The following is a 115,343-nucleotide window of genomic DNA, read 5'->3' as shown; positions in this document are numbered from 1 at the left end:
ATCCCCGGCTTCTCCGAGGGCATGCAGTCGCCGTTGAAGAAGCTGTTCGAGCCGCTGCAGATGGAGGTTCCGCAGTGGCTGCGGGACTGCCAGTTCCCGAAGGCCTCTTTGGTGCCAACGGGTCTGGTCGCCGCCACGCCGAACGTCCTGCCGTTGCAGATCATCCGCATCGGACAGCTGCACCTCGTCGCGGTGCCGGGCGAGGTCACGATCACCGCGGGCCTGCGCATCCGCAAGGCCGTCGCGGGCGAGCTCGGCGTGCCCGTGCAGAACGTGCTGATCCAGGGCTACTCCAACGACTACAGCCAGTACGTCACCACGCCGGAGGAGTACGACGCGCAGCAGTACGAGGGCGGCTCCACGTTGTTCGGCCGCAACACCGCTCCCGCCTACCAGCAGGAGTTCGGCAAGCTCGCGGCGTCGATGAAGGCCGGCACCGAGCTCCCCGCCGGTCCGACGCCGGGCAAGCCGCCGTTCACCGACATCAACCTGCAGACCGGTGTCGTGCTCGACGACAAGCCCGCCGACAAGAAGTACGGCGATGTCCTCAACGCGCCCAAGTCGTCCTACGCGCGCGGTGAGACCGTCACGGCCGTGTTCGTCACCGGGCACCCGAAGAACAACCTCCACCGCAACCACACGTTCCTCGAAGTGCAGCAGCAGGTGAACGGCCAGTGGGTGCGCGTCGCCGACGACGGCGACTGGTCCACGCGCTACAAGTGGGAACGGGTCGGCATCGCGTTCTCGAACGCCACGATCACCTGGCAGATCCCTGCGGACACGCCCGCGGGCACCTACCGGATCCTGCACCACGGTGACGAGAAGAGCGGCTGGACCGGCAAGATCACCGGCTTCACCGGAGCGACGCCGGCCTTCACCGTCTCCTGACCGGACCGGCACGAAGATCGTGAGGTGGTCGGGCCGATGGTCGACAGGCTCGCGGAACTGGCCGCCGGTGGCAGGACCTCGTCTGCCAGCAGATGCTCTCGTACCACCTCCGGTTCGGCGACGACCAGGAGACGCGGTTGTTCCGCACCGCCGAGCTCGACCTGACGGCGCGGATCGCCGGCTTCGAGCTGGAGAGCAGGTCTCGGTCTACTGGCTACCCGTCTTGACTTAGCTACTGAGGTCGAACGGTCAGGACGCAACATCGGCGTGTCGCCAGCGTGTCGCCCCGTGTTGTTTGGCGGGGGGNGCGCGAAAAGCACGTTCGGGCCATCTATCGGCCCGAACGTGCTTTTCGCGCCAAACAACACGACGTACTCATTCAGGTTGCCGGCGGGTCGAAGACCTGACGTTCAGCCTCGGCAGAGTCGTCAGTGACCGTCGAGGTGCACCTCGTAGACAGTCTCCTGGTGGTAGGTCTCGCCCGGCCGCAGCACGGTGCTCGGAAAGTCGGGGCGGTTCGGCGAGTCGGGGAAGTGCTGTGCCTCCAACGCGAAGCCCGCGCGGGGCTGGTACGGCCCGCTCGGGCCGGTCAGCGCGTCGGACAGGAAGTTGCCGGAGTAGAACTGCAGGCCCGGCTCGGTCGTGGACACGGTGAGCGTCCGCCCGGAGCCCGGGTCGTGCACCCGTGCGGCGAACGAGAGCGAGCCCGCCTCGTCGAGCACCCAGTTGTGGTCGTAGCCGTGCGCGAGCTGCAGCTGGGGGTCGGGTGCGGCGATGCGCGCGCCGATCGTGGTGGCCTCGCGGAAGTCGAACGGGGTGCCGCCGACCGGGACCGGGTCGCCCTTCGGGATCAACGCGTCGTCGACCGCGCAGAACGATCCGGCGCGGATCGTCAGCAGGTGGTCGTGGACGTCGCCGGCGCCTTCACCGGCGAGGTTCCAGTACGTGTGGTTGGTCAGGTTCAGCACCGTCGGCGCGTCGGTCTCCGCGCGGTAGCTGATGCTCAGCCGGTTCCGCGCGTCGAGCCGGTACGTCACGGCGACCGCGACCCTGCCGGGGAAGCCCTGGTCGCCGTCCGGGCTGACGTGGGTGAGCACGACACCGGCGCCGTCGGAGTCGCTGAACGGCGCCGCCTGCCACACGTGCGTGTCGAAGCCCGCAGAGCCGCCGTGCAGGCACTTGCCGTTCTCGTTGGCGTCGACCCGGTACTCCTCGCCGTCGAGGCTGAACGTCGCGTTCGCGATCCTGTTCGCGTAGCGGCCGATCAACGCCCCGAAGAACACGCGACCCGCGTCCGGCGCGTTGTTGGCCACGTACCCGGCGAGGTCGGAGAACCCGAGCACGACGTTCGCCCGCTCGCCCTCGCGGTCCGGCGCGTCGATCGACTGGATCACGCCTCCGAGGTCCAGCACGCGGACGGTGATGCCACCGGGATTGGTCAGCACGAAACGGTGGACGTCCGTGTCACCGACTGTGCCGAAGTGCTCGGTGGTGACCGTGGGAGTCCCGGTGCTCTGAACGGTGTCGGAACGGCTCATTGCGTCATGTTAGCGCTAACAGTCGAAGCTTTCGTCCAGGTCGGGGCCAAGGCCACGGAGCGATCACCTCACGCTGATCGGCACGGTCGGCGAGTAGTGCAGCCTGCCGTGCGCCACCACCCTCACCAGCGCCCACCAGTGCGCGCCGCGCCGGGCGGTGGCCGCCGCGGTGGCCGTGACCGGCACCGTGATCTTGCCTCCCGGCGGGATCACGAACGGCTGGGTCGCCGGACCGATGGCGACGTCACCGGACCAGGTGCCGAACGGACTGATCACGGCCACCTCGCCGCGGATCTCGCTCTGCACCCGGTTCTGCAGCGTCACCGGCAACAGTGCGTGCTCGCCGGGTGCCAGCAGAAGCGCACCTGCCCGGAGCTGGACGTCCACCAGCTCCCGGTCGGTGGTGTGGCCGGACACCACCTCGACCGTGTCCTCCAGCACCTGGCCGAGGTGGTCGCGGACGCGTGCCGCGTGCAGGTGACGGCCCGGCCTGGCCTTCACGGTCGCGGTGAACTCGGCGAACTCACCGGCGGCCAGGTCGTAGTCCCACGACTGGCCGTCGGTGAACTCCAGGCGTCCCTTGGCGGGGGAGGCGCTGCAGCTGACCGTGATGCGCACCTGGCCGGTGGCGCCGGGGGCCAGTCGCGTGAACGACGGCGTCACGTGCACCGCCACCGGGAGGTTGCCGGTCGGAGCGGGTCCGGTGTTGTGGCGCCAGTACTTCGTGTAGAGGTGGCTCGGCTCGGGCAGTGCGACGGGCGGGCGGGCGGGAACAGACGCCGGCACGAGCCGCAGCGTTGCCACGTCCGCCGCGCCGAGCGCGACCTCCGCCTGTCCCGAGTGGACGGTCAGTGGTTCGAGATCCCGTTCCTCCAGGAGATCCGTGCGGTGGGCGGCGGTGATGCCTCCGTGCACCGTCACCGACGCGGTCACCGGTGAACCCGCCGACTCGTACAGCCGCACCGCGAGGTCGGAACCGGGGTCGTCCGACAGACCGGACGCCAGCGGGTTGCCGCGGACCTTGACCGCGGTCAGCAGCACCTCGGGCGGTGACACGGCCATCAGGCTGAGCTCACGAGGGAGATCGCCGGTCGTGGACGGCACCTGCTGGGTGTGGACGGGGTGGTTGACGTCCTGACCGGTGCGCGCGAACCCGGCCCGACGCCAGTCGCCCGCGCCGGAGACCAGGCTCAGCTCGAACGTGTGGGACCAGTGCTGCCAGGCGAAGCTGGACCCGTCCGGCACCCGGCGGCGGTCGCCGTCGATCCACACCCCGGCGGGCCATCCGCTGCACGACCGCATCAGTGACACGTGCAGCGTGCCGTCCGGTGCCACGACGAAGCCCGGCGTGCCGCGGTTGACCACGGCCACCGAGTGGTCGGTCAGCGGATCGGTCGTCCCCGGGCCCGCCACTTCGACGCAGGCGTCGGCCAGGTCGTCGACCAGCGCGCCGGCGTCGGTGACGATCAGCACCGGCAGGTCACGCGGCCCGCGCAGGTCGGCGTCGGGCACCCACTGCTCTGCTCGCGACCGTTCGGCGGGCACGAACACCCTACCGGTGGTGTCGAGCAGGGAACGGAGCTCGGGCGAGCCGTCGAGCACGGCGGCCGTGAACTCGTTGTCGCCCACCACGATGCGCACGTCGGGCAGGTTGGAGTCGACGTCGAGCGCGCCGTAACGAGGACCGTCGGGACGGGTGCAGGTGGCGGTGACGCCCTTGGCGGCCAGCGCGGCCACCAGGTCCCGCCCGTCCTCCGCCACGACCTCGGCGACCCCGACGGCGTGCAGAGTGCCGTCGGGCAGCCGCAGGCGCACGGTGGAGGAGAGCCCGGCCCACGTGTGCGCGGGGCTGTCCAGCGTCCACAGGTGCTTCGCCGCGTCCACGTCGGGGAAGCCGAACGACCGGCCCACCGCGGCGAACCCGACCTCGGCGACCGGCAGCGCACCGGGCAGGTCGAAGGCGAACCGGCTGCGCAGCAACCGGTCCTGACCGATCGAACCGTCCACGAAGGACTTGAGCTCGACGCGCGGCAGGCCGTGCCACAACGTCACGTGCTGTGTGATCCGCAGGTCGTCGAGAACCGTGCGGGTGACGAGCCGTTCGCCCAGGGGGCTGGTCTCGACGTGCACGTCAGCCGGGCCCGCGGTGGTGCCGGGGCCCTTGGGCAGCAGGTGCCACGGACCCTCGCCCCACACCGGGTGGCCGGAATGTTCCTCCTGCACGAGCAGTTCCGCCGCGAGACCGCCTGGCCGCACCAGCTCACGGTCGGCGACCCGGTCGTACACGCTCTCCAGCGCCCCGCCCCGCGCCGGATCCGCCTGGACGGAGAACCACTCGGAGGCGGTGGCCGTGCCGGTGCGCGGAGTCCAGCGCGGCGGCGTCGAAGGAGCGTCGACCACCCGGTACACCCGGTAGCCGGTCGCCGGAACCCTCTGCGCCAGGAAGGTCAGCGTCAGTTCGAGCGTGTCGTCCGTGTTGCGCACCACGGCTTCGGTCACCGCGGGGACCTCTGCGCCGTCGGCGTCCATGACGCGAGCGCCGCGGAAGCCCGGCAGGAAGACCGTCACGGTCGCGACGGCGTCCCGCTCGAACGCGAGGGCGTTGACGACCATCACCGCCTCGCCGTCCCCTGTCGTGTCCGCGCGGGACGCCAGGTGCGAGATCGCGCCGGTGACGACGGAACGGCCGAGGTCGTCCGCTTCCCGCCACCCCGTCAGCAGGTCGAGGTAGACCTGGTCGGACTCGGTGCCGGTGATGGCGTCGTGGTGCGCGCCGTAGACGAGCTGCCGCCAGGCCTTGTCCAGCGCGAGGTCCGGGTACCCGGCGCCGAGCAACGTCGTCAGCGCCGCCAGCCGTTCGCCGTCGAGCACCGCCACCTCGGCCGCGCGCTGCGCCTGCTTGGTGTCGATGTACGAGACGTCCTTTCCGGTGTAGACGGGGTTCATGTCCCTGGTCTGCGGGCTGAACGTCACCGAGCGCGCCGACGCGTCCGCGCGCACCGCGGCGAAGAAGTCGCGGGGGAGCCCGACGACGAACCGCGGCCAGACGTACTTGGCGTTCCAGGCGCGGTGGATCTCCGTGCAGAACCGCGACGGCACGTTGTGGTCGTGCCCGACCGGCAGCAGCACGTTGCGGGTGGCCGCGACCTTGCGCAACGTCGAGAACTGCCGGTACGCCTCCGCCATCGCCTCGTCCAAAGTGGACTTGCGCTCGATGTCCCACCCCGCCACGTAGTGGTCGGCGAGGTAGGCCGTCAGCACGCCGCGACCGCTCGGCGAGATCCACTCGAACTCGGACGGGAACTGCATCCTGGTGATGTCGCCGGTGTGCCGCTTGGCCCCGACGTGGTGCCACGGCCCGCGCGCCCACACGCTCGACGTGAGTCCCGCGTCCGCCATCAGCCCCGGATACGACGGGTCGTGGCCGAACACGTCGAGCATCCACGCGGACTGCGGGTCGGCGCCCAGCACGTCCCGCTGGAAACCGACGCCGTAGACCGCGTTGCGCACGGTCGACTCGGGATGGGTGAGGTTGGTGTTGGCCTCGTTGTAGTTGCCGCCGACGATCTCGATGCGGCCCTCGCGCAGGAACCGCCGCAGGTCGGACCGGTCACCGGGGAACGCGTCCCAGTGCGGCTTGAGGTAGTCGACCTCCGCGAGCACGAACCGGTAGTCCTCGTCCTCCCTCGCCGCGTCGAGGTGCGCGCGGACGAGGTCGAACGCCGAGAGCTGGAACGACATCCGCTTGGCCTGCGCGCCCGGCAGGTCGAGCCACGTCTCGGTGAAGCCCGCCTGGGTGTTCCACCACACCGGGTCGTAGTGGAAGTGCGAGACCATCCACATCGTCCACCCGGCCTCGGCCACCGTCACGGTGACGTCCCAGGCGTGCGGCGGCGCGCCGCTGACGGGCGCGACCAGGACGGTCGCCGGATAGGCGGTGCCCGTCGTGGTCGGCGCGGAGAAGACCACGCCGACCTCGGCCACCACCTCGCCGTGACCTGCCGCCACCCGCACGGGCTCGGGTGTGCGGACCAGCGGCCCGGTGATCCGCACCCACACCGGTTCGGGCCGCGGCACCGCCACGGTCACCCGGACCAGCTGCCGTGGCGCGGAAACCGGGCCGACGAACAGATCCGTGCTTTCGACGACCACCCCAGGATTGCTCGGCACGGTGTTACTTGGCCCCTTGAAGTGCTGCCTCGGCGTCGCGGAAGTACTGCGCGACCGCGTCGGGAATGGACATCTTGCCGAACGCGACCTGCTTGGCCGCCGCGTCGAGCGCCGTCTTGGCGTCGTTGTACCCGGGAGGCGCGGTGGGGGCGGGCGGGAGCGCGTCCTTCGCCACCTCGTCGGCCACGTACTGCGCGTACGTCACATCGCGCTTGTCCGCCGCGGTGAGGTTCGGCGACAGGGTCTCCAGCGCCTTGGCCGACGGCGGGATGCCGCGGGTCATGGCCATGGCCTTGATCGCGTCCACGTCGCTGATGAACAGGTCGATCAGCTTGGCGGCCGCCTCCGGGTTCTTGCTCTTGACCGGGATGCACAGCAGCACACCGCCGCTGAGCGCCTGGCCGGTCTTGCCGTTGCTGCCGCGCGGCACCACCACGATGTCGAGCGTGTGCTGGGTCAGCGGCGCCATCTGCGCGAGTCCCCAGCCCGTGGTCATCGCGATCGAGCCCGAGATCAGCGGGTGGTTGCCCGTCGCCGAGTCGGTGTTGGACAGCATCTCCGGCGGGCAGATCGCGCCGGCCTTGCGCAGCTTGTCCCACATCGCGAACCACTCGGAGAGGTCGTCCTTGGTGAAGCCCAGCTTGCCGTCGCCGGTGTAGAGGTCCTTGCCGCGCTGGCGGAGCCACGGCTGCAACGCGCCGGAGTCGTCCTTCGACGCGTCCAGGGCGCCGTACTTGCCTTGGCCGAGGGCCTTCGACATCTCACCGGCAATGCGGCCGAAGTCGTCCCACGTCCAGTTGTCGGCAGGCACCGGGATCTTGGCCTGCTCGAAGAGGGTCTTGTCGTACAGCACCGGCGCGTACCCCGACCCGGACGGCACGCCGTAGGTCTTGCCGTCGACCACGCCCGCCCCGCGCACCGCGGAGTAGAGCGTGTCCATGTGGATCGTGCTCGGGATGAACGAGCCCAGGTCGGTCAGCACGCCCTTGGCGGCGTAGGTGCTGACCAGCGCGGTGTCCATCTGGAACAGGTCCGGCGGGTTGCCGCCCGCGAACTCGGTGTTGAGCTTGTTGAAGTACCCGTCGTAGCCGGAGTACTGGGGATCGACCTTGGTGCCGTTCTTCTGCGTGAAGATCTGCAGGGCGCTCTGGTACGCCTTGTTGCGCGCTTCACCGCCCCACCAGCGGAACGTCAGCGAGTTGTTCGCCGCGCCACCGCTGTTGGTCGGCGCGAACCCGCAGCCGGCGACGGACGCGGCGGCGAGACCACCGGCCAGGCCGAAGAGGCCCCTCCTGGAGATGGACATGTGGATCCCTTTCTTGGCGGTGAAAGGCGATGAACGGCGCTTTTGTGCACCTGAGGTGGACAAAAGCGCCGTTCATGCGTTACTTGATGCCGGTGGTCGCGACGCCCTCGACGAGGCGGCGTTGCGAGACGATGAAGACGGCGACGGTGGGGACGAGCGTCACGACGGACATCGCGAGCATGCCTCCGTAGCTGGAGCCGCTGGCCCGGTCGACGAACGCGTTGAGACCGAGCGGCGCGGTGTAGCGCGAGTGGTCCGACAGGTAGACCAGCTGGCGCAGGAAGTCGTTGAACGTCCAGATGAACGTCAGGATCGTGGTGGTGAGCAGAGCCGGCCTCAGCAGCGGCAGGATGACGCTGAAGAACACCCGCACGTGCCCCGCGCCGTCCAGTTCCGCCGCCTCGTCCAGCTCACGCGGGATGCCGCGGATGAACTGCACCATCAGGAAGATGAAGAACGCGTCCGTGGCCAGCAGGTAGGGCACGACCAGCGGCAGGAACGTGTTGATCCAGTTCAGCTGGTAGAAGATCGTGTACTGCGGGATCAGGGTCGCCTGGAACGGCAGCATCATCGTGCCGAGCATCAACGCGAACCAGAACTTGCGGAACGCGAAGTCCAGGCGGGCGAAGGCGTACGCCGCCACCGAGCAGGCCGCCACGTTCGCGACCACCGTGCAGAGCGAGACCGTCAGCGAGTTGGCCAGGTAGAGCGTGAACGAGTTGCCCGTGGCCGTCCAGCCGGTGATGTAGTTGCTGATCGTGAAGGCGAGCGGCAGGGGGTTCATCGTGGAGAAGATCTGGTTCTCCGGCTTGAACGACGCGCCGACCAGCCAGACCATCGGGTAGATCATCGCCACGAGCACGACGATCAGCACGGCGTGCGCCCGCCAGTGGACCTGCTTCTTCTCAGTCCGCATAGTTCACCCACTTGCGGGCCGACCAGAAGTAGATCGCCGTGAAGAGGCCGATCACGGCGAACAACACCCACGCCATCGCGGAGGCGTAGCCCATCTGCATGCTGCCGAATCCCTTGAGGTACAGGTAGAGCGTGTACAGGAGGGTCGAGTCGATCGGTCCGCCGAGGCCGTTCGAGATGACGTACGCCGGCGTGAACGTCTGGAAGGCGTTGATCGTCTCCAGCACGAGGTTGAAGAAGACCATGGGGGACAGCAGCGGCAGCGTGATCTTGAAGAACACCGTGAACCGGCCGGCGCCGTCGATCGCGGCGGCCTCGTAGAGGTCCTGCGGCAGCTGCTTGAGCCCGGCCAGGAAGATCAGCATCGGCGTGCCGAACTGCCAGCCGGACAGCAGCACCAGCGTCCACAGCGCGTACCGCGGGTCACCGATCCAGTCGGCGCCCTGGACGCCGAACAGCCCGAGGAACTGGTTGACCAGGCCGTCGCGGGAGAAGATCTGCCGCCACATCACCGACACCGCGACGCTCGCGCCGAGCAGCGACGGCAGGTAGAAGGTCGCGCGGTAGAAGCCCAGCGCCTTCAGCCCGCGGTTGAGCGCGACGGCGACCAGCAGGGCCGCGGCGAGCTTGAGCGGTACAGACGTCACGACGTAGAGCAACGTGACCTTGATGGACTGCAGGTACCGCTCGTCGGAGAACAACCGGACGTAGTTCTCCGCACCGATCCACTGTGGAGGCGTGAGCAGGTTGAACTTCGTCAGCGACAGGTACAGCGAGTACACCATCGGGATCAGCGTGAACGCGAACAGGCCGATCAGCCAGGGCGTGAGGAACGCGTAACCCGCGAGGTTGTGCTTGTGCCGCTTGCGCTTGCGCCGCACCGGTGCTGCCGGCTGGTCGATGACCGGCGGGTCGAGCACGGCGGTGCCGCTGTTCTCCGACATGAGTGCCACTCCTGGGACGTCATCGCTGGACGGGTCGTCTGTCGATGCCACGCACGGCGCGGTTCCAGTGGTCCGTCCCAGGGAGCTGGAAAGCGCTTTCCGGGACTGTAGGAACCGGGTGGCCGACTGTCAAGAACATCTTCTGGAAACCTTGTTGCCCACGGAATCTGCTGGTTTTGTGACTTGACTTCACGTGGGTGAACAAGTTTACGTTTCATCCAACTAGGCGGGTCCCAGCCGCGTCGCACACGAGAACGAAGGGGAGGAAGAGCACTCCGGCCACGCACGCCCACCTCCGCTGACCGACCCGGGCGAGCGACCCGCGAGGAGTACCGATGACCACCGCCGCCGCGGTGTACTTGCCGAGCCAGCACGCGAGCGTGCACGACCTGCCCGACGACGACGAAGAGCTGCGGACGGTGCTCGCCGAAGCCGTGACCGCCGCGATCGGCCGGCAGCGTCCCGACGGCAACCTCGAAGATCTCGCCGCTGTCGATGACATCGGTGACATGGCTCTCGGCGTGGTGTCGTTGCTGTGTCTCAGTTGGCACCGCGGTGACCGGCGCGACACCGAACTGGTGGACGCTGCCCGCCGCGGCCTGGACTTCGTGCTGGCCGAACGGATCTTCCGGACGGACAACCCCGGCGAGCCGTTCCTGCGCGTGCGCGACAGCGGCCTGCCGTACGCCCGTTACGTGCTCGAAGCCGGTGACCACCCCTTCGGCGACTGGCCCAGCACCGTGTGGGCGCTGCTGCACGCGGTCAACGTGCTGGAGTTCGGCCGCGGGCTGATCACCGAGGCGCAGTGGACCGCGCTCGCCGACGTGGCGACGGGCTTCTGGCGCTGGCTCACCGAAGCGAGCATGTTCAACCCGCAGCAGACGGCGAACCAGGCGATCGGTGCCGTGGTGGCCGGTTTGACGCTCGGGCGCCTGTTGTCCGAAAAGTCCATCGTGGACGATGCGATGTTCCTGTACCACAGCGAGGTCAGGGCCGCCCGCGTCGTCGACCGCGGGCTGCGGCTGCCCGTCGAGCACGGCGCGGGGCACGACCAGAACTACCTGCCCATCTCGCTCACGTTCCTGGCCAGGGCCTACCAGGTCAGCGGAGAGCAGTGCTTCCTCGAGGACGGCGACGAGATCGCCCGGCACCTGGAGATGCGGCTGTCCGCCCGCGGCTTCGACTACGGCGGTCCCCGCTACAGTGAGCAGCACAGCGGGTGCGAGGGCATGCTCGGCCTGAGGTTCTTCAGCGGCCGCGTCGAGGCCGAGCTCGGCCGCTACCTCGGTGACCGCCGGGTCGCCTACTACAACGCCTCCACGCCGGGCCTGCCGAGCGGCCACTTCGCGTTCGCCACCGTGTGGTTCTTCGTCGACGAGCACCGCTGGTACCGCGCACCGGCCGAGGCTCCTGTGCACACCCGCTACTCGCTGCGGCACGGCCAGGCGTCGGTGTCGCTGACCGGCGACCTCACCCCGTACCTGATCGATGCAGGTGCGACCGCGGTGATCGAGTCGATTGTGGACCACCAGCACGGCATCGGGCCGCTGGTGCGCTACGCCGACGGCCGCAGGACGCTGCTCACCCGGCCGCTCGGCCCGGCGCGCGTGCGTGACGTGACCGGTGACGGCTTCGGCGCCAAGCTGGTGACCAAGGCGGTCGTGTCGTGGGACCAGGTCATGCTGCCGGTGCAGCAGCTGTACGTCACCGACGGCGAACGCCTGCACCTGATCGCGGTGCTCGACCGGTCCGCGCTGCCGGTCAGCGCCGAACTGGCCTTCCTCGCCGGACTTCCCTACGCGAGCGCCGACGGGCAGCGGCAGCGCCGGATCCGCACCGTCAGCGAACCGGACGGGAGCCCGTTCGACCTCGCCGAACCCTGGCGTGCACTCACCACCACCGGCGGCACGCTGCTCGCCGGCCGGCTCGCGCTGAGTGCGGCCGCTGGTCTGCGCGTCGAGAACCCGCCGCAGGGCCCGGCGTACTTCAACAGCGTGCGCACCGCGGACATGACCCTGGAGCAGCTGTCGTTCTGGCTCGGTGACGACCCGAGGGGTTACGGCAACCCGGACGCGGGCTGGCGCCGGGTGATCGCGACGAACCACGTGCTGGCCGACCCCATCTTCGACTCGCCGCACGGGCGCGCGGTCTTCGCGCTCTGCTACGGCCCCGAACCCGTCGCGCTGGAAGTGTCGGCGGAGGAGGCCCCGGACGGCGTGCTCGTGCGCACCCCGTTCTTCACGGCGCTCGTGGGGCATCCCGCCGGCGACATCGCGGGCGAGCCGGTGCTGCACGTCGGCACACCGTGAAAGGTTAACGCTCACATCACCCCGAATTCGAGTACGTTCCCGTTTCGCTGCGTATTGTGCACCACAATCCCTGTGTCGCCACACATGTCCCTGAAGGACTGTTGGGAGCGTTAACATGACCACCGCCGAAGGGTTCGACCGCAGAACGCTGCTGCGTCGTTCGGCGATGCTGTCCGCCGGCCTGCTGATCGGCCCGACCGCGCTGGACCGGGCCCTCGAAGCGAACGCCGCCGAACTGCCCACGGGCGCGGCGCCGTTCGTCGACTCCTACCGCACCAACGTGCTCGCCAACCAGACACCGGAGACCAACGCGGCAGTCCGCGTCCTCTCGGGGATGCAGGACCTCTGGCGCACCGGCAGCAGCTGGGACAACGGAGTCGTGCTCAACCGGAACGTGCTCGAGGCCAACGTCCGCCACTGCGCGCGGATCACCAGGGCGCGCACCGCCGATCAGGCCAAGCGAGCGTTCATCGTGGACCGTCAGCACCAGAGCTACGCCGCCATCGGAGGCCTCGGTCCGCTCGCCGAGCTGTACAAGGCTGGGGCGAAGGCCGTCACGGGCATCACCGAGGCGCCGGACGGCACGCCGCCGTCCACTGTGGACGAGAAGCTGCCGCCGGACGCCCCGGCGGGATCGGCGCTCGGCGCGGGCTCACCGGACTCCGCGCTGGGACAGGTCGTCACCCTGGTCAACACGGTGCGCGGGCCGTTCGCCTCTGGCAACCCGTCGAAGTTCGCCTACCAGTACCCGCGCCCGTGGCGGCTGAGCCCGGAGAGCACGGTCGTCCCGACCGGTGAGACCGACGAGTTCGGCTACCCCGTGTACCGCACCGACGTCGTGGTCGCCCCGCAGCTGCTGCGCCAGCGCAGCACGAAGCCCGCCGAGGACGGCGGCTACCCCAGCGGCCACACCAACGCGCTGCACCTCGCGTGCCTCGCGCTGGCCTACGCGGTTCCCGAACGGTTCCAGGAGCTCGTGACCAGGGCGTTCGACCTGGCCGACATGCGGATCGTGGCGGGCATGCACTCCCCGGCCGACGTGATCGGCGGCCGGATCCTCGCGACCGCGCTCACTGCCGCCACCCTCGCCGACCCGCAGAACGCCGCGCTCAAGGCCGCCGCCAGGACGCAGGCGAGCGAGTACTTCCGCCAGCACGCCGGTGCGGACCTGTTCGAGTACGCGCATTCGGCGGACACCGCGACCGACCCGTACGCCGACCGCGAGGCCAACGCGGCACTCGTCGCGCCGCTGCTCACCTACGGGCTGCCCAAGACCGGGCGGCGGGTGCCGATGACCGTGCCGAAGGGCGCCGAGGTGCTGCTGGAGACCCGGCAGCCCTACCTGACGGCGAACCAGCGGCGGGAGGTCCTGCGCACCACCGCTCTGCCGTCCGGGCACGCGCTGCTCGACGGAACGGAGCAGTGGGGCCGGCTGAACCTGTTCGCCGCGGCCGACGGCTTCGGCGCGTTCGACGCGGACGTGCGCGTCGAGATGGACGCGAACCGCGGCGGCTTCCACGCCGCCGACACCTGGCACAACGCGATCGGCGGCCGCGGCGGGCTGGTCAAGCGGGGGAGCGGCACGCTGACGCTCGCCGGTGCCAACAGCTACACCGGTGCCACCCGCGTCGAGGGCGGCACGCTCGTGGCCGCGTCGGCTTCCGCGCTGGGCAAGGGAGACGTCGAACTGCGCTCGGGAACGCTGCGGCTGGAGAACGCCGTCCGCGTGCGGAGCTACCGGCAGGGTTCGGGATCGGTGCTGGCGGTGACGGCGCGCAAGGGCGGCTGCGCACCGCTGACCGCCGGCCGCCCGATCACGTTGGCGAGCGGCAGCACCCTGGAGATCACGCTGGAGAACGTGCAGGTCGGCACCGTCGTCCCGGTGCTGGCGGCACCGGTGCTGGTCGGCAGGTTCGCGCAGATCACCGTGGCGGGCGGCGGGCACCGGGTGGAGGCGCGCTACGGCCTGGCGGGCCTGTCGGTGCGCGTGTTGAGCTGATCGTCCACAAAGGAGCGTTGTCGAACGGGGAGTCTCCGTTCGACAACGCCGTTCGACGATGTTCGACTGGCTTGCTTGACGCTCGCGAACCCCCGATGCAGACTCCGGAAAGCGTTTTCCAGCCGATGGGGTCAGGGGTTCATGAGCGCGTTAGACGAACTGCGCCAGCTGCGTCGCGGCGGTGTCCAGGTGCGCAAGCGCGACAACAAGGCGGCGTTCTGGTTCCTCGCGCCGTGGTTCGCCGGACTGATCTTCATCACGGTCGGCCCCGTGCTCGCGTCGTTCCTCCTCGGCTTCACCAAGTACAACCTGATCCAGCCGCCGAAGTTCATCGGATTCGACAACTTCGCCCGCATCTTCAGCGACGAGCGGTTGCACAACGCGCTGGGCGTCACCTTCACCTACGTGCTCGTGTCGGTGCCGCTGCAGCTCGCCTGCGCGCTGGGGGTGGCGCTGCTGCTCGACCGCGGGCTGCGCGGGCTCGCGTTCTACCGCTCGGCGTTCTACCTGCCGTCGCTGCTCGGGTCGAGCGTCGCGATCGCGGTGCTGTGGACCCAGGTCTTCGGCGCGGAAGGCCTGATCAACCGGGTGCTGAGCTTCGTCGGTATCGAGGGCAGGGGCTGGATCTCCGACCCGGACACCGCGCTGTCGACGCTGATCGTGCTGAACGTCTGGACGTTCGGCTCACCGATGATCATCTTTCTGGCGGGCCTGCGGCAGATCCCGGCGGTCTACTACGAGGCCGCCGCGATCGACGGCGCGAGCAAGTGGTCGCAGTTCTGGCGGATCACCCTGCCGCTGCTGTCTCCGATCCTGTTCTTCAACCTGGTGCTGCAGATCATCCACGCGTTCCAGTCGTTCACGCAGGCGTTCGTGGTCTCCGGCGGCACGGGCGGACCGTCCGACTCGACCATGTTCTACACGCTTTACCTGTACCAGCAGGGATTCAGCCGGTTCGACATGGGTTACGCGTCGGCGCTGGCGTGGTTCCTGCTCCTGATCATCGCGGCGTTCACCGCGATCAACTTCTGGGCGGCGAAGTACTGGGTGTTCTATGACGACTGATGTGCGCCGGCCGACGACGTCCCCGCTCCCGGCACCGCCGGTGACACCACCACCGGCCCGGACTTCCCTGCGACGGCGGCTGATCGTGCCGGCCAAGCACCTGGGCCTGGTCGTCATCGGGTTCATCATGCTGTACCCGGTGCTGTGGATGATCGTCAGCTCGCTGCGGCCGGGCGACGAGATCTTCCGCAACCCCGGCCTGATCCTCGACAGCCTGCAGACCGAGAACTACACCGAGGGCTGGAACGCCCTCACCCCGTCGTTCGGGACGTACCTGCTCAACTCCGCGATCCTGGTGCTGGGTTGCATCATCGGCAACCTGGTGTCGTGCTCGATGGCGGCCTACGCGTTCGCCCGGCTGAACTTCAGCGGCAAGCGCTGGTGGTTCGGCATCATGCTCGGCACGATCATGCTGCCGGTGCACGTGATCATCGTGCCGCAGTACGTGCTGTTCTCGCAGGCCGGTTGGGTGAACACGTTCCTGCCGCTGATCGTGCCGAAGATCCTCGCCACGGACGCGTTCTTCGTGTTCCTGATGGTGCAGTTCATCCGCGGCCTGCCGCGCGAGCTGGACGAGGCGGCCCGCATCGACGGCTGCGGTCACCCGCGGATCTTCGCGCAGATCGTCCTGCCGCTGATGAAACCGGCGCTGGCCACCACGACGATCTTCACGTTCATCTGGACGTGGAACGACTTCTTCACCCAGCTGATCTACCTGACGGACCCGGAGATGTACACGGTGCCCGTCGCCCTGCGCTCGTTCGTCGACTCGACGGTCGCCACGTCGTGGGGCTCGCAGTTCGCGATGAGCGTGGTGTCGCTCGTTCCCATCTTCCTCGCCTTCCTCATCGGCCAGCGGTACCTCGTCAAGGGGATCGCCACGACCGGGGGCAAGTAGTCGAAAGGAATGGACATGCTCAGAGGTGTTCGCCGTCGCACCGCGTTAACGGTCCTGGTGTCGTTGACCGCGTCGATGCTGGCGGCCTGCGGGTCCGGTTCCGAGGCGGGCGGTGACCTGACCGCGGAGCCGGTGACGTTGCGCTTCACCTGGTGGGGCGCGGACGACCGGCACAAGCGCACCCAGCAGGTCATCGACATGTTCCAGAAGAAGCACCCGAACATCACCATCAAGGGTGAGTTCAAGGAGTGGAACGGCTACTGGGACAGCCTCGCCACCACCATGGCGGCCAACGACGCGCCGGACATCATGCAGATGGACGAGCTGTACATCGCCTCCTACTCCGAGCGCGGCGCGTTGCTCGACCTCAACGAGGCCAAGAAGCACCTCGACACCGCGAACTTCGACCAGAAGGCGCTCGCGACCGGTGCCGTCGACGGCAAGCAGTACGGCCTGCCGGTGGGCCTCGGCATGTACTCGATCATGGTCAACACCGACCTGCTGGCGAAGTACGACATCCCGGTGCCCGACGACACCAAGTGGTCGTGGGACGACCTGAAGAAGATCGGTGACCAGGTCTCCAAGGCCGGCGGTGGTCAGGTGTTCGGCGTGCAGTCGCCGGGCATCAACGACACGGCCGGGCTGAGCATCCGGGCGCGGCAGCAGGGCAAGTCGCTGTTCGACCAGCAGGGCAAGGTCGTCCTGCCGCCCGAGATCGCCACGCAGTACTGGCAGTACATCCTCGACCTGTCCAAGACCGGGGTGGCCGCACCGCCGTCGGTGACGATCGAGAAGGCCTCCGCCGGGCTGAACCAGTCCGCGACGGCGACCAACACCGCGGCGTTCGGTCTGTGGTGGAACACCCAGCTGACCGCGCTGACCGCCGCCAGCGGTGCCAAGCTGAAGCTGCTGCGTCTGCCCGGCGAGACGCAGGGGCAGAAGCCCGGCGCCTACTACAAGCCGTCGATGTTCTGGTCGGTGTCGGCGCGCTCCAAGCACCCCGCGGAAGCGGCGGCGTTCGTGAGCTTCCTCGCCAACGACGAGGAAGCGGCCAAGATCCTGCTGACCGAACGCGGCGTGCCCGCGAACCTGAAGATCCGCGAAGCGATCGCGGGCCAGCTCAAGGAAACCGACAAGGCAGCCAAGGAGTACCTGGACACCGTGCCCGTCAGCGACCCGCCCCGGATCACCCCGAACGGCGCCAGCACCCTCGACGCGATCCTGAAGCGCCACACCGAGGACGTCCTGTTCGGCCGCACCACGCCGGATGCGGCGGCCGCGTCGTTCATCAAGGAAGTCCAGTCCGAAGTGGACGCGGCGAAGTGAGGCGCGCGGCCATCGTCGGCACGGGCGCGATCGCGTCGTCGCACGCCGAAGCGTTGCGGGCGGCGGGAGACCGCATCGAGCTGGTCGCCGTCGTGGACGTGGACGAGGCACGGGCGAACACGTTCGCCGGCGAGTGGGGCGGACCGCGCGTCTACCCCAGCCTCTCTGCGGTGCTCGACGCGGAGAAGCTGGACGTGGTGCACGTGTGCACCCCGCCACGCGCGCACGTGCCGCTCGCGCTCGAAAGCCTCGCCGCCGACGTGAACGTGCTCGTGGAGAAGCCGCCCGCGTTGTCGTTGAGCGAGATCGACACGCTGATCGCGGCCGAACGCAACTCGGCGGGCCGGGTGGCGACGGTGTTCCAGCACCGCTTCGGGCCCGCCGCGGTCCGCCTGCGCCGCATGATGTCGGAAGGCCTCCTCGGCCGGTCGATGGTCGCGAAGAGCGACACCCTCTGGTACCGCGGCGACGCCTACTTCGACGTGCCGTGGCGCGGGTCGTGGGACAGCGAGGGCGGCGGCCCGACGATGGGCCACGGCATCCACCAGTTCGACATGATGCTGTCGGTCCTCGGCCCCTGGCAGGAGATCCGCGCCATCGCCGCCAGGCAGGCGCGGGACGTCGCGACCGAGGACGTGTCGATGGCGTTGGTGACCTTCGCCGACGGCACCGTCGCATCGGTGATCAACTCCGTGCTGTCGCCGAGGGAGACCTCGCAGCTGCGGTTCGACTTCGAGCACGCGACGGTCGAGGTCGAGCACCTCTACGGCTACACCGACGCCCACTGGACCGTCACGCCCGCGCCCGGTCACGACGACGTCGCCGACCGCTGGCGGGAGGAGCAGTCCGCGGTCGTCAGCGGCCACGGATGTCAGATGGCGGCGTTCCTCGACGCCCTGGACAGTGGTGAGACGCCGCCGGTGACGATGGCGGACACGCGCAACACCATGGAGTTCATCGCGGCGCTGTACGCCTCGGCGTTCACCGGAACCGCGGTGAAGGCCGGTCAGATCGGGCCGGACAGCCCGTTCTACGCGACGATGGAAGGAATCGGTGCCCCATGGGCGAACGCCCGGTGATCACTCGGCACGACGACGAGGTGCTCGTCGCGTCGGTGGGCGACGTCGAGCTCTTCACCTACGTCCACCGGCCGTCGACGCCGGCGTTCGAGGGGCCGAAGCCGTACCTGCACCCCGTGCGGACCCTGGCCGGTGACGTGGTGACGGCGTTCCGGCCGCACGACCACCGCTGGCACAAGGGCGTGCAGATGACCGCCACCGACGTGTCGGGCGAGAACTTCTGGGGCGGCAACACCTACGTGCGCGACCAGGGTTACGTGGCGCTGCCGAACGTCGGCAGCATGCGGCACGACGAGTTCACGTCCACGGACTCGGGCTTCGAGGAGACGCTGTCCTGGTTCACCGAGGCCGGCGAGAACTGGGTGCGCGAGTCGCGGTCGCTCACCGTGCGCGACGTCGAGGAAGACGCGTGGACGCTGGAGTTCGCGACCACGCTTGCGAACCTGCGCGCTGAACCGCTGGTCTTCGGCAGCCCGACGACCAACGGCCGCGAGCTCGCGGGCTACACCGGGTTCTTCTGGCGCGGCCCGCGTTCGTTCACCGAGGGCACGGTCATCGCCGCAGACGGCGGCTCCGGGCAGGAGATGATGGGCAAGGCGGCGCGGTGGCTCGCGTTCGTCGGTCAGCACGACGAGGTGGACCGTTCGTCGACGTTGTTGTTCATCGACCACCCGGAGAACAAGAACACCCACTGGTTCGTGCGCTCCACACCGTTCGCGGCGGTGAACCCGTCGTTCGCCTTCTTCGACACCGTGGAGGTGGCTGCGGGCGAGTCGTTGAGCCTGCGGTACCGGCTCGTCGTGGCGTGTGGTGAGTGGGACCGCGAGCACCTGGAGTCCTATGTGGAGGCTCACCCGTGGTGACGCCGTTCCCCGGTGGCATCGGCATCTCCGGCCTGCGGGTGTACGACTGGCCGACGGTGGACGGGCTGTGCGGAGGATCGCCGCACGTCCACCTCACCTGCGCGGAGTGCTACTACGTGATCGGCGGGCGGGGCAGCGTGCAGACCCTGACCCGCCGCGGTTTCGCCGAGACGCCGTTGCGCGAGGGCACGGTCGCGTGGTTCACGCCGGGCACGATCCACCGCCTCGTCAACGACGGCGACCTGCGGATCATCGTGATGATGCAGAACAGCGGCCTCCCCGAGGCGGGCGACGCTGTGTTCACGTTCCCGGCGCCGGTCCTGGCCGACGCGGAGGGGTACGCCGCCCGCGCTCAGGCCGGTGACGAGGAGTCCGCGCGCCGCCGCCGGGATCTCGCTTTGGAAGGGTTCCTGGAACTGCGCCGACGGGTCGAGGCGGGGGATTCTGCGGCGCTGGACGAGTTCTACGCCGCCGGACTCGCGCTGAAGCAGGAGTCGCTGGACGCGTGGGAGAAGCGGTGGCGCGCCGGTGCGCTGGCGTCGGCCGAACGCACCGGCGAGCACCTGGACCGGTTGCGGGAAGGCGACCTCGGACACCTCGCCGAGGCCGACATCCACGTGATGCGGCCGGAGGGGCCGCAGCGGCTCGGCATGTGCGGGCGGCTCGACGTGCACGACCCGTCCGAGGGGAAGTCACCGCACGACTGAGGTTTCACGGGCACAGGAAGAACGTCAGCACGGCGCCGAGTACGGCGGCCACCAGGATCGCCGTTGCCAGGACCACCAAACGCCGTCTTCGTGCCGCCCGAGCCAGCCGCGGCAGCACGGTGGCCGGCACACCGACGGCTGGCTCGAGCGACTCGACCGCCCACTTCGCGGGCACGCGGGACAGGAGACCCGCCGTGCCCGCGAGCCTGCCCACCTCGTGCTCGCACGGCGGGCACAGGGCGAGGTGGCGTTCGTAGACCTGCCGGTCAGCCGGGGGCAGCGAGCCGAGCACGTACGCCACGTCCCACTCGCGGTACGGGCACGTCACCGCCCGGTCACCCCGTTCTCCTCCAGCGCGAGCCGCAGCGCGCGCAGGCCGTAGTGCAGGCGCGACCGCACCGTTCCGGGCGGCACCTCCAGGGCGTCGGCGAGCTCCGCGATCGACTCGCCCCGGAAGTACGCCCGCACGATCACCACCTTGTGCTCGGGTTTGAGCTGGGACAACGCGTCGGCGATCAGCCACGAGTCGAGTGTCGTGTCTGTCTGGTCGCACCGGGACTGTTCCGGCACGCGGGCAGACCCGATCTCCCAGCGGGCGCGGGCGCTACGGCGTTCGTCGATGGCGAAGTTGCGCGCCACGGCGTAGAGCCACGCCTTCGACGCCGCCGTGCCCTGTTCGAGGATCGAGGGATTGCGCCACGCCCGCAGGAGTGCTTCCTGGACGACGTCCTGGGCGAGTTGCTCGTCGCCGGTGAGGCGCAGCGCGTAACGCCAGAGCGCGTCGGCGTGACCGTCGTGCAGTGCGCGCAGCAGAGTGCTGTGATCGTTGATGATGCACCACCTAGTGCCGGAAGTCCGGCGTGCGTTTGGCCAGGAAAGCCGCTGTGCCCTCGCGCATGTCGTCGGTGGTGAACGTCCGCCGGAACGCGTCGAGCTCCACGCGCAGACCGTCGTCGACGCCGAGACCGTCCACCTCGTTGATCACCGACTTGCAGGTGGCGACCGCGGCGGGGGAGTTGGCGGCGATGTCGGCCAGCACCAGGCGGGCGGCGGCGAACATCTCCTCGCGGGTGTCGAACACCGCGTTCACCAGCCCGAGCCGGCAGGCTTCCTCGGCGTCGACCCGGCGTCCGGAGTAGATCAGCTCACGCGCCCTGGCCACGCCGACCCGGCGGAACAGCCGGACGCAGCCGCCGAAGCCGGGGATCAGGCCCAGCAACACCTCCGGCTGCCCGAACACCGCTTTGCGGGTGGCGTAGACGAAGTCGCACGCCATGGCCATCTCGCAGCCGCCGCCGAGCGCGAACCCGTCGACGCACGCGATCACCGGCACCGGGAATCGTTCGATCAGCCGGGTCACCTCCTGGCCCAGCGCACCGAACGCCTCGCCCTCCTCCGGTGTCATGGCGGCCATTTCGCGGATGTCGGCCCCCGCGATGAACGCCGGGCCCTCCGACCCCGTGAGCAGCACGGCGCGCGGTCCCGTGAGGTGGCTGAAGAGGTGGCGCAGTTCGGAGAGGGTCTGCTGGGACAACGCGTTGCGCGCGGGTGGCCGGTGCACCGTCACCGTCAGCACGCCGTCGTGCTCGTCGAGTACGAGCGTCTGATAGTCCACAGTGGTCTCCTCACGAGTCCCAGATCGCGCCGTAGGCCGGAATCCCCCTCGACTCCAGCTCCTCGACGACGTGCCATGTGGTGGGTTTGTTCGAGATGCAGATGACCGCTTCGGCGTCGAACCGCTGGCAGGCGTCGTACGCGAGCGCGACCAGGTCCGGCTTGCCCTGGCTCTCGGTGTCCCAGACGACGGCGTCGGGCTGCACGCCGAGGATCTCGTCGACGAGCGCGTCCCCGTAGGTGCGGCGCGGGTTGCGGGTCGACCACACCAGCACCGACGGCGTGTCACCGGCCAGCAGGTGCGGCAGGCACGGGCCGATCCCGCTGCCGGTGGCGACCCACACCACCCTGGTGAACAGCTTGTCGATGTTGCCGACGCCCGCGGTCGGGATGCCCTTGACCCACACGTGACTCGGCTGGTCGGCGATGAACTTCGCCGTCCAGTCGCCCGCGCGGGAGATGGTGAGCCGGAAACCGCTGCGACCCGGCGCCGGGACGTTGGCGAAGGAGTGCCACTCCAGCAACGGGTTGCGGCTCACCGTCGTCGACGAGCCCGCGAACGGCGTGACGCCGTGGTCGAAGGACACGAGCGCCACGTGCGGTGACGGGCTGACGATGTGCACCGGGACCCGCCGCAGTCTCAGCCACGGCAGGACCACGCTCGCCACCACGAGGGCGAGCGGCCAGAGGAAGACCGGGTTGGACACCGCCGCCAGCACCCCGAACAGCACGAGCACCGACCAGCCGCCGAAGCGGTGCGCCCGCTCGAACAGGTCGTGGTGCTTGGCCCGCAGGCGGGGGAGTGCGAGCACCACCAGCGTCACGAGGACGGCCATGATCGTCCAGGTCAGCGCGAGGACGAGCGGCGGTCCGGTCGTCGTGGCCGCGAGGACGAGGAACCAGGCCGTGGCGCAGATCGCCGCACCGACGTGCAGGCCGCCGAAGTGGTAGACCTTGCCGAGCGTCCAGCGGAGCCGCAACGGCCAGTGCTTCGGTGCGCTGGTGGCGAGCCAGAAGAGCAGGTTGATCACGAGCTGCTGGCGGATGAGGGCGGCGAGCGTCAGGTTGGCGACCACCAGGGCGGTGACCCGGTCGGTGTCGCCGCCCCACCACCCCAGGAAACCGAGGTTGACCAGCACGACGAGGGCGACGAGCCGGTTGTGGTGGGTGAACGGCCGGCGGCGCAGGAGCGTGCGCCACGAGCGGTCGGCGGGTGGGAGCGCAACGGCGCGAACTGAGGTCATGCCACCGTTTCCTTCTGTCCGTCCAAACGCGACAGCAGTGCCCGCCGGTCGACCTTGCCGCGGTCCGTCGTCGGCAGCGTGTCGACCGGCACGATCAGCGTGGGCACGCAGTAGTACGGCAGCCGTTCCGCGACGGCTCTGCGGGCCTGCTCCGGCGCCGCGCTGGCCGGGCTGATGAACCCGACGAGCTTGCCGTTGTGCAGCAACGTCGTGGCCCGGTTGCAGTCCACCGCGCCCTCCAGCGCCGACGTCACGGCGTCGAGCTCGACCCGGAACCCGCGGACCTTCACCTGGTCGTCGGTGCGGCCGTGGTGCTCCAGCTGGCCGTCACGCGTCCACCGCCCGAGATCACGGGTCCGGAACATCACGTGGTCGCCGCCCAGGAACGGGTCAGGCCGGTAGCGAGCGTCCGTCAGCTCGGGATCTCCCAGGTAGCCCGCCGTCACGCACTCACCGCCCGCCCACATCTCGCCGACCTCACCGATCCGGCACGGCCGCAGGTCCTCGTCGAGCACGTACACAGTGGTGTTCGGCACGGGCCTGCCGATGGTCAGCGGGCCGCCTGGTTCGTAGCGCTGGACCGTGTTGACGATCGTGACCTCGGTGGGCCCGCACGCGTTGTGGAAGGTGGCCTGACGTGCCCACGCCTCGGCCAGTGACTGCGGACACCGCTCACCGGCCACCGCGACCGTCCGAACTCCCTTGCACACGACGGGATCCAGCGACGCCAGCACGCTGGGCGTGGCGATGACCACGTCCACCGTGCTCGCCGTCGCCTCGATGTCGCTGCCGCGGACGACGAGCGTGCCGCCGTGGGCCAGCGTGCCGAGGACCTCCCACATCGCCATGTCGAAGGCGATGTTCAGCAGCTGCGACACCCTGGTGCCGGGCCTGACGCCGAGACATCCGGGCGCGGTCAGCAGGACGTTGCACAGGTTGGCGTGCGTGACCTGCACCCCGTTGGGACGTCCCGTCGTGCCGGAGGTGAAGATGACGGCGGCGACCGCGGAGTCCTCGGTGATGGTCCGGTGGAAGTCGCCCGAGTGCGGCACGCGGTCTATTGCGATGATCGTGCCGAGGTTGTCGGGCAGCGCGGCCTCGTGCTCGCTGGTGGTGAGCACGAAGTCGATGCGCGCGGTGCGGACGATGTGTCGCAAGTGGACTTCCGGTGCGATGCGCACGTCCTGCGGGACGTAGGCCGCACCCGCCTTGAGCACGCCCAGGATTCCGACGACCATCGAGATCGACCGGGTGAGGAACAGTCCGACCCGGTCACCGGGACGCACTCCTGCGCGGCTGAGGAACTCGGCGAGCAGTTCCGCTCTGCGGTCGAGTTCGGCGTAGGTCACGGACTCGCCGAGATGCTCCACAGCGGTCAGGTCCGGATGCAGCAACGCCTGTTTCTCCACGGCGTGGTGGATGTGGTGGAACGGTGGTGTCCGGACAGGTCCGGCGCCGAACGACTGGAACAAGGCGCGGTCCACCGGCGGCAGATCGCGCAGGGCGGAGTCCTGGAACACGGCATTCACTGCGGGTGCCCTTCCATGAGCGAAGCGCGGTCACCCGTTCTGAACGAGACACCCCCTCAGATTGTTCACGCCCTGTCGAACCGTCGTCGAACCTCTGTCGAACGGACGAACCCGTTGTGCCACAGAGACTCTTTACTGGACGGTGGAAAGATGAGAATCGCGGCGAGCACTTCGTGTCTCACGAGTGGCTCACCGTGGTCAACAGTCCGTTCGGATGAACCTGCGAAGTCCACATCGGACAGACCTGGGCATGAGAAAGGGGCGACCCCGAAGATCCGGGGCCACCCCTTCCCGTCAGGCACCCGCCGGTTTGCCCGACCAGGCCTCCTGCGACGTCAGCGGCCGCAGCGTGAGCGTGTACTCGTAGGTGGAGTCGGGCCGGACCTGGCTGCGCTGCCGCACCGGGTTCGGTGTGTCACCGACACCGGTCACGGCGTGGTCGGCGTGCAGTGTGAAGTACCCCTTGTTGCGTTGCAACATGAACGGGTACGCGGCCCGTTCGAGGTCGTCGTACTGCGTCACGCTGACGTCCTTCGCGCCCGACACCAGCAGGCCGGACGTGCGGCCGTCGGTGAGCAGCGCCCACCGGGTGTCGGTGTGGTTGCCGTGGTCCTGCGGACGGTGGTACTGGACGTACTGGTCGGCCACCGAGCTCGAGTGCACCCCGATCGGCGTGCCGTCCTTGCGGTCGACGTAGCTCTCCGCCTTCCGGCCGTACCAGGCGAACTCCGAGTAGCGGTCCGGCACCGACAGCTGGACGCCGATGCGCGGCAGGTAGGGCAGTGTCCGCATCGAACCCTGCGGCGTCACCCGGTGGCCGAGCCGCAGCACGCCGGCCGAGTCCACCGAGTACACCATCGTCTGGTCGAACCACGCCCCGGTCACACCGGGTGCGGCGACCTTGCTGTCCACGACGATCCGGGTCGTCTTGAGACCGTCCTTCTCGACCCGCACACCGGCCACGGTGGTCTCCAGCCGGTCGAGGCCCGCCTTGCGCCAGTCCTCGCCCTCGGCACGGCCCCACGTGTAGGTCTCGTTGCTGATCGGCGCCCGCCACGCGTCGAGCTTCGGGCCGCTGGCGAGCAGCTCCTTGCCCCACGACTTGATGGAGGTGAGCACACCGGTCTTCTTGTCGACCGTGTAGGTCGTACCGGCAGCGGATGCCGTGACCTTGTTCGCGTCCTCGTGAGTGAACACGACGAGCCAGTCGAGCGGCGCCTTGTCGAGACCCGGCACCCGGCTGCCACCCAGCGAGAACTGGTCGTGGGCGAGCACGTGCCCGCCGTGCTGGACCGTCTCGACGGTCAGGAACCGTTCGCGGTCGGCGTCGTTGACCGGCACCGGCAGCGAGATCGGCGCGGTCGTGGCGGCGGCGACCCGCAACGGCTGCTCGCCGCTCTTGACCGTCCGCGAGCCCTCGGTGACCCGCCACCGCAACGTGAGGTCGTCGGTGCCGCTGAACTGCCGTTCGTTGGTCACCGACAACACCCCGCCGGAGTAGGCGAACCGGATCGGCTGGTGCGCCCACGCCATCTGCAGCGTCTCCGGCTGCGTCGTGCGGTCGGTGTTGATCAAACCGTCCACACCGGACAGTGTGGAGCCGTAGGCGAAGTGCGTGCCGCGTTCCTGCACGCTGTCGAAGTCCAGCGCCAGCACGGCACCGCCCACAGGAGTAGCGGCGTTGAGCTCGGTCGCCGACAGCGCCCGGTCGTAGATCCGCACGTCGTCGACATCACCGCGGGACAGCCAGCCGACCGTCGACGGGTCGTTCCACGACATCTCGAAGTCGCGGCCGATGTTCACGTCCGCCGCCGAGTGGTCGATCGTGCCCGTGAACGGCAGCGTGCCGACCTCGGCGCCGTCGAGGTAGAGCCGCAGCGCGGTGCCGTCGTACGTGCCGCTGACCCGGTGCCACTTGCCGTAGAAGTCGGCCGGCACCTTCGCCTGCACGGCCCGCCAGGTGCCGCTGTGGATGAAGAACTCGAGCGTGGTCTCGTTCTTCATCTTGAGCGTCCACTGGTGGTCGCCCTTGGCGATGATCGGGAACTGGCCGGTCCACTTGCCCGGCTTGACCCACGCGTCGAGCGTCAGCGCCGTGCCGGTGATGTCGAGCTTGCGGTCGCGGTAGACCTCGACCCAGTCGTCCAGGCCGGACAACGACAACGCCTTGCCGCGGTGACCGTCGACGAGCTTCGGCGCCCCGGCGAGCATCGCGGTGATGTTGTTGCCGGACGTGTCGGGTGCGATCCGGGTCTTCTGCTTGATGTTCTGCTCGGCCCAGTCCCAGATGAAGCCGCCCTGGGTCGCCGGGTTGGCCCGGATGATCTCCCAGAACTCCCGGAAGTTCCCCAGGCTGTTGCCCATCGCGTGCGCGTACTCGCCGAAGATCAACGGCTTGGTCGTGCTCTTCGCCTGCTCGGCGAACCGTTCCGGCGACGGGTAGCGCGGGCCCCACACGTCGGCGAACGGCGCGTCACCGTCGGGGTTGTTGGACTGGTGGTAGATCGGCCGCGACGGGTCGGCGGCCTTGACCCACTTCGCCATGTCGTAGTGGTGCGCGCCGAGTCCGGCCTCGTTGCCCGTGTCCCACAGGAAGACGCTCGGGTGGTTCTTGTCCCGCTCGACCATGCCGATCATGCGGTCCATGAACGTGTCGCGCCACTCCGGCTGGTTGGCCTGGCACCACCGCGAGCAGTTCTCGTGGTTGTGGGTCTCGATGTCGACCTCGTCGTCGATCCAGATGCCGTGCTTGTCGGCGAGGTCGTAGAAGTACGGGTCGCTCGGGTAGTGGGAGGTGCGGACGGCGTTGACGTTGAGCTGCTCCATCAGCTCCACGTCGCGTTCCTGGGCCTTGCGCGGCACGTGCCGGCCGTGCTCGGGGTCGGTCTCGGCGCGGTTGACGCCCTTGAACAGCACGCGCTTGCCGTTGACCAGCAGCGTCTTGTTCCTGATCTCGATCTTGCGGAAGCCCGTGGTGTCACTGGTGATGTGCGTGACCTCGCCGTCGGGCGCGGTGAGCGTCAGCACGACGGTGTAGACGTTCGGCGTCTCGTCGGTCCACTTGGCGGGGTTGCGCACCGGCAACGTGATCCGTGCCGTGCTGCCGTCGGTGTCCTGGCTGGCCGAACCGACCTCGGTGCCCTTGGCGTCACGCAGACTGGCGGTGACCTTGTGCGTGCCGGCGGTGCCGCCGGGCTTGTGCCCGAGCTCGACGTCCGCGGTGAGCGTCGCGTCGGTGTAGGTGGCGTCGAGGTCGGTCTTGAGCGTGACGTCCTGGATGTACGTGGCGGGCGTCGAGTACAGCGACACCGAGCGGAAGATCCCGCTGTAGCGCCACTGGTCGTAGTCCTCGAGGTAGGAACCTGCGCTCCAGCGGTGGACCTGCACGGCGACCTTGTTGCGGCCGGGCCGCAGCGCCGAGGAGATGTCGAACTCGGCCGGGGTGTAGCCGCCCTGGTCGTAGCCGACGTACTTCCCGTTGACCCACACGAAGTAGCCCGACGTCACGCCCTCGAAGCGCAGGAACGTCTCGCGCTTCGTCCAGTCGGCCGGCACGTCGAAGTCGCGGACGTACGCGCCCGTCGGGTTGACGTCGCGCGGAACGCGGGGCGGGTCGTCCGGCTGGACCTCGGTGGCGATGTTGCGGAAGATCGGGTGATCCAGGCCGTCGGTCTGCCAGGTGTGCGGCACGGTGACCGTGCGCCAGCCGGACGTGTCGTAGTCGTCGGCGTAGAACCGCGCCGGAACGTCGGCGGGCTTGTCCGCCATGGAGATCCGCCACTTGCCGTCGAGCGACTGCGTGAACGGCGTGCGCTCGTCCCCGCGCACGGCCCCGGCGACGTCGGCCTGGGGGAGCAGCAACGCGTGGTGCGGCTCCTGCCCCTCGGCGATCTTGCGCGGATCTTCGAGATAGGTGTGCACGTCAGGTGGAGGATCGACGGCGGCGGCGATCGGGGTCATCGAACCTGCCGCAACCAACATGACTGTCGCAAGAACAATCGCGCGCCGCACGCTGAACCTCCATGTTCAGACAGAAATGAACACAAGTGAACAGATCGCGGTCGAACGCGACAAGGGGCCGCGAGGTCCGCGCCCTTCACAGGTTCGAACGGTGTTATCGAACGAGGACTGTCTTGCGTTCGACTTTGTTCGACTGCACGCTGCCGATCAGCAGGCCCCCTCGACGAAGAGGACGTGCAAGATGAAACGCAGAACAGCGCCGGTCGTGCTGGCGGCCGCGGTGCTGCTGGCGTCGGTGGCAGTACCCGGAAACGCGGCACCCCTGGCGGCACCGGCGGTCAGCCTCGTGGGCGACACGCTGCTCGATTCGTCCGCGCTGTACTTCGTCTCGTACGACGGGGTGGTGAACAACAACTCGTTCCAGCAGGACGCGATCGTCACGTACATGGGGCGTCAGTACGCCACGTGGTACACCGGGAGCCGCAACGCCGTCATCGCGCGGCGGAGTCTCGGCAGCACGCGGTGGGAGACCGTGGTCCTGCCGCACCGGCTCAGCGTCGACGACTCGCACAACGTGATCTCCATCGGGATCTCCCCGCAGGACAACACGATCCACGTCGCGTTGGACACGCACAACACGCGTCTGTTCTACCTGAAGTCCAAGCCGGGCCTCGCGATCGGCGCGCAACCGTGGACCGCCGAGTCCTTCGGCGCGGTGCAGCGGACATTGGGCGGCGTCGAGCTCGGGTCGATGACGTACCCGCAGTTCGTCGTGACGCCGGAAGGCAGGCTGCAGTTCAGCTACCGCACCGGTGGTTCGGGCAACGGCGTCAACGAGCTGGCCGAGTACTCCGGCGGAACGTGGAGCAAGCTCGGCGGCTGGTCGTCCGCGACCGGGTCGTACACCGGCCCGAACGGCGTCGTGTCGAACACCAGGAACATGTACCTGCACGGCCTGAACTACGACCGGAGTGGACGGTTGCACGCTGCTTTCACCTGGCGTGAGGGCAACACGGGCGTGCTGTGCAACTCCGGCGGGCTGACCAACCACGACACCGGCTACGTCTACAGCGACGACCGCGGGCGGACGTGGCGCAACGGTGCCGGCGCCGCGGTGGGCACGACGGGGTCCAGTCCCGTGAACGTGAACTCGCCCGGCCTGGTGGTCGACCCGCTCGACCCGAACCACGGCCTGATGAACCAGGAGAGCCAGGCCGTCGACGCCGACGGCCGCCCGCACGTGGTGATCAGCTACGTGCCGGGCCGGTTCACCCAGTGCGTGTCGAACTACGCGCAGCAGCGCGCCCAGTACGGCCGCACGTTCCACGTCTTCCGCGGTGCGGACGGCAAGTGGACCAAGATGGAGGTTCCGATCGCGCCGAACCACACGCAGCGCACCAAGATCGTGCTCGACCGCAACGACAACGCGTACCTGGTGATGCCGCGCGGCAGGATCGTGGCGGCGAGCAAGGCGAGCGGCTGGACCGACTGGACGACGGTGTTCGACCGCCCGTCGCTGCAGGCGTTCGGTGAGGTCAACGTCGACACCTCCCGCGTCGCGTCACTGGGAATCCTGTCGGTGCAGTACCAGCAGACGTCCAGCGGCACGACCCCGTCCCCGATCCGCGTTGCCGACTTCCGCCTCGGAGGCTGACATGGCGAGATTGCTGCTCGCCGCCGTCCTCGTCGCGGCTGGTCTCGCCACACCGGAAGCGGCGGCGGAACCGTTGCCGCAGAACGGGGTCACGGTCCGCATCGACCCGTCCTACCAGCAGCCGGAGTTCGAGGGCTGGGGGACGAGCCTGGTCTGGTTCGCCAACGCCACCGGCGGCTATCCCGAGCCGATCCGCCGCAAGCTCGTCGACCTGCTGTTCGGTGAGGACGGCCTGCGCCTGAACATCGCGCGGTACAACATCGGCGGTGGCAACGCACCCGACGTCCGCCAGGACTACATGAAGCGCGGCGCGACGATGGAGGGCTTCTGGAAAGCCCCTCCCGGCACGACGCGCACCGACGTGGACTGGTGGCGCGCGGACAACCCCGGCCACTGGAACCTCGACGCGGACGCCAACCAGCGCTGGTGGATCGACCAGGTCAAGCGCAAGGTCACGAAGTGGGAGGCGTTCAGCAACTCACCGCCGTGGTTCCAGACCGTCAGCGGGTACGTCTCCGGCGGTTTCGACGCGAACACCGACCAGATCCGCCGGGACCGCGTCGACGACTTCGCCACCTACCTGGCTCGGGTCACCCAGCACATCGAACGCTCGCACGGCATCAAGTTCGACACGCTCGCGCCGTTGAACGAACCCAACACGAACTACTGGGGCACCCAGCTCGGCCCGGACGGCCAGCCGACCGGTGGACGTCAGGAAGGCGCGCACGCCGGACCCGAGCTGCAACAGGAGGTCCTGCTCGCCACGCGGCGCGCGCTCGACCAGCTCAGGTCGAGAGTGAAAGTGTCCGCAATGGACGAAACCAACCCGGGCACGTTCGTGCGCAACTGGAACGGCTACGGCCCGGCGCGGGACGTGATCGACCAGCTCAACGTGCACACCTACGGCACGGGCCAGCGCACCAGCGTGCGCGACATCGCCAAGGGTGCCGGCGAGAAGCTCTACATGAGCGAGGTCGAGGGCACCTGGGGCAACGGCACCACCGACTACACCGGCATGGAACCCGGTCTGGGCATCGCCACCCGGATGCTCGAGGACATCCGCGAGCTCGAACCGTCGGCCTGGGTGTTCTGGCAGCCGATCGAGGACTCGATCCCGCAGCAGGCCGCGGGCAAGAACTGGGGCAGCGTCCACGTCCCGTTCAACTGCACGGCATCCGACACCCTGGAGACCTGCCCGATCAGGACGAACTCCAAGTTCAACACCATCCGCAACTTCACCCACTTCGTCCGGCCGGGCGACAGGTTCGTCAAGACAGACGACCCGTCCAGCGTCGCCGCGGTGAAACGGTTCGGCCTGGACGCGACCGTGGTGCACGTGAACAACGGCAACACCGAACGCACGGTGACCCTCGACTTCTCCCGGTTCGGTCTCGTGTCGCCGCTGGCGAAGGTGACGCCGGTTGTCACGAACGCGGCCGGTGCCCTCGTGCGCGGCAAGCCCGTGCCGGTGGCAGGAAAGGCCGCGACGCTCGCGGTTCCGGCGAAGTCCGTCACGACGTTCCTCGTCGACGGCGTGGCCGGGGTGTCCGGTGACGCCGCGCTCGTGCAGCCCGGTCACGTGTACCGGATCGGTGCGGGCGGCAGGTCGATCACGCCGTCCGACGACTGGTCGAAGGCCGTCCTGCGCCCCACCGACACCGCCAGTGCACGACAGCTGTGGTCGGTGCGGAAGCTGGGGCACGGCAACGGGAACCGGGAGCGGTACGAGATCGTCAACGCGGTGACCGGCACCCGGCTGGCGGCCTCGGGTGAGGCCGTCGTCCTGCAGTCCGGGGACACCGCCGCACAGTGGATCATGTCCACGACCGGTGACGGCACCTGGACGTTCGTCAACGCCACCACCGGCACACTGATCGAGGCGACCGGCGAGACCGTGTCGGCGAAGACCCCCACCTCGGGCGCGAGCCAGCGGTGGACCCCGGTCGACGAAACCGTGCTGCGGACCCAGGACGCCGCCGTGTTCACGGTGCCGAAGCTGCGGCCCGTGCTGCCGCAGACCGTGACGCCGGTGCACCCGGACGGACCGCGAGGCGCTCTGCCGGTGGTGTGGAACGTCCCGCCGGACCTGATGTGGGAACGTCCCGGCACCGTGCGGGTGCACGGCACGGCGACGGACGTGCTGGGCCGCAAGCACTCCGCGCTGGCCGTGGTCACCGTCGACACGATCGCCTCGACCCTGCCCGCCCGCGCGAGGACCTACGTCGGCGGACGGCCGGACCTTCCCGCCACCGTCACGGGAATCGGCAAGCGCGGCGGTAAGGCCGAGCTCCCCGTCACGTGGGACGCGGCGGTGTTCGACCACGTCGGCACCGTCACCGTGAACGGCCGCGCCCAGGTCGTCGACGGCAGCACCGTCGCCGCCACGGCCGTCGTCGAGGTCACCGAACCCGTCGAGGTGAACGCGGCACCGGACGCGACGGTCGCGGCGACGTACACCGAGTCCGGCTACTCCGCGGACCGTCTGCGCAACGGCGTCACCGAGGAGAAAGCGTGGTCGAACTGGAGGTCCGGCACCAAGAATCCGTCCGACACGATCACGTTCACCTTCCAGAAAACACGTGATCTCACACGGGTCGCGGTGCACTCCTACCGCGACGGTGACGGTGGAATCGCCAAGAGCGTCAAGGTCCAGGTGCGCACGGCCGACGGCACGTGGGCCGACGCGAGCGGCGAGGTCGAGGTCACCGGCCTGGTGACGGACGTGGTGCTGAACCCCTCACCTCCCGCGACCGCCGTCAGGGTCGTGCTGACCGCCCGTCCTTCCGGCTACCTGACCCTCGGTGAGATCGAGGTGTTCGCCAAAGCACCGTCCCCGTGATCTGGCCGCACGCGGGGCCCCTCCGTCCTCCAGGAGAGTACGAAAGCTCCCCGCGTACTCGCATGCGTCACCCGCAAGCGTGAATTCGACCACGGTCAGCGGTCGAATCGACTCGAAAATGTCAGTGTTGATTGAACTGAAGAGAGCGCCGCCGGACACTTCGCGAAAATAGCCGAGAAGGGATTTCTCGATGCGGAGAGCTCTCGCAGGCGCACTGGCGGCGGTGACGACGGCCGCGCTCGTCGTGGTGGCACACACGGCGGGCGCGGACCGTTCCGCGGCCGCGGCCGAGACCTACTCGTGGGGCAACGTCGAAATAGCGGGCGGCGGGTTCGTCCCCGGAATCGTGTTCAACCAGAGCGAACCGAACCTGGTCTACGCGCGCACCGACATCGGTGGCGCGTACCGGTTGAACCCGCAGACGAACAGATGGATCCCGCTGCTCGACCACGTCGGACTCGACAACTGGGGCCTCAACGGGGTCGCGAGCCTCGCGACCGACGCCGTCGACCCGAACCGCGTGTACGTCGCCGCCGGCATGTACACCAACAGCTGGGACCCCAACAACGGCGCGATCCTGCGCTCCTCCGACCGCGGCACCACCTGGCAGGCCGCGCAACTGCCGTTCAAGGTCGGCGGCAACATGCCCGGCCGGGGCATGGGGGAGCGGCTCGCGATCGACCCGAACCGCAACAGCGTGCTGTACTTCGGCGCGCCCAGCGGCAAGGGCCTGTGGCGCAGCACGGACTTCGGCGCGACCTGGAACAAGGTCACGGCGTTCCCGAACGCCGGCAACTACGTCCAGGACCCCAACGACCCCAACGGTTACCTCACCGACAACCAGGGCGTGCTGTGGGTGACGTTCGACCCGCGCACCGGATCGGCCGGCTCGGCGACGCAGACCATCTACGTGGGCGTCGCGGACAAGGAGAACAACGTCTACCGCAGCACGAACGGCGGCACGACGTGGGAACGGGTGGCCGGGCAGCCGACGGGTTTCCTGCCGCACAAGGGAGTTCTCCAGGGCGACACGCTCTACCTCGCCACGAGCGACACCGGCGGTCCCTACGACGGCGGCAAGGGTGACGTCTGGAAGCTCGACACCGCGACCGGCGCGTGGACGCGGATCAGCCCGGTGCCGTCGACCAGCGCCGACAACACGTTCGGCTACAGCGGCCTGACCGTCGACCGCAAGAAGCCCGGCACGCTCATCGTCGCCACCCAGATCGCGTGGTGGCCGGACGTGACGTTCTTCCGCAGCACCGACTACGGCGCCACGTGGACGCGGATCTGGGACTGGACCAGCTATCCGAACCGCAGCTTCCGCTACAAGATGGACATCAGCGCCTCGCCGTGGCTCGACCTCGGCGCGACTCCTGCGCCGCCCGAGACGTCCCCGAAGCTCGGCTGGATGACCGAGTCGGTGGAGATCGACCCGTTCAACTCCGACCGGATGATGTACGGCACGGGCGCGACGATCTACGGCACCACGGACCTCACCGCGTGGGACCGCGGCACCCAGTTCACGATCAGGCCGATGGCCGCCGGGCTCGAGGAGACCGCGGTGAACGACCTGATCAGCCCGCCGTCGGGCCCGCCGCTGATCAGCGCGCTCGGCGACATCGGTGGCTTCCGGCACGACCGCCTGGACGCGGTGCCCGCCAGGATGTTCACCCAGCCCTACTTCACCACCACGCGCAGCCTGGACTTCGCCGAGCTGACGCCCGCGACGATGGTGCGGGTCGGCGACTTCGACAAGTCGAGCAGGCCCAACGACAACCGCGTGGCGTTCTCGACCGACGGCGGCGCGAACTGGTTCCAGGGCCAGGAGCCCGGCGGCGTGACCGGTGGCGGCACGGTCGCCGCGGCGGCGAACGGCAGCAGGTTCGTCTGGAGTCCCACCGGCGCCGGCGTGCACCACGCCGTCGGCTTCGGCAACTCGTGGACGGCCTCGACGGGCATCCCGGCGGGCGCGGTCGTGGAGTCGGACCGGGTGAACCCGATGAAGTTCTACGGGTTCTCCGCCGGGAAGTTCTACGTGAGCACCAACGGTGGCGCGACGTTCACGGCGACGGCCGCGACCGGGCTGCCGGACTCGGCGCGGTTCCAGGCCGTGGCGGGCAGGGAAGGTGACGTCTGGCTCACCGGCACGGGCGGGCTGTGGCACTCCACGGACTCCGGCGCGAGCTTCGCGAAGGTCTCCGGGGTGGCGAGCTCGCTGAACATCGGCTTCGGCAAGGCCGCGGCCGGACGCACCTACCCTGCGCTGTACCTGATCGGCGAAACCGGTGGGGTCAAGGGCGTTTTCCGTTCGGACGACACGGGGGCGAGCTGGGTTCGGATCAACGACGACCGCCACCAGTACGGCAACATCGGGGACGCGATCACCGGTGACCCGCGGGTGTACGGCCGCGTCTACCTCGGCACCAACGGCCGCGGTGTCGTGCTCGGCGAGATGACCGGAACTCCGCCCACCACAACGACCACGACCACGACCACGACGACGACCACCACGACTACGACCACGACGGGCCCGCCTCCGGGGACGGGGTGCGCGGTCAAGTACACCGTGCCGCACCAGTGGCCTGGTGGCTTCCAGGGCGGTGTCGACATCATCAACACCGGCTCGACGGCCATCAGCGGCTGGACTCTCAAGTGGACGTTCGCCAACGGCCAGGTGATCACCCAGCTGTGGAACGGGAAGCACACCCAGACCGGTGCGGCGGTGACGGTGGCGGACCAGGGCTACAACAAGGACATCGCACCGAACGCGACCGTCGGCTTCGGGTTCACCGCGAGCTGGACGGGCACGAACACCAAGCCGGTGTCGTTCACGCTCAACGATCGGCCGTGCGCGATGCCGTGATCCAGGGCCGCTCAACCGTTGGGTCAGGATCGCTGTGAACGTTCACAGCGATCCTGACCCATTTTTCGTCGTCGAATTCGGTCGAAGGTTCCGGTCGCGTTGTGTTCGATTCATTCGACGCTAATGTTCTTCTGATGAAACGTTTCAATTTCGTAGAAGGGCGAGGTCCATGAAAAAGATCACGCGAGCGCTCGGAACAGCGCTCGCCGCGATCCTCGTCGCGGGCGGTGTTCCCGCGCTCGCGGCCGGAACAGGGTCGGACCGCGGGCTCGTCAGCATCCGGTCGGTCCGCGGCGACGGCAACTTCGTCTCGTGGCGGCTGCTCGGCTCCGACGCCGCGGACGTGGCGTTCAACGTCTACCGCGACGGGGTGAAGGTCAACCGCGCGCCGGTGACGACGGCGACGAGCTATCTCGACGCGGGAGCGCCCGCGAACGCGTCCTACTCGGTGCGCCAGGTGAGCGGGGGAGGCGTGGAATCGGCGGCCACGCGGTCCGTCGGCACCCTGGCGACCAGCAGGGACGTGCCGATCCAGAGCCCTGGATCCGGTTACGTGGCGAACGACGCGTCGGTCGGCGACCTGGACGGCGACGGCGAGTACGAGATCGTCCTCAAGTGGGATCCCGCGGACGCCAAGGACAACGCGCAGGCGGGTCGCACGGGCAACGTGTACCTGGACGCGTACAAGCTCAGCGGCACGCGGTTGTGGCGCATCGACCTCGGCCGCAACATCCGCGCCGGCGCGCACTACACGCAGTTCCAGGTCTTCGACTACGACGGCGACGGCAGGGCCGAGATCGCCGTGAAGACCGCGGACGGCACCCGGTCGGGCACCGGGCAGGTGATCGGCAACGCGAACGCCGACCACCGCAACGCGGACGGCTACATCCTGACGGGACCGGAGTTCCTGTCGGTGTTCCGCGGCACGGACGGCGCCGTGCTCGACACCGAGAACTACGTGCCACCACGGGGAAACGTCTCGTCGTGGGGCGACAGCTACGGCAACCGCGTCGACCGGTTCCTGGCGGGCACGGCCTACCTGGACGGGTCGCGGCCGAGCATCGTCATGGCGCGCGGCTACTACACCCGCAGCGTGATCTCGGCGTGGGACTTCCGCGGCGGGCAGCTCACCCAGCGCTGGACGTTCGACTCGGCGGCGCAGTCGAACCGGCCGGCCTGGGAGGGCAAGGGAAACCACCAGCTGTCGGTGGCCGACGTGGACGGCGACGGCCGCGACGAGATCATCTACGGCTCGATGGCGATCGACGACAACGGGCGTGGCCTGTGGCAGAACAACACCCACCACGGCGACGCGCTGCACGTCGGCGACTTCATCCCGTCCAGGCCGGGCCTCGAGGTCTTCAAGCCCTCGGAGTGGACCACCGAGGTCTCGCACTGGATGGGCGACGCGCGCACCGGCCAGATCCTGTGGAGCGCGCCGACGTGCGGCTGCGACAACGGCCGGGCGGTGGCCGCGGACATCTGGGCCGGCAACCCCGGTGCGGAGGCGTGGTCGGCGTCGGTCGGCGGGCTCCGGTCGGCGACCACGGGAGCCCAGGTCGCGGCACGCAAGCCGGGCTCGATCAACTTCGTGATCTGGTGGGACGGCGACGCACAGCGCGAGCTGCTCAACGGCACCACGATCGACAAGTACGGCCCCAACGGCGACACGCGGCTGCTCACCGGTTCGGGCGTGGCCTCCAACAACGGCACCAAGTCCACGCCGGCGTTGCAGGCGGACATCCTCGGCGACTGGCGCGAGGAGGTCATCTGGCGCACCTCGGACAGCCGGGCGCTGCGGATCTACTCCACAACCGAGCCGACGACGATCCGGCGGCCCTCGCTGATGGAGGACCGGCAGTACCGGGAGGCGGTGGCGTGGCAGAACACCGCCTACAACCAGCCGCCGCACCCGAGCTTCGCCTCGCCCTGATCTCGGTGGATGAAGGTTCCCTTCATCCACGTCGGGCCCGGCCCCTAAGCACCAGGCCAAAACTCCTGTCCGCACCGTCGCTGCCCGGTTTTGGCGCGAAAAGCACGTTCGGGCCGCTAGATCGCCCGAACGTCACGTTCGCTCCCCAGGCCCGTTTGGCGCGAACGTGACATTGGGGCCGATAGATGGCCAGAACGTGCTTTTCGCGCCAAACAGGAGCAGTAGCGGACAGGACTCTTGGCAGCCCGCCTAGATCTTCGCGCCGACGATCGGTGCGAGACGGTCGGCGATCTTGCGGTGCCCCTGGTCGTTGGGATGCACGTTGTCGGTGGTGTCCGTGGCCTCGTCGATCCAGCCGGTGGTGTCGACGAACTGGACGTTGCGGTCCCCACCGTCGACCAGCGTCTGCACCGCCGCCTGCGTCTCCGGCAGGTACCGCTTGCGGAACGTGCCCAGCGCGAAGATCGCCGCCGTCGGGTACTTCTCCCGCGCCCGCCGCAGCAGCGTGACGTAGGAGGTGCGGAACTGATCCTTGGTGACGCTGTGCCCGACGTCGTTCGTGCCGAGGTTGATCACGACGGCGTTCGCCTTGTACCGGCCGAAGTTCCACGCCGGCGCGTCCAGGTTGAGGCCCGTGCGCAGGAAGCCTTCGCGCATGCTCAGGCAGCCGTCGGCCGCCGGGTGCAGGCAGGCGCCGCCCACCGCGATCTGGGTGTGGCCGGTCCTGAGTTTCTCGCCGGTGAGCCAGCCGTAGGCCGTGAGTGCCTGCTTCGACGACTGCTGGCCGACGGTGATGGAGTCGCCGACGAACTCGATGATCTTCGACGGCACGGTCGGGGCGAAGGTTCGTGCGCCGCTGTCGATCTCGATGCCCTGGTACACCGCGTCGCCCTTGTACGAGCCCGCGATCGGGCGGTAGGAGACGCGCAGGGTGTGGTTGCCCGCGGCCAGCGGGGTCGGCGTGAGGTTGACCGTGCCGCTCACGTTCTTGTACGCCACGTCGGGGCCGCCGTCGATGCTGACGAAGAAGTCGATCGTGCGGCGCTGCTTGAGCTTCACGGTGCGTCCGGTGAAGCCGACGACGAGGTAGGCGCCCGCCCACTCGGAGACGTAGGCGCTCGGCGAACTCGTGTTCCAGCGGCCGAAGTACTTCACGTTCGGGTCGTTGGGCGCGCTCGCCGCGGAGGCCGCCGGTGTGATCACGACGCTGCTGACGAGAACCGTTGCTGCGACCAGGAGTTTCACGGTGACACCTTTCAGCGCGAGGGCAGGGGAACGCGCGACCAGTCGACGTCCGAGGCGAAGTAGAAGCTCGGGTACGACGGCTGGTTGTAGGTGGTCTGCTGGCGGGCGACCTCGACGCGGTACTGGCGGTCGTGCATGAGCGTGTACATCTTGTGGTTCGTCGGTTCGGTGCTGAGGTAGAAGCGCAACGCCGAGCTGTCCTGCGTGCGCATGATCAGCTCCTCGCGCCAGTCGCCGAAGACGTCGGCCACGAGCGACGGATTCCCCTTGGTGCCGTTGTTGGCGCGAGTGCCGGTGGCGGTGAGCAGCGTGCCGCGCCGCCAGTCGTCGACGGTGGGCGTCACGTCCTGGGCGCCGTTCACGATCTGCGTGGTCAGATCGCCCGCCCAGCGGATGCTCATGTTCGTTCCGGGGGAACGTCTTTCGAGCTGCTGGCCGTCCGCGCTCCAGATGCCGGCGGAGTCCGAGCCGTTCGGCATGGACGCCCACGTCTCGAGACCGCGCACGTCCGGGCGGACGTCGCCGACCATGCCGCGGCCGGTGTCCGTGCCGGAGTACGCGCCGTAGATCGTCTCGCCGGTGCGCGCGTCCCGCAGGGCGTAGCCGTACGGGGCGTACCTGGCACCCTCGTGGACCATGTAGATCTCGAGTCCGGGGCGGTTCGGGTCGATGTCGGTGACGTGCAGGGCATCACCGTGACCGACCCGAACCGCGGCTCCCGGATCGACGCTGCCGGGTGGCAGCACGCCGACCGAGCTGTACTCGAGCGAACCGTCGTCGTCGAGCGTCGCTCCACCGTAGATGATCTCTTGCCTGCCGTCGCCGTCCACGTCGGCGACGCTCAACGAGTGGGAACCCTGCGTGGTGAGCTCGGCGTGGCTGGGATTGGTGCCGTCACGGCCGTGCGGGGTGTCGCGGAACGGGTTCGTCATCGGGACCCAGCCGCTGTCGACGAGCCAGCGCTTCTTCAACCGCCTGCCGTCCCAGTCGTACGTCGCGACGGTGGAGCGGGTGTAGTAGCCGCGGGCGAAGATCGCGGACGGCCGCTTGCCGTCCAGGTAGGCGACTCCGGACAGGAACCGGTCGACGCGGTTGCCCGGTTCGATGCGGGGCATGGCGTAGTCGCCCCACATGAGCCCGTCGTCGGTGCGGCCGGGCTCGTACCTGATCGTCTGCAGTTCGCGTCCCGTCGCGCCGTCGAACACCGTCAGGTACTCAGGACCGTCGACGATGAACCCGGCGAACTGGCGCAGCTTGTTGTTGGCGCTGCGGGAAGGCGCGTAGACGTCGATGAAGTGGTCCACCAGCGCGGTGGCGTCCTCTGTGGACAACGGGTAGGAGTAGCGCGGTTCGATGCCGAACGCCTGCTCCAGTGTTGCGGGCCACCGGCCCGCGACCACTTCGGGATGCTTGTCCCAGCCGCGGAACACGCCGATGAGGTGGGTGCGGAACCCTTCCGGGCTGAGCCGGTAGTCGTCGGTGTTGCTGTACCCGGCGCGGACGTCCTCGCGCGGCATGGTGATGTAGCGGCCGCGACCGTCACGGGTGCCCGGTGCGGTCTTCGTCATCAGCTCCGCGCGCCCGTCGCCGTCGAAGTCGTAGACGAGGAACTGGGTGTAGTGCGCGCCCGCGCGGATGTTCACGCCGAGGTCGATGCGGTGCAGGAAAGTGCCGTCGAGCCGGTACGTGTCGAGGTACACCGGTCCGGTGTAGCCGACCTGCGAGACGTCCTTGGAGTTGCTGGGATCCCACTTGACGACGTACTCGTACTGCCCGTCGCCGTCCACGTCGCCGACGCTGACGTCGTTGGCCGAGTAGGTGTAGCGCTCACCGGCGGGCGTCACGCCGTCCGCGGGCCTGCGCAGCGGCAGGTCGTGGTACGAGGCCGCCCAGGCGGCGACGGACTTGCTCCGCCCCAACGGGATCCCGCGCCGCACGGGTGCGACCTGGTACCGCGCACCGGGTGTCGCACCGGTGTCGAGGTAGGTGGTGCTGTCGGTGACGGTCGCGATGCGCTTTCCGTTGCGGTACACCGCGAAGTCGGGTCCCGCGAGCCCGGTGGCCGTCGCGCCGGTGGCCTCCCGGCCGAGCAGGCGCCAGCTCAGGTGCACGCCGTCGCCGGCCGTTGCCGCCACGAGCCCGCGGTCGAGGTGCTCGCCGGACGAAGGGTGTGCGGAAGCGGGCAGCTGCCCGGCGAGGACGGCTGTGACCGTCAATGGGAGCACAACGCTTCTTCGCAGGTCCACGGCGGCAACGATGACCCGTCCCAGCACATGGCGCAAGAGTCTGAATGCGTTGGCACGCAATGTGGAAAGCGTTTTCCAATCGAACGGTCGAATCGAGCGCGACGTTCGACGCGAACACTGTCGAACAAGTCGAACCGGGCGTGATTTCATGACTGTCAACCGTCAATGTGAACGTTCCCACCATCGGGGGTGAACGAAGGTTGCACTCCGCTCGTAATGTTGTCGAAACGCTTCAACACACGGAGGTGCCGACGTGGTCACCATCGCGGATGTGGCGAGGCATGCCGGCGTAGCGCCGAGCACCGTCTCCTACGTGCTCACGGGCAAGCGGTCGATCTCGCCGCAGACCCGCACCAAGGTCAGGGAGAGCATCCGGCTGCTGGGTTACCACCCGCACGCCGGTGCCCGTGCCCTCGCGACCAGCAGAGCGAACGTGGTGGCGCTGGTGCTGCCGCTGCGTCCCGGCGTGCACCTGCCGGTGTTGATGCGGTTCGTGACGGCGGCGGTCACCACGGCTCGCCGGTACGACATGGACGTGCTGCTGGTGACGGCGGACCAGGGCGCGCAGGGCCTGCGCAGGGTCGCGGGCAGCGCCCAGGTCGACGGTTTCCTCGTGATGGACGTGGAACTGGACGACGAGCGCGTGCCGTTGCTGCGGCAGATGGCACAGCCGTCAGTCCTCATCGGACGGCCGGCGGCCGCCAAGGGACTCACCTGCGTCGACCTCGACTTCGAGGCCGCCGGAGCGCGGTGCGTCGACCACCTGGCGGACCTCGGCCACCGCTACATCGGGTTCCTCGGCGCCCCGAGCGTCGTGTACCAGCGCAACACCGGCTACGCGCAACGCACGATGGCGGGGTTCGGTGCGGCCGCCATGCGACGGGGCATCGCGTCAACGGCGATGCCCGCGGAGGACGACTACGAGTCCGTGCTGGCTTCCGTGCGTTCGTTGCTGCGCACCCAACCGGCCATGACGGCGCTCGTCGTGCACAACGAGGCCGCGCTCGGCTGGATCGCGGGAAGCCTGCGCGCGTTGGGGCGCAGGGTTCCCGACGACGTGGCCGTGGTGGCGATCTGCCCGGACGAACTGGCCGAGCAGATGCAGCTCACGTCGGTGCAGCTGCCGGCGGAGGAGCTGGGGCGGCAGGCGACGGAACTGCTGGTGGCCAGGCTGAACGGGCATCCGACGGCACCGCTGACGCTGTTGCCGCCGAAGCTGTCGGGGCGCGCGAGCACCGCGCCCCGACTGCGCCGGGCCTGACGGCGCCGGGCTTGATGGCGCCGGGCTTGATGGCGTTTACTCCAGCACGAACGTCGCGTCCGCGCGGCCCTGCGCGTCGCTCACCGCCTGCAGGTTGACCAGCCCGTTGCTGTTGCGGACGTAGAGACCGGGGAAGTTGACCGACTCGAACGACACCGCCGAACTCGCGGCGAGCCCCGCCCGCTGGGAGAAGCTCGCGTCGTTGCGGAACAACGCGCTGCCGTCGTTGCGCTCGACCCAGAGCTCGTTGTTGCGGTGGCGCAGGTAGTAGCCGGGGAAGTTCGTCGACTCCAGCGACACCGTGCCGGAGCCGGTCAGGCCCGGGACGAGTTTGAACTGCGAGTCGGCGAGCGGCGACACGTTCGCCTCCAGCTTCGCCCGGTACTCCCAGTGCCGCACGAAGCTGGTGGCGTTGTAGGCCTTGAGCCGGACCGGGACGGGGCCGTCGGCGACCGGGATGCCGAAGTCCGGTGTGCCGTCGGCCTTGTAGTAGACCTTCTGCACGCGGGTGCGCCGGTTCGGGTCGTTGAGCGGATCGCCGTTGATGTCGCGGTAGTTGCGGTCGTGGTAGACCATGACGTCGCTGAGGCCGTCCTCGGACACCGTGAACGAGTTGTGGCCCGGTCCGTACTGGCCGGTCGCGTCGTTGGTGGTGAACACGGGGTTGGGGTTCTTGGTCCACGACGCGGCGTTGAGCAGGTCCGCCGACGCCGAGGCGGTCAGCAGGCCGAGGCAGTAGTTCGCGTCGGTGGCGCTGGCCGAGTACGTCAGGAAGATCTTTCCGTTGCGCTGCAACACCGTCGGCCCTTCGGCCACCTTGTACCCGCGCGTCTCCCAGGCCAGTGTCGGCACCGTCAGCCGGGTCACCGTGCCGGTGATCGTCCAGGGGTTCGCGCCCATGCGGGCGATGTAGACGTTCGAGTTCGTCGAGATGCCCGGTTCCTGCTGGGCCCAGAGCAGGTAGCGCACGCCGTTGTTCACGAACGTCGAGGCGTCCAGCGAGAAGGTGTCCCAGGGGGTCGTGATGCGGCCGCGTTCGGTCCACGTGCCGGTCACCGGGTTGGCGCTCGAGCTCTCCAGCACGTACATCCGGATGCGCCAGATGTCGTCGCTGCGCCCGGCGGCGAAGTACACGTACCACTTGCCGTTGATGAAGTGGATCTCCGGCGCCCAGATGTGCGCGGCCATCTCACCGCTCGAGTGCTTGCGCCAGATCACGGTCTCGGGCGCCGAGGCGAGTCCCTGGATCGTGGTCGCGCGGCGCAGGACGATCCGGTCGTACTCCGGAACCGTCGCGGTGAAGTAGTAGAAGCCGTCCGTGTGCTTGAAGATGTGCGGATCGGCACGCCGTTCGGCGATCGGGTTCGTGTACCGCACCGCCGGGGAAGCGGTGGCGCTCGGTACCGGGAGGCCGACGACGCAGATCACCGCGGCCAGCACCAACGCTGCGACTCGACCAAGCCTGTTATCGCTAACAACGGACACCATCGGCGAACCGTAACCCAACGTTTTCTTGGGTGACAAGCTTTGTCGAACGCCGCGTCGAACGTGTGGTGAGCGTTCACATACGTGTGTGGATTTCGGCAGACGAACGGGTCTACCACGAGCCGGAAACCGCTCGGCAGCATCGGGCCGCATGACAGTTCAGCTGAAGGCACTCCGGACGATCGTGTCGTTGGGCGTGCTCACCCTGTCCCTGACCGCTGTCCCGCCGGTCGCGAGCGCGGCCGACACCAACCTCGCGCTGAACAGACCGGCGACGGGCTCCGCCGCCTGCGCGGGCACCGAAGGGCCGGAGAAGGCCGTCAACGGCAGCGTTTCCGGCGGCAACAGCGACAAGTGGTGCTCGACGTCGTCCACCAAGTACCTGCAGGTGGACCTCGGCGTGCCCGCGTCGGTCACCGGTTTCACCGTCAAGCACGCCGGTTCCGGTGGTGAGCCGACCGTCTACAACACCAAGGCGTTCAGCGTTCAGCTGTCCGCCGACGGCACCACCTGGACCACCGCGGTGACCGTCACGAACAACACCGCCAGCACGACGACGCATCCGATCACCGCCACGAACGCCCGCTACGCGAAGCTCCTCGTCACCACGCCGACCCAGAGCACCGACCAGGCCGCGCGGATCTACGAGTTCGAGGTGTACGGCACCAGCAGCGGCACTCCCGGCGGCGGCGTGATCACCGTGTTCGACCGGATCCCGCAGTTCGGCATCTACACCAGCGAGGACCCGGTCGGCTACACCCCGCCGGCGGGCGTGCTGATGTGGAACCGCGGCACGGAGTTCGCCAGGAAGCTGACCGACGCGGAGAAGGCGCTGATCGGTGACGACCTGCGGGTGCGGGTGAGCTATCACGCGCAGTGCGACAACTACGACCGGATCGGCACGGTGTTCTACGTCGCCGTCCCGAAGGGCACCACACCGACCGCGACCACGCACAGGGTGACCCTGCAGGACTTCATCACGCCGTTCAGCAACTACTGGCGCGGCGCCAAGGCGAACTACACGTTCCCGGACGCCGACCTCGGCCCGTACGCCGGCGCGCTGGCCGACCCCGGCAAGGACGTGTACCTCGGCATCGGCGGCGGCTCCAACCCGTACCGCGGCGACCCGTGCGATTCGCACCCCGAGGTGACCCCGGAGTTCAGGGCGATCGGCTTCAAGTACTCGATGTCGCTGGTGTCGAGCGTCGAGCTGACCGCGCGGGACCACGACGTCACCGGAATGATCTCCGGCGTCCGGGAGACCACGAACTCGATCACCGCGGGTCCGGTGAAGCACACCGCGGCCGGCAACCGCGGCGACATCGCGCTGGTGATCGCCGGCTACGGCTCGGCGGCGGGCGGTGAGGAGTACTCGAACACCACGGTCACCGTGTCGGTGAACGGAACCGGGGTCGGGTCGTTCTCGACGGCGGTGGACTGCGCGAACCTGGAGCAGTACAGCCCGGACGGCAACCCCGGGATCTTCCGCAACAACACCACCAGCAACCCGCGCAGCTGGTGCCCCGGCGGGTTGATCCCGAGCCGTTACTTCCCGACCGGTGACATCACCGGGAAGGACGTGAACGTGACCATCGGCATCGGGCGTCCGGTGCCGTACGTCGGCGACTCCGGTTACCGCACGAGCGTTTCCCTGCTGGAGCACTGAGACGTAGGGGCGCGGACGTCGTGAACTGCGTCCGCGCCCCAGCGCTGTGCTCTTTTTCTAGGCGGGCACGAAGATCGCGCCGAGCCGGTCGACCTCGTCACCCGACCGGCCGGTGAAGCCCGCGAGGCGCCACCCGGCCGGTGCGGTCGCGGTGATCGTCTCGCCGGTCTGCTGGCCCGCGGAGAGCGTGCGCCCGCGGTTCGTGGTGAACGACGCCGAGAAGACCCGCGTGTGGCCGTTGTACTGGCCCTGGCTGAACTTCGCGGACACGAAGTGCTCGCCCGGTTCGAGGGTGAGGCTCGTCGCCGTGCCGCCGTTGCCGCCGTGGGTGAACGTCCTGCCGGTGGCCAAGGTGAAGGACACCTGGTCGAGCCGGCTGCCGCCGCGCAGGGTGAGCGTGCGCACGGCACCCAGGTCGACCGCGGCGAGGTCGGTGAACGGCGTGCCGTGCGGGCCGCCCGACTCGGCGCTGAGCCGGATGTTGTCGTCGGCGGACCAGTCGAACCTCGTGGCGATCGGGTAGTGGTCCGACAGCGGCTTGCCCTGTGCGTCAACGAAAGCCGCGTTGTCGTTGCGGTAGTCCCGCGCGGTCAGCGTGATCTGCCGGTTGCCCCGGTAGAGGATCTTGTCGACCACCTCGCACGCGTCGGTGAGCGCCGCCGGGTCGCACAGCACCGCGGGAGCACCCGCCGCCGGAGCCTGGCCGCCGCGTTGGAGCTGCACCCACGCGTCGGTCAGGCCGTTGGTGGTGACCAGCTCACGGATGTTGTCCTCCGCGCGGGTGTAGCGGGTGTTGGTGTCGCCCATGACGATGACCGCGTTGCCGGCCGAGTTCGCGGCGATGTAGCGGGACAGCTGGCTGATGTTCGACCGGCGCGCGGCGAGGTCGGCGTTCTCCGTGCCGGCGTTGGGGTGCAGGTTGTAGAGGTCGACGTACACGCCGTCGGCCAGCCTGATCCGCTTGTAGGTGAACCCCTTGGGCGTCAGGCAGTCCGTGCCGTTGCAGGACGACCACTTCGTGCGCTCGAGGTCGCTGTAGGGCAGGTGGGACAGGGTGTTCAGGCCGCTGCCGAACGGCACTCCGCCGCTCGTCGGCGTCCGGTGCGCGTGGTTGTCACCCGCGTACAGGGCCGCGTGGTAGTTGAAGTCCTCCTGGACGTTGATGATCTGGTAGGGCGCCAGGCGCGGGCTGATCAGCGGGGTGTTCACGGCCGGGTCGCCGGAGGAGAGGCCGTCCGGCAGGCCCGCCACGTTGTAGGTCAGCACCTCGAAGGTGCCGCCGGTCGCCGCGTGGGCCGCGGGCGTCACGAGCGACGCCAGGACGGCGGGGATGACGAGCAGGGTGGATCGTCGCATGGTGCTCCTTGCAGGGTTGGAGCGTTCGCAACACGGGAACGCGGCACGATGATCCACGATTTGTGATCGCTCACAAACAGGCCGCTCGACGGCTCGCGTCGAATTCGACGTCGAATTCGGACTCGGCTTCGTCTCGACGGCTCGCGTTGGCGTGACGTTGGCCCGCCGTTGGCGAGATCAAGTGCACTCCACAGTGCACTGGTGTCGCTATTGGAGGCTGCCTTGGATCCGTACGCGTGGGTCAACGACTTCAAAACCCGGGCGGCCGAGTTGCAACGGAAGAACGCCGAGGTGCAGGAGAACCTCGGGGCCGTCTCCGGGACCGCGTCCAGCAAGGACGGCGCGGTCAAGGTCACCGTCGGACCCAACGGCGGTCTGATGAACCTCCAGCTGGGCCACCGGGCGGTCGAGCTCGGCGCGCCCCGGCTGACGGCCCTGATCCTCGAGACCGCGCGGCAGGCGCAGAAGAACGCGGCGACGCAGGTGATCGAGGCGTTCCGGCCGATCGGCGAGGGCACGCAGGCGATGGCGATGATCACGGACGTCGTCGAGGAGGAGTTCGGCGAGGAGGCCGAGGAGGAGCACACCCTCGAACGGATCGAGGAGGACGACGCCCCGCCGGCCGCCGCGCCTGCTGCGCCTGCCGAGCCACCTCAGGCCCGTGCGCCTCGCCGCGCGGACGACGAAGACGACGACGACAACCAGCCGTGGTGACGGGAGATCAGCTGTGAGCGACGACCCGTTGCTGGTCAACATGGACGAGGACAGCAAGTACAAGGGAACGCTGTTCATCGAGGCCTACGACAGCCTGATCGACTCGATCACCGGCGAGGCCCAGAGCGAGCTCGACCTCGCGTTCAACGCGATCGGCGCGGTGGCGTCGACGGTCTCGCTCGTGCTCGACCCGTTCGGCTCGCTGCTGGGCGCCGGTCTCGGCTGGCTGATGGAGCACATCAGCATCCTGAAGGAAGCCCTCGACGAGGTGATGGGCGATCCGGAGGACATCCAGGCCAACGTCGAGGCGACCAAGGCGAAGGCCGCCGAGCTGCGGGTGCTGGCGGAGGATCACCGCCGCAGCCTGGCGACGTTCGACGGCTGGACCGGTGCCGCGTCGGAGAAGTTCCAGACGAGCATGGACACGATGGGCAAGGAGCTCGACGGCCTGGCGGACGGCGTCGAGGGCAAGGCCAAGGTCGTGGCGATGATGGGCACGCTCGTCTCGGTGCTGCGGGACGTCGTGCGTGACGCGATCGCCCAGTTCGTCGGCTCCGTGATCGCCAACGCCGCGATCGGCCTGCTCGGCGCGATCTTCACCTTCGGCGGCTCGCTGGCCTACGCCGCCGCCCAGATCGGCCGCGAGGCAGCAGAGCTGGCGCTCACGCTCGGGTCGAAGATCCAGCGCGTCATCTCCGCGTTGTCCAAGCTGATGGGCAAGGTCGGCAACCTCGACGACGTCATGGAGAAGCTCGGCAAGAACTGGGAACGCTTCGACAACGCGGCCGACGCCGCCGAGATCAGCTACGCGGCCTACCAGGCCGCCGACGGCGTCGACAAGGCGGTCGACAAGGCCGTCCAGGACGACATCGAGAGGGACAAGCTCGACGAGGCCACCAAGGCCTCCGCGGACGCCACGGCCAAGTACCAGACCACGAAGGACGCCGAGTCGAAGCAGGCCGACGAGGTGGGCAGGGCCAACGACGCGTTGTCCGCGGCCGGCGACAAGACCCAGTCCGCCGCTGTGGACGTCCAGCGCGCCGCCGAAGAGGTCAACCGCGCGGCGGCGTCCGGCAACCAGGCCGCCTACGACGCGGCGAAGGCCAAGTACGACGCGGCGGACGCGAAGTACGACGCCGCCCGTGCCGAAGCCGTGACCGCGGCGCAGAACGTGGCCCGCGAGACCCGCGAGCTGAGCGACGCCGCCAAGGCCAGCTACGACGCCCTGCAGGCCGGAAAGCCCGCGGACGACGCGGCGCAGAAGGCCTACGACGACTACCTGAAGTACACCGGCACCACCGCGGACCCGGCGGTGACCGCGAAGAACGACGCCGCGAGGGCAGCCAACGAGGCCTACGAGAAGGCCAACGTCGACTTCATGGCCAAGAACGCGGCAGCGGCCGAAGCCAACGCCCGCGCGTTCGAGTCGGGCTCGGACGCCGACGTCGCGGCGGCCGAGAAGGCGGCGCAGGAGGCTCAGACGGCGGGCAAGTCGCTCGAGTCCGCCGCGGCCGAGGCCAAAGCGGCGGGCGAAGCAGCCCGAGCCGCCGCGGGCGCGGCTTCGGGTTCCGGCGGCTCTGCCACGCCCGAAACGCCCGATGTGGACGATCCGCTGGAGTACGCCCGCAAGGTGAACGAGTCGACCGGCTACACGGATGCGCTGAAGGGCGCCTTCGGAGGTACGAGTTCGGGCGATGCCGTGGACCCGTCCAGTCCCACCGTGAAGCACTAGTCGTCTCCTGGAGAACCGGCAATGGCCAAGGGGAACGTCAACCCCAACCCGTCCGTTTCCTCGAATCCGGCGCCGACCCCGCCTGCTCCTTCTCCTGTCGGAGCTGGTTCGGGGCCGACCGGCAACACCGGCTTCTCCATGAACGACTCGTCGATGCAGCGTCTCCAGAGCAGCGCCGGAGACCTGCAGTCCCGCCTGTCCTCGATCTCGTCAGGCCTGCGGGGCCTGAACCTGGGCGCGAACTCGCTGGGCCCGATCGGCCTGTTCGCCGTGCCGTCCCTGAACGCGTCGAACGACAGGGCGGTCGCTCAGGCCGATGCCGGTGCGCAGGCGTTCGGGAAGGTGCAGTCGGGGCTCAAGGCGACGGCCGCCACCTCTTTGGACGCGGACACGCACAACGCTTCGACGTTCAAGGGGGTCGACCCGACCACCAACGCGAAGCCGCCGCGGGGTGGGCCTGCGACGTGGGCTTCGCGCGGGAGTGGGCCGGGTGGGCCTGTGGTGTCGAAGCCCGGGTCGATTGCTGGTGGTTCGGGTGCTGGTCCGGCGAAGGCTGCTGCGCCTGGTGGGCCGGCTGTGTCGAAGGCGCCGACGATCGCGGGTGGTTCGGGTGCTGGTCCGGCGAAGGCTGCTGCGCCTGGTGGGCCGGCTGTGTCGAAGGCGCCGACGATCGCGGGTGGGACGGGCGCTGGTCCGGCGAAGGCTGCTGCGCCTGGTGGGCCGGCTGTTTCCAAGGCGCCGACGATTGCCGGTGGTTCGGGTGCTGGGCCGGCCAAGGGTGCCGCGCCTGGTGGGCCGGCTGTGTCGAAGGCGCCGACAATCGCTGGTGGGACAGGTGCTGGTCCGGCGAAGGGTGCCGCGCCTGGCGGGCCTGCTGTGTCGGCCGCGCCGACGATTGCCGGTGGGACGGGTGCCGGTCCGGCGAAGGCCGCCGGTTCAGGTGGGCCTGGGGTGTCGAAGGCGCCGACAATTGCTGGTGGTCCGGGTGCTGGTGCGGCCAAGGGTGCTGCGCCTGGCGGACCGGCTGTGTCGAAGGCGCCGACGGTCGCCGGTGGTCCGGCTGCTGGCCCGGTGAAGGGTGCCGCGCCGGGTGGGCCTGGCGTGTCGGCGGCTCCGACTATCGCTGGTGGTACCGGTGCTGGTCCGGCGAAGACCGCGGGTCCTGGTGGGCCTGGGGTGTCGAAGACGCCGACGATCCCAGGTGGTACTGGCCCTGGTGCTTCGAAGGGTGCCGCGCCGGGTGGCCCTGGCGTCTCGGCCGCGCCGACCATCGCTGGTGGCACCGGTGCTGGTCCGGCCAAGGGTGCTGCTGCGCCTGGTGGGCCTGCCGTCTCGAAGGCGCCGACGGTTCCCGGTGGTCCGGCTGCTGGTCCGGCGAGGGCCGCTGCTGGTGGTGGGCCTGGGGTGTCGCAGGCGCCGACGGTCGCGGGTGGGCCTGGTGCGGGTTCTGCGAAGGGCGCTGTTCCTGGTGGACCGGTCGCGTCGACGGCGCCCACGATCCCCGGTGGCGTGGGTGCTGGTCCGTCGAAGGGTGCTGGGACTGGCGGTCCCGCGGTGTCCGCGCCGGGGACGGTTGCGGGCGGTCCGGGTGCCGGGGCGGCGAAGAGTGCTGGGTCGGGTGGACCCGCTGTCTCGCCGGCGCCGACGGTCCCGGGCGGTTCGAGTTCGGCGAAGGCTGCTGGTGGGCCCTCGGTGTCGCAGGCGCCGAAGGTTGCCGGTCCGAGTGGCCCGGCGACGGTCGGTGGCGGGACCACTAAGGGTGTGGAGCCTAGTGGTCCGGCGGTCTCGAGGCCGGGCGGTGTCGGCGCCGGCCCGGTGAAATCTGCCGCGGCGCCTGGCAAGGGAACCGTTGGAGATGGCACCAGGCCGTCGCCTGTGACGAGCGGCGGAGGTTCGGGGAAGGCGGCGATCCCGTCCGTTGGTGGTGCGCCCGCTTCCACTGGGGGCGGCGGAACTCGTGTTGGTGGTCAGCCCGCTGCGGCTGGCGATCGAGGCGCTTCGCCCGGTGGGCTCGGTGTGCCCGGAGAACGGAGCGGGCCGCAGGCGAGCGGACCTGGTGGCCGATCGGCGGGACCTGGTGGTCCGGTGGCGGCGAGCGCGCCATCGGTCACGGGTGGTCCGGTGGTGGGGGAGACGAAGTCTGGTTCGGGGTCTGCGGGCAAGGTGGCCGGACCTGGGCCGGGCGGTGTTGCGGGGGCTGGCACGCCGACGGTTGCCGGGCCGGACGTGCGGGGCACGCGGACCGGCGCCGCCGACGGTGGCAAGGGCACGGGCCTGGGCGCTCCGGCCGACGTGAGGGCTGGCGGTCCGTTGGGCGGCAAGGGAGTGGGTGCCGCGCCGGTTGGACCCGAGGCCAGGGTGGGCGTCCCCGTCAGTGAGAGGGGCGCTGACCCCAGTGCTCCCGGTGGCAAGCCGGCGCCAACTGGTGGGCCTGCGGTCCCTGGTGGCAAGCAGGTGCCAGCGGCTGGGCCTGTGGTTCCTGATGCCAAGCCAGCGGGTGCGCCTGTGGTCCCTGGCGGCAAGCCGGCACCATCCGGAGGGTCCGCGGTAACCAGTGGCATGGCGAGCACGCCAGCCACCCGCACCGGCGGCCTCGGCACCGCCCCCTCGACGCCAGCCGCCCCGAGCGGAACGCCAGCACCTGCCACGGCCCCGACGGGTGCACAGCCGTCGGCGAAGCCGACCCCACCAGCGCCACAACCAATCAGCCCTCAACCAACGGTCGCACCCTCCCCAGCCAAACCGGGCGCCCCAGTTCCGTCTGTCACCCCGCAATCAACCCAGCCCATCGCGGCAGCAGCAGCCCTGTTCCCACCAGCCCCCACCAACACCCCGAAACCGAAGCACCAAACCGAAAGCCGAACCGAACCCCACACGCCGACCCCGGTCGACCTGGCCCTAGAACTCCACGGCCTGGAAGCCGTGGAAGTCCCAGGCACCGACCAGCACACCAGCCTGGCCAACGCCATCGCCACCACGCTGGACCCCAACGGCCCAATCCCCAGCGCCACCGGCACCCGCGACGACATCGCCAGGGCCGCCGACGCGAGGGTTCACGTGCTCGGCCAGGACGGGCGGTTCACCTCGTTCGGGCCGGTCACCGGCAGGCCGGTGCACGTCGTCGAAACCACCAACGCCAACGGGGACGTGCGGTACCAGGCCACGAAGGTGACAGTCCACATCGGACGGCCCAACGTGTCGTACCCCGGGCCCACCAAGCGCGGGGTCGGCGAAGAGTGGCACGCCTTGCACCGCGGGGAGTTCGAGATCGAGACGATCGCGGGGCGGCACCACGTGCGGCTCTACACCGCGGTCGTGAACCCGGCCGACCTCAGCGTCGCCCAGCCGCCCTTCAAGGACATCCAGCAGGATCCGCACACGGGCGCGCTGAACATCGCGCCCGGCAACAACTCCCAGCTCTGGGCCGGGGGTGGGCGGCCGCTGCGGGCGCTGCAGTGGCTGGCCAAGTACGAGCAGACCGACGGCGGCAGGCCCGTTGATCCCAAGAATCCGTCGTCCAAGCTCAAACGGCCCGTGCTGCGGTCGTTCCTGGTTCCGCTGGACACGTTCAACCGGATCACCAGCAGCGCCACGATCGAGGCCGTCACCGACGCCCCCACCCTCAACGTCGACGTGCGCGGCGAGGCCAACCAGTTCGGCGTTGGTGGCGCCGAGCTCGACGAGCTGATGGCCGAGGCCGTGCCGGGGTCGCTGATCAGCTACCCGTCGAATCCCGACGAGGGGTTCGACTTCCCCGCCCTGGCCGGCCGGGTCGTGCCCGTGGCGGAGCTCTACGACCGGGTCGGGCTGGACCCGGACTTCCGCAGCGACGCCTTGGGCAAGAACTACGACCCCTGGTTCAAGTGGGCGATGAAGAACGGCGAATGGGACGCCAAGTTCCTCAACGACGCCCACAGGTTGCACGAGATCGCCACCAAACTGCGGGAGCACCACCTCACGTGGGTTCAGTCCACACAGGACATCCGCATCCCCGACGCCCTCATCGAACCCGACGCCGACAGCATCCCCAACGCCGGGAAGCCGGTCGCGCCGCCGAAGGACACCAGCTTCGAGGCGCGCATCCAGCGGCTCAACCAGTTCCTCAACGAGGTCGGGCCGGCCGCGGCCAACGTCAGCAAGGTCACCAACGTGCTGTCCACGGGCGGACCCGCGCTGCGGGACCACCTCGCCCACACGGACACGCCGGGCGTGAACGACGCCGTGTTCCAGAAGGCCCTGCGCGAGAAGGTCGTGCCGCAGGCCGTGGCGGACTTGCCGAAGGCGGTCGACAAGGCCGTCAAGGACATGAAGTCCGGTGTGACCTCCCGAAAAGACATGCACGCGGTGATGAAGAACGGGGTCAAACCGAAGAGCGGCAAGCTCAAGACCTTCGACGCCGCGGTGGTCGACGTGACGGTCGCGAAGTTCAAGGAGAACGTCGCGGCCCACCCGGACCTCGCGCTGCTCGACGAGCAGAGCCGCCAGGACGTGGCGAACGCGCTGGGCGACCAGATGCGCGACGTGCTCAAAGCAGAGGTCGACGGGCTCACCGCGGTGCTCGGGGAGGTCGTCGCGAGGAAGGTGCCGGAGAAGATCGACGGCCCCACGCTCCAGGCGTTGAAGGACGAGTTCGGCCCTCTCGCCGAGGTCGTGGCGGCCGACAGGAGCGGCGCGAAGGGCAGCTGGCTCAGCGGCGACCGGGTCAAGGTGCTCGGCGACATCGTCGTGCAGCGCATGGCAGGCCTGGAACTGCCCTCGGTCGACGCTCGCCTCGACACCGCCCGGATCGCCGACGTCGCCGAGAACAAGGTGCTCGGCCCGGCGGTCAGCGGGGCGCTGAACTCGTTCACCGGCAAGGACCTCGCCGGCACGCAGCCCGCCGAGCTGCGGGCCGTGGTGCAGAACGAGGTGCTGCCGGACCTCGAAGCCGCGATCAGCAGCGCGTTGAAGAACGACCCGGCGCTGGCGCTGGCGGACCAGGACTTCCGCAACGCCATCGCCGACGCCGTCGCGCACGACGCGAGGACGCGCGCCGAGCACGAGCTGGCCGGGTTCGTCTTCGACCCGGTCGACCGGGCCGCGGTCGACGCGTTGATGGCCAAGGTGCCCGGCATCGCCACCCAGGCCGAGATCGGCGCGCTGATGTCCACCGACGCCGAGCGCATCGGCCTGGACTTCAACACCCGCCCGTACGGCGAGACGCCGTTCCCGAACTCGTTCCACGAGTGGAAGCAGCAGCGTCCGGCCGAGCTCGCCGCGCAACGGCAGACCGGCGACCAGCTGAGCGCGATCATCGGGGAGACGCGCGACCCGGAGGCCGCGGTCAAGGAGCTGATCAGCCGGCATCCCGAGCTCGACCGGAAGTTCGACGAGGTCGCCACCAAGGTCCAGAAGGAGCCCTTCCGCGCGCCCGGCACCAAGGGCGTCTACACGTTCTACGAGCACGCGCAGATGGTGCTCGGGCAGTACCTCGACCTCACCGCGAACGAGAACCCCGGCACGCGGTTCCTGCCGGTGGACGCGCTGGCGAAGGCGATCCTGTTCCACGACATCGAGAAGGTCAACGCCAAGAACCAGTTCGGCGACGGCCAGGGACAGCACGACCGCGAACCCGAGCACAAGCTCGCCGTCGAGATGATGGACCGCTACCGCGGGCTTTGGGAGAACGACAGGGACTTCAAGGCCGCCAGGGCGATCGTCGACTCCGACCCGTTCGGCTTCTACCTGCGCAACAAGATCACCGCCGACGAGACCTTCGCGTTCCTCAACGACCTCGCCGCCAAGATCGACCCGGAGGCCCGCCCGGAGAACGCGAAGAAGCTGTTCGAGGAGTTCCACCAGTACTACCAGGCGGACTTCTCCTCCTACACCACCCACAGCAGCTACGTCGACCGCGACGGCGAGGTCCACAAAGGACCCAACTCGTTCACCAACCGGTTCGACGCCGGGCCGGACGGGATCACGAAGACGCCGGACGGCAGGCACTTCGAGTACACCAGGAACAGCGACGCCGCCGAAAAGATGGCGAAGCTCGCGGACATGTTCCGCGACGCGGACACCATCCGCGAGCACCAGGCCCGGCTCGGCAACACGAGCCCCACCGTCGCGCCCGCCCCGCGGACCGCGCCGGTCGAGCTGTCGTTCGACTTCGAGCCCGGCGTGAACGCATTGACGCCACAGCAGTCGGCTCAGGTGCGCACGCTCGCGGACAGCCTGGTGGACGCGGTGACCAGGCGCGCGGACCTGGGTTACCTGCCGCCGAAGGTCGAGGTCTCCGGCCCGCACGCGGCGGCGGTCACCAGCGTTCTCGGCGCCAGGCTGAGCGGGCTCGTGGACGTCCAGGTCGTGCCCGGCAGGACGACCGGCGCCGACGTCCGGGTGGACTGGGAGCTCAAGCGACCGGACGGGAAGGTGCCAGCACCGCTAACGGCGCCCGAGCCCGTGTCGCAGAAGAAGACGATCGACGACGAGTCGTGGCGGCACAGCTCCGCGGCGACTGCGGACTGGTTCGAGCCCCACGATCCCGTGTCGCCGGACGCGTGGCAGGACCGCCGCGACGGCGCGCACGTGCGCACCGTGGACACCGAGATCGCCGGCGTCACCACGAACAGCACGCCGTCGAACATCTCGATGTACCGCACGCTGGTCAACTACGACCTGCGCCGGATCGAGGTCGCCCCCGGGCAGTTCGTCCAGGAGTACACGGTCAAGGTGCACCTGAAGCCCGCGACGGGGATCGATCCCGCCGTGCTTGACCAGGTGCGCGCGAAGACGCACGAGGGCGTGGACTCCCTGCTGAACCAGGGTTATCGGCTGCCCAGCGGTGACCAGTTCCACCTCAACGTCGAGTTCACCGACAACGCGGCGGACGCGCACACGACGGTCGAGGTGAAGGACGTCCACTCGAACCAGCTGGAGTGGAACCCCGCCGCCACGCCCGGCGTGTACGCGCACGAGGTGCTGCACTACCTCGGCGCCCCGGACGAGTACGTCGACGCGACGCGGGTGTTCCTGGAACGCGAGTCCCGGTCCGGCGTGCACACCGACGACGGCGGCATGATGGGCGCGGACCTCTACCTGCCCGACGCCGCGGTGCTGCCGCGCCACCTGTGGCTGATCGAGCGCATCGCGAACAGCCAGGTGATGGTCCCCGACACCCGCCTGAACGACCAAGGAGCCGCCCCCGCATCGGCTCCAGCGCCCCGCACGGCACCAGACGCCGACACGACTCCCGCTCCACTCACCCCGTCTGCCCCGCCCGCAGGTCCCAGCACGTCCGGCCTGCCGCCGATCCCCGAGCACTCCGACTCCCTGGCGTCGGACGACTTCCTGTCCGCGGACGACGCCTCGTTCACGGAGGACGACTTCGCCTCTGCCCGCGACGTTTCGGTGGCGGGCGAGCTGCCGTCGTTCTTCCAGGACGGCGCGGCGCTCGGCACCATCGCCGCCGTCGAGGTCAACGGCGGCCCGGAGGTCACCCGGGCCGTGGCCGGTCTGCTGCCGCAACGCGCGGGCGTCACCCCGCGCGGCCTCGACCAGATCACGCCCGCGTTGAACGAGAACTTCGAGTCGTTCCTGGGCAACGGCCGCAGCTTCCAGATCAAGGTCGGCAAGGACTGGTTCGAGGCGAACGTCAAGGCCACCTTGGGCATGCGGGCCGACAGCGACCTCGTGCCCAAGACGAAGGTCGACTTCACCGCGCAGAGCGGCAACTCCACCACGCAGACCGGAACCATCGGCACGGCGGGCGATGTCGGCGGTGCGCTCACGCTGGGCATGGCGGTCGGCGCGACCGGAACGGTGGCGGGCAAGGCCGCGCTGGCCCGGCCGGTCACGAGCACGACGACGGGCACGTCCACGACCGACCAGCGGGCGATCGGCTCCACCGACGAGGCCTTCGGTGCGAAGGTTCCGGTCACCTACCAGGTCACGCTGACCGACGCGCGCGGGAACCAGGTCGGCGCCCCGGTTTCCGTTGAGCAGGAGGTGGGGCTGCAGATCCCCGGTGATCTGGTCGCGATCACCCCGGCGGATCCGAGCCTCACCGAAACGCCGTGGACCAGGACGCCGGAACACGCCGCACCCGAGGCCGTCACCGACCTGGACACGGCGAAGGCGTTCGAGGACATCGCGCGGCAGCTGCATCCCAGCGTGACCAAGCTGGGTGCGCCGGGGCGGACGGCGTTGCAGGAGTTCCTGTCCCCTTCGACGATCCGGGACAACCTGGGTGCGGCGCTGAACGGCTGGGTCGTCTCGCCCGACCTGAGCAGCCCGCACGGCAGCCGCGGCGGAGTGGTCCGGATGCGGGCCGTGCCGCTGAGCGTGGAGCTCGTCGGCACCACGGCGTCGGCCAGCCTGCGGGTGCACGAGTCCGCGGCCATCAGCACGGGACTGAGCGCGGCGACGAAGACCGGGTTCGACGCCGGCGTCACGGTCGGTGGTGGTGCCTCGGTCTCGGGCCAGGTCGGCGGTTCGGCCAGCGTCAGCGTCGGCTATTCGGCGCGCACCACGGAGTCGTCGAGCGCCGGCACCGGCGCGACGGTGAAGACCGGCATCCTGGTGAAGGGTGATCTGGGGCTGTACCGGACGAAGATGCGGCTGGAGTTCCAGACCCCGCACGGCACCACGATCCCGGTCACCGCCACGGGGTACCTGCGCGCGGGTCTGCCGGAAGCGGGCGCGGCCAACCTGCCGGTGCCGCCCGACGTGTCGACGGAGCTCACCGTTCCCACGCCCGAGCCGAAGTTCCCGCCGCCCTACCTGGCGAGCGCGGCGGCCGCGGGCGCGGTGAAGGTCGGGCCGTTCGAACCCGCGGCCGAGGTGCAGAGCCAGGTCGAAGGGGCGTTGCGGGGGATTCCCGGCTTCGAGAAGTTCCTGCCGTCGTTCGCGGACGCCGCGAGCGATCCGCGCAAGGCGGGCAAGAACATGCAGTCGCTCGCGGACCAGCTGGAGAACCAGCGCAAGCTGACGACCGAGCTCTCGCCGACCGCACTCCAGTCGCAAATGGACAGTCTGCTCGGCGCAGGTGTGCAGGTGCAGCTGAAGCGACAGGGCATGGCCACCAACGACTTCATCAACGTGACGGTGAAGGCGCGGATGACCAACCCGGTCCACCTCGGCCAGGCCGACCAGCGCAAGGTGCGCGGCTCGGCCGCCACCGGGCCGAAGCTCGACAGCGCGACGACCACCCAGAAGGGCTGGAGCGCCGGCGTCGAAGGCAAGGTCGTCATCCCCGCGATCAGCAAGAAGACCACCGCCACTCCGACCCCGTCGGTGGGCGCCAAGTACACCAGCACGACCGCGACGAAGACCTCCGCGGGACCGACCGTGGGCAGCACGCGGTCGACCAGCGGCAGCCCGAACGCGCAGCTGTTCCAGCACGACGTGACGTTCGACGTGGAGATCACGAAGTTCAGCCGCAACCGCGCGTGGGTCAAGCGGCTCACGCCGGGTTCGCCGTGGTTGCAGGTGCCGGAGCCGAAGACGATCGCGAAGACCGGGGTGAACCTGCGGGAGATCACCGGCAAGGCGAACCTGTGGGTGTCGGACGGCTCTGCGCTGTCGACGGATCCGGCGGCGTTCGCGCCGGGCGCGGCGGCCGCACCGGTCGTGCTGGCGAACCCGCCGACGATCCAGCAGCTGCTCACCGCGCCGAAGCCGCCGTCCTGGCCGTTCGTGCACGTGGAGGCGGTGGCGAACACCGAGGCGGTGCGGGATGCGGCGATCGCGGCGTTGGGTGCGAGCGGTGACACGGCGTTGACGGTGCCGGGAACCGAGGCGCGCAACCGGATCGACAAGCTGTTCAGCCCGGAGAACATCAAGGCGAACCTGCCGACGTTGATCGGCAAGGGCATGACCGAGGGCGGGATGAAGTACGGCCGCCGCGTCGCCGACCGGGTCGGTGCGGTCGGCGTGGCGGTCGGCCTGAGCAATCCGAAGCTCGTGTCCATTTCGGACGACGTGGGCGTGGAAGCCGCGCACGCGGGCGGGTTCAAGACGGGGGAGAGCACGACGGACTCCCGTTCGGTCGACGTGACGGCCGGGCTGAACACGCCGATGCGGCCCACGAAGGGCGCCGTCGGGTCGACCGCGCTGGGCGGCACCGCGAAGTGGACGCCCTGGTCGAAGTCGACGACGACGGGCTCCGACGTGACCGGTGGCGTGGACCGCAACCGGGTCGTGCCCGCCACCGGCCGGACCGTGCTGGTGCAGCTGGACGCTCAGGTGACGGTCGTCGGTGAGAGCCGCGCGAGCAACACCGTCCGCAAGGGGTCGACCAGCCGGGCGGGGTCCGTGGTCTCGTTGCCGGGCGGTGTGTTCGTCCGGGTGAGCGAGGACGTCGCGCGGGACATGGGCGTGCTGCCTGCCGTGGGGAGCGCGTCGGTTTCGATCGAGCAGGGCACGATGGCGCCGCCGTCCACGTTGCTGGGACTCGGGCTGGTCGAGCAAGCGCCTGACCTGTCCGGCCTGGTGCCGCAGCTGCGGCAGAACCTCGGCAAGGTCGGTAAGAACCTGTTGCCGAAGTCGGTGCTCGACGACTCGATGAACAACCTGCGGCGGTTGACGGATCTCACCTCGGACGCGAGTGTGAAGGCGTTGGTGGACAGCGCTTTGGACGGCGGTGTGCCGTTGCTGGTGCACGATCCCGGCGTGTTCGGCAAGGACACGTACCAGGTCACGTTGAGGGCGGTCCCCGGCACACCCGTGTTCGAGGGTGTGCTCAACGACGGCATCGACATCGAGCACACGTCCACGGGCACGCAGGTCGTGACGAGGACGAGCGGCGGCGGGACCGGCTGGGGTGTGGGTCTCAAGGTGCCCGCGTCGGGTGTGCTCAAGACCGGCGATCCCAACGTGTCCGCCGGCGTCGGCGGTTCGGTGGCGGCGAACGCGGGCCAGGCCCAGTCCTACTCGACGACCGAGTCGACGACCAGGCAGGTCGGTCAGACCCGTTCCGCGTCCGGCCCCGCCGCGCGCTACACGGTGCCGGTGACGTTCGAACTGGTGGTGGAGAAGGGGAGCAAGGAGATCGGCCGCGCGAGCAGCGGCCAGGTCGAGATGTCCGTCCGCGTACCCGCCGACAACCAGAAGACCACGGCTCCTTCGCCCGCAGCGTCCACGCCGTCGTCCACGACCCGGCCTGCCGAGGACGGCACCCCCGAGCGGGTGCGCGAGTGGCAGGGGGCTGCGCTGCCGCCGTTCGCCTCCGTGGAGAACCTGCGCGGGGCCCAGCTTCTGCAGGACGCGGCTGTCCGGGCGTTGACGGGTGCCGGTGCGGGGAGCGGTCTCACCGGCAAGGGCACCGGCGCGATGAACGCGTTGCGCTCTGGGCTGGCGCTGGAGTCGTTGCAGCCCAACCTTCCCGGCATGCTGGACGGCGCGTTCGAGGTGCCGGGCCTGCACGAAGCCTCGGCGACCACGAGCCAGCACGCCCGGCTGAAGGTGTACGCGAAACTCGTCAACCCCAGGCTCGAAGCTTTGAGCGACGGCGTCGCGGTGTCGACGACGCGGTCGACCACGGGCGCGATGTCGAGCGAGGCCAAGAAGACCGAGTCCCACGACGTGTCGGTCGCGGTGGCACCGGGCGGCGTGACGTCGAAGAAGCCGGACATCGGGTTCTCCGCCGGCGGCGTGGAGGGCCGGCACGCTTCCGAGGACAGCGCCGCGGTGTCGGGCGGCACGACGCACAACCCGTCCACGGCGTTCAAGACCGAGGGCCGCACGGGTCTCGTGAGCTACGACGTCGAGTACCGCGTGGTCGCGGACCTCGGCAAGGGCAGGACGGGCGTCGTCGACCTCGTGGTGCCGGGCTCGGCCCAGGTCCGCATGCCCGCGGCCGACGCCGAAACCGCGCTGGGCCGTCCGCTGCCCGACGACCTCGGCGCGGCGCAGACCAGCGTGCACGACGCGGCGAAGGCTTGGCGTGAGGCGGAAGTGGCCGCTGATTTCGCACGTCACTCGGCCCAGACGACCATCAACTCGCTGGCTCCGCGGCTGGCGGCGGTGTCCTTGCGAGCGGACTCGCTGTCCGCCGCCGAACGTGGCGTGGCAGACGCTGCGACCAGGCTGGAAACCGCGCAACGGCAGCGTTCCGAGGCCGGTGAGGCGGTGGCGCGGGCACAGACCGCGGTGGACGAGGCGGCCGACCTCCTGCGGGCGAACGAGCTCAACGCCGAACTCGCCTCGCAGCTGGCCGTGGCGGCACGACTCGAGGTGACCGCGCGCGAGCAGGCGGCCGGGCCGGATCAGGCCGCGACGGCACGTGAGCTGGCCGTCCGGGAACACGAGGACGCCTTGGCCACGGCGGCGCGGACGGCCGAGCTGGCGGCTCGGGCGCGGGATCTGCACAGCGAGGTCGTGATCGACCTCGGCACCGCGCAGGCACAGCACGCGGCCGCTGAGGGTGCCGTCCTCGCTGCGGAGGAGGACGTGCGGCAGGCCGAGGCCGCGTTGGAAGCGGCACGTTCGGCGCACGACGCGGCGGTGCGGGCGGAACAGGAGGTGCGGGCCGAGGTCGCCGTCGTGGAGGCCGAGGTGGAACGGACTCGGGCGGAGGCGGCGCAGGCTCAGCGGGCTTGGTGGGAGGCCAAGGCGGCGGTGGACCAGGAGGTCAGCCGGTTCAACGCGTCGGCTCCGGGGGCTGCGACTGCCACGCCGACGGCGCCGACCACGGCTGCCTCTCCGACCTCGACCTCTCCGACCTCGACCTCGCCGACCACGGCTGCCCCGCCGACCACAGCTGCCCCATTGACCACGGCTGCCTCGCCGGCTGCGGCGACTTCACCGACCCGGCCCGCGCCCCCAGACCACGGACCTCGTGGCAGCGCACCGCAGGTGACGGAAGTGCGGCGCGGAGACAACGTCATCGACGACGAGGCATGGCGGCACAGTCCCGCGGCGTCCGCGGAGTGGTTCGCGCCCAGCGATCCGGTGTCGCCGGACGTGTGGCGAGAGCGCCGCGCCGGTGCGCACGTGCGCACGGTCGACACCGAGGTCGCGGACGTCACCACGGACAGCACGCCGTCGAACGTCAGGTCCTACCAGGGGCTCGTCCGCTACGACCTGCGGCGGATCGAGGCCAGCCCCGGCAGGTTCGTGCAGGAGTACACCGTCAAGGTGCACCTGCGGTCCGCCGATCCCGCCGTGCTCGAGCAGGTGCGGGTCAACGCCCACAACGGCGTCGACGAGTTGCTGAACCAGGGTTTCCGGCTGCCGGGCGGGGACCAGTTCCACGTCAACCTCGAGTTCACCGACAACCCCGCCGACGCGCACACCACGATCGAGGTCGGCGACACCGGCACCGACCAGACGCACTGGAACCCTGCCGCCAGTCCTGCCGTGCTCGCCCACGAGACGTTGCACTACCTAGGCGTTCCGGACGAGTACCGCGACCAGTCGCGGGTGTTCCTGGCGCACGAGCAGCGCTCGGGGGTGCACGACGGCGGCATGATGAGCGCGGACGTCCACGAGGCCGGTGCCGGGCTGCGGCCGCGGCACCTGTGGCTGATCGAACGCACCGCCAACAGCCAGGTGATGGTGCCGGACACTCGGCTCGACTCGCACGAGGCTGCCACCGCGAGCGGGAGCAAGCCTCTCGACGCCGCGACAAAGCCGACGCGGCCCGCTCCGGTGCTGCCGTCACGTGCGCTGCCGCCGTTCTTCCAGGACGGCGCGGCGCTCGGCACCGTCTCGGCCGTCGAGGTGAACGGTGGCCGGGAGATCACGCAGGCGGTCAACCGGTTGCTGCCGCAGCGCAGGGGTGTCACTCCGCGCGGTGTCGACCAGATCGCGCCCGCGTTGAGCCAGAACTTCGAGTCGTTCCTGGGCAAGGGCAGGACCTTCCAGATCAAGGTCGGCAAGGACTGGTTCGAGGCGGGCGTCAAGGCCACGCTCGGCACCGGGACCGACAGCGGCCTGGCACCCAAGACGAAGATCGATTTTGCCGCGGTGAGCGGCACGGCCACGTCGCAGACCGGGACCATCGGCACGGCCGGTGACGTCGGTGGCGCGATTTCGGTCGGCATGGCGGTCGGGGCGCAGGGCACGGTGGCGGGCAGAGCGGCCCTGGCGCGGCCGGTGACGAGCACGACGACCGGCACGTCCACCACCGACCAGCGGATGATCCGCTCCGGTGAAGCCGCGTTCGACGCGAAGGTGCCGGTGACGTACGAGGTCACCCTGACCGACGCGCGCGGCAACCGGGTCGGCGCACCCGTTGTGGTGGCACAGGACGTGAGCCTGCACGTTCCCGGCGACTCCCTCACGCCGGCGGATCCCGGGCTCACCGAGGTGCCGTGGACGGGCACGCTCGAGCACCCCGCGCCGGAGGCCGTCACCGACCTCGACTCGGCCAAGGTGTTCGAGGACATCGCGCGGCAGTTGCATCCCAGCGTGACCAAGCTGGGTGCGCCGGGACGGACGGCGTTGCAGGAGTTCCTGTCGCCGACGTCGATCCGCGACAACCTTGGTGCGGCGCTGAGCGGCTGGGTCGTGTCGCCGGACCTGAGCAGTCCGCACGGCAGCCGCGGCGGTGTGGTCCGGATGCGGGCCGTGCCGGTGAGCGCCGAGCTGGTCGGCACCACCTCGTCGATCAACCTGCGGCTGCACGAGTCGGCCGCCATCAGCACGGGTGTCAGCGCCGCGACGAAGAGCGGGTTCGACGCGAGCGTCGCGGTCGGTGGCGGCGCCTCCGTGAAGAACGAGGTCGGCGGTTCGGCCAGCGTCAGCGCCGGGTACTCGGCGCGCACCACGGAATCGTCGAGCGCGGGCACGGGTGCGTCGACGAGGACCGGTATCCAGGTCAAGGGCGATCTGGGGCTGTACCGGACGAAGGTGCGGCTGGAGTTCGAAACGCCGCACGGCACCACGATCGGCGTGGACGCCACCGCCTACCTGCGTGCGGGCGTCCCGGAAGCAGGCGCGGCGAACCTGCCGGTGCCACCGGGTTCCGCGCACAGCCTCGCGACGCCGACCGCGGAGCCGAAGTTCCCGCCGCCGTACCTGGCGAGCGCGGCGGCCGCAGGCGCGGTCAAGGTCGGTGCGTTCACGCCTGCCGCCGAGGTGCAGAGCCAGGTCGAGGGGGCGCTGCGCGGGATTCCGGGCTTCGAGAAGTTCCTGCCGTCGTTCGCAGACGCCGCGAGCGATCCGCGCAAGGCCGGCAAGAACATGCAGGACCTGGCGGACCAGTTGGCGAACCAGCGCAAGCTCGCGACCGAGCTGTCGCCGACGGCGCTGAAGTCGCAAATGGACAGTCTGCTGGGCGCAGGTGTGCAGGTGCAGCTGAAGCGACAGGGCATGGCCACCAACGACTTCGTCAACGTCACGGTGAAGGCGAGGGTCACGAACCCGGTGCACCTCGGCCAGGCCGACGCGCGCAGCGTGCGCGGCTCCGCGTCCACCGGACCGAAGCTCGACAGCGCGACGACGACGCAGAAGGGCTGGAGCGTCGGTGTCGAGGGCAAGGTCGCCATTCCGGCGAGCAACAAGAAGACCAGCGCGACGCCGACGCCGTCGGTGGGCGCGAAGTACAGCAGCACCACGGTGACGAAGACGACGGCCGGGCCCACCGTGGGCACGACGCGGCTCACCGGTGGCAGTCCGAACGCGCAGTTGTTCGAGCACGACGTGACGTTCGACGTGGAGATCACGAAGTTCAGCCGCAACCGGGCGTGGGTGAAGCGGTTGACGCCCGGATCGCCGTGGTTGCAGGTGCCGAAGCCGAAGACGGTCGCGAAGACCGGCCAGAATCTGCCCGAGATCAGCGGCAAGGTGAACCTGTGGGTGTCCGACGGTTCGGCGATGTCGTCCGACCCTGCGGCGTTCGCGCCCGCCGCTGCGGCGGCTCCCGTGGTGCTGGCGAACCCGCCGACCATCCAGCAGCTGCTGACGGCGCCGAAGCCGCCTACGTGGCCGTTCCTGCACGTCGAGGCCGTGGCGAACACCGAAGCAGTGCGGGACGCGGCGATCGCGGCCTTGAGCGCGAGTGGCGACACCGCGTTGACGGTGCCCGGAACCGAGGCCCGCAACCGGATCGACAAGCTGTTCAGCCCGGAGAGCATCAAGGCGAACCTGCCGACGCTGGTGGGCAAGGGCATGACCGAGAGCGGCATGAAGTACGGCCGCCGCGTCGCCGACCGGACCGGTGCGGTCGGCATGGCCGTGGGACTGAGCAACCCGAAGCTGGTGTCCATTTCGGACGACACGAGCGCCGAAGCCGCGCACACCGGTGGCTTCAAGGCGGGGGAGAGCAGGACGGACTCCCGTTCCGTGGACGTCACGGCGGGCTTGAACACACCGATGAGGCCGACGCAGGGCGCTGTCGGCTCGACGGCACTGGGCGGCGCCGCCAGGTGGACGCCGTGGTCGAAGACGAAGACCACCGGCACGGAGACCAGCGGCAGCGTCGATCGCAACCAGGTCACGCCGGCGACCGGCCGGACCGTGCTGGTGCAGCTGGACGCTCAGGTGACGGTCGTCGGTGAGAGCCGCGCGGGCAACACCGTCCGCAAGGGCTCGTCCAGCGTCGCGGGATCGGTCGTGACGCTGCCGGGCGGTGTGTTCGTCCGGGTGAGCGAGGACGTCGCGCGGGACATGGGCGTGCTGCCTGCCGTGGAGAGCGCGGCGGTTGCGGTGGAGCAGGGCACGATGGCGCCGCCGTCGACGTTGCGCTCCGGCGAGCCCGGCGCGCTCGGGCTCGGCCTGGTCGAGCGGGCGCCTGATCTGTCGGCGCTGGTGCCGCAGCTGCGGGAGAACCTCGGCAAGCTGGGCAAGAACCTGTTGCCGAAGTCGGTGCTCGACGACTCGATGAACAACCTGCGGCGGTTGACGGATCTCACCTCGGACGCGAGCGTGAAGGCGTTGGTGGACAGCGCTTTGGACGGCGGCGTGCCACTGCTGGTGCACGACCCCGGCGTGTTCGGCAAGGACACGTACCAGGTCACGTTGAAGGCCGTTCCCGGCACGCCGGTGTTCGAGGGCGCGGTCAACGACGGCGTGGAGATCGAGCACACCGCGACCGGTGTCCTCGCCGTGTCCGAGACCGCCGGGGGCGCCACCGGCTGGGGTGCCGGGCTGAAGGTGCCCGGTGCGGCGCTGCCCAAGACCGGTGACGCGAACCTGTCCGCGAACGTCGGCGGCTCGGCGGCCGTGAACGCGGGCCAGACGCACTCGCACTCCACGACCACGTCGTCGACCAAGCAGCAGGGGCAGCTGCGCGTGGGTTCCGGGCCCGCTGTCCGCTACACGGTGCCGGTGACGTTCGAGCTCGTGGTGGAGAAGGGGAGCAAGGAGATCGGCCGCGCGAGCAGCGGCGAGGTCGACATGTCCGTCCGCGTGCACGCCGACAACCAGAAGACGTCGTCGGCTCCCGCGCCGTTCGCCTCTCACGTCACGGGACGGCCTGCCGAGGACGGCGATCCGGGGACGGTGCGGGAGTGGCAGGAGACCTCCGCGGTGCTGCCGCCGCTCGCGTCGGTGGAGAACCTGCGTGGCGCGCAGATCCTGCAGGACGCGGCGGTGCGGGCGTTGACGAGTGCCGGTGCGGGGAGCGGTCTCACCGGCAAGGGCACCGGTGCGCTGAACGCGTTGCGGTCGGGTCTGGCGCTGGAGTCGTTGCAGCCCAACCTTCCCGGCATGCTGGACGGAGCGTTCGAGGTGCCGGGTCTGCACGAGGCGTCGCTCACGACGAGCCAGCACGCGCAGGTGAAGGTGTACGCGAAGCTGGTGAACCCGAGGCTGGAGGCGCTGAGCGACGGCGTGCAGGTGTTCCTGCCGCGCTCGGTGGCGAGCAGCACGTCGAGCGACGCCAAGCACAGCGAGACCGGCGACGTGGCGGTGGCGTTCGGCCCCGGCGGCGTGACGTCGGCAAAGCCGGACGTCGGAGTGTCCGTCGCGGGCGTGGAGATCCGGCACGCGGCCGAGGACAGCGCCGCGCTGTCGGGCGGCTCCACCCACAACCCGTGGTCGATGGTCAAGGCCGAGGGCCGCACCGGTCTGGTCGCCTACGACGTCGAATACCGCGTCGTGGCCTCACTGGGCCGCGGCCGGGTCGGTGTGGTGGACGTGAGCGTTCCGGGCGCGGCACAGGTCCGCATGTTCGAGTCCGACGCCGCGACCGCGCTGGGAAGGGTTCTGCCGCAGGATCTAGGCACGGCGCAAACCGGCGTGCACGACGCCGCGAAGGCCTGGCGCAACGCGGAAGTCGCCGCAGACCAGGCCCAGCACGCCGCCCAGAAGGTCATCAACGCCGTCGCACCTCAGCTCGCCGTGGTCACGACGCGCCAGAGCGAGGTGGAGGCGGCCGACCGCGCCGTGGCCGACGCTGATGCCGCCCTTGGTGCGGCACAACGCCATCAGGCCGAGGCGGAGCAGGCGGTGTCGCGCGCCCAGTCCGCTGTGGACGAAGCCGTCGAGGCGGTCTACCAGGCCGAGCTGGACGCGGCGCTGGCCGAGCAGGTGGCGTTGGCCGAGCAGCTCGACGAGAGCGCTGCGCGGGAGGACGCGTTGGCGGCGGCGTCGCGGGCTGCCGAACTCGCGGCCAGGGCCAGGGACCGGCACGCCGAGCTGGCGAGCGAACTCGGTACGGCTCAGGCTCGGCAGGAGGCTGCTGACGGCGCGGTGCGGGCCGCTGAGGAGGACTTGCAGCGGGCGCAGGTGGCCGCCGAGGCCGCGCGAACCCTGCACTCGTCGGCGGTGCAGGCCGAGCAGGACCTGCGGGCGGAGGTCGCGCGGGCCGAGGCCGAGGTGGGGCGGACTCGGGTGGAGGCGGCGCAGGCACAGCGGGCGTGGTGGGAGGCGAAGGCGGTGGTGGATCGGGAGGTGAGCCGGTTCAACGCGCCACCTCCGCAGCCTCCGCCGGCCGAGCCTTCCACGCCTTCCACGTCGGAGGCCGAGCCGTCCGCGCCCGCATCGCCGACGGAGCCTTCGACGCCTTCCGCGCCGGCATCACCAGCAGCGGCGCCCGCTCCACAACTCGAGCTGTCGCTGGACTTCCCTCCTGGCGGCACGTCTCTGACGTTCCAGCAGCTGGTCGCCGTCGAGAGGATGGCCGAACGGCTCACGGAGATCAAGGCCACCCGCGCGGCGGAGGGACTACCGGCGCCGGTCGTCGAGATCACCGGCGACCACGCCGCACACGTGGCCGAACTGCTGGCGCTCGAAGCGGCCGTGGAGATCGAGGTGGCACCGGGCCGCGCCAATGCCGCTGATCTCCGCGTGCGCCTGGAGCAGCCGGCGGAAACCTCTGCTGCGCCGGATGACTCCGCGGAATCCTCTGCTGCGCCGGATGACTCCGCGGAAGCCTCTGCCGGGCCGGAGGACCGCGCGGAAGCCTCTGCCGGGCCGGAGCACCACGCGGAAACCTCTGGCGCACCGAACGCCACCGCGGAAACCTCTGCCGCACCGGAAGATCCCGCGGAAAGTTCTGCCGCGTCGGACGACCCTGTGGAGATCTCTGGCGCACCGGACAACCCCGCGGAAACCTCCGCCGCCCCGGAGGAGCCCGCGGAGATCTCTGGCGCACCGGAGGGTCCCGCGGAAACCTCGGCCGCGCCGGAGGGTCCCGCGGAAACCTCGGCTGTCCCGGAAGACTCCGCGGAAACCTCCGCCACGCCACCCCCGCTGGACGACCAGCTCTCCGGGTTGGCCACCGCCGCGATGGCCGACGCTTCCCCGTTGATGAGGTCGGTGGAGTCCGTGCTGAGCTCGGACCCGCGCAAGTACGTGCAGTCGGAGGCAGGCCTGCACCTGCTGCGTGCGTCGGTCGTCCTGCACACCCGGACCGACGAGGTGGCGGGGCTCATCGCCGAGCACGGCGTGGACCACGTCGCTGATGCGTTCATCAGGCAGTTCGAACGCCCGATCATCGAGACGGCGCAACGGGAACTGTTCGCCGACCTCGACACGGCGGCGTTCGGCAGCTGGGCGCACCAGTTGTGGGACACGATCGGCAACACGCCGCGGCTTGCGGAGAATCCGCAGTTGTTGGCGGCGGAGATCTTCAACCACGACAAGGGGTACAACCGCGCGACGAACTTCGCGCAGCAGGCCGCGCTCGCCGACATCATGGGGCCGCCGCCCCTCGCGGCGGTGATCGCCGATCGCCCCGCCCCGGGCAACGACACGTCGGCTCAGGCGATGTGGATGTACCAGGTGTTCACCGACGCCGGGCTCCTCGCCGCCGACGGCACGGACACCGCGAGCGGGTTCACCGAGCTCGTGCGGCAGAACCGTGCCGAGCTCGAACCCGGCCTCGGGTCGCTGAGCGAGCAGAGGATCGCGGCCCTGCGGCAGGAACTCGTCGACATGGTGATGCTCGACGACGACGTCGAAAGCCCAACCAGTGACGCGTTGCGGCACGTGGCCAACGAGGTGCTCACGAGGCCCGCGCCGCCGTCGGTCACGCCCAACGGGCTGTACGCCGCCGTCGCGCACCTCACGCAGAACGACGCGGCTGTGTTGCGCAAGCACGTGGTGAACAGGGGCGCCAACGACCCGAGTGTGGTCGGTGCGGCTGCGGACTTCGCTGCCGGCAGGCCGATGTTGCCCGTGCACCTCAACGGTGCGTTGGTGGAGAACGTCAACTGGAGCATGCGCCCCGACCCGGACGAGAACAGGAGTGCCGGCAACGCGCGCGACCTGCTCGGGCACCTGATCGCCACGCACCTCGGTGTCAACGTGGTGATCCACCAGGGTGGGCCGCCGGTCGTGCTCGCGCCGTTGGGCGGGAACGGTCAGGGCTCCGTGGAGGTCGATCTCGTCGTCGTGAACGGGCAGGCCACCTACCGGCCACACCAGTAGATCAGCCGATCGGCCCAGCGAACAACGCGCGATGCCTACGCAGAGTTGTCTTCTGTAAACACCTTCCAACTCTTCGTTGACGAAGCAAACATCCTGGTGGGCGCGCTGATCACACTTCTGCTGACCGTTGAAAGAACCCCTTCTAAAAAGAATGAAGATCACGTACTGTGCCCGATCGGAGCGCAGTACTAGGAACAGGTTCATGCAACTGAAGCACTCGGGCGATCTGAGGCGGGCTCACCGCGTCGAGGTCGTGCGGAGCTTCTGCGGTGGCGAACCGCGGACGCGGCTGGAGCTGGCGAACCGGCTCGGGCTGTCCGTCGCCACGATCGGCACCATCGTCGGTGAGTTGACGAAAGCCGGCTTCCTCAAGGAAACGGCAGGCCCTCGCACCGGTGGCGGGCGACCGGCCACGCAGTTGACGTTGCGTGGCGGTGGTTCGCTGGTGGTGGGGGTCGACGTCACTCCACAGCACGTGACGGCCGAGTTGTTCGACCAGACCACGGCGCGGCTGGCCCGGAAACGGGTTCCAGCACTGGAGAGCGCGCCGGAGGTCGTGGCCGAGCAGGTTCTCGACGTCGTTGCCGCTGTGCGGCAACAGGTGTACGAGGCGCCGGTCGGTGCGATCGGGGTCAGCGTGCCCGACTGGCGGGTCCGCGAGTTGCTCCAGCGGGGGAGTGGGGGCACACCGTCCTCGAAGCCGGTGGACGACGGTGCCGGTGCGGAGGTCGCGGGTGCGTGGAGGCCTACGTCGGAGCGGGCGCGCTGGCGCGCACGTGCCCGCCCGGTGACCCCGAGGTGGCGGTGGCACGGCTTGCGGAAGCCGTGCGGCAGGGCGATTCCACGGCGCTGGAGACGCTCGGCCGGTTCGCCCGTTCGCTCGGTGTGGCGCTGGCAGGCTTCGTGAACGTGCTCAACCCCGAGTTGATCGTGTTCGGCGGGTGGGTCAGTGCCGTGCTCGGAGAGCCTCTCGTGTCCGCGGTCACCCCGGTGATCAAGGAGTACGCGCTCGCACCCTGTTTCGAAGCGGTGACCGCCGTGCTGGGCAGGCACCAGGGCAACCCGGTGTCCCTCGGCATGGCCGTGCTCGCCTTCGAAACCCACCTGCTCGACTGAACTTCCGAGGGGATCGATCCATGGGGCAACTCCGCCCGTTCAGAGCCGTGTCCGCGGTCGTGGCGTGTCTGGTCATGACCGGCTGCACCGCCGGTGCGCCACGTCCGGCGCCCGAACCCGAGGTGACGGTCGCCGTCTGGGGCAGCGAGCAGGACGCCAGGACCTACCAGCAGCGCGTCGACCTGGCGAGTGACCGGGTCCCGGGCGTCAACGTCAAGCTGTTGCACGTCAAGGACGGCGACTACGGCTCGAAGATCGGGAAGATGATCGCGGACGGCAACCCGCCCGACATCATCGAGGTCAACGAGTCCGTGCACAGCTACAGCAGCAAGAACCAGTTGCTGCCGCTCAACAACTTCATCGAGACGGAGAAGGTCGACCTGGTCGCGAGGTTCGGCGAACGCGCCGCGCGCTCCTACGACCGCGAAGGCAAGACGTGGGCGCTGCCCGACCGCAACGGGCCGATGGTGCTGTACTACAACAAAGATCTCTTCGACAAGGACGGCGTCGCGTACCCGACCGCGGACTGGAAGTGGCCAGACTTTCTGGCGGCGGCGCAGAAGCTGACGGTCAAGGACGGCGACAAGACCATGCGCTACGGGTTCGCCGCGGGCGACTGGTGGCCGTGGTGGATGGCGTTCATGCTGCAGAACGGCGGCAAGGTCCTCGACGACGCCGGCAAACCGGTGATCAACTCGCCGGAGAACGTCAAGGCGATGCAGTTCTACGCGGACCTGGTGCACAAGCACCGCGTCGCTCCGTCCAAAAAGGACTACGAGGCGCTGAAGGTCGGCAGCCCCGACCAGCTCTTCGCGCAGGGCAACGCAGCGATGATCATGACCGGCTTCTGGAACATCGCCTCGCTCAAGGACGCCCCGCAGGTGCGGTGGGGCATCTCGCCGCTGTTCAAGAACACCAAGCAGGCGACGATCTCGTTCCAGAGCGGCCTCGCGATCACGAAGTCGAGCACCCGTCCCGAGCTCGCGTTCAAGGTGCTCGACTTCCTGACCACCGCCGAGGGGCAGAAGCCGATCGCCACCAACGGCCAGGACGCCCCCGCCAACCGCGAGGTGCAGGACAGCGAAGACTTCCTGCGCCCGGCGTGGGCCATCGGTGACGTGAACATGGACGCGTTCAAGCAGTCCGCCGAGTTCGCCTACGCGCCACCGATGACGCCTGAGTGGGGCGCCATGCAGAAGGCGTTCGGGACGATCATCGGTGAGATCTGCGACGGTGTCGTCACGCCGAAAGATGGCCTGGCAGCAGCCCAGCGGTCACTGGAGAACCTGGGCAAATGACCTCGCGGAGGGCGGGGAGCTCCCGCCCCGCCCTCCGGTTCATTGACGACCTATCGAGTGCCAGCTATGTTTGCGCTCACTTCCGGGACTGTCCGCGTGTTCCCCTTTTGAACCCTGTGCTGGGCGCCTTCACGTGCGCCCGTCGGGAAAGGCCGGCATGTCCTTGCGTCATCTCACCTTCACGTCGGCGCTCGTCGCCGTCGCCCTCACCGCGGCAGGGCTCGCGGTCTCCGTCACGACCAGCTCGGCCGCCACGCTCGACGACGGCCTGGTCGTGCACTACGACCTCACCCAGCCCTCCGGCACCGAGGTCACCGACAGCTCCGGCTTCGGCCGTCACGGCACGCTCAGCGGCGACACCACCTGGCTGGGCTCGGAAGGCCTCCGCCTCGGCGGTGTGAACGGTCACGTCCGCCTGCCGGACAACGTGATCCGCGGGCTCGCCGACGTCACCGTCTCGGTCCAGGTCGAGCTCGCCGCCGACCAGTCCGTCCCGTACTTCGTCTGGGGCCTCGGCAACACCGTGGCCAACACTGGGAACGGCTACCTGTTCGCGACGGGTGACCAGTTCCGCGCGTCGATCGCGAGCGGCGACTGGTCGACGGAACAGACCGTCGACAGTGGACGGAGCCTCGCCCGCGGCAGCTGGCGCACGATCACCTACTCGCTGGCCGGCGGCACCGCGGTTCTCTACGAGGACGGTGTCGAAGTCGCCAGGAAGACCGGCGTGACCACCACTGCGGGCTCCATCGGCGCCGGCACCACCACGGCCAACTACCTCGGGCGCTCGGTCTACCCGTCCGACCGTTACCTCAAGGGCAAGGTCCGCGACTTCCGCCTGTACGGCCGTGCGCTGAGCACGGGCGAAGTGCGCGAGCTGGGCAAGACGACGGCGTCGGGCAGGCCTGCCGCCGACGTCGCGGCGGTGAACCCGGGGGACACGTCGTCCGTGACCGACGACCTGAAGCTGCCCCTCAAGGCCGCAGGCGGCTCGGCCGTCTCCTGGGAGTCGAGCAGACCGTCGGTGGTGTCGGCGACCGGTGTCGTCACCCGGCCCGCGCCACGCACGGGCAACGCGACGGTGACGCTCACCGCGACCGCCACCTACGCCGGGTACACCGCCACGCGCGACTTCACCGTGACGGTGCCGGAAGACGACACCGACCGTCAGAAGGTCGACAACGCGCTGAAGAACATCGTGATCCACGACGAGGACGCGATCCGCGGGAACATCACGCTGCCGGCGAAGGGCGCCCGCGACGTCGCGTTCACCTGGCAGAGCAGCGATCCCCGCGTCGTCACCGCGACCGGCGAGGTGACCCGGCCACCGCACGGGTCGCGGCCGCGCACCGCCCGGCTCTCGGTCCGGGCGACCAAGGGCTACACCAGCGCCACCCGCTACTTCACGCTCACCGTCCTGCCGCTGCCTCAGAACGCGGCGATGGAGGGCTACATGTTCGCCTACTTCACCGGTGAGGCGAACCAGGACAGCGAACAGGTGCACTTCGCGGTGAGCCGCGGCAACGACCCGTTGCACTGGGACGAGCTCAACGGCGGCCGTCCCGTGCTGAGGTCCGAGCACGGCGAGACCGGCGTGCGCGACCCGTTCATCATGCGCAGCCCCGAAGGCGACAGGTTCTTCCTCCTCGCGACCGACCTCCAGATCAACGGCGGCCGGGGCTGGGACGCGGCGATGCGCCACGGCAGCAGGCACCTCGAGATCTGGGAGTCGACGGACCTCGTCACGTGGTCGGACCAGCGGCACGTCCCGGTCTCGGACCCCGCGGCCGGGATGACGTGGGCGCCTGAAGCGACGTACGACCCGTTGATCGGCGCCTACGTCGTCTACTGGGCGTCCAACCTGTACTCGCCCAGCGACGCGAACCACACCGGTCCGACGTACCCGCGGATGATGTACTCGACCACGCGCGACTTCCGCACCTTCACCCCGCCGCAGGTCTGGAACGACCCCGGCCGCGGCGTGATCGACTCGACCGTCCTCAAGGAGGGCGAGTACTACTACCGACTGACCACTGACGAGAAGGTCATCGGGTCGTGCGCGCGGGACATCGTGCTGGAACGGTCGAAGGACCTGCGCGCGGTGGACCTGCCGGGATCCGGGCCGCGCAACTGGGAGCTCGTCGACGACTGCGTCCGCACCGGGCTCGGCACGGACTGGGTCGAGGGTCCGACGGTGTTCAAGTCCAACGACGGCAAGAAGTTCTACGCCTTCCTGGACGAGACGCCGCGCCGCGGGTACATCCCGTTCGTCACCGACTCGCTGGAGAACCCGAACTGGTCGATCCCCGCGGAGTACCAGTTGCCCGCGAAGCCCCGTCACGGCACGGTGCTGCCGGTCTCCAAGGCCGAGCTCGAACGGCTCAGGAAGGGCCCGCCGCCGGTGCGCGCCAACACGAAGGGCGTCGTGGCGGACTACGACCTGCGCGGTGGCGCGGGGCCGGCCGTCGCCGACCTGTCCGGAAACGGCCGCACGGCAACGATCGAGGGTGACGTCAGCCGCTCGTCGGCAGGGCTCGTCTTCGGTGGCACGGACGGCCACCTCCGCCTGCCGGACAACCTCACGGCAGGACTCGACGCGATGACCGTGTCCACCCGGGTGTGGGTCGACCCGGCGCAGCAGGGCCTGTACTCCCTGTGGGACATCGGCAACCTCCACGTCGACAGCGGACTCGCTCTGCCTCGCGGCGCCTGGCACACCATCACGTACACGTTGTCGAACGGGACTGCTCGTGTGTTCGACGACAGCGTCGAATTCGCGCGCGTGGACGGCGTCACGAGAATTCCGCGTGACATCAAGACATCGGACTTCGCCGGCCGGTACCTCAAGGGCAAGATGCGCAGGCTGACCGTGTGGAACCGGGTGCTCTCAGCGGAGGAGATCGCCGCGCTGCGGCGGTGAGCGGAGGTTTGTCCACAGGACAAACCGATGTCGTGGGCCTGTCCGCATCGGACAGGCCCTGGCAGTGGGCCACTCGGCGGTGTGACAGGGGATTTCGCCGTGGTTACAGTCCGATTTCTGGGAGCGCTCCCGGAAATCGGATTCCCCCTGTCGGACATCCTCAGGAGGTCGTTTTGACCTGGCGATTTCTCCGAGCGGTGGTGGCCGGCCTGCTCCTGGCGGCCTGTGCGGTCATCGCTCCAGTCCCTGCCAGTGCCGCCGCGCCCGCGCGGATCATGGCACTCGGCGACTCCATCACCGGCTCACCCGGCTGCTGGCGGGCGTTGCTCTGGAAACACCTGCAAGACACCGGACACACCGACGTCGACTTCGTCGGCTCGCTCCCGGCACCGGGCTGCGGGTTCACCCACGACGGCGACAACGAGGGCCACGGCGGGATCCTGGCGACGAACATCGTGCGGGACAACCAGCTTCCCGGCTGGCTGTCGTCCGCACGTCCGGACGTCGTGCTCATGCACCTGGGCACCAACGACGTCTGGAACAACATCCCGGCCGCCACGATCCTGAACGCCTACACGACGATGCTCGGCCAGATGCGGGCGAGCAACCCGTCGATCAAGCTGGTCGTGGCCCAGATCATCCCGATGAACCCGTCCAACTGCTCGGCCTGCGCGCAGCGCGTGGTCGACCTCAACGCCGCGATTCCCGGCTGGGCCAAGGCGAACAGCACGGCGGCCTCACCGATCACCGTGGTGGACCAGTGGACGGGCTTCAGCACGTCGGCCGACACCACCGACGGCGTGCACCCCAACAGCTCCACCGGCATCCAGAAGATCGAGAGCCGCTGGTACCCGGCCGTGGTCGCCGCACTGGGCGGCGGCAGCACCCCGACCGCGGGCCTGCACGTCGAGGGCACGCGGGTCGTCGAGGCCAACGGCACGCCGTTCGTCATGCGCGGCGTGAACCACGCGTACGTCTGGTATCCCACCCAGAACAGGGCGTTCGCGGACATGAAGTCGTTCGGCACCAACACCGTGCGCGTCGTGCTCGGCAGCGGCCAGCGGTGGGGCCCGACGCCGGCCTCCGAGGTCACGAACGTCATCTCGTTGTGCAAGCAGAACAAGATGATCTGCGTGCTGGAGGTGCACGACACCACGGGTTACGGCGAGCAGAGCGGTGCGGCGACGCTGGACCAGGCGGCGACGTACTGGGTCGGCGTGGCCAACGCGCTGAAGGGCCAGGAGAACTACGTCGTCATCAACCTGGGCAACGAGCCGTTCGGCAACAACGCGACGGTGAGCGCCACGTGGGCGAGCGCGACGAGCAGTGCGATCAGCCGGTTGCGCAGTGCGGGGCTGCAACACCTGATCATGGCCGACGCGCCGATGTGGGGTCAGGACTGGGGCAACATCATGCGGGACAACGCGACCTCGGTCTTCAACGCCGACCCGCAGCGCAACACGGTGTTCTCCATCCACATGTACGGCGTGTACGACACCGCCGCCGAGATCAACGCGTACTTCGACGCGTTCAAGTCGGCCGGACTGCCGTTGGTGGTGGGGGAGTTCGGGCACAACCACAGCGACGGCAACCCGGACGAGGACACGATCATGGCGCAGGCCCAGGCCCGCGGGCTGGGCTACCTCGGCTGGTCGTGGAGCGGCAACAGCAGTGACGTCGCCTATCTCGACATGACGAACTCCTTCAACCCGGCGAGCCTCACGCCGTGGGGCGAGCGGTTCCTCAACGGCACCAACGGTGTCCGGGCCACGTCGAAGGAGGCGACCATCTTCGGCGGCGGAGGTGGCGGTGACACCGAACCGCCGACCACGCCAGGGACCCCGGTGGCTTCGGCCGTGACGTCGACCGGCCTCACGCTGAGCTGGACGGCCTCGACCGACAACGTGGGCGTCACGGGCTACGACGTGTACCGCGCGGTCGGCAGCGGCGCGTTCACGCTGGTGGGCTCGGTGGCGTCGACGACCTACGCCGACAGCGGCCTGACGCCGTCGACCACCTACCGGTACCAGGTGCGGGCGAAGGACGCCGCCGGCAACGTCTCCGCGAACTCGGGCATCGTCTCGGCGACGACGAGCGCGGGCGGCGGTTCCGGCACGTGCAAGGTGGCCTACTCCGCCCAGAACTGGGGCGGTGGCAACGGGTTCACCGCGAACGTGACCATCACGAACACGGGCACGAGCACGGTCAACGGCTGGACGCTGGCGTTCAGCTACCCCGGCGGCCAGAAGGTCACCCTGCCCGGCTGGGGCGCGACCTTCGCCCAGTCCGGCGCGAACGTCACGGCGACGAACCTGACGTGGAACGGCACGCTGGCGCCGAACGCGTCGGCGAACGTCGGGTTCAACGCGACCTACAGCGGCTCGAACCCGGCGCCGGCCTCGTTCACGCTGAACGGGAGCACCTGCACGACCGCCTGACCCCGCGCGGAAACTGGCCCTGGCGCCGCCACGCCAGGGCCAGCGGCTGGAGGCGCTCAGCGCAGGTAGCCCGCCAGCGGCAGGTTCAGCTCACGCACGCCCTGCACGACGAGTCCGGCCATCTCCGCGCCGCCTCGCGCGGAGAAGTGGGTGTTGTCGCCTGCTTCCTTCGTCAGGTACAGAGCTTCGGACGCCGACGGCCCCATCGACTCGACGAGGGCCTTGCTCTTCGCCGTCAGGTCGATCACCGGCACGCCTGCGCTGCGGCCGAGCGCGCGGATCACCGCGGGCAGGTCCGCGCCGACGCTGTTGACGTGCAACGCGGTGCCGGTGAGCTTGCTGCCGCTGAACAACCTGCGCACCGGCGGGGTCATCAGCACCGGGACACCGCCGCGTTCCCGGACACCGCTCACCAGGCGGGTGAGGTTGTCCCGGAACGCCGTCGCGTTGGTGGTCTTGTCGTTGTGCCCCAGCTGGATGAACACCAGGTCCTTGCTCCTGATCAGCGGTTTCACCGTGGGGAAGAGCGCGCCGTTGGACAGGAAGCTGCCCGAGCTCTCGCCGGAGTCGCCGTAGTTCGCGACGACCGCACCCTCGCGGACTCGTGCCGGCAGGTGCTGACCCCAGCCGGTGTAGGGGGCGGCCGGCTGGTCGCAGACGGTCGAGTCGCCCGCCAGGTAGGCCACCAGCGGGGACTTCGCCGGTGTCACGGTCAGCGCGCCGATCGCGGGTGCGCTGCCGCCGAACGTGATCTGCAGGCCCGGTGTGCCGGTGCCGCCCTGGCCGGTGGGCTGACCCTCGGGGTTGCGGACGTTGACCGAGACCGTCGTGCGGACGACCTGGCCCGAGGTGGTGGAGACGGCGCCCAGCACCTGCCGTCGGGCCTCCACCGACATCGAGGTGTTGGCCGCTTTGGTGGTGCTGCCCAGTTCCACGGTCACGTCGTAGTTGCCGGGGGCGACGTTGAAGCTGCACTTGATCGGCGCGGTGCCGGAGCACTGCGGCGGCAGCGCGGACGCGGCGGGAACGGGAGCCAGAACGACCGCGGTGAGTCCGGCCGTGAGGAGCGCGAGGCGCTTGAGGGACACGGGTTCTCCTGTCAACCGGGAGTCAGGCGGTCCAGCGGATCCCGGGCAGCAGACGCCCGGTGCGGTCGAACACGGCCTGGTTCTCCCAGCCGTTGCCCGAGTTCGCGATGTCGGCGGGGTCCCAGCCGTTGCCGCGCACGGCGGTCCAGGTGGGCTCCCAGTAGAAGACGCCGATCGCACCGGCGTCGCGGGCCGTGTTCTGCACGGCGGTGAAGTTCGCGGCCTGTCCGGCGGGTGTCGCCGGATAGCCCGCGCACGGCTGCGCGTCGCTGATCACGTTCGCCGTGCCGTCGTGGTTCGCCGTCGTGTACGGGTACGCGGTTTCGGCGAGGACGACCGGCTTGCCGTACCGGGAGCGCACGTCGGCCACCACACCGGCCATCGCGGGCATGCTGCCGTGCCAGTAGCAGTAGTACGACAGGGCCGTGATGTCCCATTGGACGCCCTGGGCGCGGATGCCGTCGTAGAACCAGCGTGGACCGGACGCCACCGTCGCGGTGTGGATGATCACCTGCGTGCTCTGGTTGCACGCCTTGGTGGCGTTGTACCCGGCCTTGAGCAGGCGGCCGAGGTTGGCGAAGTTGTCGTTGACAACCTTGCCGTCGTCCCACAACATCCCGCTGTTGATCTCGTTGCCGATCTGCACGCTGTCCGGCGCGGCGCCCTGCGCTTTGAGGCTGGTGCAGACGTCGTAGGTGTAGTTGTAGACGTCTGTTTGCAACTGACCGATGCCGTGGTTCGCCCAGGCCGCGGGTTTCGCTTGTTTGCCGGGATCCGCCCACGTGTCGGAGTAGTGGAAGTCGACGAGCAGTTTGAGTCCTTTGGTTTTCACGGTCTTCGCGTACTGCAGGACTTTCGCCTTGTTGTTGTAACTGCTGCGCGGGTTGTTCCAGATGCGGAGGCGGACGTAGTTGACGCCCACGTCTTTCAGTACGTCGAGGGGATCTTTCGCGGTGCCGTTCGCGTCGTAGTACCGGGCGCCGAGGTCCAGCGCTCGTTGGACTGTCGAGACGTCGGCTCCCCGCATGGTCAGCGAGGCAGCGGAGGCGGCGGGGGCCGGCAGGGTCGCGGGAAGAACGAGCACCGACAGGAGCACGGCCGTTCTTCCCGCACGGCTGATGCCGTGCGCGATCATCGCGATCTCTCCCTCGAGTTCTGTGAACGTACACAGGCTCTGTTCGGCGGCATCCGCATTGATGGAACCGCAACGGGTAGATCGTTTCAAGAGGAGAGATGTCAATTCTTGTGAACGTGCACAGTCGAATTCCGTCGAACGGCCGGAATTCGTCAAGAATTGTCAAGCCGTGCTCCGTCCGCCATCAGGTCCGAGGCGGCGAACACCGCGTCGAGGTCCGGAGCGGTGGTGAGCAGCCGCTGCATGCCCGTCTCGCCGCTCGCCCTGCTGTAGTCGCCGTGCGCCACGAGCCGTTCGTCGAAGGCGATGCCGCGCTCGGCGAGCATCTCGCGGTAGCCCTGCAACCGTTCGAGCCCGCCAGGCGTGTCCTGCGGGCCGGTGATGGTGGCGATCCGCCTGCGGCCCGACTCCAGCAGGTACCGCACCATGGTCCTGGCGCCCTCGTGGTCGTCGGATGCCACGTAGGACAACGCGCCGCGCTCACCGAGCGGCTTGCCGCAGCACACGAACGGCAGGTCGGCCCGCCGCAGGTGGTCGATCATCGGGTTGCCGCGGTGCGAGGAGACGAGCAGCACGCCGTCGACGTGGGTCTCCGACAGCAGGAACGCCACGGACCCCGCGCGCTGCGTCACGAGGCTGCGGGCCGCGCGGTTCACCACGTAGCCGAGCTTGCGGATCGCGGCGTTGACCGCTTCCCTGGCGGCGGGGCTCACGTTGTGCCCGCCCTGCAGGACGCGCGACACGGTGCCACGGGAGACGCCGGCGTGCTCCGTGACGTCGATGATCGTCGGCGGGCGCCGGCCCCGTGGTCGTCGTCGTGGCGCGGTGTCCGTCATCGGCCCTCATCTGCTCAGGTCGGTGGTCACGACCTCACGACTCGGGGCAACGCGTCGGTGTGGTCCTACGTGGACGAAACACGGGTGGGTGCCTGCTCCGGGTGACAGCGTTGTCGGTCACCTGAGGTTACCGCCTGGTGCGGTTAGAGTGATCTTCACGGCCTCATGAGCGGAAAACGCTTGCTACCAGAACGGGTGCGAAGTTCTTACCGAAGTGAGACGTACAAGATTCAATTAATCCGAGTAGCCGTCTCGCACGTACTCCTGATCATGCACGGCATGAGCGAGGAGGACGAATGACACACCGCGAAGCCGACAGACGGAAGTTCCGCCTGATCGCCTCGTTGGCGGCGGTGGCCGTGGTGGCCGCAGGCACCGCCACCGTGGCGCTGGCCGCCAAGAACGGTGACCCGGCGCCAGTTGGTGCGTTCGTGCCCATCGAGAAGGTGGCCGCCAACGTTGTGAACCCGAAGGTGCAGAACGGTGGCGCCAGCGGTGTGTTCACGGTTGACTGCGGCACCAACGAGAACGGCAAGTTCAGCGCCGACAACCCGGTCGCGCAGCCCGGTCTCAAGCACGGCGCGCAGCACGTCCACGACTTCGTGGGCAACCTGTCGATCAGCGCCGACTCGACCGACGAGAGCCTCGAGGACTCGGACACCACCTGCAAGAACGGGGACAAGTCGTCCTACTTCTGGCCGGTCGTGCGCATCAACCCGAAGGCCAACGTGAACTCGTCCGGCTCGAACCCGGACAAGATCAAGGAGGCGGGCCCGGCCGAGATCGCCTGCCCGTCGGTCAAGGACCGGCTGCCCGCGGTGCCCCAGCAGGCCAAGGACGAGGTCAACAGGAACCTCGAACTGCTGGACAAGCAGGTCAAGGAAGCCAACGACCGGGTGGCGCGCAACGAGAACCCCGGCGACCCGAACTTCGTGAACAACGCGATCCTCGGCCCGCTGCGCAGCAAGCGCGTGGCCACCGTCGACCGGATCGCGATCGCCATCGGCCGTTCGGCCAAGAAGCCGAACCTCACCTCGCTCGTCGAGTGCGACCTGCGGTTCGGCCACGGCGGCGCGGGCCACGGTGACCACAACAAGCCGAAGAAGTTCTCCGGCCAGGCACTGGCACAGGCACAGGGCCAGGGCCAGGGCGACAACGCCACGCCCACGGTCAAGTGCCCGTCGGTGCGCGGCGAGCTGCCCGGCATTCCGGACCAGGCGGTCGAGGAGGTGGACCGCAACCTGGCGCTGCTGGACAAGCAGATCGCCGAGGCCAACCAGCGGATCGTGACCACCAAGGGACAGGGTGGGCCGAACTTCATCAACAACGCGATCCTCGGGCCGCTGAAGGACAAGCGGGTCGCGACGCTCGACCGGATCGCCATCGCGATCGGCCGCAACGCCGAGAGGCCGCAGGGCCTGGAACGCCTCGCCCCGTGTGCTCTCAACGATGACGGCGGCAACAACGGCGGCGGCGGTAACAACAACGGTGGCAACAACAACGGCGGGAACAACAACGGCGGGAACAACAACGGTGGCGCCAACAACACTCCGCCGCTCGCCGCACCGTCCGGCAAGGACCTGGAGCTCGTCGGCAACAACGGCAAGATCGTCCGCCCGGCCCAGGTGAAGATCGAGTACCGCGGCAACGCGACCAGCAAGGTCACCGCGATGCCGAAGTTCCTCAAGATGATCGTCGGTGACGCCAAGCCGACCAGCCGCGGTCCCGCCAACGCCCGTGCCACGTGGACCTGCAGCGGGTTCGAGGACCGGCTGTCGGACAAGTACGTGATCTGCCCCAACGGCAGCCAGGTCATGCGCGTGCACAACTTCGCGGGTTGCTGGGACGGTCAGAACACCGACAGCGCCAACCACCGCGACCACGTCCGGTTCGCGGACCAGAAGAGTGGCGCGTGCCCGAACGGCTTCAAGGCGATCCCGCAGCTGCGGATCAGCATCTCCTACAACATCCCGAAGGACGTCCAGGAGAAAGGCCAGTACCAGCTCGACGCCTTCCCGGAGGAGAACCACAACCCGTTCTCGGACCACAACGACTACGCGAACGTCAACTCCGAGCAGACGATGGCGCAGATCGTGAAGTGCGTGAACGACGGGCGCAAGTGCTCCTGAACGAAGTAGAGGTGGCGGTGCCTCCCGCACCGCCACCTCACACCGTCGTGAGCACCGAGTCGATGCGGTGGGCGATGCGCTCGTTGTCGGCGGGGGCGAGGCTCAGCCAGCCGTTCTCGCTGACCATCAGGTAGCGGCCCTGGAGCGTGTCGAACCAGTTGATCACGACGTGGGAGCGGTCCGCGGTGAGCTGCGTGCTGACGCGGCTGACGCCGAACTGGCCACCGCGGACCCGCCCCGTCGCCAGCTCGGCGACGACGGTGGCGTCCTGAGAGGACAGACCCGCCTGCTCGAGCGCCTGGCGTTCGTCCAGCTCGTCGTCGCCCCACAGGTCTTCGGACTCCGGAGCGTCCTCGTGCAGCTGCACGGCCGTCTGCAACGCGTCGAGCGGCACCGACAACCCCGCGCCCGGCCCGGCGTCACCGTCGGGCAGCACCTCCACGACGGACCTGGCGAGGCCGGTGGGCCGGATCTCCAGCACCCCGACCTGGTCGCCGTCGATGACCACCAGCGCCGCCTCCTCGCCGGTCGACACGGCCAGCGCCCGCACCGTGCGGTCGTAGTGGCCGACCGCGTCCACCGCGACGTCGTGTTCGGACAGCAGGTGCAGCAGGGCGGCCAGGTGCTGGTCGTACAGCAGGCCGCGACTCGCGAGGTCGTCGCGCACGTCGTGCTCGATGTTCCTGCGCTCGGACTCGGTCGCACCGAAAGCCGGCACGTCCAGCGGGTACGGCAGTCTGCCGAGCTCGTGGTGCCGCCACAGCACGGCGAGCTCGGCCTGGGTCAGCGTGAAGTCCGGCGCGATCACGGTGACGGCTCCGGTGACGGCTTCTTCTTCGGCTTGGCGCCGCCGATCACCGAGGGCGGCAGGTTCTCGCCCGGCACCTCGAACAGGTCACCGGCCATCAGGTACGACGCCGCGCGGTGCTCCTTGTCCTCCTCGCCCTTGCCGGACGCCGGACCGCCCATGGGTCCGCCGGCCGCTCCCTGGCCCGCGCCGGCCGCCGCCGCGGCACCGGGCCCGACCCCTCCGGCGGGCACGGGACCGCGGCCCTGCGAGGTGACGCCCGCGGCGCCACCAGCCTGCATCGGCGCGCCACCGGACTGGCCGCCGGACGTGAACTGACCTGCGGGGAAGCCACCTCGGCCCGCACCGCCACCACCTCCGCCACCGAACCCACCAGAGCCGCCAGGCCCCGCGGTCACGCCGGGACGCGCACCACCGCCCGCCCCGCCGGAGCCGGTGGGACCCGTGGTGGTCGGGCGCGCCGCCGAGTGCGGATCGGCGTTCGGCACGGGACGCGCGGCACCAGGCGTGCCGGTCGACGTGCGCGGCGCGGTGCCGGACGTGCCGGTCGACGTGCGCGGCGCGGCACCGGACGTGCTGGTCCGCGGCACGCTCTGCGGAGGCGTCCACGGCGGCACCCCGTACGACACCGGCCGCTGCTCGGCCGGTGCGGAGTACCCGCCCGCACTCGGAGCGCTGTAGCTCTGCGGCTGGTAGCTCGGCGCCGACGCGGCGGCCACGGCCGTGCCGTCAGCGGGGGAGTGGTGCGCGGCCGGTTGGTACGAGGGCTGCTGGATCTGCGGGGCGGGACTCCCGGAAGGACCCGAGTACGTCGCGGCCGGAGCCACGGGCGGCGCGCCACTCGGAGACGGCGGCGCGCTGGAGTCCGGAGTGGACTGCGTGCCGACGACGGGCGCACCGGAGGCGCCACTGAGCGACGGGCCGTCCGTGGACCGCAGCATCATCGGCTGCGGTGGCTCCTCCGCCTTGCCCGTCACCGGGTTGTACGGCGCGGTGAACGCAGGCGTGGAGGCGTCGATCTCGTGTGACTGCTTCTCCATCGTCTCCATGACGGTCACGGCCTGCTCGTGCGCCGCGCGTGCCTTCTCGCTCGCGGCCTGGATGTCGGCCGCCGACGCGGTGAAGCCCGCGAGCCCGGGGTCGCCCTGCCCGCGCGCGGCGGCGTCGAGGGTGAAGTTGGACGGCTCCGGCATGGTGGCCCTGGCGGTCGCCATGATCCGGCCCTGGGCGGCGACCCTGTCACCGACCTCGACGGCGGTCTTCGCGGTCAGGGTGATCCACTCCGCGAGCCCGCGGATCGCGGCCCGCGCGCCCTCGGCGGCCGCACCGGTCCAGCCGGACTCGCTCGCCGCCACGCGCTTCGTGATGAGCTGCGCCGACTCGGTCAGCTCCGCGCCGAACTGGGCCCACTCGGAACCGATCTCGCCCGCCTGGCCCGGATCGTTGAAGTGGTGGACCGAGTCGTACAGCTCGCGGTGGGAGCGGGCGGCCCAGTTCTGGGTGGCGCGCAGCACCAGGTCGTTCTCCGGGAGCATGGCAGCCTCTCGTTCAGCCGTGCTTGCTGATGTCGGTCGTGGCGTCCGTGTCGACCTGGACGTAATTGCGGATCGCCGTGCTGACCGCCTCGTGCGTTTGTTCCAGAACGGTGCGATAGGCCGTCATGACACTCACGAATGAGTGAACTTCGCCGTCGGCGCGGTGTTCGAACTTGTGAGTCATCGCCTGACCGACAGGATTGGCACCCAACGGTGCGGGGCGTGCGAGCCTGCCCGCGCGCTCGAGCCAGGAGTCGACCTGGTCGATCTGCTCGCGGAGGGTTTTGCGCAGTTCCTCGCCTGTCGCAGGGTCGAGCGTAACTTGCCCGGAGGTGACGCTGTTATTAAGAGCGACGGCCTTTCCATCGGCAGGCGGCGGCGACTGCGAGTCCACGAGGTACATGGCCCGAGCATTGGCGCACCCGCCAACGCCCGGCCAACGTGCCACCAATGTTGCTGACGGAAGTTCACCACGATGCGTGTCAACCTCCTCGGGACGGTCGAGCTGGTGCCGGCAGGCGACGAGCCCGTGCTGCTCGCCGCCACGAAGCGGCGTGCGGTCCTCGCGGCGCTGGCGCTCGAGCTCAACCGCGTCGTCTCCGGCGACCGGCTGCTGTCGCTCGTGTGGGACGGTGCACCGCCACCGCAGGCCAAGGCCGCGTTGCAGGGCCACGTCGCCCAGCTGCGCAAACTCCTCGGCTCCACCTTGGACCTGGTGACCCGCGCCCCCGGCTACGCGCTCGTGGGCGCACGGCACGAGGTCGACGTGTTCCGGTTCGAGGACCTGGTGGCCGGCGCGTGGCAGGCCGACGACGAGACGGCGGCGGAGAGGCTGACCTCGGCGCTGGAGCTGTGGCGCGGGCCGTTCCTCGCGGACGTGCCGGGCAGGCGGCTGCACGAAGCCTACGAGGCGCGGCTCGAGGAGCTGCGGCTCACCGCCGTCGAGGAGCTGGGCGCGCGGCTGGTCGAGCTCGGCCGCGCCGGGCAGGCGGTGACGAGCCTGAGGGCCGCGGTTGCTGATCATCCGTTGCGCGAACCGCTCGTGGCGAGGCTGATGCTCGCGCTGCACCGCACCGGACGGCAGGCGGAGGCGCTGGACCTCTTCGGACGCACCCGCGCGCAGCTGGCCGACGAACTCGGCGTCGACCCCGGTCCCGAGCTGCGGGCCGCGCACCACGCCGTGCTGACCGACGACCCGTCCCCGCGTCCGTCACGGACGTCCGTCCAGGCACCGGCACAGCTGCCGCACGAGCACCGCGGCTTCGTCGGCCGCCACACCGAGCTGTCCGTGCTGGACGGACTGCTCGCCGACGCGGGCATCGGCCTGCTCGCCGGTCCGCCCGGCGTCGGCAAGACGGCCCTGGCCCTGCGGTGGGCGCACCGCGTGGCGGACAAGTTCCCCGACGGCCAGCTGTTCGTCGACCTGCGCGGGTTCGCCGAGCGCAAGCCGCTCGACGTGAAGACCGCGCTCGTGGGTTTCCTGCGCGCGCTCGGGGTGGAGAACGTGCGCCTGTCGGGCGGCCTGGACGCGCTCGCCGCCCAGTACCGGTCGCTGCTCGCCCAGCGGCGGATGCTCATCGTGCTGGACAACGCCCGGTCCGTGGAGCAGGTGCGGCCGCTGCTGCCCGGTTCGCCGCGCTGCCTGGTCCTCGTCACGAGCAGGCACGGACTCGACGACCTCGTGGTGACCGAGGGTGCCGTCGTGCTCGGCGTCGACACCCTCGACGACCGCACCGCGGGAGAGCTGCTGGCGGCGGGGCTCGGCAGGCACCGGACCGAGCCGGAACCGGAGGCGATCGCGGAGCTGATCGGCCTGTGCGACGGGCTCCCGCTCGCGTTGCGCATAGTGAGCGCACGCCTGGCGTCACGTCCGCGGTGGACGATCCAGGCGCTGGTCGACGAGCTGCGTGACGAGCAGAGCAGGCTCGCGGCGTTCACCCTCCCCGAGGAGGGCCGCGGCGTGCAGTCGGCGCTGGCGGTGAGCTACCGGGAGCTGCCGGAAGGCGCGGCGCGGACGTTCCGCAGCCTCGGCCTGCACCCCGGCACCGACATCGACAGCTACGCCGCGGCCGCGCTGCTGGACGTGAACGCGGGGACGGCGCGCACGCACCTGCGCACCGTCGCGTCGGCGAGCCTGCTGCACGAGTCCACGCCGGACCGGTACGTGCGGCACGACCTCGTGCGCCTGTTCACCCGGCAGCTCGTCGCAGGCGAGGACAACCAGGAGAGCGTGGACCGGCTGCTCGACTACTACCTGCACGTGGCGGACGCCGCCCGTGCGCTGCTGTCCGAGCAGCCCGAGCCGGTGACGACGCCGGTGCACCGCCCGGTGAGCTTCCCGGAGCTCACGTCCTACCGGTCGGCGATGGAGTGGTTCGAGCTGGAGGAGCACAACCTGCGGCTCTTGCTGGACGCCTCCGACCAGCGGCGCACGTGGCAGCTGGCGTTGTGCCTCGACGCGTTCTACGCGCAGAACGGCAACCTGGTCGACCGGGTGAAGGTGTGCCGCACGGGTCTCGCGGCCGCTCACGGCGACCGGGAGGCGGAGGCCCGGCTGCTGGTGAGCGAGGGCGCCGCACTCGCCGACCTGGGCGAGCTCGAGGACGCCGTGCGCGAGTCCGAACGCGCCGTGCGGCTGGCCAGCGGCAAGATCGAGGGCATGGCCAGGGCGAACCTCGGCTACTGCCTCGCGGTGACCGGCAGGTTCGCCGACGCCCGCGAACGGATCCGGGAGGCGTTGGAGATCACCCGTGCGACCGGTGACCTCCGTGCGCAGGCCGCCGTGCTCGACCGTCTGGCGAACGCGTTGCTGTGTCAGAACAAGGCGGCCGAGGCGCTCGTGCCCGCGAGGCAGGCGTTGGAGGTGCACGCGAGCCTGCCGCTGTCCGCCGCGCACGCCGCGGCGCTGTACACCGCGGGGTCCGTGCTGCGGGCGACCGGCCAGACCGAGGCGGCGCTGCGGACGTTCCAGGACGGCCTGTGCCTGGCCGACCGGGTCAGGGACCTGCGGCACGTGGCGTTGTTCCACCTCGTGATCGCGGAGCTGCAAGGCGACGAGGAGTCGGCGGTGGCGCACCGCGAGGCGGCGAGGTCGATCCACCGCCGGCTCGGCGTGGTGGAGCTGCCGGCGTCGCGCCGGGCCTCGGACTCGGAGACCCGGCGCACCGAACACCGTTCATCGTGAGGTGAGGTCTGCCAGCTTCGGTGGTGCGGGCAGAGCCGATGCCACGTAAGGCGTTTCGGTCGTGGGCGGTGTCGGGCCGAGAAGAGCCTTGCGCCACACTCGCATCGCGTCGAGGATCACGACGATCACGAGCAACGCGAACACCGCCGCGAGCACACCGTCCACAGTGGAGTTCGTGATGATCGCCTCCATCTGGTCGGTGTTCTTGGCCGGTGCGAGGAGCTTGCCCTGGGCGAGCGCGTCGGCGTACTTCTCCCGTTGCGCGAAGAAACCGAGCTTCGGGTCGGAGCTGAACACCTTCTGCCAGCTGGCCGTCAGCGTCACCGCGACGTCCCACGCGAGCGGAACCCCGGTGACCCACGCCCACTTCACCCGGCCGCTCTTGATCAGCAACGTGGTGCAGACGGTGAGCGCGATGGCGGCGAGGAGCTGGTTCGCGATGCCGAACAACGGGAAGAGCTGGTTGATCCCGCCCAGCGGATCGCTCACGCCGGCGTAGAGGAAGTATCCCCACGCGAGCACGACGGCGGCGCTGCAGATCCACAGTCCCGGCCGCCACGACACCCGCGCGAACGGCTTCCACACGTTGCCCAGGCCGTCCTGCAGCATGAACCGGCCGACCCTGGTGCCCGCGTCCACCGTGGTGAGGATGAACAACGCCTCGAACATGATCGCGAAGTGGTACCAGAACGCCTTCATCGCGTCACCGCCGAGGAACTCCGAGAAGATCTCGGACATGCCCACGGCGAACGTCGGCGCGCCACCGGTGCGGGCGACGAGCGTGCTCTCCTGCACCGCGGCCGCCGCGGCCTGCAGCTCGGCCGGGGTGATGGTGAAGCCGAGCTGGGTGACGGCCGCCGACGCCGACTGCACGGTCGTGCCGACGAGACCGGCGGGGGAGTTCATCGCGAAGTAGATGCCGGGATCCAGCATGCACGCGGCGATCAGCGCCATCACCGCGACGAACGACTCCGCGAGCATCGCGCCGTAGCCGATCAGGCGGACCTGGGACTCCTTCTGGATCAGCTTCGGCGTGGTGCCCGAGGCGATCAGCGAGTGGAAGCCGGACAGCGCGCCGCACGCGATCGTGATGAACACGAACGGGAACAGCGACCCGGCGAACACCGGTCCGGTGCCGCTGAACGCGAACTCGGTGAACGCCTCCGTCTTGAGAACGGGCGCGGTGACCAGAACACCCACCGCGAGCAGCACGATGGTGCCGATCTTCATGAACGTCGACAGGTAGTCGCGCGGGGCGAGCAGCATCCACACGGGAAGGACGCTCGCCACGAACCCGTAGCCCACCAGCCACAGCACGAGGGTCTTGGGTTCGAGCGTGAAGAACCCGGCCCAGCTGGAGGTCTGCACCCAGCCGCCCGCGACGATGGCGATGAGCAGGAGGACCACGCCGATGACGCTCGTCTCGACGACCCGGCCGGGCCGGATGACCCTCAGGTAGAACCCCATGAACAGCGCGATGGGGATCGTCATGGCGATGGAGAACGTGCCCCACGGCGACTTCGCCAGCGCGTTCACCACGACCAGCGCCAGCACTGCCAGCAGGATGATCATGATGGCGAAGACGCCGACGAGCGCCGCCGCGCCACCGATCGGCCCGATCTCGTCGCGGGCCATCTGACCGAGGCTCTTGCCGTCGCGGCGCATCGAGAAGAACATCGTGACCATGTCCTGCACCGCACCGGCGAAGATCACGCCGACGATGATCCAGATCGTGCCGGGCAGGTACCCCATCTGCGCGGCGAGCACAGGACCGACCAGCGGGCCGGCGCCGGCGATCGCGGCGAAGTGGTGTCCGAAGAGGACACGACGGTCGGTGGGCTGGAAGTCCACGCCGTCGTCGAGCCGTTCCGCCGGAGTGGCGCGGGTGTCGTCGACCTTCAGCACCCGCTTGGCGATGAACTTGGCGTAGAAGCGGTAGGCGATCGCGTACGAGCCGAGTGCCGCGGCGACGAGCCAGACCGCGGACACGTTCTCGCCCCTGGACAGCGCGAGCACCGCCCAGGCGACCGCTCCGATCGCGGCGACGACCGTCCACACCAGGACGGATCGCAACCTGGTCTTGTTCATGGAACTCCTTGTCAGCGTTGAAAAGGGTGTGCGAGTCCGGCCGGCCGCACTGAGCTCGCGGTCGGTTCTTCCGGTGTGGTGTCAGGTCAGGCCGGCGGCAGACGCCCCATGCAGGCGCGCAGGCCCGCGTCCGGTGGCAGGTCGGTCGTGAACCAGCGCATCGGGCCGATGCGGCGGCAGCTCACGGTGACGTCCCGCGCGGCCAGATGTGCCCAAGCCGTGGGATGGGCGTAGACGGCGTCGTGCGGTGTCGCGTCGACAGGTCGGAGTTTGCGGTGCAGTTTGCCGCGGCTCATCACGCGCACGGAGAACTCACCGGAGTCGGCGCAGCACAGTCCGGTCACGTGCCAGTCGACGACGACCACCTCGTGCGGACGGAGTGCGTTGCGTGCCAACGCGTCCAGCAGGAACGTCACGAAGTCTCCCGGTGCAGCCACAACGCCACGGACAGGCACAGAACGGTGACGATGAGGCATCCGAACTGGTACCAGTAGAAGAAGGGAACGCCGGCCAGGCGGGGTTCGGCCCGTGCGTACAGGGGCACCGCCATGGCCGTGAGGCAGGGCAGCACCAGCAGGACGACCGTGGCAGGCCTCGAACTTCGCAGCCGCACCTTCGCACCTCCTCGAGCGTGTTTCCCATGAGTTGCGCGGGTGACGCGTTCGGTTTACACAGACGCGGAATTTTTTCTCGCGTATGTTGCGCCGGTGCCCGACGAGGAGGACGAGTCGTGACCGGAGTCGACGTGCCCGCGCTGCTGACGTTCGCGGCCGTCCTCGTGCTGACCTCGGCCGTGGCGGTCGCCGCCCGCTGGTTCTACCGCGCCGACGTGCTGCCGACGCCCACGGACTGGGCGGTGGCCGGGCGCCGGTTCGGCACCGTCACGACGTGGTTCCTGATGGGCGGCACGATCTACACGGCCTACACGTTCGTCGCCGTGCCCGGCGTGGTCTACGCCGAAGGTGCGATCGGGTTCTTCGCGCTGCCGTACACGGTCATCGTGTACCCGCTGGCGTTCTGGTTGCTGCCGAAACTGTGGCGCGAGGCCCGCGACGTCGGCGCGGTCACGATCGCCGACGTGGTGCGGGTGCGGTACGACTCGCCCGGCCTCGCGCTCGCCGTCGCGTTGACGGGGATTCTCGTGACCATGCCGTACGTGGCCCTGCAGCTGCTCGGTATCCGCACGGTGCTGACCGTGCTCGGCGTCTATCCGGCGGGCATGACCGGTGACGTGATCCTCGGCGTGGTGTTCGCCGTGCTGGCGGTCGCCACCTACCGCAACGGGCTGCGCGCGGCGGCGGTGATCGGGTTCCTCAAGGGCGTGCTGGTGTTCGCCGCCATCGTCGTGATCATGGTGCTGCTGGGACCGCCCGACCGGCTGTTCGCCGAGGCCGAGCGGCGTTCGACCGGTCCGCCGGACCTCGTGTCGGCGGGCGTGGACGGCGGCGTGGTCACCACCCACCTCGATCCGGGGCTGTCGACGGCGTACGTGACGCTCGCGGTCGGCTCGGCGCTGGCGTTGCTGATGTACCCGCACGTGCTGACGGCGGCGTTCGCGGCGCGGGGCGAGCAGGTGCTGCGCCGCAACTCCGTGGCGCTGCTGGGGTGGACGGCGTTGCTCGGCCTGTTCGCGTTGCTCGGGGTGGCCGCGCACGCGCTGGGGGTGGTCGTCGCGCAGGGCAGGGCCGAGCTGGCGGTGCCGACCATGATCACCCAGCTCATGCCGGGCTGGGCCGCGGGTGCGGTGTTCGGCGCGTTGGCGATCGGAGCGCTCGTGCCCGCGTCGATCATGTCGGTGGCCGCGGCGATGTTGTTCACCCGCAACGTCTACGTGGAGTACGTGAACCCGAACACGACCCCCAAGCAGCAGACGTCGATCGCACGGTTCGTGTCGTTGCTGGTGAAGTTCGGTGCGCTGGGGTTCGTGCTGCTGCTCGCCGCGCAGGACACGATCAACCTGCAGCTGCTGGGCGGCGTGTGGGTGCTGCAGACGTTCCCCGCGGTGGTGCTCGGCGCTCTGACGCGTCGCCTGTCGCCGGCGGGAATGCTGGCGGGCTGGGCCGTGGGGATGCTGACGGGCACGCTGCTGGTGACCTCCGGCGGGTTCTCGGCCGTCGTGGTCCTCGGCGGGTTCCAGGTCTACGCGGCGGTGATCGCGTTGGCAGTGAACCTGGTGGTCGCTTTCGCGGTGAGCGCGGTGTGGCGCCGGTGAACGAGGACCTGCCGGACACCGTCGAGGCGCTCGCCGCCCGTGACGCCGACCGGGAGGCGGCGCTGGCCGGCCTGTTCCACCGGCACCACCTGGAGCTCGTGCGGCTCGCGACCCTGCTCGGCGCCGAGTCCGACGCCGAGGACGTGGTGGCGGACGCGTTCTGCGAGCTGCACCGGGGCTGGAAGAGGCTGCGCTCGGAGCAGGCGGCGCTACCCTATTTGCGTGCGGTCATCGTGAACCGGGTCCGGATGCGCGTGCGGCACCTGCAGGTCGTGCGCAAGCACGTCGAGTGGGTGCGGGAGGACGTGGCGTCCGCCGAGTCCCAGGCCATGGTGCGCGACGACCAGCGCGCGTTGGTGGAGGCGTTGCGCTCGTTGCCGGAGCGACAGCGCGAGGCGTTGGTGCTGCGGTACTGGCTGGGGCTGAAGGAGGCGGAGATCGCGGAGGCGATGGGCATCAGCGCGGGCGCGGTCAAGGCGCACACCGCGCGCGGCATGGCGAAACTGGGCAAGGTGCTGGAGGGGCAGGATGACTAGCAGCGAACAACGGCTGGAAGAAGCCCTCCGCCTGGTCGCCTCGGAGGTGACCACGTCGCCCGGCGCGTACCGCGAGGTGCAGTCGCGGTGGCGTCGCAAGGAACGCCGCCGCCGGTTGATCGTCGCGTCGCTGGCGACCGCGGTCGTGCTCGCGACCAACGGGATCGCGCTGTGGGCTTTGAACGACGCTCGGCCGGACCAGCACATCATCTTCACGGATCCGACGCACACGCGTTGATTGAAGCGTTTCAACCTGATGTCCGGTTGTGGACAGGCTTCCACTGAACGTCTTGACGCATGTTGCTGCGCGCAACACGCTGGCTGTCGCCTCAGGAATTGAAACGTTTCATCCAGCGACGAAGGTGGAGACGACGTGCGGCGACGGTTGTTCCTGAAGACATCGGCAGTCGGGCTGTCGGCGACGGCGGTGCCGGTCGGGGTGGCGCAGGCTTCGGGGGAACGGGCGAGCGGGTTGAGGGTCGAGCACACGACCGTGGAGTACGCGGAGACGTTGCTGGGGACCGACGTCACGGCGCCGCGGCTGGGCTGGGTGCTCGCGGCGGGTGGCACGGGCGCCCGGCAGACGGCGTACCAGATCGAGGTCGGCACCGCGCCCGGACGGTCGGACGTCTGGCGGTCCGGGCGGGTGAACAGCGATCGCACCAACGGTATCGCGTACGCCGGCCCGGCGTTGCGACCGCGCACGCGTTACCACTGGCGGGTCCGGGTGTGGGACGGCTCGAACCGCGTTTCGGCGTGGAGCACGAACCACTGGTGGGAAACCGCTCTGCTCGGCACGCCGTGGCAGGCGCGCTGGGTCGGCGCACCGGACACGTCGATCGGCTTCGACGGCGCGTCGTGGATCTGGTCGGCCTCGACACCGCCGGAGAGTCGCTGGTTCCGCACCGCGCTCGACCTGCCGGCGGACGCGGTGCGCGCCCAGCTGGTCGCGACCGCGGACGACGATTTCACCTTGTACGTCAACGGATCCGAGGCGCTGCACGTCCCCGAGCAGGTCGACGTCTGGAAGGTCGGCCAACGCGCTGACGTCACGCGCCTGGTGAGCAGGCGGATCGTGCTGGCGGTGCGGGCGACGAACCGGTCACCCGGACCGGCCGGGCTCCTGCTCAAGCTCGTCGTCGATCTTCCCGGCGGTCGGCGCCAACTCGTCACCGGGCCGGGGTGGAAGGTCGCCGAGACCGAGCAGCCGGGCTGGCAGACACCGGGTTTCGACGACTCCGGATGGGCCGCCGCGACCGTGCTCGACCCGTACGGGCAGGGGCCGTGGGGTTCGCAGGTCTCCGTCGGAGAGCAGCCGGCACCCTTGCTGCGCAAGGAGTTCCGGTTCAGCAAGCCGGTCAGCCGCGCGCGGCTCTACGTCAGCGGACTGGCCTACCACGAGACCGAGATCAACGGCCGCCGCGTCGGTGACCGCGTCCTCGACCCCGGCTTCACCGACTACGACAACACCGTCCTGTACGCGACGCACGACGTCACGGCGCTGGTTCGCCCCGGCCGCAACGCGATCGGCGTGACGCTGGGCCGCGGTTTCTACGGCATGAAGACGCCGAACGTGTGGCACTGGGAGCGCCCGCCGTGGCACGACGAGCCGAAACTGCTGGCACAGCTGGAGATCGACCACCCGGACGGCACCCGCACGACCATCACCTCCGACGACTCGTGGCGCCTGACCGACGGTCCCACGCTGTCGAACTCGCTCTACACCGGTGAGACCTACGACGCCCGGCTCGCCCCGCGCGACTGGACGAAGCCGGGTTTCGACGACTCGAAGTGGCGGGCCGCACCGGTCAGGCCCGCGCCGAAGGGCACGCTGAAAGCCCAGGAGCACGAACCGATCCGCGTGGTCGAGTCGGTGACGCCGACCGTCACCTCGCCCAAACCCGGCGTGTTCGTGGCCGACATGGGCCGCACGATGGCGGGCTGGACGCAGCTGACGGTGAACGCGCCGGCGGGCACCGTGGTCCGGCTCAAGCACGGCGAGACGCTGAACTCCGACGGCACCGTGCACATGGACAACGGCCACGTCACCGGCAACCGCATCCAGCTCGACGAATACGTCAGCGCCGGCCGTGAGGAGACGTGGGAGCCGAAGTTCTCGTACAAGGGCTTCCGGTACGTCGAGGTCACCGGCCTGACCACAGCGCCGAAGCTCATCGGCCGAGTGGTGCACTCGGACGTGCCGCAGGTGAGCACGTTCCGCTGCTCCGAGCCCCTGTTCGAGCAGTACGACACGGCGATGCGCCGAACCGTCCTGAACAACCTGCACGGCATCCCCACCGACACCCCGACCTACGAGAAGAACGGCTGGACGGGCGACGCGCAGGTCGGCGCGCCGTCGATGCTCGCCGAGTTCGGGATGGCGAAGTTCTTCACCAAGTGGCTCGGCGACCTCGCCGACAGCCAGGACGCAGCCGGCCAGCTGCCGGTGATCGTGCCCAGCGGCGGCTGGGGCTACCGCGAACTCGCCCCCGCGCCCGAGTGGACGACCGTCTACCCGTTCGTGCTGCGCGAGATGTACCGGATCTACGGCGACGACCGCCTCCCCGCGCAACACTGGCCGGTGCTCACCCGGTACCTGGACTGGGAGATCGGGCGGCTGCGCGACGGTCTGGCGGTCACCGCGCTCGGCGACTTCCTGGCGCCGGGCACCGGCGGCCTGCCACCCGAGGACACCAGGCTCACCGCCACGGCCTACCTCTACCGCGCCCTGCTGCACACGGCCGAGCTGGGTGACGTGATCGGCAAGCCGGTTCCGCGCTATCGCGAGGTTGCGGGTGCGTTGCTGGCGGCGTTCAACAAGGCGTTCCTCGATCCGAGCGGCTACTACCGCACGGCCAAGGACCCGGACTACCGGCAGACGTCGAACGCGATCCCGCTGGCGTTCGGCATGGTGCCCGCCGGTTCCGCCCAGGCCGTGGCGGACAGGCTCGCCGCGGAGGTGAAGGCGAACGGCAACCACGTGAACGTCGGCTGCCTGGGCGCGAGCGTGCTGCTGAAGGCGTTGAGCGACAACGGACACGCCGACACGGCACACGCGATGGCCGCCGAGCGGTCGTATCCGAGCTGGGGACACTGGTTCGCGAACGGCGCCGACACGATGTGGGAGATGTGGGACACCGGCACCCGCTCGCGCAACCACTACTTCAAGGGCACGGTCGCCCAGTGGCTGTACGAGCACGTCGCGGGTCTGGTGCCGGGGGATGCGGGCTACCGCACGTTCACCGTGAGGCCCAACGCCACCACGGGGCTGTCGTGGGCGCGGCTCGAGTTCGAGAGCGTGCGTGGACGCATCGCCGTGGCGTGGGCGAAGGTCGACGGCCGGCTGCGGCTCACCCTCGACGTACCGGTGGGATCCACCGCTCAGGTGCACCTTCCCGGCGAGCCGGTGAAGTCGGTGCCGCACGGGCGATGGACCTTCAACGCGAAGGCGTGACCGAGGTGAGTGCTGGTTCGCGACCTGAGCCCGACACCGGCACAACCCCAGCCCGGCGGCGCCGCCGGGCTCACCCCCTGCGGCGCGCCCCCGTGCTCGACCGCAACGTGATCGGCGGCGCCAGCATGCTGTTCCGCGGCGCCGTCCCACCGTCGATCTGCTCCAGCAGCAGGTCCACCGCCATCCTGGCCATGTCACCGGCCGGCACGTCCGCGGCCGTCAGCGGTGGGTGGAAGTCCTCGGCGAGGCGGTCGGCGATCACACCGGTCAGCGAGAAGTCCCGTGGCACGTCGAGGCCCGCGCGGTGCAGGCCTCGCTGCACGCCGGGCAGTGCGGCCTCGTTGATCGTCACCGCCGCGGTGACCGAGGGCCAGCGGGCCCTGATCTCCTCGACGCACGCCACGCCCGCGGCGGGTTCGTCGGCGCAGCACACGGTGTAGCCGTTGATGCCGCAGGCCGCGGCCGTGTCGGTGAACGCCGTCGTCGCGCGCAACGCCGGGCCGTAGCCCGCGGCCACCAGTTCGGCGGAACGGTTGATCAGCACCACGTCGGTGTGGCCGAGGTCGGCCAGGTGGCGGACGCAGCGGGTGATCAGGCCGCCGTAGTCGACGTCGACCCACCAGGAGGCCGCCGGGTCCTCCACGTGGCCGATCGTCACGAACGGCAGGCCCGCGCTGGTCAGGCGGTCGACTCTGGGGTCCTGCAGGAGGATCTCCATCAGGATCAGGCCGTCGACGCGGCGGCCGGCGACGATTCGTTCGAACGACCTGTCGTGGTCGCCGCCGCTCGGGGACAGCAGCACGTCGTAGTCGTGGGAGGCGGCGGACTCGACCACGCTCGCGACGAACGCCAGCTGGACGTCGGTGAGCCTGGTGCTCGCGGGCGGTATCGCCAGGCCGAACGTGCGGGTGCGGCCCTCGGCCAGTGCGCGGGCGCTGGCGTTGGGGCGGTAGCCGAGCTCGGTGATGACGTCGTTGATGCGCTGGGCGGTCGCGGTGGACACCGGCCGTTTGCCGCTGAGGGCGTACGACACGGTGCTGCGGGACACCCCGGCCCGTTTGGCGATCTCTCCGATGTTCATGCGCGCTTCCCGTCCCCGGCCCACTCGGGGAACCGGTTCGACTGCACAACATCGTAGAACTTCGCCTCTTGCACGACCTCAGTGCAGCCGATTACGTTGACGCCCACTTCACAAATCGAACCGGTTCGACCTCTTGTCGCCAGCGCAGCCGCAAGGAAGGACCCCCGATGTCTCCCACCTCTGTCCCCACCAGACTGCTGGCCACGTTCGGTCTGGTCGCGCTCGTCGCGGCGTGCTCGTCCGCGCCGACCACCGCGACGACCCCGGACACGTTCTCCGTCTGGGACCCGTACCCGCAGTTCACCGCCGAGTCCGACTGGGTGAAGACGATCGAGAAGTGCGGGACCGAGGCCGGCGTCAAGATCCAGCGCCAGGCCTACGACACCACCGACCTGACCAGCAAGGTCCTGCTCGCCGCGCAGCAGCGGACCGCGCCGCAGGTGCTGGTGGTGGACAACCCCGTCGTGTCGACGCTCGCGGAAGCGGGGGTGCTGAAGACGAACGAGGAGGCGGGGCTCGACGCCGAACAGGTCTCGCCGAACCTCGCCGCCGCCGGGTCCCTCAACGGCCAGAACTTCGGTGTGCCGATCGGCGCGAACACCCTGGCGCTCTACTACAACAAGGCAGTGCTGTCCGGCGCGGGCGTCGACCCGGCGTCGGTCAAGGACTGGGACTCGCTGAACGCGGCGCTGGCGAAGGTGAAGGCCGCGGGCAAGAAGGGGATCACGTTCTCCGCGATCGGCACCGAGGAGGGCACCTTCCAGTTCCTGCCGTGGTTCTGGGGCGCGGGCGGGTCGCTGACCGACCTGCCGTCCGGGAAGACGGCGCTCGAGCTGTGGAAGTCGTGGCTGGACAACGGTTACGCGCCGAACTCGGTCGTCGGCAACACCCAGACGACCAGCTGGCAGGAGTTCGCCACCGGCGACTACGCGTTCGCCGAGAACGGCACCTGGCAGCTGGGCAACGCGAAGAAGACCGGGTTCGAGTACGGCGTGATCGCGATTCCCGGCCGCACCGGCGGAACCGCGCCCGCGCCGACCGGGGGTGAGTTCGTCACCGTTCCCGTGCAGGACAACAAGGACACCGAAGCGAAGGCCGGCAAGATCGCCACCTGCCTCACCGCGCCGGACAAGGTGCTCGCCGCGGACACCGCGCTGACCTACATCTCCGCCGTGCCTTCCGTGCAGCAGCAACAGGTCTCGGCGAACCCGGAGCTGAAGGTCTGGGTCGAGGCGGTCAAGAACGCCAAGGGCCGCACCGGGGACAACCTCGGCACGAAGTACCCGAAGATCTCCCAGCCGCTGTGGGGTGCCGTGCAGGCCGCTCTCACCGGGGCCAAGGCGCCGGAGGCGGCGCTGCGGGACGCGCAGGCGTCGGCGAAGTAGGTTGCCGGTGCGTTCTAGGCTCGCAGGCTGGGCCTTCCTGGTCCCGCTCGTGGCGTACCTCGCGGTGTGCTACGCGTATCCGCTGTTCACCAACCTCGACCTGAGCGTGCGCGGGTACACCGTCCGCTCGTTCGTCCACGGCGGTGCGCCGCTGGTCGGGTTCGCCAACTACCTCACCGTGTTCGGCGACCCGACCTTCCGCTCGGCGTTGCTGAACACGGTGCTGTTCACGGCGGTGTCCCTGTTCTTCCAGTACGCGATCGGGCTCGCGGCAGCGCTGTTCTTCGCCCGCGGCTTCCGGCTCTCGGCGACGCTGCGGGCGTTGTTCCTCGTGCCGTGGTTGCTGCCGCTGATCGTCTCGGCGTCGACGTGGGCGTGGCTGCTCAACAGCGAGTCGGGTCTGGTCAACGCAGCCCTGAAGGTCGTGGGGCTGGACCCGGTCAACTGGCTGACCTCGCCGGACTTCTCTCTGGTGTCGGTGACGATCGCGAACATCTGGATCGGCATCCCGTTCAACCTCGTCGTGCTCTACAGCGGGCTGCAGAACATCCCGCGCGAGGTCTACGAAGCGTCCGCTTTGGACGGTGCGAGCGGCTGGCAGACGTTCTGGCACGTCACGTTCCCGCTGCTGCGCCCGGTCTCGGCGATCACCCTGCTGCTCGGGCTCGTCTACACGCTCAAGGTGTTCGACGTCATCTGGATCATGACCAAGGGCGGCCCGAGCGGGTCGTCCACCACCCTCGCGACCTGGTCGTACGAACTGGGCTTCGGCAACGCGCTGCCCCGCTTCGGACCCAGCGCCGCCGTCGGCAACGTGCTCATCCTGATCGCCGTGGTGGCCGGGCTGCTGTACATCCGGACGCAGCGCAGGCAGGAGCTCTCATGAGGACCGCGGTCGGCGTACTGCTGACGGCACTGATGCTCTTCCCCGTCTACTGGATGATCAACGTGTCGCTCACACCGATGAGCGACATGCGCAAACCGCCCAGCTTGTACCCCGTCCATCCCACGACCGAGGGGTACGAGCGGGTGCTGCGCGAACAGTTGCCGTACCTCGGCACCAGCCTGCTCGTGGCGCTGGGCACGGTCGTGCTGACTCTGGCACTGGCGGCACCGGCCGCGTACTCGCTGGCCAAGCTCCGCCCCGCCGGTCGGCGGACGCTCGGCTTCCTGCTGCTGGTCGCGCAGATGATCCCCGGAATCATCATGGCGCTCGGCTTCTACGGCATCTACGTCAAGCTCGGCATCACGAACACCGTGTGGGGACTGGTTCTCGCGGACTCGACGATCGCGGTGCCGTTCGCCGCGCTGATCCTCACCTCGTTCATGGCCTCCGTGCCCGACGAGGTGTTGCAGGCGGCCAGGATCGACGGCGCCGGGCCGTGGCGGTCGTTCGTGTCGATCGTGCTGCCGTCGAGCCGCAACGGCCTGATCACCGCCGCGCTGTTCTCGTTCCTGTGGGCGTGGTCGGACTTCCTCTTCGCCGCGACCCTCGACTCCGGCGGCCGGATGCAGCCGCTGACTCTCGGCATCTACCGCTACATCGGCAACAACAACCAGGAGTGGAACTCGATCATGGCCACCGCCGTGGTCGCGTCCGTGCCCGCGACGGTGCTCATCGTGGTGGCCCAGCGCTACGTCGCCGCGGGTGTCACCTCCGGTGCCGTCAAGGACTGAAAGGAAAACCCTGTGGCCACCGAGTTCTCCGTGCGGGAGATCCCGTTCAGCCGGTCCGGCGCGTGGTTCGGCCTCTCTCCGGTGGTGGGACTGGCCAGGTACGCGCAGGACGTGCACGTCGTCTCGCACCGCAACGGCATGCACGCCGTGCTGTCCCTGGTGCCCTCGCGGCCCACCGAGATCATCGCCGACCCGGCGGTCCTCACGTGGCGCAGCGGCGAGTCGCGGATCCAGGCCGTGTTCTCCTCACCGACCACACTCCGGCTCTCGGGCAGCGGCCTCGGGATGCGCGTCGCCGCCGCCGAACGCACGCTGACCCCGTTCACCGGCACGTACTTCTTCGCCGAACCGTCCGGCGGGGCGGTGTTCACCTCCTACGAGACCGGCCACCGCTTCCGCGTGACCGTCCTCTCCGGACAGTCGAAGCACGTCGGCGCGGAGGACCTCGGGACCGCGGACCGGGCGGTCGTGCTGGGCGCGGAACCGTGGGAGCTGGTGATCGAGGAGCTCACGACGGCGAAGGAGCCGTTCAGCGGCGGTACCGGGTTCGCCGGCGAGGTGAGTGCCGCCCGTGCCGAGTTCGGCCGGTTCGTCGACGCCGTGGCACCGTCGGGTGCTTCTGCCGCCGAACTCGCCTGCTACGTGCTCTGGTCGGCCACCGTGGCACCGGCAGGATTCGTCGGGCGCCCGGCGGTGCTCATGTCGAAGCACTGGATGAACAAGGTGTGGAGCTGGGACCACTGCTTCAACGCGCTGGCCCTCGCACCCGGCGCACCAGAGCTGGCCTGGCACCAGTTCCAGGTGGTGTTCGACCACCAGGACGCGCAGGGTGCGCTGCCCGACTCGATCACGCACTCCGAGGTGCTGCGCAACTTCGTGAAACCACCGATCCACGGTTGGACTCTCAGCCGGTTGCGCTCACTGCTGCCCGGCGGGCTGCCCGACCCGGAGCTGGCCTACCGGCAGCTTTCCGCCTGGACGTCGTTCTGGCTCGACCACCGGCGGGCGCCGGGCAGGAGGTTGCCGTACTACGAACACGGCAACGACAGCGGCTGGGACAACTCGACGGTGTTCCGGGAGGAACGGCTCGTCGAGTCCGCCGACCTCGCCGCGTTCATGGTGCTGCAGATGAAAGAACTCGCCGTGCTCGCCGCCGAACTGGGCGACGACATCCCGTGGCGCGAACGAGCCGACGAAATGCTCGCCGCGATGCTGGAGGAGTTGTGGGACGGCAGCAGGTTCGTCAGCAGAGCAGTGGTGTCGGGGGAGCTCCGGTCCACCGCGAGCCTGCTCGACCTCATGCCCGTCGTGCTGGGGGAGCACCTGCCGCGCGAGGTGTTCGACCGGCTGTGCGCGGGCGTCGCGGAGCACCTCACCTCGATCGGCCCGGCGACGGAACTGCCCAGCTCCGCGTACTACGAGGCGGACGGGTACTGGCGGGGCCCGGTGTGGGCCCCGGCCACGGTGCTGATCGAGGACGGTCTGCGCCGGGGTGGCGCGGTGGAGCTGGCCGACCAGGTGAGCGCGCGGTTCCGGGCGACGTGCGAGAAGTCCGGGTTTGCCGAGAACTTCGACGCGCTCACCGGGCAGGGCCTGCGCGACCGGGCCTACACGTGGACGGCCAGCGCCTACCTGCTGCTCAGCGGGGGAGATACCGCCGCAGCGGCTGGGACTCCCGCACCAACTTCCTGAGGTCGGCGAGCGTGCCGTGGACCGCGCCCACGGCACGTGCCTGCACCAGGACGTTCCCCAGCGCGGTCGCCTCGGCGGGGCCGGCCACCACCGGCAGACCGCACGCATCGGCGGTGAGCTGGCACAACAGCTCGTTGTGCGAGCCGCCGCCGACGATGTGCACCACCTCGACCTCCTTGCCGGACAACCGTTGCGCGTCCGCCACGGCATCGCGGTGAGCGATCGCGAGACTGTCCAGAACGGACCGGACGATCTCCGGCCTGGTCATGGTCCTCCCGCACCACTGCTGGATCCGCGCCGGCATGTCACCGGGCGGGAGGAACACCGGGTCGTTGGGGTCGAAGACCGAGCCCTGTGCGTGTTCGGCCTCCTTCAGCAGCGGTTCGAGGCTGGTGTTCCACGACCGCAGGGACTCCTGCAACAGCCACAGGCCCATCACGTTGCGGAGGTAGCGGATCGTGCCGTCCACCCCGCCCTCGTTGGTGAAGTTGGCGGCCTTGCTCTCGGCGGTGAGCACGGGGGAGTCGAGTTCGACCCCGACCAGTGACCACGTTCCGCACGAGATGTAGGCGAACCGCTCGGTCGAGGCGGGTACGGCGACGACGGCCGACGCGGTGTCGTGCGAGCCGACGGCCGTGACCGGAACGCCCTCGTACGTGCCCGCGGCATCGCCGGGGTGACGCAGGTCCGGCAGCAGACCGGAGGGCAGGTCCCGCGTCAGCTCGGGCGACCACCGTCCACTCCGGACGTCGATCAGGCCGGTCGTCGTGGCGTTGGTGTACTCGGCGCCGCGTTCGCCGGTCAGCCAGTACGACAGCAGGTCCGGGATCAGCAGGAGTTGCGAAGCGTGCTCCAGCAACGGCTCCGCCATCAGTTGGAACATCGTGTTGAACGGCTGGAACTGCAACCCGTTGAGCTCGTACAGCCCCTCCGCCGGCGTGATGCCCTCGGTGCGGGAGTCGCGGTAGTGCACCGGGTTGCCCAGCAACGCACCGCGCGCGTCGAGCAGGCCGTAGTCGACCGCCCAGCTGTCGATGCCGATGCTGTCGAGGCCGACGGAGTCCAGTTCGGCGGCCAGCCGCAGACCCGTCAGCACCTCCCGGTACAGCGCCAGGACGTCCCAGTGCAACGTGCCGAGCAGGCGCACCGGCCCGTTGGGGAACCGGTGCACCTCCTCGGTGTGCAGCTTGCCGTCGCCGACACTGCCCAGCAGCACGCGGCCGCTGGAGGCGCCGAGGTCGACGGCCGCGACCGTTGCTCTCATCGCAGGAACGCCGCGGCGACACCGGCGTCCACGGGCACGTGCAGGCCTGTCGTCAACGACAGTTCGCCCGCTGTCAGCGCGAACACCGCCGCTGCCACGTGTTCCGGCAGGACCTCGCGCTTGAGCAGCGTGCGCTGGGCGTAGAACTCGCCGAGCTTCTCCTCCGGCACGCCGTAGACGGCCGCGCGCTGGGCACCCCAGCCGCCCGCGAAGATGCCGGAGCCGCGGACCACGCCGTCCGGGTTGATGCCGTTGACCCGGATGCCGTCCTCGCCGAGTTCCGCCGCCAGCAACCGGACCTGGTGCGCCTGGTCGGCCTTGGCCGCGCCGTACGCGACGTTGTTGGGGCCCGCGAAGACGGCGTTCTTGCTGGAGATGTAGACGATGTCGCCGCCCATCCGCTGTGCCCGCATGACCTTCGCCGCCTGCTGGGACACCAGGAACGAGCCCTTGGCCATCACGTCGTGCTGCAGGTCCCAGTCCGCCTCGGTGGTGTCGGCGAGCGGCTTGGAGATCGACAGACCGGCGTTGTTGACCACCAGGTCCACCCCGCCGAACGCGAGCGCGGCCTCCCGGAACGCGTGGGCGATGCCTGCCGCGTCGGTGACGTCGACGGTCACCGGCACCGCGACGTCGGTGGTTCCGATGCCCTCGGCCACCTCCCGTGCGGCGTCGGCGTCGCGGTCGGCGACCACCACGCACGCGCCTTCCGCGGCCAGCCGTCGCGCGATGGCCCGTCCGATGCCGGAACCGCCGCCGGTGACGAGCGCGACGCGGGTGGCGAGCGGCTTGGGCTTCGGCATCCGTCGCAGCTTGGCCTCTTCGAGCGCCCAGTACTCGATGCGGAACTTCTCGCGTTCCTCGATCGGCGCGTACCGGGAGATCGACTCGGCGCCGCGCATCACGTTGATGGCGTTGACGTAGAACTCACCGGCGACCCGTGCGGTCTGCTTGTTCTTGCCGAAGCTGAACATGCCGACGCCGGGAACGAGCACGATGGCCGGGTCCGCGCCCCGCATCGCCGGGCTGTCCGGTTCGGCGTGCCGCTCGTAGTAGGCCTGGTAGTCCTCGCGGTAGGCGGTGTGCAGGTGGTGCAGCCGCTCCACGACGTCTTCGAGCGGTGCGGTGGGCGGCAGGTCGACCACCAGTGGCCGGACCTTGGTGCGCAGGAAGTGGTCGGGGCACGACGTGCCGAGCGCGGCCAGTTCCGGATGCCGTTCGCGGGAAAGGAAGTCCAGCACGACGTCGGTGTCGGTGAAGTGACCGACCTGCGGGGAGTCCGTCGAGGCCAGGCCGCGGATCACCGGTGCGAGCTCGGCGGCCCTGATCCGGCGTTCCTCCTCGGGGAGAGGCTCGTGGACCACCGGTCCGAACGGCTCGGCGCGGCCGTGCTCGTCGAGGTAGCGCTGAGCGGTGTTGATGATGTCGAGCGAGTTGGCCTCGCACTCCTCGCTCGTCGCACCCCACGCGGTGATGCCGTGCCCGCCCAGGATCACGCCGATGGCCTGCGGGTTGTCCCGCTTGATGGCCGCGATGTCGAGTCCCAGCTGGAATCCGGGCCGCCGCCACGGCACCCACGCCACCCGGTCGCCGAAGCACGCCTTCACCAGTGCCTCGCCGTCCGCGGCGGTGGCGAACGCGATGCCCGCGTCCGGGTGCAGGTGGTCGACGTGCGCCGCGTCGACCAGACCGTGCATGGCCGTGTCGATCGACGGCGCCGCGCCTCCCTTGCCGTGCAGGCAGAAGTCGAACGCGGCGACCATCTCGTCCTCGCGCTCGACTCCCGGGTACACGTCGGTCAGCGCGCGCAGCCGGTCGAGCCGGAGCACCGCGAGCCCAGCTTCGGTGAGCGTGCCCAGGTCGCCGCCGGACCCCTTGACCCACACCAGTTCCACGGGCCGGCCGGTGACCGGGTCGACCTCCTCACCCTTGGCCGAGGTGTTGCCGCCCGCGTAGTTGGTGTTGCGCGGGTCGCTGCCGAGCCGGTTGCTCCGGCCCAGCAGCGCTTCGACGTGACTCATCTCAGGCACCCCATCCGGCGGCCTCGCCACCGACTCGTTCACGGACGATCTGCTCGGCGTACCCGGACCGCCGGTACGCGGCCATCGGATCGGGATCGAGCCCCATCTCCTCGCGCAGTTCCCTGAGCAACGGGCGGACGTCGGTGTTGTAGGCGTCCATCACCACGGCGTTCGCGCCGAGCACGTCCCCGGCCTGCTGCGCCGCGTCGAGTGCCTCGTGGTCGACCAGCAACGCCTTCGCGGTGGCTTCCTGGACGTTGAGGACCGACCGGATGATCGCCGGGATCTTCGGCTCCAGGTTGTGGCACTGGTCGAGCATGAACGCGATGCCCGCCGCCGGCTTCAGGGCGTCGGCGAGCACGATCTCGTGCATGATCCGGAACAGCTGGAACGGGTCCGCCGCGCCCACCATCAGGTCGTCGTCCGCGTAGAACCGCGAGTTGAAGTCGAACGCGCCGAGCTTGTTCGCCCGCAACAGGAACGACACGATGAACTCGATGTTCGTGCCCGGTGCGTGGTGGCCGGTGTCGATCACGACCTGAGCCTTCTCGCCCAGCGTCAGGCAGTGCGCGTACGCGGTGCCCCAGTCCGGCACGTCGGTCGTGTAGAACGCGGGCTCGAAGAACTTGTACTCCAGCAGCATCCGTTGATCGGCACCGAGCCGGTCGCAGGTTTCCTGCAACGCCTCGGCGAGCCGGTCCTGACGGGCGCGGATGTTGTCCTGGCCCGGGTAGTTGAGGCCGTCGGCGAACCAGAGCTTGAGATCGCGGGATCCGGTCTGGTCCATGATGTCGACGCACTCGAGCAGGTGCCCGATCGCCTTGCGCCGCACGGCCGCGTCCGGGTGGCACACGCTGCCGAGCTTGTAGTCGTCGTCCTGGAACACGTTGGAGTTGATGGCACCGAGCGCGACACCGCGGTCGCGGGCGTAGGAGGCGAGCTTGCCGTAGTCGTCGACCTTGTCCCACGGGATGTGCAACGCGACGGTCGGCGCGACACCGGTGAGCCGGTGCACGACAGCCGCGTCGTCGATCTTCTCGTACGGCGTGCGCGGAACTCCCTGCTGCGCGAACACCTTGAACCGGGTACCGGAGTTGCCGTACGCCCACGACGGCGTCTCGATCCGTTGCTCCCGCAACGCGTCCTTCACACTCATTGTTCTCCCCAAAGCTTTTCAGTCGAGGTGGAAGACCTCGTCGAGCGGCCGCATCCGTTCGTCGGCGTTGCCGGAGCCTTCGAAGAACTCGGCCATCTGGGCCTGCCACCGCGCGTTCACCTCGGTGCGCGCCATCCCGGCGAGCGCCGCGTCGAAGTCGTCGCATTCGAGGTAGCCGATCAGCAGGCCGTCCTCAGTGAGGAACAGGGAGTAGTTGCGCCATCCCGTCTCACTGAGGGCGGCCCGCATCTCGGGCCACACCTCGCGGTGCCGAGCCTTGTACTCGTCGATCCGGTCGGGCCGGACCCGCAGGGTGAAGCACACGCGCATGTCAGAAGTCGAACTTGTCGATGTTGTCCTTGGTGAACACCGTCGGCGGGCCGAGCACGACCTCGCCCTTGGCGCCGATCGTGTAGTCACCGAGCTCACCGGCCTTGTACTTCTCGCCCTCCGCACCGGAGATCTGGCCCGACGCGAGCGCGGCCGCGGTGTAGGTGGCGAGGTAGCCCAGCTTGCTCGGGTCCCACAGCGCGAACGACTTCACCGTGCCGTCCTGGACGAACTTGCGCATCTGGTTCGGCGTGCCCAGACCGGTCAGCTGGACCTTGCCCTTGTACTCGCTGGAGCTCAGGTACCGCGCGGCGGCGGCGACACCGACGGTGGTCGGCGAGATGATGCCCTTGAGATTCGGGTGCGCCTGCAGCAGACCCTGGGTCTTCTGGAACGACGTCTGGTCGTCGTCGTTGCCGTACGCGGTCTCCACGAGCTTGAGTCCGGCGTACTCGGGCTTCGCGAGCTCGGTCTTCATGACCTCGATCCACGCGTTCTGGTTGGTGGCGTTCGGGGTCGCGGACAGGATCGCGATCTCACCGGAGCCGCCGATCGCCTCGGAGATCAGCTTCACCTGACCGGCCGCGATCTCGTTCGAGGTGGCCTGGTTGATGAAGACGTCCCTGGCGTCGGGCGCGGCGTCGGAGTCGAACGTGACGACCTTCAGGCCCTGGGAACGCGCGCTCTTCAGCGCCGGCGCCACGGCGTTGGCGTCGTTCGCGGAGATCACGAGCGCGTTCTGCTGCTGCTGTGCGGCGGTGTTGATGTAGGTGACCTGGGAGGACGCGGCGGCGTCGGACGGTCCGGTCGCCTTGACCTCGGCCTTGAGCGCCGTGCCCGCCTGCTCAGCGCCCTTCTGTGCCACGGTGAAGTACGGGTTGTTGACCTGCTTGGGCAGGAAGGTGATCTTGAGGCCTTCCTTCACGGGCGCGTTCGGGTCGGCCTTCGCGGAGTTGGTCGCGCCGCCGGTCTGCTGGCCCGCGCTGTCCTTCGTGGTGCCGCCACCACAGGCGGTGAGCGCGACGGCCCCGGACACCACCAGGGCGAGCACTAGACGTGTGTTCATGTGTGGGCCTTTCGTAGTGTGGCGACACGTTGGGTGATCGACGGGGCGAGAACGCTCACCAGCAGCAGGAGGCCGGTGACGATGGTGAGCACCTCGGTCGAGGTGTCCTGCAGGATCAGCAGGTTGCGCAGACCGCCCAGCAGCAGCACGCCCGCGAGCACGCCGAAGAGCGATCCCTTGCCGCCGAAGATGGACACGCCACCGAGCAGGACGGCGGCGACGACGGCCAGCTCCAGCCCGACGCCGTTGTCGGCGCGGGCGCTGGAGAAGCGGAAGGTGTAGACGATGCCCGCGACCGCCGCGACCGCACCGGCGAGCACGAAGAGGATCAGCTTGATCCGCTTGACCCGGATGCCGGAGAACCGCGCGCCTTCTTCGTTGGCACCGATCGCGTAGACGGACCGGCCGAACGAGCTGGCGTGCAGGGCGATGCCGAACAGGACCGCGAGGACGGCCGCGAGCAGGATCGGGTACGGGATGTTGGTGCCCGGCACCGGTGTGGTGCCGAACTCCGTGTAGCTGGACGGGAAGTCCGCGACCGCCGTGTCGCCGAGGACCACGAGCGCGAGGCCGCGGTAGAGCGCGAGCGTGCCGATGGTGACCGCGAGGCTCGGCAGCCCGAGCCGCGTGACCAGGAGTCCGTTGACCGCGCCGCAGATCGCACCGACGACGATCACCGTGGGCAGGATGGTTTCGAGTGACCAGCCCGCGTTCCACAGCCAGCCGATCAGCGCGCTCGACAGGCCGAGCACCGACGCGACGGACAGGTCGATCTCGCCCGCCACGATCACCAGCGTGAGCGGCAGTGCGATGAGCGCGATCTCGCCGATGTCGAGGCCGAGGTAGAAGAGGTTGCCGCCGGACAGGAACGACCCGTCCGTGCTGACCTGGCCGGTGAGCGCCACGACGATCAGCAGGAACACCAGCGCGGTCTCCCACCGCAGGAGGTTACGCATGGCTGGTCCCTTCCGTGGTGCGCAAGGCCTTGGCCAGGCGCAGAGCCAGGAGCCGGTCGACGGTGATGGCGCTGAGCAGCAACGCGCCCGAGATCGCCTGCTGCCAGAACGCGGGGATCTGCAGGACCACCAGGCAGCTGGTGATCGTGCCCAGCAGGAGAGCGCCGAGTGCCGCTCCCGCAACGGTTCCGGAGCCACCGAAGATCGCGACACCGCCGACCACGACCGCCGCGACGACCTGGAGCTCCAGCCCGGTGCCCGCCGCCGCGTCGACCGTGCCGTACCGGGCCACCCACAGCGCGCCGGCCAGCCCGGCGACGAGTCCGGAAAGGACGAACGTGGTGAGCGTGCGCTTGGCGACCGGGATGCCCGCCAGCGTGGCGGCCTCCGGGTTCGAGCCGATCGCGTACAGCTCGCGTCCGGACCGGTAGGAGCGGAGGTAGACGGCGGCGACCGCGATCACCACGACCGTGACGAGAACGAGGATCGGGATGCCGAGGATCCGTGCGCTGCCCAGGTCCAGCAGCGCGTCCGGCAGGTTCGCGGCGTTGACCTGCTTGCCCTGGGCCAGGGCGTAGTCGATGCCGCGGAACACGTAGAGCGTGCCGAGCGTGACGACGAGACTGGGGACGTTGCCCAGCGCCACCAGCAGTCCGTTGAGCAGACCGCACGCAAGTCCTACCGCGACGCCGAACCCGATGCCCGCGATGACCGGAGTGCCGGGGTGGTCGGCGAACTGTTGCGCGGTGAGGAAAGCGGAGAGGCCGAGGACCGAACCGACGGACAGGTCGACGTTGCGGGTGATGACCACGAGCGTCTGGCCGACCGCGAGGAGGGCGACGATCGAGGCGTTCAGGAGTAGGTCGCGCAGGCTCTGGGGCTGGACGAACCGCGGGTTCACGATCGCCGTCGGGATGACGACCAGGGCGAGGGCGACGACGATGCCGAGCTCGCGGACGCGGCCGACTCGGGTGGTGAGGCGGCGGGCGGCGGTGCGGCGGGCGGCCGGCGGTGCAACGAGTTGCGTGGTCATCGCGCCACCTGCCCAGCGGCGGCCATCGCCACCCGCTCCTCGGTCGCGTCCGCCCGCGACAGCTCCTCCACCAACCGGCCTTCGTGCATCACCAGCACCCGGTCGGCCATCCCGAGGACCTCCGGCAGCTCCGACGAGATCATCAGCACCGCGACGCCCTGTCCGGCCAGCTCCGACAACAGCCGGTGCACCTCGGCCTTGGTCCCCACGTCGATGCCGCGGGTCGGTTCGTCGACGATCAGCACGGAAGGCTTGCGCGCCAGCCACTTCGCGAGCACGACCTTCTGCTGGTTGCCGCCCGACAGCACCCCGACGGGGTCGCTCAGCTTCGCGAACTTCAGCCGCAGCTTCACCGCCCAGTCCTGTGCCAGGGCGCGTTCGGAACTCCTGTGCAGCAAACCGAACGTCGACAGCCTTCCCAGCGAGGCCAGGGCGGTGTTGCGTTCGATCGACGCGTCCATCACGAGCCCCTGCTGGCGGCGGTCCTCCGGCACGAACCCGATGCCCGCGGCCATCGCGGCGGTGGGGGAGCCGTACTTGAGCTTCTTGCCGCGCACGTGCACGGATCCGCCGTCGGGCCGGTCGATGCCGAACACCGCCCGCGCGACCTCGCTCCGGCCGGCACCGACCAGTCCGGACAGCGCGACGATCTCGCCCGCGCGGACGTCGAACGACACGTCGGTGAACACGCCCTCGCGGGTGAGGCGCTGCACGGAGAGCAGCACGTCGCCGGCCGTCGTGTCCTCCTTGGGGAAGAGCTGCGACAGCTCGCGGCCGACCATCCGGCGCACCAGCGAGTCCGGCGTCTCACCGGAGAGCTCACCGGACCAGACGAACTCGCCGTCGCGCAGCACCGTCGCGCGCTGGCACAACGCGAACACCTCGTCGAGCCGGTGCGAGACGAACAGCACCGCGGCGTTCTGGTCGCGCAACGCCTTGACCACACCGAAGAGCCGCTGGACCTCGTGCGCGGACAACGCCGCCGTCGGCTCGTCCATGACGATCACGCGGGCGTCGAACGACAGCGCCTTGGCGATCTCGACCAGCTGCTGGTCCGCAATGGACAGTCCACGCGCCGGCCTGGCGGGGTCGAGCTTGACACCCAGGCGGGCGAACAGTTCCGACGTGCGGGAGTTCATCTCGGCGACGTCGATGCGGCGGCCGAACCCGAGCGGCTGGCGTCCCATGAAGACGTTCTCGGCGACCGTGAGGTCACCGAACAGCGTCGGCTCCTGGTAGATGATCGCGATGCCCGCGGCCAGCGCGTCGGCCGGCCCGGAGAACCTCTGTGCGGAACCGTCGACGAGCACCTGGCCCGCGTCCGGGCGGTGCACCCCGGCCAGCGTCTTGATGAGCGTCGACTTGCCGGCACCGTTCTCGCCGAGCAGCGCGTGGGCCTCGCCGGGCAGCAACCGCAGCGACACCCCGGACAGCGCGCGGACGGCGCCGAAGGACTTGCTCACCTCGTCCAGAGCCACCACGGGAGGTCCGTCCACGTTCCGTCTCCTCGATGTTGAAACGTTTTAACGGCTGAGTTACGAGAACTCTGAGTGCGTTACGCCAACATGTCAAGGGACACGGGGTACGATTCGTTGTCACGTTTCAACAAACGTGCCGAGGACCAGAGGAGCCGCCCGTGAAGCCGTCTGTGGGCATCCGCGACGTCGCGCAGCACGCCGGCGTCTCGAACGCGACCGTCTCGAACGTGCTGAACAGGCCGGACGTCGTCGCGCCCGCCACGCGCCAGCGGGTCCTGGCCGCGATCGAGGAGCTCGGCTTCGTGCGCAACGAGTCGGCGCGCCAGCTCAGAGCGGGCCGCAGCCGGGTGCTCGCCTACGTCGTGCTCGACGCGGCGAACCCGTTCTTCACGGACGTGGCGCGCGGGGTCGAGGACGCGGCGCGGGAAGCGGGTCTCGCGCTGTTCCTGTGCAACAGCGCGTCGGACGACGGCCGTGAGCGCGAGTACCTGGAGCTGCTGCACGAGCAGCGCGTCGAGGGCATCCTGATCACCCCGGTCAACGCCGAGAGCGCCCAGTTCGCCGAGCGCGGCACCCCCGTCGTCCTGGTCGACCGCGAGACGACGAACGGGGCGCATTGCTCGGTCGCGGTCGACGACGTGCTCGGGGGCGAGCTCGCGGTGACCCACCTGATCGAGAACGGACACACCCGCATCGCGATGGTCGGCGGCCCGCTGTCGATACAGCAGGTGCGCGACCGCCGCGACGGGGCGTTGCGCGCGCTGGCGAACGCCGGACTGCCCGCCGACGCGCTCACGGTGCTGGAGACCAAGGGTCTGCAGGTGGCGGAAGGCCGCGGCGCGGGGGAGAGGCTGGTGGGCCTGCCCTCCTCGCGTCGTCCCACGGCGGCGTTCTGCGCCAACGACCTGCTCGCGCTCGGCCTGCTCCAGTCGATGACCCAGCAGGGGCTGCGCGTGCCGGACGATCTTGCCGTGGTGGGCTACGACGACATCGAGTTCGCCGCGGCCGCCGCCGTGCCGCTGACGTCGGTGCGCCAGCCGCGCGAACAGCTGGGCCGCACCGCCGCCCAGCTGCTGCTGTCGGAGAACGATCCGGACCACGAGCACCGGCACGTGAAGTTCAAGCCGGAACTCGTGGTCCGCGCGTCCAGTGCCGTGAAACGCTGACTAGCGGACGAGCATCATTTCCCGCTCTTCCTCGATCACGGTCGAATTGTCCGGCGGAAGATAGACGTTCAGCGTCGCGGTCGTGAATGCGACACCCGGCCGGAACGCCTTCGTCCGCGACACCACGGTGACGTTCACCTTGTGGAAGTCACCGGTGCACGGAACGGTCGGCGTGTACTTCTCGCCGACCGCGAGCTCGCCGCGCACGTTCTGCGTGACCTGCACCCACAGCGACCCGGAAGCGCCGTTCTGGCACTTCACACGGGTTGGCACGGTGACAGCGGCACCCCGCGCCTCCAGTCGTCCCTGGGCCTGGAGAACGACAGCGGCCTCGACGGGCGGGGTCGCCGCCGCGGGTAGTGCCGTGGCGGCCAGCGCGGCCGCGGTCAGCACCAACGTCGAAATTGCACGCACGTTTTTTCACCTCGTTGTCGTGGAAAGTCGAATGCGGCCGCGAGACGACATTAGCCACGCCCTGATCAACGACGCGAGGGGCCAAGCGAATTCAGTTCTCGCCGAACATCGCGTTGCGCACGGAGTCTCCGTGCCGTTCGGTCCAGGCGCCGAGAGCGAAGATCGGCACCAGCAGGTCCCGTCCGGCCTCGGTCAGCGAGTACTCGACGCGCGGCGGGGCCTCGGCGTAGCGGCGGCGTTCCACGAGAGCCATGTTCTCCATGCGCCGCAACGTCTGCGTCAGCATCTTCTGGCTGATGTGGCCGATCGTGGCGCGCAGGTCGCCGGGGCGCATCGGGCCGTCGCGCAGCGTGTAGACGATCACGGTCAGCCAGGAGTTGCTGAAGAGGTCGACCGCGATCCGCGCCGGGCAGTCGGCCTCGAAGTCGCCGTACGGCCCCAGGTCCCTCTGTTCGCTCACGCCGTTCAGCCTGCCAGCGCCGTTGCGCACCCGAGGGTGCCTTTCGGACTTCCTACCTTCGGCGGCATGCGAATAGGAATCATCGGTGCCGGGCACATGGCACGAGCACTGGGCGGCGGCTGGTCCGCCGCGGGGCACGAGATCCGGTACGGCAGGCGGGACTCGATCCGTGCCGCAGTCGAGTTCGGCGACGTAGTGGTGCTGGCCGTGCCCGTGCCGGCGTTGACGGAAGTGTTGTCACAGGCCGACTTCACCGGGAAGACGCTGATCGACTGCACGAACGCGTTCGAACCGGACGACGGGAACACGGTGCTGGGGGAGGACGCCGTCGCGGAACGTGTCGCGATGTTGGCGCCGGGTACGCGGGTCGTGAAGGCGTTCAACCTGTGCGCGGCCGAGGTGTGGGAGTCAGCCGAGCGGGTGTTCGAGGGGCGACGGCTCGCCGTTCCGCTGTGCGGTGATGACGCGTCCGCCCTCACCCAGGTCGAGGAGCTCGTCCGCGACCTGAAAGCGGAGCCCGTCCGCGCCGGTGGGCTGAACCGGGCCCGGTACCTGGAAGCGATGTCGGCGTTCGTGGTGGGGTTGTGGTTCGCGGGCGCCGACGCCCGTGCCGCGTTGCCACCGCTGGAGGCCGCGTTCGCGGTACCGGACTGATCAGCCGAGGATCGTCGCGCGGATCCAGGCCGCGTGCGCCGGCTCGCCCCGGTCGGCTGCTCGACTGCGGGGCCGGGTGGGTCGGGTTGCGGGTGGTTGGTGGGCTGGTTGCGCGGTCTGCGGGTCGGCTTGCGGTGGTTCGGCGCGGGTTCCAGCGGGGTGGTCGCCTTGTGCTGGACGTGTCGCCTTGGGTTGGTGGCCGCTTTGGGTCGTATGACGAGCCGGGTCTTTTCATCGCCGCTTCGCGACGATTGCGATTGGGGCTTGACTTCGGGGCCCTTGCGAGGCGCTGTGTCGGGCGGAAAAGGTCGGATGCTCCGCACCCGCCCGATCCGGAAAGGCTAGCACCTCGCTCCCAAAGTCAAGCCCCAATCGCACGCGTGCGTGGTCGCGTTTGTTGGTCGACTCACCTCATTACCGCTTGCCTGCGTTCGCATAGCCCTGTACGGCTCGCCTTCGGCATCGCGTTCCCCTGTGGGTCGGCTGGGCGATTCACCCTATCGTGTTCTGCTTTACCGTTATCTGATTGTGATCTTGCGGTAGATTAGAACACGTGATCGAAACCCGACTCCTCCCCACCGACGAG

Annotated in this window: 70 protein-coding genes (1 of these 70 running past the window's edge); 35 read left to right on the top strand and 35 right to left on the bottom strand. The window is 69.5% G+C overall.

Features of this window, described 5'->3' with window-relative positions; all coding sequences use genetic code 11:
• Positions 1 to 888: the 3' end of a neutral/alkaline ceramidase gene (locus ACFOWZ_RS02020; protein WP_382367689.1), read on the top strand. The gene continues 1,113 nt to the left of window position 1, outside the view; the window shows 888 of its 2,001 coding nt (coding positions 1,114-2,001); its start codon lies beyond the left edge, outside the window; it ends in the stop codon at positions 886 to 888.
• Between the two features lie 92 nt (positions 889 to 980).
• Positions 981 to 1,115 carry a hypothetical protein gene (locus tag ACFOWZ_RS02015; RefSeq protein ID WP_382367687.1) on the top strand — a complete coding sequence of 45 codons (135 nt, stop codon included), beginning with the start codon at positions 981 to 983 and terminating at the stop codon, positions 1,113 to 1,115.
• A gap of 201 nt (positions 1,116 to 1,316) precedes the next feature.
• On the opposite strand, the gene ACFOWZ_RS02010 is transcribed toward ACFOWZ_RS02015, so the two are convergent.
• The 5 genes from ACFOWZ_RS02010 to ACFOWZ_RS01990 form a co-directional block, all read right to left on the bottom strand.
• Positions 1,317 to 2,426, bottom strand: coding sequence for an aldose epimerase family protein (locus ACFOWZ_RS02010; protein WP_382367684.1), 1,110 nt, complete (start codon positions 2,424 to 2,426; stop codon positions 1,317 to 1,319).
• Positions 2,427 to 2,489: 63 nt separating this feature from the next.
• Entirely contained in the window at positions 2,490 to 6,596 is a 4,107-nt protein-coding gene (locus ACFOWZ_RS02005) for a glycoside hydrolase family 38 N-terminal domain-containing protein (protein ID WP_382367682.1), read from the bottom strand.
• Positions 6,597 to 6,600: 4 nt separating this feature from the next.
• Positions 6,601 to 7,902 (bottom strand): ABC transporter substrate-binding protein, encoded by a 1,302-nt coding sequence (locus ACFOWZ_RS02000; RefSeq protein WP_382367680.1) that lies wholly within the window; start codon positions 7,900 to 7,902, stop codon positions 6,601 to 6,603.
• Positions 7,903 to 7,981: 79 nt separating this feature from the next.
• Positions 7,982 to 8,818: a carbohydrate ABC transporter permease gene (locus ACFOWZ_RS01995; protein WP_382367677.1), complete on the bottom strand. Its 837-nt coding sequence runs from the start codon at positions 8,816 to 8,818 to the stop codon at positions 7,982 to 7,984.
• Positions 8,808 to 9,761, bottom strand: a complete 954-nt coding sequence (locus ACFOWZ_RS01990; RefSeq protein ID WP_382367674.1) for a carbohydrate ABC transporter permease — start codon at positions 9,759 to 9,761, stop codon at positions 8,808 to 8,810. The genes ACFOWZ_RS01995 and ACFOWZ_RS01990 overlap by 11 nt, the downstream gene beginning before the upstream one ends.
• A gap of 335 nt (positions 9,762 to 10,096) precedes the next feature.
• On the opposite strand from ACFOWZ_RS01990, the gene ACFOWZ_RS01985 reads away from it, so the two are divergent.
• The 8 genes from ACFOWZ_RS01985 (at position 10,097) to ACFOWZ_RS01950 (ending at position 20,007) form a co-directional block, all read left to right on the top strand.
• The gene (locus ACFOWZ_RS01985; RefSeq protein ID WP_382367671.1) at positions 10,097 to 12,070 is read left to right on the top strand and encodes a hypothetical protein; all 1,974 of its coding nucleotides are present in this window, start codon (positions 10,097 to 10,099) and stop codon (positions 12,068 to 12,070) included.
• A gap of 115 nt (positions 12,071 to 12,185) precedes the next feature.
• Entirely contained in the window at positions 12,186 to 14,069 is a 1,884-nt protein-coding gene (locus ACFOWZ_RS01980) for a phosphatase PAP2 family protein (protein ID WP_382367668.1), read from the top strand.
• A gap of 141 nt (positions 14,070 to 14,210) precedes the next feature.
• The gene (locus ACFOWZ_RS01975) at positions 14,211 to 15,134 is read left to right on the top strand and encodes a carbohydrate ABC transporter permease (protein ID WP_382367665.1); all 924 of its coding nucleotides are present in this window, start codon (positions 14,211 to 14,213) and stop codon (positions 15,132 to 15,134) included.
• Positions 15,124 to 16,032 carry a carbohydrate ABC transporter permease gene (locus ACFOWZ_RS01970; RefSeq protein ID WP_382367662.1) on the top strand — a complete coding sequence of 303 codons (909 nt, stop codon included), beginning with the start codon at positions 15,124 to 15,126 and terminating at the stop codon, positions 16,030 to 16,032. Before ACFOWZ_RS01975 ends, ACFOWZ_RS01970 begins: the two co-directional genes overlap by 11 nt.
• Before the next feature lie 15 nt (positions 16,033 to 16,047).
• Positions 16,048 to 17,358, top strand: coding sequence for an ABC transporter substrate-binding protein (locus tag ACFOWZ_RS01965; RefSeq protein ID WP_382367659.1), 1,311 nt, complete (start codon positions 16,048 to 16,050; stop codon positions 17,356 to 17,358).
• Entirely contained in the window at positions 17,355 to 18,437 is a 1,083-nt protein-coding gene (locus tag ACFOWZ_RS01960; protein ID WP_382367656.1) for a Gfo/Idh/MocA family protein, read from the top strand. Before ACFOWZ_RS01965 ends, ACFOWZ_RS01960 begins: the two co-directional genes overlap by 4 nt.
• Positions 18,419 to 19,300, top strand: coding sequence for a DUF6807 domain-containing protein (locus tag ACFOWZ_RS01955; protein ID WP_382367653.1), 882 nt, complete (start codon positions 18,419 to 18,421; stop codon positions 19,298 to 19,300). Before ACFOWZ_RS01960 ends, ACFOWZ_RS01955 begins: the two co-directional genes overlap by 19 nt.
• Positions 19,294 to 20,007: a cupin domain-containing protein gene (locus tag ACFOWZ_RS01950; protein WP_382367650.1), complete on the top strand. Its 714-nt coding sequence runs from the start codon at positions 19,294 to 19,296 to the stop codon at positions 20,005 to 20,007. The genes ACFOWZ_RS01955 and ACFOWZ_RS01950 overlap by 7 nt, the downstream gene beginning before the upstream one ends.
• Before the next feature lie 4 nt (positions 20,008 to 20,011).
• Here ACFOWZ_RS01950 and ACFOWZ_RS01945 read toward each other — a convergent pair whose 3' ends face one another.
• The 6 genes from ACFOWZ_RS01945 to ACFOWZ_RS01920 all read right to left on the bottom strand — a co-directional run bounded on the left by ACFOWZ_RS01945 (position 20,012) and on the right by ACFOWZ_RS01920 (position 28,354).
• Positions 20,012 to 20,335 carry an anti-sigma factor family protein gene (locus tag ACFOWZ_RS01945; RefSeq protein ID WP_382367647.1) on the bottom strand — a complete coding sequence of 108 codons (324 nt, stop codon included), beginning with the start codon at positions 20,333 to 20,335 and terminating at the stop codon, positions 20,012 to 20,014.
• Entirely contained in the window at positions 20,332 to 20,817 is a 486-nt protein-coding gene (locus ACFOWZ_RS01940) for a sigma-70 family RNA polymerase sigma factor (protein ID WP_382368273.1), read from the bottom strand. The genes ACFOWZ_RS01945 and ACFOWZ_RS01940 overlap by 4 nt, the downstream gene beginning before the upstream one ends.
• A gap of 31 nt (positions 20,818 to 20,848) precedes the next feature.
• Complete coding sequence (locus tag ACFOWZ_RS01935) at positions 20,849 to 21,622, bottom strand: enoyl-CoA hydratase/isomerase family protein (RefSeq protein WP_382367644.1); 774 nt, start codon at positions 21,620 to 21,622, stop codon at positions 20,849 to 20,851.
• A 10-nt stretch (positions 21,623 to 21,632) separates the two neighbouring features.
• Positions 21,633 to 22,865 carry a hypothetical protein gene (locus ACFOWZ_RS01930; RefSeq protein WP_382367642.1) on the bottom strand — a complete coding sequence of 411 codons (1,233 nt, stop codon included), beginning with the start codon at positions 22,863 to 22,865 and terminating at the stop codon, positions 21,633 to 21,635.
• Positions 22,862 to 24,394: an amino acid adenylation domain-containing protein gene (locus ACFOWZ_RS01925; protein ID WP_382367639.1), complete on the bottom strand. Its 1,533-nt coding sequence runs from the start codon at positions 24,392 to 24,394 to the stop codon at positions 22,862 to 22,864. Before ACFOWZ_RS01925 ends, ACFOWZ_RS01930 begins: the two co-directional genes overlap by 4 nt.
• Before the next feature lie 294 nt (positions 24,395 to 24,688).
• Positions 24,689 to 28,354 (bottom strand): glycoside hydrolase family 2 TIM barrel-domain containing protein, encoded by a 3,666-nt coding sequence (locus ACFOWZ_RS01920; protein ID WP_382367636.1) that lies wholly within the window; start codon positions 28,352 to 28,354, stop codon positions 24,689 to 24,691.
• Positions 28,355 to 28,595: 241 nt separating this feature from the next.
• Between ACFOWZ_RS01920 and ACFOWZ_RS01915 the strand changes: the two genes are divergently transcribed.
• The 4 genes from ACFOWZ_RS01915 (at position 28,596) to ACFOWZ_RS01900 (ending at position 37,646) form a co-directional block, all read left to right on the top strand.
• Positions 28,596 to 30,008: a BNR repeat-containing protein gene (locus tag ACFOWZ_RS01915; protein ID WP_382367633.1), complete on the top strand. Its 1,413-nt coding sequence runs from the start codon at positions 28,596 to 28,598 to the stop codon at positions 30,006 to 30,008.
• Position 30,009: 1 nt separating this feature from the next.
• Positions 30,010 to 32,847, top strand: coding sequence for a glycoside hydrolase (locus tag ACFOWZ_RS01910; protein ID WP_382367630.1), 2,838 nt, complete (start codon positions 30,010 to 30,012; stop codon positions 32,845 to 32,847).
• Positions 32,848 to 33,037: 190 nt separating this feature from the next.
• Complete coding sequence (locus ACFOWZ_RS01905; RefSeq protein WP_382367627.1) at positions 33,038 to 35,713, top strand: cellulose binding domain-containing protein; 2,676 nt, start codon at positions 33,038 to 33,040, stop codon at positions 35,711 to 35,713.
• A gap of 169 nt (positions 35,714 to 35,882) precedes the next feature.
• On the top strand, positions 35,883 to 37,646 hold the full coding sequence (locus ACFOWZ_RS01900) for a rhamnogalacturonan lyase (RefSeq protein WP_382367624.1): 1,764 nt from the start codon (positions 35,883 to 35,885) through the stop codon (positions 37,644 to 37,646).
• 249 nt (positions 37,647 to 37,895) lie between these two features.
• On the opposite strand, the gene ACFOWZ_RS01895 is transcribed toward ACFOWZ_RS01900, so the two are convergent.
• A complete protein-coding gene (locus ACFOWZ_RS01895) occupies positions 37,896 to 38,891 on the bottom strand; it encodes an SGNH/GDSL hydrolase family protein (protein WP_382367621.1) in 996 nt (331 codons plus the stop codon).
• 11 nt (positions 38,892 to 38,902) lie between these two features.
• Entirely contained in the window at positions 38,903 to 41,137 is a 2,235-nt protein-coding gene (locus ACFOWZ_RS01890; RefSeq protein ID WP_382367618.1) for a rhamnogalacturonan lyase, read from the bottom strand.
• 253 nt (positions 41,138 to 41,390) lie between these two features.
• Between ACFOWZ_RS01890 and ACFOWZ_RS01885 the strand changes: the two genes are divergently transcribed.
• Positions 41,391 to 42,398: a LacI family DNA-binding transcriptional regulator gene (locus ACFOWZ_RS01885; RefSeq protein ID WP_382367615.1), complete on the top strand. Its 1,008-nt coding sequence runs from the start codon at positions 41,391 to 41,393 to the stop codon at positions 42,396 to 42,398.
• 36 nt (positions 42,399 to 42,434) lie between these two features.
• Here ACFOWZ_RS01885 and ACFOWZ_RS01880 read toward each other — a convergent pair whose 3' ends face one another.
• A complete protein-coding gene (locus ACFOWZ_RS01880) occupies positions 42,435 to 43,886 on the bottom strand; it encodes a family 43 glycosylhydrolase (RefSeq protein ID WP_382367612.1) in 1,452 nt (483 codons plus the stop codon).
• Between the two features lie 148 nt (positions 43,887 to 44,034).
• Between ACFOWZ_RS01880 and ACFOWZ_RS01875 the strand changes: the two genes are divergently transcribed.
• Entirely contained in the window at positions 44,035 to 45,549 is a 1,515-nt protein-coding gene (locus tag ACFOWZ_RS01875; RefSeq protein WP_382367609.1) for a discoidin domain-containing protein, read from the top strand.
• 57 nt (positions 45,550 to 45,606) lie between these two features.
• Here the strand turns inward: ACFOWZ_RS01875 and ACFOWZ_RS01870 are convergent, their stop codons facing one another.
• A complete protein-coding gene (locus ACFOWZ_RS01870; RefSeq protein WP_382367606.1) occupies positions 45,607 to 46,905 on the bottom strand; it encodes a jacalin-like lectin in 1,299 nt (432 codons plus the stop codon).
• 201 nt (positions 46,906 to 47,106) lie between these two features.
• Here ACFOWZ_RS01870 and ACFOWZ_RS01865 point away from each other — a divergent pair, with 201 nt between their 5' ends.
• From ACFOWZ_RS01865 to ACFOWZ_RS01835, 7 genes are all read left to right on the top strand, one after another.
• Positions 47,107 to 47,619: a YbaB/EbfC family nucleoid-associated protein gene (locus tag ACFOWZ_RS01865; protein ID WP_382367603.1), complete on the top strand. Its 513-nt coding sequence runs from the start codon at positions 47,107 to 47,109 to the stop codon at positions 47,617 to 47,619.
• Between the two features lie 13 nt (positions 47,620 to 47,632).
• Positions 47,633 to 49,351 carry a WXG100 family type VII secretion target gene (locus ACFOWZ_RS01860; RefSeq protein WP_382367600.1) on the top strand — a complete coding sequence of 573 codons (1,719 nt, stop codon included), beginning with the start codon at positions 47,633 to 47,635 and terminating at the stop codon, positions 49,349 to 49,351.
• A 2,922-nt stretch (positions 49,352 to 52,273) separates the two neighbouring features.
• A complete protein-coding gene (locus ACFOWZ_RS01855) occupies positions 52,274 to 70,147 on the top strand; it encodes a hypothetical protein (protein ID WP_382367597.1) in 17,874 nt (5,957 codons plus the stop codon).
• Between the two features lie 645 nt (positions 70,148 to 70,792).
• On the top strand, positions 70,793 to 71,263 hold the full coding sequence (locus ACFOWZ_RS01850) for an ROK family protein (protein ID WP_382368270.1): 471 nt from the start codon (positions 70,793 to 70,795) through the stop codon (positions 71,261 to 71,263).
• Between the two features lie 20 nt (positions 71,264 to 71,283).
• The gene (locus ACFOWZ_RS01845) at positions 71,284 to 72,561 is read left to right on the top strand and encodes an ABC transporter substrate-binding protein (RefSeq protein WP_382367594.1); all 1,278 of its coding nucleotides are present in this window, start codon (positions 71,284 to 71,286) and stop codon (positions 72,559 to 72,561) included.
• A gap of 157 nt (positions 72,562 to 72,718) precedes the next feature.
• Positions 72,719 to 75,481 carry an immunoglobulin-like domain-containing protein gene (locus ACFOWZ_RS01840; protein WP_382367591.1) on the top strand — a complete coding sequence of 921 codons (2,763 nt, stop codon included), beginning with the start codon at positions 72,719 to 72,721 and terminating at the stop codon, positions 75,479 to 75,481.
• 173 nt (positions 75,482 to 75,654) lie between these two features.
• Entirely contained in the window at positions 75,655 to 77,919 is a 2,265-nt protein-coding gene (locus ACFOWZ_RS01835; protein WP_382367588.1) for a cellulase family glycosylhydrolase, read from the top strand.
• Between the two features lie 56 nt (positions 77,920 to 77,975).
• Here ACFOWZ_RS01835 and ACFOWZ_RS01830 read toward each other — a convergent pair whose 3' ends face one another.
• The 3 genes from ACFOWZ_RS01830 to ACFOWZ_RS01820 all read right to left on the bottom strand — a co-directional run bounded on the left by ACFOWZ_RS01830 (position 77,976) and on the right by ACFOWZ_RS01820 (position 80,978).
• Positions 77,976 to 79,007, bottom strand: coding sequence for a rhamnogalacturonan acetylesterase (locus ACFOWZ_RS01830; RefSeq protein WP_382367585.1), 1,032 nt, complete (start codon positions 79,005 to 79,007; stop codon positions 77,976 to 77,978).
• Between the two features lie 22 nt (positions 79,008 to 79,029).
• Positions 79,030 to 80,142: a glycoside hydrolase family 53 protein gene (locus ACFOWZ_RS01825; RefSeq protein WP_382367582.1), complete on the bottom strand. Its 1,113-nt coding sequence runs from the start codon at positions 80,140 to 80,142 to the stop codon at positions 79,030 to 79,032.
• 152 nt (positions 80,143 to 80,294) lie between these two features.
• The gene (locus ACFOWZ_RS01820) at positions 80,295 to 80,978 is read right to left on the bottom strand and encodes a LacI family DNA-binding transcriptional regulator (RefSeq protein WP_382367579.1); all 684 of its coding nucleotides are present in this window, start codon (positions 80,976 to 80,978) and stop codon (positions 80,295 to 80,297) included.
• 296 nt (positions 80,979 to 81,274) lie between these two features.
• On the opposite strand from ACFOWZ_RS01820, the gene ACFOWZ_RS01815 reads away from it, so the two are divergent.
• Complete coding sequence (locus ACFOWZ_RS01815; RefSeq protein WP_382367576.1) at positions 81,275 to 83,107, top strand: DUF1996 domain-containing protein; 1,833 nt, start codon at positions 81,275 to 81,277, stop codon at positions 83,105 to 83,107.
• Between the two features lie 37 nt (positions 83,108 to 83,144).
• Here ACFOWZ_RS01815 and ACFOWZ_RS01810 read toward each other — a convergent pair whose 3' ends face one another.
• From ACFOWZ_RS01810 to ACFOWZ_RS01800, 3 genes are read right to left on the bottom strand one after another with little or no spacing between them, the layout of a single operon-like run.
• On the bottom strand, positions 83,145 to 83,915 hold the full coding sequence (locus ACFOWZ_RS01810; RefSeq protein WP_382367573.1) for an ESX secretion-associated protein EspG: 771 nt from the start codon (positions 83,913 to 83,915) through the stop codon (positions 83,145 to 83,147).
• The gene (locus ACFOWZ_RS01805; RefSeq protein WP_382367570.1) at positions 83,912 to 85,450 is read right to left on the bottom strand and encodes a hypothetical protein; all 1,539 of its coding nucleotides are present in this window, start codon (positions 85,448 to 85,450) and stop codon (positions 83,912 to 83,914) included. The genes ACFOWZ_RS01810 and ACFOWZ_RS01805 overlap by 4 nt, the downstream gene beginning before the upstream one ends.
• Positions 85,451 to 85,463: 13 nt before the next feature.
• A complete protein-coding gene (locus ACFOWZ_RS01800; RefSeq protein WP_382367567.1) occupies positions 85,464 to 85,853 on the bottom strand; it encodes a hypothetical protein in 390 nt (129 codons plus the stop codon).
• Between the two features lie 72 nt (positions 85,854 to 85,925).
• Between ACFOWZ_RS01800 and ACFOWZ_RS01795 the strand changes: the two genes are divergently transcribed.
• The gene (locus ACFOWZ_RS01795; protein ID WP_382367564.1) at positions 85,926 to 88,634 is read left to right on the top strand and encodes an AfsR/SARP family transcriptional regulator; all 2,709 of its coding nucleotides are present in this window, start codon (positions 85,926 to 85,928) and stop codon (positions 88,632 to 88,634) included.
• Here ACFOWZ_RS01795 and ACFOWZ_RS01790 read toward each other — a convergent pair.
• The 3 genes from ACFOWZ_RS01790 to ACFOWZ_RS01780 all read right to left on the bottom strand — a co-directional run bounded on the left by ACFOWZ_RS01790 (position 88,626) and on the right by ACFOWZ_RS01780 (position 91,335).
• Complete coding sequence (locus tag ACFOWZ_RS01790; RefSeq protein WP_382367561.1) at positions 88,626 to 90,722, bottom strand: carbon starvation CstA family protein; 2,097 nt, start codon at positions 90,720 to 90,722, stop codon at positions 88,626 to 88,628. The genes ACFOWZ_RS01795 and ACFOWZ_RS01790 overlap by 9 nt on opposite strands.
• Positions 90,723 to 90,808: 86 nt before the next feature.
• The gene (locus tag ACFOWZ_RS01785) at positions 90,809 to 91,138 is read right to left on the bottom strand and encodes a hypothetical protein (protein WP_382367558.1); all 330 of its coding nucleotides are present in this window, start codon (positions 91,136 to 91,138) and stop codon (positions 90,809 to 90,811) included.
• Positions 91,135 to 91,335 (bottom strand): DUF3311 domain-containing protein, encoded by a 201-nt coding sequence (locus ACFOWZ_RS01780; RefSeq protein WP_382367555.1) that lies wholly within the window; start codon positions 91,333 to 91,335, stop codon positions 91,135 to 91,137. The genes ACFOWZ_RS01785 and ACFOWZ_RS01780 overlap by 4 nt, the downstream gene beginning before the upstream one ends.
• 117 nt (positions 91,336 to 91,452) lie before the next feature.
• On the opposite strand from ACFOWZ_RS01780, the gene ACFOWZ_RS01775 reads away from it, so the two are divergent.
• The 4 genes from ACFOWZ_RS01775 to ACFOWZ_RS01760 all read left to right on the top strand — a co-directional run bounded on the left by ACFOWZ_RS01775 (position 91,453) and on the right by ACFOWZ_RS01760 (position 96,924).
• Positions 91,453 to 92,934, top strand: coding sequence for a sodium:solute symporter family protein (locus ACFOWZ_RS01775; protein ID WP_382367552.1), 1,482 nt, complete (start codon positions 91,453 to 91,455; stop codon positions 92,932 to 92,934).
• Positions 92,931 to 93,470: an RNA polymerase sigma factor gene (locus ACFOWZ_RS01770; RefSeq protein WP_382367549.1), complete on the top strand. Its 540-nt coding sequence runs from the start codon at positions 92,931 to 92,933 to the stop codon at positions 93,468 to 93,470. The genes ACFOWZ_RS01775 and ACFOWZ_RS01770 overlap by 4 nt, the downstream gene beginning before the upstream one ends.
• Complete coding sequence (locus ACFOWZ_RS01765; protein ID WP_035913164.1) at positions 93,463 to 93,708, top strand: hypothetical protein; 246 nt, start codon at positions 93,463 to 93,465, stop codon at positions 93,706 to 93,708. Before ACFOWZ_RS01770 ends, ACFOWZ_RS01765 begins: the two co-directional genes overlap by 8 nt.
• A gap of 135 nt (positions 93,709 to 93,843) precedes the next feature.
• Positions 93,844 to 96,924, top strand: a complete 3,081-nt coding sequence (locus tag ACFOWZ_RS01760) for a family 78 glycoside hydrolase catalytic domain (protein WP_382367546.1) — start codon at positions 93,844 to 93,846, stop codon at positions 96,922 to 96,924.
• A 70-nt stretch (positions 96,925 to 96,994) separates the two neighbouring features.
• Here the strand turns inward: ACFOWZ_RS01760 and ACFOWZ_RS01755 are convergent, their stop codons facing one another.
• The gene (locus ACFOWZ_RS01755; protein ID WP_382367543.1) at positions 96,995 to 98,005 is read right to left on the bottom strand and encodes a LacI family DNA-binding transcriptional regulator; all 1,011 of its coding nucleotides are present in this window, start codon (positions 98,003 to 98,005) and stop codon (positions 96,995 to 96,997) included.
• A gap of 167 nt (positions 98,006 to 98,172) precedes the next feature.
• Here ACFOWZ_RS01755 and ACFOWZ_RS01750 point away from each other — a divergent pair, with 167 nt between their 5' ends.
• Genes ACFOWZ_RS01750 through ACFOWZ_RS01735 form a run of 4 tightly spaced genes read left to right on the top strand, consistent with a single transcriptional unit; the run spans position 98,173 to position 102,759 of the window.
• A complete protein-coding gene (locus tag ACFOWZ_RS01750) occupies positions 98,173 to 99,390 on the top strand; it encodes a sugar ABC transporter substrate-binding protein (RefSeq protein ID WP_382367540.1) in 1,218 nt (405 codons plus the stop codon).
• Entirely contained in the window at positions 99,314 to 100,276 is a 963-nt protein-coding gene (locus tag ACFOWZ_RS01745; protein WP_382367537.1) for a carbohydrate ABC transporter permease, read from the top strand. The genes ACFOWZ_RS01750 and ACFOWZ_RS01745 overlap by 77 nt, the downstream gene beginning before the upstream one ends.
• The gene (locus ACFOWZ_RS01740) at positions 100,273 to 101,067 is read left to right on the top strand and encodes a carbohydrate ABC transporter permease (protein WP_382367534.1); all 795 of its coding nucleotides are present in this window, start codon (positions 100,273 to 100,275) and stop codon (positions 101,065 to 101,067) included. Before ACFOWZ_RS01745 ends, ACFOWZ_RS01740 begins: the two co-directional genes overlap by 4 nt.
• Positions 101,068 to 101,079: 12 nt before the next feature.
• On the top strand, positions 101,080 to 102,759 hold the full coding sequence (locus tag ACFOWZ_RS01735; protein WP_382367531.1) for an amylo-alpha-1,6-glucosidase: 1,680 nt from the start codon (positions 101,080 to 101,082) through the stop codon (positions 102,757 to 102,759).
• On the opposite strand, the gene ACFOWZ_RS01730 is transcribed toward ACFOWZ_RS01735, so the two are convergent.
• The 8 genes from ACFOWZ_RS01730 to ACFOWZ_RS01695 are packed head-to-tail and all read right to left on the bottom strand — an operon-like array spanning position 102,707 to position 112,081.
• The gene (locus ACFOWZ_RS01730; protein WP_382367528.1) at positions 102,707 to 104,023 is read right to left on the bottom strand and encodes a rhamnulokinase; all 1,317 of its coding nucleotides are present in this window, start codon (positions 104,021 to 104,023) and stop codon (positions 102,707 to 102,709) included. The two genes, ACFOWZ_RS01735 and ACFOWZ_RS01730, sit on opposite strands and share 53 nt — an antisense overlap.
• Entirely contained in the window at positions 104,020 to 106,044 is a 2,025-nt protein-coding gene (locus ACFOWZ_RS01725) for a bifunctional aldolase/short-chain dehydrogenase (protein WP_382367525.1), read from the bottom strand. The genes ACFOWZ_RS01730 and ACFOWZ_RS01725 overlap by 4 nt, the downstream gene beginning before the upstream one ends.
• A gap of 1 nt (position 106,045) precedes the next feature.
• Positions 106,046 to 107,200, bottom strand: a complete 1,155-nt coding sequence (rhaI, locus tag ACFOWZ_RS01720; protein WP_382367522.1) for an L-rhamnose isomerase — start codon at positions 107,198 to 107,200, stop codon at positions 106,046 to 106,048.
• Between the two features lie 18 nt (positions 107,201 to 107,218).
• Complete coding sequence (locus ACFOWZ_RS01715) at positions 107,219 to 107,530, bottom strand: L-rhamnose mutarotase (RefSeq protein WP_382367519.1); 312 nt, start codon at positions 107,528 to 107,530, stop codon at positions 107,219 to 107,221.
• 1 nt (position 107,531) lies between these two features.
• On the bottom strand, positions 107,532 to 108,596 hold the full coding sequence (rhaS, locus tag ACFOWZ_RS01710) for a rhamnose ABC transporter substrate-binding protein (protein WP_382367516.1): 1,065 nt from the start codon (positions 108,594 to 108,596) through the stop codon (positions 107,532 to 107,534).
• Entirely contained in the window at positions 108,593 to 109,552 is a 960-nt protein-coding gene (locus ACFOWZ_RS01705; protein ID WP_382367513.1) for an ABC transporter permease, read from the bottom strand. The genes rhaS and ACFOWZ_RS01705 overlap by 4 nt, the downstream gene beginning before the upstream one ends.
• Positions 109,545 to 110,585, bottom strand: coding sequence for an ABC transporter permease (locus tag ACFOWZ_RS01700; protein WP_382367510.1), 1,041 nt, complete (start codon positions 110,583 to 110,585; stop codon positions 109,545 to 109,547). Before ACFOWZ_RS01700 ends, ACFOWZ_RS01705 begins: the two co-directional genes overlap by 8 nt.
• On the bottom strand, positions 110,582 to 112,081 hold the full coding sequence (locus tag ACFOWZ_RS01695) for a sugar ABC transporter ATP-binding protein (RefSeq protein ID WP_382367507.1): 1,500 nt from the start codon (positions 112,079 to 112,081) through the stop codon (positions 110,582 to 110,584). Before ACFOWZ_RS01695 ends, ACFOWZ_RS01700 begins: the two co-directional genes overlap by 4 nt.
• A gap of 140 nt (positions 112,082 to 112,221) precedes the next feature.
• Here ACFOWZ_RS01695 and ACFOWZ_RS01690 point away from each other — a divergent pair, with 140 nt between their 5' ends.
• Positions 112,222 to 113,229, top strand: coding sequence for a LacI family DNA-binding transcriptional regulator (locus ACFOWZ_RS01690; RefSeq protein ID WP_382367504.1), 1,008 nt, complete (start codon positions 112,222 to 112,224; stop codon positions 113,227 to 113,229).
• Here the strand turns inward: ACFOWZ_RS01690 and ACFOWZ_RS01685 are convergent, their stop codons facing one another.
• Together ACFOWZ_RS01685 and ACFOWZ_RS01680 are read right to left on the bottom strand one after the other, a co-directional pair.
• Positions 113,230 to 113,643: a hypothetical protein gene (locus ACFOWZ_RS01685; protein ID WP_382367501.1), complete on the bottom strand. Its 414-nt coding sequence runs from the start codon at positions 113,641 to 113,643 to the stop codon at positions 113,230 to 113,232. It abuts the gene before it with no gap.
• Positions 113,644 to 113,734: 91 nt separating this feature from the next.
• A complete protein-coding gene (locus tag ACFOWZ_RS01680) occupies positions 113,735 to 114,103 on the bottom strand; it encodes a winged helix-turn-helix transcriptional regulator (protein ID WP_382367498.1) in 369 nt (122 codons plus the stop codon).
• 66 nt (positions 114,104 to 114,169) lie between these two features.
• Between ACFOWZ_RS01680 and ACFOWZ_RS01675 the strand changes: the two genes are divergently transcribed.
• Positions 114,170 to 114,757: an NADPH-dependent F420 reductase gene (locus tag ACFOWZ_RS01675; RefSeq protein WP_382367495.1), complete on the top strand. Its 588-nt coding sequence runs from the start codon at positions 114,170 to 114,172 to the stop codon at positions 114,755 to 114,757.
• Positions 114,758 to 115,343: the final 586 nt, after the last annotated feature.

It is taken from the genome of Lentzea rhizosphaerae (assembly GCF_042649515.1).
In the GTDB taxonomy this organism is placed as follows: Bacteria; Actinomycetota; Actinomycetes; order Mycobacteriales; family Pseudonocardiaceae; genus Lentzea; species Lentzea aerocolonigenes.
This window is presented reverse-complemented; position numbering and strand designations above follow the sequence as displayed.

Coding starts and splice junctions, on each gene's coding strand:
- ACFOWZ_RS01700 (WP_382367510.1), bottom strand. CDS start 110,585: ATGACCACGCAACTCGTTGCACCGCCGGCCGCCCGCCGCACCGCCGCC.
- rhaS (WP_382367516.1), bottom strand. CDS start 108,596: ATGAACACACGTCTAGTGCTCGCCCTGGTGGTGTCCGGGGCCGTCGCG.
- ACFOWZ_RS01900 (WP_382367624.1), top strand. CDS start 35,883: ATGAAAAAGATCACGCGAGCGCTCGGAACAGCGCTCGCCGCGATCCTC.
- ACFOWZ_RS01705 (WP_382367513.1), bottom strand. CDS start 109,552: ATGCGTAACCTCCTGCGGTGGGAGACCGCGCTGGTGTTCCTGCTGATC.
- ACFOWZ_RS01765 (WP_035913164.1), top strand. CDS start 93,463: ATGACTAGCAGCGAACAACGGCTGGAAGAAGCCCTCCGCCTGGTCGCC.
- ACFOWZ_RS01815 (WP_382367576.1), top strand. CDS start 81,275: ATGACACACCGCGAAGCCGACAGACGGAAGTTCCGCCTGATCGCCTCG.
- ACFOWZ_RS01880 (WP_382367612.1), bottom strand. CDS start 43,886: ATGGTGTCCGTTGTTAGCGATAACAGGCTTGGTCGAGTCGCAGCGTTG.
- ACFOWZ_RS01985 (WP_382367671.1), top strand. CDS start 10,097: ATGACCACCGCCGCCGCGGTGTACTTGCCGAGCCAGCACGCGAGCGTG.
- ACFOWZ_RS01995 (WP_382367677.1), bottom strand. CDS start 8,818: ATGCGGACTGAGAAGAAGCAGGTCCACTGGCGGGCGCACGCCGTGCTG.
- ACFOWZ_RS01750 (WP_382367540.1), top strand. CDS start 98,173: ATGTCTCCCACCTCTGTCCCCACCAGACTGCTGGCCACGTTCGGTCTG.
- ACFOWZ_RS01970 (WP_382367662.1), top strand. CDS start 15,124: ATGACGACTGATGTGCGCCGGCCGACGACGTCCCCGCTCCCGGCACCG.
- ACFOWZ_RS01915 (WP_382367633.1), top strand. CDS start 28,596: ATGAAACGCAGAACAGCGCCGGTCGTGCTGGCGGCCGCGGTGCTGCTG.
- ACFOWZ_RS01805 (WP_382367570.1), bottom strand. CDS start 85,450: ATGCTCCCGGAGAACGACCTGGTGCTGCGCGCCACCCAGAACTGGGCC.
- ACFOWZ_RS01965 (WP_382367659.1), top strand. CDS start 16,048: ATGCTCAGAGGTGTTCGCCGTCGCACCGCGTTAACGGTCCTGGTGTCG.
- ACFOWZ_RS01920 (WP_382367636.1), bottom strand. CDS start 28,354: ATGACCCCGATCGCCGCCGCCGTCGATCCTCCACCTGACGTGCACACC.
- ACFOWZ_RS02000 (WP_382367680.1), bottom strand. CDS start 7,902: ATGTCCATCTCCAGGAGGGGCCTCTTCGGCCTGGCCGGTGGTCTCGCC.
- ACFOWZ_RS01975 (WP_382367665.1), top strand. CDS start 14,211: ATGAGCGCGTTAGACGAACTGCGCCAGCTGCGTCGCGGCGGTGTCCAG.
- ACFOWZ_RS02015 (WP_382367687.1), top strand. CDS start 981: ATGCTCTCGTACCACCTCCGGTTCGGCGACGACCAGGAGACGCGGTTG.
- ACFOWZ_RS01795 (WP_382367564.1), top strand. CDS start 85,926: ATGCGTGTCAACCTCCTCGGGACGGTCGAGCTGGTGCCGGCAGGCGAC.
- ACFOWZ_RS01825 (WP_382367582.1), bottom strand. CDS start 80,142: ATGATCGCGCACGGCATCAGCCGTGCGGGAAGAACGGCCGTGCTCCTG.
- ACFOWZ_RS02010 (WP_382367684.1), bottom strand. CDS start 2,426: ATGAGCCGTTCCGACACCGTTCAGAGCACCGGGACTCCCACGGTCACC.
- ACFOWZ_RS01840 (WP_382367591.1), top strand. CDS start 72,719: ATGTCCTTGCGTCATCTCACCTTCACGTCGGCGCTCGTCGCCGTCGCC.
- ACFOWZ_RS01955 (WP_382367653.1), top strand. CDS start 18,419: ATGGGCGAACGCCCGGTGATCACTCGGCACGACGACGAGGTGCTCGTC.
- ACFOWZ_RS01980 (WP_382367668.1), top strand. CDS start 12,186: ATGACCACCGCCGAAGGGTTCGACCGCAGAACGCTGCTGCGTCGTTCG.
- ACFOWZ_RS01755 (WP_382367543.1), bottom strand. CDS start 98,005: ATGAACATCGGAGAGATCGCCAAACGGGCCGGGGTGTCCCGCAGCACC.
- ACFOWZ_RS01790 (WP_382367561.1), bottom strand. CDS start 90,722: ATGAACAAGACCAGGTTGCGATCCGTCCTGGTGTGGACGGTCGTCGCC.
- ACFOWZ_RS01715 (WP_382367519.1), bottom strand. CDS start 107,530: ATGCGCGTGTGCTTCACCCTGCGGGTCCGGCCCGACCGGATCGACGAG.
- ACFOWZ_RS01800 (WP_382367567.1), bottom strand. CDS start 85,853: ATGTACCTCGTGGACTCGCAGTCGCCGCCGCCTGCCGATGGAAAGGCC.
- ACFOWZ_RS01730 (WP_382367528.1), bottom strand. CDS start 104,023: ATGAGAGCAACGGTCGCGGCCGTCGACCTCGGCGCCTCCAGCGGCCGC.
- ACFOWZ_RS01820 (WP_382367579.1), bottom strand. CDS start 80,978: ATGACGGACACCGCGCCACGACGACGACCACGGGGCCGGCGCCCGCCG.
- rhaI (WP_382367522.1), bottom strand. CDS start 107,200: ATGAGTGTGAAGGACGCGTTGCGGGAGCAACGGATCGAGACGCCGTCG.
- ACFOWZ_RS01675 (WP_382367495.1), top strand. CDS start 114,170: ATGCGAATAGGAATCATCGGTGCCGGGCACATGGCACGAGCACTGGGC.
- ACFOWZ_RS01990 (WP_382367674.1), bottom strand. CDS start 9,761: ATGTCGGAGAACAGCGGCACCGCCGTGCTCGACCCGCCGGTCATCGAC.
- ACFOWZ_RS01845 (WP_382367594.1), top strand. CDS start 71,284: ATGGGGCAACTCCGCCCGTTCAGAGCCGTGTCCGCGGTCGTGGCGTGT.
- ACFOWZ_RS01905 (WP_382367627.1), top strand. CDS start 33,038: ATGCGGAGAGCTCTCGCAGGCGCACTGGCGGCGGTGACGACGGCCGCG.
- ACFOWZ_RS01870 (WP_382367606.1), bottom strand. CDS start 46,905: ATGCGACGATCCACCCTGCTCGTCATCCCCGCCGTCCTGGCGTCGCTC.
- ACFOWZ_RS01930 (WP_382367642.1), bottom strand. CDS start 22,865: ATGACCTCAGTTCGCGCCGTTGCGCTCCCACCCGCCGACCGCTCGTGG.
- ACFOWZ_RS01910 (WP_382367630.1), top strand. CDS start 30,010: ATGGCGAGATTGCTGCTCGCCGCCGTCCTCGTCGCGGCTGGTCTCGCC.
- ACFOWZ_RS01740 (WP_382367534.1), top strand. CDS start 100,273: ATGAGGACCGCGGTCGGCGTACTGCTGACGGCACTGATGCTCTTCCCC.
- ACFOWZ_RS01875 (WP_382367609.1), top strand. CDS start 44,035: ATGACAGTTCAGCTGAAGGCACTCCGGACGATCGTGTCGTTGGGCGTG.
- ACFOWZ_RS01725 (WP_382367525.1), bottom strand. CDS start 106,044: ATGAGTCACGTCGAAGCGCTGCTGGGCCGGAGCAACCGGCTCGGCAGC.